Below are 112090 nucleotides of genomic sequence, written 5' to 3'. Positions count from 1 at the left end.
GGCCACCCGGTGATCGCCGCGCTCGCCCGCCGCGCCGCCGACGGCGCGGACATCGCCGATGCCGCCTGGCTGCTGCTCGACCAGGCCCGCATCGTCGAGGGCGAACCCGTCGCCGACGCCGCCGCCTTCTCCCGCCGCTTGACCGCGATGATGGAAAAGGGTCTTTTCTGAGAACGGCGCCGGTCCCGCCCCGGCGCATGCCCAGAGAAGGCGCCAAAGACATGTGTGGAATAGCCGGTCTCTACCGCTTTGCAGCGGCCCGCGCCGACGGCGAGTTGCAACGAACCGCCGACGCGATGACCGACACCCTGGCGCACCGCGGGCCGGATTCCCGCGGCACCTGGGTCGATGCGGCGGCGGGCATCGCCCTGGGGCATCGGCGGCTGGCGATCCGCGACCTGTCGCCGACCGGCTGCCAGCCGATGCTCTCCTCCTGCGGCCGCATGGCGATCGCCTATAACGGCGAGGTCTATTCCCACCTCGAAATCGCCCGCCGCCTGGAAGGCCGCGGCCGCCGCATGCGCGGCACCTCGGACACCGAGGTGATCGTCGAGGCCTGCGCCGAATGGGGGATAGAAGCCGTCCTTCCCGAGATGATCGGCATGTTCGCCTTCGCCCTGTTCGACCGCCAACGCCGCGAGATCGTGCTGGCGCGCGACCGGATGGGAATCAAGCCTCTCTACTGGGGGGTGTTCGACGGCGTCCTGATGTTCGGTTCGGAACTCAAGGCCCTGCGCGCCTGCGCCGGGTGGACGCCGGAACTCGACCGCGACGCCCTGTCGGCCTTCCTGCGCCACAACTACATCCCCGCGCCGCACAGCATCTATCGCGGCGTGCACAAGCTGCCGCCGGGCTGCCTCCTCCGCCTCGGCGCGGACGGGGTGCCGCGCATCTCCCCCTTCTGGGACCTGCGCGCCGTGGTCGAGGGCGGCCTCGCCGACCCGGCACGCGGCAGCGACGAAGACCTCCTCGCCGAACTCGACGCCCTGCTCGGCGATGCGGTGAAGCGGCGCATGGTCTCCGACGTGCCGCTGGGGGCGCTGCTCTCGGGCGGCATCGACTCCTCTCTGGTCACCGCCCTGATGACCGAGAACAGCGCCCAGCCGATCAACACCTTCTCCATCGGCTTCCGGGAGAAGGGGTTCGACGAAGCCCCCTTCGCGCGGGAGATCGCCCGCCACCTCGCCACCCGCCACACCGAACTCTACGTCGAACCCGGCGACGCCCTGAAACTGGTTGACGATCTGCCCCTCTGGTACGACGAGCCGTTCGCAGATTCCTCGCAGATTCCCACCGCCCTGGTCTGCGCCCTGACGCGGCGGCACGTCAGCGTCGTGCTCTCCGGCGACGGCGGCGACGAGTTGTTCGCCGGGTACGGCCGTTACCCCCTGGCCCTGGAGCGATGGGCGCAGGCCGCGGCCCTGCCCCGCCCGGCACGGCGGTTGGGCGCGCGGGCGCTGCTTGCCGCGCCGGAGGGCCTGCTCGACCTCGCGGGCGCCGCGCTGCGCCGCCCGCGCCTCGGCCATCGCCTGCACGCCGCGGCGCGCGCCGTGCTCGACGACGGGCCGGACGCGCTCTACCGCCGCATGCTCAGCCACTGGCCGGAACCCGACGCCCTCGTCCCCGGCGGGCACGAGCCGAAGGGGGTGCTGTGGGACGCCTCGGTGGCGCGCACCATCCCGGACTTCCTCGACCGCATGCAGTTCCTCGACACCGCCACCTACCTGCCCGACGACATCCTCACCAAGGTGGACCGCGCCAGCATGAGCGTGGCGCTGGAGGCAAGGGTGCCGCTGCTCGACCACCGCGTCGTCGAATTCTCCTGGCGGCTGCCGCAGCGGATGAAACGCCGCGGTGGCGAAAGCAAGTGGGCGCTGCGGCAGATCCTCGACAAGCGGGTGCCGAGCACCCTGATCGACCGTCCGAAGATGGGCTTCGGCATCCCCCTCGCCGCGTGGCTGCGCGGCCCCTTGCGCGACTGGGCGGAAAATCTGCTTGATGAAGAGCGGCTGAAGACTCAAGGTGTGTTCGCCGCCGCACCGGTCCGCGAGCGGTGGCGCGCGCATCTGAATGGCGAGAACTGGGGATACCCGCTGTGGAACGTGCTGATGGCTCAGGCCTGGATCGACGCCAATCCGGGAACGGCGCTGCGATGACGGAAGACCGCCCGGACGACGGACCCGTCACCGTCATCGAACCCTCGGTGCGCTTCGGCCTCGGCCTGGCCGGGACATGGCGCAGCCGCGAGTTGCTGCTGATCTTCTCCCGCCGCCAGATTTCCGCCCGCTACCGACAGATGCTGCTCGGCACCCTGTGGGCGGCGATGGAGCCTCTCGGCCTGCTGCTGATGATGACGGTGATCTTCGGCCTGCTGCTCAAGGTCGATACCGAGGGCTACCCCTATCCGGTGTTCGCCTTCGCCGGCATGGCCGCCTGGCTTGTGTTCAGCCGCGCCACCCTGGCGGTGGCGGGCTGCCTGCTCGACAACATGGGGCTGATCTCGAAGGTCTATTTCCCCCGCCTGATCCTGCCCGTCGCGGCGGTGGCGCGCGAACTGTTCGACGGCCTTCTGATGATGGCGATCCTGTTGCTGCTGGCCTTCGCCTACGGCTATCCGCCCACCCCGCGGATGCTGGCGCTGCCGCTGATCCTGGCGTTTTCCGCGCTGCTGGCGCTGGCGGTTGGGTTGTGGTTCGCCGCCTTCCTGGTGAAGTTCCGCGATATCCGCCCGATCCTCGGCCTCTGCCTGCAGGCGGGGATGTACGCCACGCCGATCGTCTACAGCGCCTCCCTGGTGCCGGACCGCTTCCGCCCGATCTACGACCTCAACCCGATGCTCTGGGTGGTCGAGTTCTCGCGCTGGGCGCTGCTGGGCAAGGAAGTCGCGCTCTCCCCGGCGCTGTTCCTGTCGGGCGGGGTTTCGCTGCTGCTGCTGCTCGGCGGGCTTTCGGTGTTCTCGCTCTACGAAAGAATGGCCGTCGATGTCCAGTGAACGCGCCGCCATCGCCATCGAGGGCCTGGGCAAGCGGTACCTGATACCGCGCCGCGACGGCAGCCGCCTGCGCGCCCACCTGAAAGAGTTCCTGCCCTTCGCCGGGCGCGATGAAAACGATTATTTCTGGGCGCTGCGGGATCTGGACCTGGAGGTCCGGCCGGGCGATGTGCTGGGCATCGTCGGAAAGAACGGCTCCGGGAAGAGCACGCTCCTGAAGATTCTCTCCGGCGTCACCCCGCCGACCGCCGGGCGCGCGGTGCTGCGCGGCAAGATCGCCTCGCTGCTCGAGGTGGGAACAGGCTTCCACCCCGACATGACCGGACGCGAGAACGTCTTCATGTCGGGCGCGCTGCTCGGCATCGGGCAGGCGGAGATCCGCGCCAAGTTCGACGAGATCGTCGATTTTTCGGGCATCGAGACGTTCATCGACGTTCCCGTCAAACGCTATTCCAGCGGCATGTACGTGCGCCTGGCCTACGCCGTGGCTTCGATGCTGCGTTCCGACATCCTGATCCTCGACGAGGTGATGGCGGTGGGCGACGTCTCCTTCCGCGAAAAGAGCCAGAAAAACATCGAAAAACTCGCCGAAGAAGGGCGCACCATCCTCTACGTCAGCCACAACGCCCGTTCCGTCGCCTCGCTGTGCACCTCGGGGATCATTCTCGACGGCGGGCGGTGCGTTTTCCGCGGCACCGCCAAGGACACGGTGACCGCCTACCTGCGCCGCGTCCATCACTACGACGACGCGCCCGACATGAACGCCGCCGCCCACGACCTCGCCGCCGCGCCGCGCATGACCCACGGCAAGCACGTGCTACGGCGGGCCTCCACGCATGCGCCGGACGGCACGCCGACCAACCGCTTCCGCACCGGCGGCGGCATGCTGGTGCGCATCGCCTATGAAGGCGCCACCGTCGCCAACCCCTATTTCTCCGTCCTGGTGCAGAACGAGTTCGCCGAGCGCGTGGCCACCCTGCACAGCACCCATCAGGGCGGTGACCTGCGCATTCCGGCAAACGGCGTCGTCGAATGCCGCACCGACGACCTGCGTCTGGGGGAGGGCGCCTACCGCCTGATGCTGGATTTCGGCAGCTACGGCGGAACCCGCGCGGCGATGGTTTCCCTGGATTGCGTGCCCAACGCCATCCCGATCCGCGTCGAGCTGGGCGAATATGTGAAGGGCATCGGCCTCGACTCCTTCCAGGGGGCGGCGCACCGCTCGGCCTGGCGACTCTGCGACAAGGACACGGGGGCGGCATGATCGGCCTGCTGGAACGCCTGATGGGGAGGAAACCGAGAACCGCGGCCCCGGAACTCCGGCCGGATTTCCATGCCGTAGGGTACCCCAAGACCGGCAACACCTGGACCCGGATCATGTTCGGCCGCTACGTGCGGTCGGTCTACGATCTGGTGGAAATGCCGCTGTTCGACCCGGTGGAAATGGCCGAGATGCGCGCCGCCGGATACGCCGGTCCATTGGGAGAGTTCACCCATCACCCCCTGACCTGGAAAACCCAACGCGCCCGTGACCTGAGCGCCGAAAACGTCGTCGCCCCCTTCCGCGGCAGGCGCGTCGTCTTCCTCACCCGCCACCCGCTCGACACCTTGGTTTCCGCCTTCATGCAGGCGAGGTTCAAGGTGGCCGCCAGCCCCTATCCGGGGGATCTTGCCGACTTCATCGCCGACCCGGTGTACGGCCTGGAAAAGCTGATCCGCTTCCATGAAATCTGGGCCGAGCATCATGGCGAGACCGCAGATTTCCTGCTCTGGCGGTACGAGGACGTGCGCACCGACCCGGCGGGGCAGATGCGCCGCCTGCTCGCCTTCCTCGGCATTCCCCTCGACGAAACGGCGCTCGCCGACGCGGTGGACTTCGCCTCCTTCGACAACCTCAAGGCGGTGGAGACGTCGGGCACGCGCTTGGTCTACAAGTCGTCCGGATTCAACGCCTTCGGCGACGGGCCGCGAGACGATCCGAATGCCTTCCTCGTGCGGAAAGGCCGCATCAAAGGGTACAAGGACGAACTCGACGCCGCGTGCGTGGCGCGCCTGGAAGACACCATACGAAGCACAATGCCGAAGATGTTCGTGCCCGAGTGAACCCGAGCCAGATCTTTTTGGCCAGCGACAGGATGGGATCTTAATGTATGAAATCGACATCGATCTGTTGTCTTGCCCCGAAACCATGGAAGAGCTTCGGATTCTTTCTGTCGAGCAAAGGGCCGATGACGGCGAGATCATAGAAGGAACCATCGGCACGGACAGCAGGACCTACAGGATCACGAACGGCATACCCAGATTCGTCGGCGACACGGAATACAATAAAAGCTGGGATTTTAAGTGGACGCATTTCGACAAAGGCGTCGGATACAATTATCGAATAATCGACCGCAACGATAAAGCCTACGCCATTCATGATATCTACGATCGTAATTCCCACGAGGGAAAGGCCTTCCGCCATATGAAAGGCAGGCTTGTCCTCGATGTCGGCTGCGGCATCGGCCAATACGCCGTCAAATCCCTGATCGAAAGCGGCGCAAGAAAGATCGTGGCGCTGGATCTGACGCACGGCGTCGATATCTTCAGGAAGATCGTCCTGGAACGCTACGGAGACCATGCGAAAGATATCCTGATCGTCCAGGGCAACGTATTTTCCATGCCGTTCCGGGAAGAGAAATTCGATTACGTGTATTCCCTCGGCGTTTTGATGCACACCGGCAACACGCTGCGCGCCCTGAACGAAGTCTGCAAACGTGTCAAACCCTTCGGAGAGATAAACGTCTGGATATATTGTTCCGAACCCTGCGCATACGATGCGGTGGAAGACGGGCGGGGCAACGTGTTGTCGCTGGCGAATTTCCATAAATTCAAGAATAAGCTGCGTTTTGCCATGTTCTGGATACACTTGTTTAGAAAAATAAGTCATGAAAAGACCTTAAAGATAATAAAATTCTTCACGTCCGACTATATATTTAACTTATCAAGAAAGCGCGGTTTTCGCTGGATATCGTCCCTGTTCCCGTCCGTGGACTATGATGAATACGGCTACAGGCTGATCAATCATTACGATGGATACGTAAACAACTGGTGCGACACGTGGTCTGAGCACGAGATTTTTCCAACACTACAGGCCAATTCCATCGCCGTTCTCGGGATCAGCACATGGCGCCTCGGCGTCTGGGGACGAAAAGTTCCAAATTTCTACACCGCCGCAGATTCGCCTCATGGTCCTGCCGAGAGAGGGCATACTGCTTAACCCAGGCCTGTCCTTAGCTTGACCTTCACTACGGCATGGGAGACATTCCTGAGATGTGCGGCATCGCGGGATACGTGGGAGCGAGCAGGGGCGACCCATCCGCCCTGGAAGCGGCGATGCGCGGCGCCATCCGCTATCGCGGGCGCGACGACGAGGGCGCGTGGACCGCGCCGGGCGAGGCCGCCCTGTTCCATTCCCGCCTGAGCATCCTCGACATCGCGGGCGGCGGACAACCGATGAGCGACCACGAAGGCCGCTTCGTCATCGTGTTCAACGGCGAGATCTACAACTACCTGGAACTCCGCAAGGAATACGGAGCCCGCGGCGCGCGCTTTTCCACCGACAGCGACACCGAGGTGATCCTCGAGGGCTTCAAGCTCAAGGGGGAGAAGGTCTGCCGCGACCTCAACGGCATGTTCGCCTTCGCCATATGGGACAAGGCGGAGCGCCGCCTGTTTCTGGCGCGCGACCGCCTGGGCAAGAAGCCGCTCTACTGGACCGGCCTGAACGGCGTTTTCCATTTCGCCTCCAGCCTGGATGCCTTCCGCGCCCTGCCCGGCTGGACGGAGGAAATGTCGCGCCTCGATCTCGACGCCTATGCGGCGATCGGCGACTTCCTGCCCGGGCGCACCGCCTTCCGCCAGGGGCGCTGCCTGCCGCCCGCCACCCACGCCACGGTCGAGCTTGCGGGCGACCGCGTGCCGCGCATCGAAACCTATTGGCGGCTGGATTTTTCCCGGAAGTTCACCGGCACCCTGGACGAAGCGACCGACGAGTTCGAGGCGCTGATCACCGACGCCACGGCGATCCGCCTGCGCGCCGACGTGCCGGTGGCGCTCACCTTCTCCGGCGGCGTCGATTCCGGCATCATCGCCGCGGTCTGCCGCCACCGCCTGCAACGGTCCCTCTCCTGCTGGACCATCGACTACCACACCGCGGAAGACCCGAGCGAAGAAACGCTCATCGCCGAGCGGGTCGCCCGGCACCTCGGCCTGGAGTGGCGCCACCGGCAGTTCGACTACCACGTCGATCTCATCCCGTCGCTGCGCGATGCCCTCGCCACGGTCGATCAGCCCTGCCGCCACATCTCGATCGGCTATTCCCGCCGCCTCTATGCGGCGATCCGTCCGGCGGCCACGGTGGCGCTCTCCGGCAACGGCGCGGACGAACTGTTCCTCGGCTATACCGGCAACCAGGAACTGGCGGCGCCGGAACCCCGGAACGGCCGGCGCCGCCTGCTGCGGCGGATTCTGCCCCGTTCCGCCCGGACGCGCGAACTGGCGGATTACCAGATCGACTACCTGCGGGCGTACCTCGGCCAGCACCCCGGCGAGGACGACCCCGAGGCCGGGGCGGCGGCGGTCCGCGACGGCATCGTCGCCGCCAACGTCGCCTCGCGCGCCGACCTCTACACCTACATGTCGCTGCGCCACTACACCATGGACGCCAACTTCCGCGTCCCCGACATCGCCGGACTGGCCGAACAGGTGGAGGTGCGCTCGCCGTTCTTCGACCATCGCATGGTCGAATTCGCGGCGCGCCTGCCCACCCGCTTCAAGATCGGCGACCCCGCCGACGCCCGCGGCAACAAGATGCTCCTCAAACGCTACTATAGCCGCTATGTTCCCGACGAGGTGGCATGGGCGACGAAAAAGGGGATGGCCTCCAACCTACGTTACGACCGAACCCTCGCCGATGACCCCGGCCTCCTCTCTCTCTACGAACGGCTGCTCGCCCGCATCGCCGCGGCCGGACTGCCGGAGGCCGTCTACCGCGCCGCCTGGCAGGATTTCGTGCGCGACAAGCGCGCCGGGGTGCGGTATCCGGCGGGTGCGGGTGCAATGTCTACGGGCCTAATGCTGGGGCTTTGGCTGGAGCGGAACGATGGGCGATAGGGCCGGAAGCAACGCCTTGCATCCCATTTCCCGCGCGGAGATTTCCGCTGCGGAGTGGGATGGGCTGGTCCACGGCTCCCCGGACGGCTGGGTGTTCTCGCTCTTCGGCTGGCAGGACCTGATCCTGACGGTCGAGAGATGGTCACTGCAAGAGATGAGCTTCGGCCTGCGCGAGAACGGCCGCCTGGTCGCCGTGGTGCCGTTGCAGTTCAACCCCAACAACCGCCGCGTTTCCTCCTCCGGCTGGAGCGGCAGCGGCCCGGTGCTCGACGGTTCGTTGAGCCCGGCCGCGCGCGACCGCATTCTCGAGGCCGCCATCGGGCATTGCCTCGACCGCGCGCGGCAGTGCGGCGCGGACGCCTTCGACTTCACCCTGTCACCGGTCACCCGCTCCTCTATCAACGCGCCATGGGGGGTCAACCCCTTCGTCTTTCATGGCCTCGACGATGTCTCGGGCCTGTCGCAGGTGATCGACCTGGCACAGCCGGAAGACCGCCTGTGGGCGGACCTTTCGACCCTCACGCACCGCATGATCCACCGCGCCCGGAAACACGGATATTCCGTCGAGCGTCTGGACTGGGCGGAGAGCCTCGACCATTACTACGGCCTGCACTGCGCCACCTATCGGCGGACCGGCGTGCCGCCGCATCCCCGCTCCTATTTCGCAGGCATCGCAGCGGTCACCGCCGCCTCGGGCAATTCGGTGCTGTGGGGCGTGCGCGACCCCTCGGGCAGCATCGTCGCCTGTCACAACTCCGCCTGGTTCGGCGAGGGCGCTTACTATCATACCGGCTGTTCGGAGGATGGCGCCAACCAGACCGGCGCAAGCTACCTGCTGTTCTGGGGGGCGATCCTCGGCGCGCGGGCGGCAGGCCTGCGCTGGTACGATTGCGGCGCGATCTTCCCCAACGCGACGGACGCCAAACAGCGCGGCCTCACCACCTTCAAGACCAAGTTCGGCGGCACCCCGCACCGCATGTTCCAGGTTCAAGCCACGTTTCCCCAGCCGGAAGCGCCGCCCGTGCGCCGCAGTCTCCCTCGCCGCGCGGCTTCTCGCCTCAAGCGCATCCTGTGCGAGGGCATCCTCCGATGACCGGGCGCAACGACACACCGCCGAAAACCGTCGCCGACGTTAAGAACGACATACGCTCCGCCTACGAGTCCGGGGATATCTACAAGACGGAAACCATCTGCCGCAGGCCAGACGAGGCGAAGCGGGAATATGCCGACCGGCTGCTGGAGGACAAACTCTCCACCATCCGCCATCACCTCCGGCCTGGTCCCTTGCTCGATCTCTGCTGCGCCACCGGCGAACACCTGTTCGTCTTCGCCGACTGCACGGACGAGGGCATCGGCATCGATTTCAGCCGCCCCTTCATCCGCGAAGCGCGGGAGCAGGCCGCGCGCTGCGGCCGCGCGCATTTGCGCTTTACGGTCGGCGACGCCGCCGCCCTGCCGCTGCCCGATGCCTCCGTCGCCACCCTCTATTCGCTATCGGCGCTTTATTTCATCCCCGACATCGAACGGACGTTTTGCGAAATCGGCCGCGTGCTACGGCCCGGCGGCCGCTGCATTCTCGACCTCGGGAATTCGCGGTCGCTCAATTCCGTCTGCGTGCGCGCCTACACCGAACTGCCGCCGACCTTCCACATCACCATCGCCGAGATGCTGCGCCTGTGCGAAAAGAACCGCCTGCGCGTCGTCGAGCACCGGCGCTTCCAGCTTCTCCCCCTGTGGGCAGGAAAGCCGCGCTGGATGTGGCCGCTGCTGCACCCGGCGTGGAAGAAACCGATGGCGGCCCGCATCCGCGGGCGGATGCTCGACGAATGGCTCTGCTCGCTGCCGCTGCTGCGCAATTTCGCCTTCCGCCACCTCCTGGTCTGCGAGAAGATTGCCCCATCCTCAAAAAACGGATGACCCGATGCCCGTGCAGGACCGCTTTCAGAGCTATGTCGAGGACCAGAGGGAGTTCTTCGACGCCCTGATCTCCGAAGACTGGGAGAGTTACCGTTCGGACGACTGGGACACGACGCGGCGCTACGAAATCGCCGCCCTGTTCCAACGCGTCCAGCCGAAAACCATCCTCGACATCGGCTGCGGCTGCGGCTTTCACGACCGGGAAATGGCGGAATACCCCTTCGTCCGCGAGGTGCTGGGCATCGATTATTCCGCCAAGAGCATCGAGGCCGCCGAAACCCATTACCCCCACCCCAAGGTAAGGCGGAAGGTCGCCGACCTGCGCGACCTCGCGGGGGAGACCTTCGACATGGTGGTGAGCTGGCAAGTATTCGAGCACCTTGCCGACCCGAAGGCCTATTTCGCCGCCGCCTTGAAGGTACTGCGCCCCGGCGGCCGGCTGGTGATTTTCACCCCCAATCGCCTGCGTCTGTCGAACCGCATCCGGCGGCTGAAGGGGCTGGAGCCGCAACTTTGCGACCCCCAGCATTTTCACGAATACGTCCCCGGCGAGGTCGAGGCGATCGGCCGCGCATTCCATCTGTCCCGCGCCGACGGCTTCGGCTACGGGCTTTCGGGGGTGGGAATTCTCAATCGTATAGGTGTGCGGAATCGGCTACGCTGGGGCACCGTCCTTGCCTCGGCTGCGGATGCCTTCTGCGTGATCTTCTCCGCCACGCCGCCCGACCGGCAGTTCCCCAAGAATCCGCAGCCCCTCGCACAAGGATAGCCCTCTTGCAACCGGAACTGTCCCCCGAAACCCGCGACGCGCTGACCGCCTATCTGTCGCAGATCTATGCCGGGGCCTTCACGCCGGAGGCGATCCGCGCCCACCTGGAGAACCATATCGGCCTCGCCTTCGCCGGATACACGACGCAGGTCATCGCGCCGCGCCTGCCGCCGGGGGCGCGTGTGCTCGATATCGGCAGCGGGTTCGGCAGTTGCGTGCTGGCCGCGCGCGAGGCGGGGTTCGATGCCTTTGGCATCGAAATCGCCCGCTTCGAGGTGGACTTCGCCCGCAACCGTCTGCGGCAACTGCGTCCCCAGGACGAACCGGAAAAGGTCTATCTGTGCGGTGACGCCCGCACCCTCGATCTTGCCCCCGCATCCCTCGACGCGGTGACTCTCTGGAACGTCATCGAGCACATCGACGACTGGGATACGGTGATGGACGCCGCCGCCCGCTTCCTGAAACCGGGCGGCCTGGTCTTCGTCATCTGCCCGAACTACATGGCCTGGCGCGACGAGGCGCACTACCACGTGCCCTGGAAGCCCGCCTTCCTGCTGCCCCGAAACAAAGCTTCGGCCTATCTGCGTTCGCTCGGGCGCGACCCTTCCTACTTCGAGACCTCGATCTTCTATCGCAGCAACTGGGAAGTTCTGGCAAAGCTGCGGCAACTCGGCTTCGAAGCGCTGGAACTCGGCGCCCTGCACTCGCGGCGGATCGCCCTTTCCAGAATTCCCGCCATGCTGCGCCACCCGCTGAAACACCTGGATTTCTACAACCCGTTCCGGCGATCGGTCGAACTGGCAGCCCGCAAACCCGTGAAGTAGAACAATGCTCCGTCTTCTCGTCATCATCCCGGACCGCATCTCCGACATCCTGGAGAAAGGCGAATACCAGCCCGGATACTACAATCCGGGCGAGGTGTTCGACGAGGTGCACCTCCTCACCACCACCGATGACCACCCGCCGCTCGACCTGCTGCAAAGGACCGTCGGCTCCGCCCGCCTGTTTCTGCACAACCACCCGGACGACCTCACCCTGGTCGGCCGCCGCCCCGAGTTCCTCACCGAACGGCGGTTGCGCAAATGGGCGAAGCCGGGCGTCGAAATCGCCCGCCGCGTCGCCCCCCACCTCATCCGCTGCCACGGCGCGGACTGGAACACCTACCTCGCCAGCCGGATCAAGGCCGAGCTCGGCATTCCCTACGTCGTCAGCCTCCACATCAATCCGGACGTCAACCCGGTGCGCCGCTTCGTCGGCCCCGGCCCCACCCCGGCGCAGGCGCGGCGCAACCGTTTCTACGAGCATATCGAGGCAGCCGGGCTGCGGAACGCCGACCTGGCGATGCCGGTCTACCGCCCGATCCTGCCCTACCTGCACCGCATCGGCGCGCCGCGGGTGGAGGTCTGCTACAACGTCCTCAACACCCTGCACCTGCGGGAAAAAACCGATTACGCCCTGCATGCGCCGCCGCGCATCGTCTATGTCGGCCGCCTGTTCGCCGAAAAGAACCCTGCGCCGATCATCCGGGCGGTGGCGCGTCTGCCCGGCGTCGCGTTGACCATCGTCGGCGACGGCCCGATCCGGGGCGACCTGGAATCCCTGACGGAGGAGCTTTCCGTCGCCGACCGCGTGCGCTTCCTCCCCGCGGTGGCCAACGACGCGCTTTGCGCCCTGCTGGCGGAGCAGGACATCTTCGCCGTGCACAGCGAATACTGGGAGATCAGCAAGTCGGTGCTGGAGGCCCTGCTCACCGGCCTGCCGGTGGTGATCAACCGCCGCAGCGGCGAGCCGGTGCCGGAACTGGAGGGTGACTTCGCCCTCAAGGTGGAACCGACCGAGGAGGGATACCTCGCCGCGCTGCGCCATCTTCTGGAGGACGATGCGGCGCGCGCCGCGCTCGGCGGCCGCGCCTTCGCCCACGCCCGCGCCGCGTGGGCGCCTGCGATCACCGAGGCGAAGGTGGCGGAGATCTACCGCCGCCTTCTGGAAACTTGCGGTTCCCATCCCGACCGTCTTCATTGTATATCATCGCGAGCGAAATCAATGCCCGATGACCTGACGCCGGACGGGACGGACAATGGCTGAAACTCCAAATCTGCGTTTCGAATTCGGAAAGAACTGGCTGGACTTCATCCGGAGGGAATTCAGCCAGGAGAAGATAGACATTTCGAAGCGCCACATCCTGGAGTTCATGCGGCGCGACGACCTCGCGGGGCTCAGCTTCCTCGATATCGGCTGCGGCAGCGGCCTGCACTCCATCGCGGCGCATCAGTCCGGCGCCAATCCGGTCAGAAGCTTCGATTACGACCCCACGTCGGTACAGGCCGCCCGCTACATCCAGGAACGGACGAACCGGCCCGAGAATTGGTCGGTGGAGCAGGGCTCGGTGCTCGACGAAGCCTACATGGACAGCCTGCCCCGCTTCGACGTCGTCTACTCCTGGGGGGTGCTGCACCACACCGGCGATGTCTGGCGCGCCGTCCGCAACGCCGCGGGACGGGTGAAGCCGGGAGGGCTGTTCTACATCGCTCTCTACTCCGCCGACGTGCAGATCGACCCGCCGCCGCAGTTCTGGCTGGACGTGAAGAAGAAGTACGTCTCCTCCGGCCCGCTGGTGCGCCGCTACATGGAGCTGTGGTACGTCTATCGCTTCCAGATGTCCTGCCGCCCGTGGAACATCATGACCCCCATCCGGCAGATGATCGCATACAAGAAGAACCGCGGCATGAGCATGTTCACCGACATCCGGGACTGGCTCGGCGGCTGGCCGATGGAGTTCGTCTACGACAAGGACGTGGTGGCGTTTTGCGAAAGGCTCGGCCTCGAACTGAAAAACATCAAGACCGGCGAAGCCTGCACGGAGTTCCTTTTCGCGAAGACCGCCGACGAACCTCCGGCGACCGCAGCGCCATGACGACCGCCCCAGCCCCCGCCATTCCCGGCCGCACCTTGTTTCTGGTCTGCGCCTATGCCGCACGCCCGGCCTTTTCCATCGCCGGGCGCTTCCCCGCGACGGGTCGCCTGGGCCGCCTCGCCGACCGCCTGACCGGCCATTCCCTGCGGAGCTTCATCGCCGCCGCCCGCGACGTCGCCGCCAATCCGCGTTCCCTGGACTATCAACTGGCGCAGGTCGAAGAGGCGCTGGCCGACGCCGCAGACGGCGCAGCGACGATATTCGTCGATGTGGCGCTTGCCGCGGCCCCGCCGACGAGCATGCCCGCCGCCCGCGTCGAAAGCCGCGAGCCGGAGGCCCTGTCGGCCGCGGACCTGCACGGCTTCGCCGAAATCGTCCTGGTCTATCCCGACGCCCTCGGCTTGGGGCGCGGCAGCCTGGAGGCCGGTTTGCGGCGGCGGACCGCCTGCCCGATCCGTATTCTCAACGGACGGCGGCGGACGATGCCGCTTTCCCCGGAAAACCGCAGAGCCCTGCGTTGGCGGCGCATCCTTGCCGCGACGCGGGCGACCGAACTGGGGCTGTCCCTCCTGGTGATCCCGCTCGCCGCCGCATGGGCCCTGCGCGACGCCCTGCGCGGCCGGTCCTAAGGGAGAAACGCCATGCGCCACGGCGACGAACCCGAAATCAAGGCGGCAATCCGCGAGTGGTGGGCCAAAGCGCCGATGACCTATGCCGAAACCCACGGCGAGGTGGAATACCGCCTGCCCGACGGCAGCATGGAACGGGTGGAACTGGGTTCCCGCCGCTTCTTCGAACTGGCCGACGCGGTGTTCTATCGCTGGAACGACCCCCTGCACGACGCCACCGGCAAGTTCGGGCGCATCTTCGACTATGCGCGCTACCGCGGCAAACCGGTGCTGGAGGTCGGCTGCGGCATGGGCTGCATGGCGAGCAACTGGGCGGCGCAGGGGGCAAAGATCACCGCGATCGACCTCAACCCGGTGGCGGCGGCGCAAACCTCCCGGCGCTTCCAGGCATTCGGCCTGGAGGGCGACATCCGCGAGGTGGACGCGGAATCCCTTCCCTTCGCTGCGGAAAGCTTCGATTTCGTCTATTCCTGGGGGGTGATCCACCATACCCCGGGAATCCGCAAGGCCGTGGAGGAAATGCATCGCGTGCTGCGGCCGGGCGGCCGCATCGGCCTGATGCTCTACAATCGCGATTCCCTGCTCTTCCGCTATTTCGTCCGCTATCAGGAAGGGCTGATCAACATGGAAAGCCGCTTCCTCGACAACCTGGGCCTGGCCAGCCGCTATAGCGACGGCGCACGCGAGGAAGGCAACCCCCACACCTGGCCGGTCACCCAGGCCGAAGTCCTGCGGGAGCTGATTCCGATGTTCGCCCATCCCGAGATCAGGGTTCTCGGCACCGACGTGCCCGAAGCGCTCGACACCTGGTGGCCGCGCCTCGGCCGGCGGCTGCCGCTCTCCTGGCGCAAGGCCCTGGCGCGGCGCCTCGGCTGGAGCCTGTGGATCACTGCGGAAAAGGCACGGGCATGAGCCTTGCTCCTCTGCTTCACCGCATCGTTTCCCGCCTGCGCGGCGGCAACGCCCGCGTCTCCACCGGCCACCTGGACGCCTACGCCCGCGCCGCCCGCGCCGCCGGCATCGACCGGCTCCACCTGTTCCTCTCTTTCGACTGCGACACCCGATGGGACGCCGACGCGGTGGAAGAGCTGCACCGCATGCTGTCGGCGCGCGGCATCGGCGCCACCTATGCGGTGCCGGGGGCGGAACTGCAACGGGCGGCCGACACCTATGCGCGCCTCGCCCGCGCCGGGGCGGAGTTCATCAACCACGGCGCCCTGCCTCATGCCGAATGGCAGGACGACCGCTGGGCCGGAATCACCTTCTACGATGCGATGAGCGAAGACGCCGTGATCGCCGACATCCGCAAGGGGGACGGCATCGTCCGCGCCGTCACCGGCGCCGCGCCGTTGGGCTTCCGCGCCCCCCATTTCGGCTGTTTCCAGAAGCCCGCGCAGGTCGATCTGATGCACCGCACCGCGGCGGAACTGGGCTACGGCTATTGTTCCACCACCATCCCCTCGGTGGGGCTGGCGAGGGGACCGGCCTACCTGGCGCACGGCCTCGTCGAGTTCCCCTGCTTCGGTTCGGTGCGCTGCCCGGAGACCATCCTGGACTCCTGGACCTACCTCACCGACCGCGTACGGTACGCCCTGGGGGAGGAGTACCACACGCTGTTCGCCGAGACCGTCGAGACGATGCTGGAGCGGAACCTGCCCGGCGTCCTCACCTGGTACGCCGACCCCTGCCACGTGCTCGACCAGGCGCCGTTCCTCAAGGCGATCGACCTGGTGACGGCGCGGCGCATCCCCGCCCCGACCGGGCGGGAACTGTTGCGGATGGTCTCTCCCGCCCTGCTTCGGCAGGGCTGAGAAACGGGCGGAACCGTGCGCGAGCAGACGGATTGAACTACAATCCGCCGGAGCCGATGCTCCGAATGGCGGACATGGGAAAACGGAAGCAACACGTCATGTGGCGGCGCGACTTCACCCGCGACGAATACGAGAAACTGATGGCCGCCATCGCCGCCGCCGGCATGGCCGGGCTGAGCGTGCGCGACTACATCCGCCTGCGCGACGCCGGGCAACTGCCGCCGCGCTTCTGCATCCTGCGCCACGATGTGGACGCCAACCCGAAAAACGCCGTCGCCATGGCGCGGGTGGATGCCGGGTTCGGCTTTTCCTCGACCTTCTATTTCCGGGTCAAACCCGGCCTGTGCGGCGCGGCGGAGGTCGGCGCGGTCGGCGCGGCGGGCCACGAGATCGGCTACCACTACGAGGTGATGTCCGACGCGGACGGCGACCCCATCCGCGCCCGCGCGCTGTTCGAGGACGGCCTGTCCACCCTGCGCCGCATCGCGCCGATAACCACCGCGTGCATGCACGGGCGGCCCCTGTCGCGGCACGACAACCGCGATTTCTGGAAGCACTGGCGTCTGGAGGAGTTCGGTCTGGTGGCCGAGCCCTACCTCAGCATCGACTACGCCGACATGCTCTATTTTTCCGACAGCGGCATGCTGTGGGACAACGGCGCCTTCAACGTCCGCGACGTGGTCGCCGCCCTGCCGCCGCCGCGGGTGGAAACCACCGGCGACCTGATCCGGGTCATCGCCTCCGGGCGGCACCCCCGCATCGCCCTGCTCGCCCACACCGACAACTGGGTGAATGATCGGACGCTGTGGCTGTGGTACAAAACCTTCAATCTTGCGGCCAATGCCGCCAAGTTCGTCAAACGGCGGGTTCTTCATGGTCGATGAACGGCATCTGCTGCGGGTTGCCTATGTGGTCTCGACCGGGCGCACCGCCACGGAATTCCTGGCGTGGTTCTTTTCCCAGGCCTTCCCGGATCGGGTGACGGCCCTGCACCAGCCCGCGCCGTACCGGCTTTTCCGCCCGCTGTCCAACGCCCACGTCTCCGGCCATTTGGGCGAGAATGCGCTGCGCCTCGCCTTCCGCTTGGCGCGGGGACGCCGCCTGCGCCGCATCGCCACGCCGATCTATCTGGAATCGAACAACTATCTCTACGGCTTCGCCAACCTGCTGGCCGGGACCGCCCCAGGGACGACGCCGTTCCACGTGGTGCGGCATCCCTTCGACTTCATCCGTTCGCAGTTGAACTTCGGCTCTTCCTCCGGCCTCAAGAAGCTGATGGCGGACCGCCTGCCCTTCTGGTCGCTGAAACCGGAGTATTTCGGCGAGGCGCCCGCCTGGCGGGATCGCCCGCCGGAAGAGCAGTACGCCTATGCCTGGGTCAAGACCAACGCCTTCCTCGACCGCGCCCGCGCCGCCGATCCGCGCTGGCGGCTGCTGCGCTTCGAGGACATCTTCGACGCGCAATCGAGCGGCCTGGAGGCCATGGTCGAGGCCCTCGGCCTGATCTGGCGGCCGGAAATCCACGCCGGCATGGCGCGCCAGCCGAAAAACGCCAGCCACGGCGGCGGCCTGCCGCCCTGGCGGAACTGGGACCCGGCGCTGCTGGCGCGGCTGCGCCAAGTCTGCGGCGAGGCCGCCGCCGTCTACGGCTACGACCTCGATGCGCGGGAGGGCTGAGATGCGCCCCCGCGAGACCGCGATCTCCCGTTTCTGGAAGTCCACCTTCAACGGCATGGCGCAGGACGCCGCGGCGGACGCCCTCGACGAAGCCCGCCTGAACGCGCGCGAGGCGGTGACCGCCGAAATTCTTCTCGACCTGGTGGCGGAGGCGACGGCAGAGATTCCCGAAGGCGGCCTTTGGGCCGACATCGGTTGCGCCACCTGTCAGATGGCCCGCCGCTTTGCGGAGCGGGCCGACGGGTTCGTCAACATCGACCTGGCGGAGAGCCTGCTTCTCCTCGCGCGGCACCGCTTCCACCCGCCGCGGTCGAGCTACGTCTGCGCCGACATCGGCAACCTGCCCTTCGCGCCCGGCAGCTTCCGCGTGGTTACGACGATGGGCGTCCTGGCGCTGATCGACGACATCGAACCGGCGCTCGACGGCGCGATGGATCTGGTCGCGCCGGGAGGCATGCTGGTCGCGGAGATTCTGAACCGCCGCAGCCTGCTCTATCGCCTCAGCCTGGTCCTCGCGGTGGTGATGCGCCGCCGCTTCCAGCCCCTGCGCGAACGCGACCGCCTGATCCGCCGCTACGACCTTGCCGAGATCGAACGCATCGTCCGCCGCCGCGCGGGCTGGTCGATCCGCCTGGAGCCCGCGTTCGTCACGCCGTTCCCCCGGTTGTCCCGCTTCCTCGCGGCGCGGCCGGGCTGGCGGCGCGGCCTTGCGCGAAGCCGCACCGCGGCGCACCTGCTTCCCCATGCCTTCCTCCTGGTGGCGCATCGTGACCCGGCCTAGCCTCTGGATCCTTGCCGCACTGGTGACGCTGGCCTCGGTCGGCGCGGTTCTTGCGTTCGTCGATCTCGGCGAGCTCGCCGCCGACGTGCGGCACCTCGACCTCCGGGCGTTGTTTCTGCTGGTGATCGCCCTGCAGGCGCAGCAGTACCTGGGCTCGGTGCGCTTCCGCCGCTTCCTGCCGCAGGTGAAGATCGGCTGGCTGAAGGGCTGGCTGATCGAGAACATCGCCGGTCTGGCCACCTTCGTCCTGCCCTTCGGCCTGGGCGAAGGCGCACGCATCTGGGCCTGGAAGAGAATGGGCGGCACGCGCCTCTCCCTGGCCGGAACCTCGTACCTGCTGACCCGCGCCATCGACGCCACGGTGGTTCTGGCGCTCCTCACCGGGCTGAGCCTGCTGCCGATCGGCGGCGAGGCGATCCTCAACGGCGGGGTGCGGCTGGTCCTCGCGCTCGGCGCCATCGCCCTGGCGGCGCTGTGGGGCCTGGTGCTGGGGCGCGGCCAGGCCTGGGGCACCCGCCTCGCGCTGCGCCTGGAAGGCGGAAACCGGAGCAGGATCGCCTGCGGCCTGGCCTCTCTGGCACGCGCGTTCGCCGACGCCGCAGCCCTGCCGGCGGCAGATCTGGCCGTCGCGGCGCTGGCCAGCCTGCTGTTCTGGGCGGTGCAGATGGGGGAAACCTTCATCCTTGCCCATGCCACCGGACTCGACCTTTCCTTCGCTCAGGTGCTTGTCGTATACATGGCGTGGTGGGTCGCGGCCCTGCTGCCGGTGCAGGGGTTCATCCGCACCGGAACGCACCAGGCCGGCTGGGTGGGCGGCCTGGTCCTGGTGGGCGTGCCGGTGGATCAGGCGATGCTGGCGGCGACGGTGACGCACCTGCTGCTGCTGTTGCGCACCGTGCTCGCCCAGGGGGTCACCGCCGTGCTGTATCTGTTCGTCGCGCGATCTCGCAGGAAGGGGAACTCGTGAACGCCAGCCAGGGCTTCGTCTCCGTCGATATGGACATGTGGTGCCACTGCCGGTGGGCGACCGGCGGCCCCGCCTCGCTGTGGCCGAGCGTCGCCGCGGCGGAGGCCGCGATGCCGCCGCGCCGCGCCTTCCCCGATCTCGTCGGCGACGTGCTCGACCTGTTCGACGAACTGGAACTCAAGGCGACGTTCTTCATCCTCGGCGAGATGGCGCAGCGGTATCCCGGGGCGGCGCGCGCGGTGGCGGCGCGCGGCCACGAACTGGCATGCCACGCCATGCACCACATCGATAGCACGGCCCTGCCGGACGCCGATCTGCGCAACGCCATCCGCGGTGCGAAACGGATCATCGAGGACGTCGCCGGGCAGCCGGTGGTCGGCTTCCGCTTTCCCAACCTGGTGTACGGGCCGCGCGAGATCGCGATGCTGGCGGAAGAGGGCTTCCTCTACGATTCCTCGGCTTGCTTCGGCCGCAAGCTGCAGGGCAAGTTCGGCGTCTCCGTCCCCGCCCAGTACGCCCCCTACCGGATCGATCCGGCCAATCCCTTCGTGCCGGGCGCGGGCCCCTTGTGGGAGATTCCCATCCCCGTATTCCCCGGCCTGCGCCTCCCCGCCGGGACCGGGGTGGCGACGCGGGTATTCGGCGTCTGGTGGTCGCGCATCGCTCTGGCCCGCTCCCTGCGCCGCGGCAAGACCGCGGTCTATTATTTCCACCCCTACGAACTCGGCGATTTTCCCGAGGTCGCCCGGCTGACCCGCTACACGCGGCTGTTCATGCGCAACACCGGAAAAAACTATCGAAGAATGTTGCAGTCGCTGCTCCCCTGGTTGCAGAAGCGGGCGGCGTGCGGGACGATGCGGGGCTGGGTCGAAGTGCAAAGAAAGATCGGCAGCGATGAGCTCTCTTGAACAGACGTTCCTCGAACGCTTCGGCCGCTTCGCGCGGGAACACGCCACCTCCTTCGCCGCCAACGGGCATACCCGCACCGGCATTGCGATGCGCCTCAAGCTCTACGATCACCTGCTGCGCCGGGTGCTGCCGCCCCTGTTGCCGCATCCCTTGCGCATCCTCGATTGCGGCTGCGGCAATGGCTTCCTCGGCCGCCACATCCGCGAACGGTTGCCGGTGGCACGGATGGACGGCGTGGATTTCACCCCGGAACTGGCGGAACTGGCGGCGGAAAGCGGCCTTTACGCCGAGGTCAGGAACGGCAACGTGCTCGACCTGGGCACGCTTTTCCCCGGCGAATACGACCTGGTCAATTCCTGCGAGGTCTATCACTACATCGCACCGGAGGAGCGCGCCGCCTTCTGGCGCGCGCACCTCGACCGCATCGCCCCGGACGGCCGCATGCTGCTGGTGGTGCCGAATTTCCGCAGCGCCTTGCGCCGCGTGCGCCGCCGTCTGCCGGTCGGATATTACTTCGACCTCGACTCCATCCGGGAGTCCCTGGCGGGTTTCCCCGAGGCGAGGATAGAGGCCGTCTTCGGCATCGACCTCGTGCTGCGCCGCGCCTGGCGCCTGAACGCCGCGCGCAAGTCCCCGCTCGGGGAGTTCCTGTCCTTCGAGCTTGCCGTCCTGATTTCGCGGAACCGATAGGAGACCCAGATGTACCGAGGCATGAGCGTGGCCGTGGTGGTGCCGTCCTACAACGAGGAAACGCAGATTTCCAAGGTGCTCCTCACCATGCCCGATTACGTCGATCGCATCGTCGTCGTCGATGACCGCAGCCGCGACCGCACCGCCGCCATCGTCGAGGAGCACGCCGCCGGAGACGAACGCGTCGTCCTGTTGCGCCACGAGACCAACCAGGGCGTCGGCGCCGCCATCGCCACCGGCTACAAGTGGTGCCGCGACAACGGCGTCAACTGCGCTGCGGTGATGGCCGGCGACGGCCAGATGGCCCCCGAGGATCTGCCCGCGCTTCTCGACCCGGTGGTCGAAGATCTTTGCGACTATTCCAAGGGAAACCGCCTGTTCACCGGGCACGCCTGGAAGAAGATTCCGAAAATCCGCTACCTCGGCAACGCCGGGCTTTCGCTGATGACCAAGGTGAGCTCCGGCTATTGGTGCATCTCGGACAGCCAGTCCGGTTACACGGTGATCAACGAGGATGCGCTCGCCACCATCGACTGGGACGCGATGTACAAGCGCTACGGCCAGCCGAACGACCTTCTGGTGCGCCTCAACATCGAGAACTTCCGGGTGCGCGACGTGCCGATCGAGCCCGTCTACAACGTCGGCGAGGTTTCCCGCCTGAAGATCCGCAAGGTGATGTTCACCATCCCCTGGCTGCTGTTCAAGATGTTCTGGCGGCGCATGGGCGAGAAGTACGTGATCCGGGACTTCCATCCCCTGGTGCTGTGCTACGCCTTCGCCTTCCTGCTGCTGCTGATCGATATTCCGGTCACCGCCCGCCTGCTGTGGTACGCGCTCACCTCGGGCGTTTTGCTCTCGACCAACCTGCTGGTGGCGATGTTCCTCACCATCAACGCCTTCATCACCGGGCTCGCCGCCATGTACATGGACATGCAGTACAATCAGCACCTGAGCAGCACCGCCCTGGTGAAGCGGCGTCACCCTCCCCGGCCCGCCGCCCCGCCGCTCAAGGGTTGAGGCCGCAGGTCAGCCGGGCGTCCGGCGCCGGGCGGGCGAGCCAAGCGCCGAAGCGGCGCGCACCCTCGGCCTTGAGGTGCAGGAAGTCGTAGAAGCAGTCGTCCGCGGCAACGGCGCGGGCATCGATCACCGGCACCTTCAGCCGTGCCGCCTGCGCCGTCAGCCAGGTCTCGAACTGCCGCTCCTCGGCGGCCAGTCCGCCCGCCAGTTCCCCACGCACGGCGGACGGCAGCGGCGGCAATACCCAAACCGCCCGCAGCCCCTCCGCTTGCAGGCGGGCGGTGGTGCGCAGCAGCGCCGCCGCCTGGTAGCCGGGCAAGGCATAGCCGGACATCACCCGGTGAATCTCGCTTTTCATCACCGCGGCGCTGCCGCCCTTGTCGGGGTCGCGGGGGCTGAAGCCGCGGGCGTCGTCGGCGACGCTGAAGCCCGTCTCGGTGATCTTCTTGCGCAGCGCCAGAAGCTTGATCTGGTAATAGATTTCCTCGCGGTAGGCATAGAGGCGCGAGATTTCGCTCAGCAGCGTCTCTGCGGAGAACATGCCGATCGACAGCCGCTCGCGCAGGGTCATGAACTGCGCATCCTTGATCTCGACCAGATGGCGGATCTTCACATCCGGCGGATTGATCAGGAAATAGACGGCGCGGACATCGGCGAACTGCGCGCCGCGGTAGCGTTCGAGCAGTTTATCCATGGCGTAGAAGGTGCCGTCGGACATGCCGAGGTTGTAGGCGTCGCCCCCGCCCGCCGCGGCGAAGGCCCAGGGATCGACATTCTCCCGCGCCGCCGAGTTCCCGGCGAAGACGACGGCGGGCCTGTCCTTCAAGGCTTCGAGGTTGGCGATCTTCTCGCGCAGGTGGGCCAACTGGCCGGTATCGGCGATCTGCCCGAAGAGGAAGCGGACGGAAAGCTCGATCGCCGCCAACCAGGCCAATGCCCACCATGCCGCTGCCCGCCGATATCGCATCCTGTCTCTCTCGCTAGAAACGGAAATAGATGTAAACCGCCTGGGAATGGATGTGCAGGACGATCAGCACCGCCACGGCGGCGGCGGCCCCGCCCTTGATCCAGGCGGGAAGCCCGCGCCATGCGGCGCGCAATGCGGATTCGTCGCTCATCGCCAGGCGCTCGACGTACTGCAGGCCGGGCAGCAGCAGGGCCAGCCCCAGGCACCGCCAACCCTCCGCGGCGGAGCCCAGGGCATCCGGCGCCAGCATGGAGCCGGCGATCGAGCCGGCCTCGGCCAGGCTGCCGGCGCGGAAGAACACCCAGGCGATCATCGCCACCAGGAAGGTCAGCACCGCGGGCAACGGCGCAAGCGCCTGCAAGGGACGGCGGCACAGGTGATAGAACGCCAGCAGCGCCGCATGGATGCCGCCCCAGACGATGAAGGTCCACGAAGCGCCGTGCCACAGGCCGCACAGCACCATGGTGGCCGCGAGGTTGAACAGGGTGGCGGCCCCGCCGTTGCGGTTGCCGCCGAGCGGGATGTACACGTAGTCGCGGAACCATTCGCTCAGGGTGATGTGCCAGCGCCGCCAGAAATCGGAGGGATCGCGCGCCAGATAGGGGTACTCGAAGTTGCGGCGCAGGCGGATGCCGAAGCACAGCCCAAGCCCCAGGGCGATGTCGGAATAGCCGGAGAAATCGGAATAGATCTGCAACCCGAAGCCCAGGCCCGCGCCCCAGGCGGAAAAGAATGACAGCGCCTCGGTCTGGCTGCGGCCGAACAGCGCATCGACCAGCGGCGCAACCTGGTCGGCCACCACCACCTTCTTGAGCAGGCCGAGCAGAATGAACACGCTCCCGGCGCGCAGGCCCGCATAGTCCAGCGGCCGCAGGTGGTCGAACTGCGGCAGCAGTTCGCGGGCGCGCATGATCGGCCCGGCGACATGGGCGAAGAAGGTGGAAAACAGCACCATGCGGACGAATTGCCGCTCCCGCTTCACCAGACCGTGGTGGATGTCGATGTGATAGGCGATCAGCAGGAAGGTGTAGAACGACGAGCCGAGCGGAATTTCATACCGCTCGACCCCCAGTTCCGCGCCCCAGGCAGGGGCGGCGATCTGCATCAGGAAGTAGAGGTACTTGTAGAAGATCAGCGGCGCCAGGTTGAACAGGACGGCCGCCCACAGGGCATACAGCCCGCGTCGCGTTCCGGCCAGGCGCTCGGTCACCCGCGACAGCTGGTGGTTGGCCACCAATAGCACGGCGAGGAGAATCACGTCGCGCCAGCCGGCATAGGCATAGAACAGCAGCGATGCCAGAGTAAGGGCGACCAGACGCCCCTGGTCGCCGCGCATCGCCGCATAGGCCCCCAGGGTGGCGACGAAAAGAAACAGAAACTGCGGCGACTGGAACAGCATGGATCAGCGCTTCTTCTCGGCGCGGATGCAACGCAGCCAGAGATTCGCAAGACGCCCGTCGTCCAGGCGCAGCGCCCATCCCTCGACGCGCGCCGCGACCGAAAGGAACTCGGTCTCCCGAACCCCTTCTTCGGCCGCGCAACCGTCAAACGACATCAGAATCTGAGAGCCTTTGACTTCCCGGTTCGTCTCCTCCGAGCCGTTGAACAGATAGAACTTGTGGCGAGCATCGATCAGGAACGGCGACGCATCGTAAGGATTGCCGAACGGATACCCTTCGAACCTGCGAAAATACGGCGACACCCGGCCGGAGAGAAACATCCGCCTTCCCATCCACTGCGACGACGGCAAACCGAGGAACGCGTTCCCATCCGGCGGAATCGGCTCACCGGATGCGGAAGAAGCCGGAATCGCCCCTTGCAGCGAAAGGGCGGGGAACTGCTGATGTCGGCCCCATGCCAAGTGCAGCGCCATCCAGACTGCGGCGGCCAGCGCCGCGCCGATGAGAATCCGCCTTGCGGAAAACGACGGCGGCATCCGGCCCTCCGGCAGGGCTAGAGACCTTGCCGCGCCCGCGGCGTAAATGACATAGGGCAACGCCATCAGCATATAGACCGGCCAGCGGATGCGCTGATCGGGCACGGAATAGAGGGAGATCGGTGCCGCGTATCCCGCGAACAGGAGCAACGAGACCAGGGAGGTCTTATCCCGCCGGAGCACCAGCGCCGCGGCCATCAACAGGAGAAAAACGATCTTGTCGAGGCGGACAGCCCAGTACCGCACGGAGCGGAACTCGGACATCGCCGCGGGTTTCCAGCCGACGGGCGAGACGAAGAAGGCATCCGGAATCAGGGAGAGAAGGCTGAACTGGCGGTCCAGCGCCCGCTCCAGAAACACCATCGGATTGTGGCGATAAAAATCCCAGGCGTTGCGATTCAGCTGGGCGACCCGCTCCGCCGTCGGCCTTCCCTCGCCGCGGTGGACCTCTTTCGCCCAAATGCCGCTCATCTGGGCCCCGAAGACCAGCCCATGGGGCGCATCGGGATGATTGTGAATCCAGAAGGCGGAGCTTTCCTGCCCACTGCCGAACGAAAACCGGCCGCGCTCGGCCGCATTCCAGGCGCCCCACGGCAGGATCAGGAGCAGCATCGTCGCCAGCAGCAGCGCGGCAACTCCGACCCGCCGCCGCATCGCACCCGGAACGAGCAGGATGAGGACCGCAACCGCGCCGGCAACCAGTCCGGCGCCCTGCAGGCGCGTCAGAATCACCCCCGCGGCGGCAGCCCCGCCCATCGCCGCGAACAGGGGTTTCCGCCAGACGACATAGGCCACCAGGCACCACAGCAACGCGGCGATGAAGAACTGGAACAGGGTCTCGGTCAGCAGAAGGTGATCGAGGCGGAACACCTCGACGCTGACGCCGAAGACCAGGAAGGTCAACAGGCCCGCCGTGCGCGACCCGGTGCCTATCCGCGCCGCGTGCGCGAAGAGAACGCCGGTTGCCAGGTTGAGCAACAGGTTGAAAACCCGTGCTATGCCCCAATAGTGGCCGAACGCCGCATAGATGAGGCCGTTGACGACGATCATGCCGGGCATGGAATCGATGTCGTGCGGGATGCTCAGGGTCTGCGCGAAGGCGTGGGTGATCAGGTCGTAGCCCTGGGCGTCCCAGACCGGGGAGGCATCCCAGTTGAGAACCAGAAGGCTGAGACGTGGGGCGATGGCGACGACGGCCAGGCACGCGGTCAAAACCGCCGGGGACGCCGCCGGAACCCTCCGCATGATGCGGGAAACCGGAGCGAAATCCCGCGCGGCCGCACAGAACGCAAGAAACGAAACGACGGTGAAACCGGCCGGCAGCTGGCCGATCGTCAGAAATCTAGGCCACACGATACCGGCGATGGAGGCAAAACCGGAATAGCCGAGCGCCACCAGCATCGGCACCAGAGACAGCGCGCCGCCGCGAATCCAATCGCGCCGCGCGCCGTTGCTGCCGAGGCTCCAGCAGACCACGGGCCATATCGCGAGAAGGGCCGCCATGATCCCGCCGTTGACCAGGGTGGCCATAGTCTCCGCCGGAAGAAGGAAACAGGCGGCCAAACCGCCCGCGCCCGCGCCCGCCATCACGGCGAACGCGCCACAGCGCAGACGAACGAGCAGCAAAAGGCCGAGCAGCAGAGCCCCCACCCCCCACAGAGGGGAGAGCGCCTCGGCCACGCGATAGCGGTACGAGCGCCCGTTGCTGCGCGGGTCGCTGTTGTCGAAGGCGGAGAAATAGACCTGCCGTCCCCAATGGGAATAAAGCCCCTTGCCCGCGGTGCGGATGGAATCGTGCAGCGCATGCGGGATGAGGGGCTTGCCGTCCTCGAACAGGGCAAGGCTCGACCTGCTGCGGCTGTCCTCGGGCAGCCACCGCGGCACGCGGAAGGCGAAGGCGTGGCCGATCTCGGGGCGGATGTCGGCGGCATCCACGGCGACCTCGGCGATGCGGCCGGTGGGCACGGCGTTGGGGGTGACTATCACCAGGGCGGCGAAGAAGAAAAGAAGCCCGGCGCAGACCCCCGCGGCAATTCGTCCGATCATCGGTGCTTCTCCTTTGTCGGCGTCCGCCGCCACAGATAGTACCCGGCCAGCATTTCGAGCACGCGGTGATTGTCGAACCCGGCGAGATGGGCGCGGTACAGCGCCGCCACCGCGTCAGGGTCGAGCAGGGGGTCGCGCCGCGCCGCTTCGCCGAGGAAAATCTCGTCCATCAGGTCGCGGGTCGGCCCGGTGCGCATCCAGTCGGCGACCGGCAGGGAGAAGCCGAGCTTCGGCAGGTTGACGATCTCGGGGGGCAGCACCCGCGACAGGGCGGCGCGCAAAATCCGCTTGGTGGTGGTCAGGCGGTGTTTGTAGGCATGCGGAATGGTCAGCGCCAGGTCGATCATCTCATTGTCGAGGATCGGCACCCGCGCCTCGATCGAGGCCGCCATGGTGGCGTGGTCGAAGGAGTGCAAAACGCAGCCGCCGAGGAACATGCGGGAATCCAGGAACAGCAGGCGGTCGATGACGTCGCGGTGACCGGCGATTTCGTCGAGCATGGTCTCGACCACGCGCGCCGTCGCGTTCCCCGCAAGCTGCGCGGCGAAGCCGGGGCGATAGACGGACGCCTTCGCCTGCGGCGTCAGCAGTTGCTTGAACAGCACATAGCGCAGTTCCGGCGGGTGGTGCATCGCCGCGGTCGTCGCCCGCAGGACGAAATCGAGATCGGTGCGCCCCTTGAACAGGGGCAGGCGCGGGAACAGGCGGCGCGCCGCCTCCAGCCCCCAGCGGGGCAGCAGCCCGGTGGCGAGGGCCTTGTGCGCGGTGAGGGTCGGATAGCCGCCGAACAGCTCGTCGCCGCCCGCGCCGGTGAGAACCACGGTGGCCCGCCCGTGCGCGGTCTCGGCGAGAAGCTGGATCGAACAGTTCGTCCACGAGACGAAGGGCTCGGAGAGCGCCGCGATGCGCCGCGGCAGCATTTCCGCCAGCAGCGCGTTGTCGAGACGGCATTCGGTGAGGCCGATGCCGCAGACCTCGGCGATGCGCCGCGCCGCCGGGGTCTCGTCGAAGGCGGCCTCGTCGAAGCCGACGGTGAAGCCGTTCAACCGGCCGCCCGCCGCATGCGCCGCCAGCCAGGCCACCGCCGCGCTGTCCAGGCCGCCGCCCATGAACAGGCCGACCGGCACGTCGCTGACCATCTGGCGCTCGACCGAGGCGCGCAGGGCGTGGACGAGGCGCTCCACCGCGTCGTCGAAGGAAATCGCCTCGGGTCGGAACGCCATCGACCAGAAGCGTTCCGACGAGACCTCGCCCTTCTCGATGCGGACCAGGGTGCCCGGCGGCACCCGCTCCACCCCCGCATACGGGGTGAGGGGGGCGGGGAAATAGCCGAGGGAGAAGTAGACGTCCAGCGCCTCCGCGTCGGTCTCCGGTACGGTTGCGAGCACCGGCAGCAGCGCGGCGAGTTCGGAAGAGAACAGCACCCTCCCGCCTTCCCGGCGGAGGAACAGGGGTTTCACCCCCATCCGGTCGCGCGCCAGCAGCAGCCGGTCCGCCCCGGCATCGTAGAGGGCGATGGCGAACATCCCGTTGAGATGGCGGACGAAGTCGTCGCCGTGTTCGAGGTAGAGGGGGACCAGCACCTCGGTGTCGCTCTGGCTTCGGAAGGGATAGCCCTTGGCCGCATAGTGCGCACGGAGCTCGCGGTAGTTGTAGATCTCGCCGTTCATCACCACCGCGACTCTGCCGTCGGGGGAGAACATCGGCTGGCGCCCGGTGGCGAGGTCGATGACCGACAGACGGCGCATGCCGAGCACGGCGGACCCCGTGCAATGCACCGATTCGTCGTTCGGCCCGCGGTGCGCCATCAGGCCGCACATGCGGCGGACCATCGCCTCATCCGGGGGGCCGGGGGGAATGTTCGAGATCAGTCCCGCAATGCCGCACATGCGTTATCCCCCAGAATCAGGCGATCGACCGGCGGACCAGGCCGCCCAGCCGGTTGCTGAGCGAAACCGGCAGGCGCTTCCAGATCGCCGAAACCATGCGTGCCCCCTGCCCCTCCCGGCTTTCGCGGCTGGTGCCGGAAAAACCGACCCTGCGGTAGTAGAGGGGGCTGACGCGCGCATGCCAAGTATTTTTATAGCGGTGCAGGCTGCCGCCGCGCAGCGCCCGCCCCAGGTCCAGGCCGTGCAACCCCCGCTCGCCCGCCAGTTCGTAAAGCCGCCAATAGAGGAAATCCATGGGATAGGGGGCATCGTGCGCGGCGGCCTGGGCGGCCCACTCGTTGACCATTTCCCCCGCCCGCACCGTCGCCGCCGCCGCCGCCACCACGGTCCCCCCCGCCCGCACCGTCGCCACCGTCATCCCCTCGCCCAGGGCCTCCGCCAACTCGGCGAAGAAGCGCCGCGCATGCGGCGGCGTCCCCAGGTCGCGCATCGCCCGCGCGTAGAGGCGGTAGAAATCGTCCAGTTCGGAAGGCCCTACGGAAAAGCGCAGTCCATCGCGCTCCGCTTTGCGGATCTTGCCACGGTGGCGGCTGGAGAGGTTCGCCCAGGCATCGGCGGAGCAATCGAGGACGAAGCGGTCGTACTCGGCCTCGGCGGCGGCGTCCGGCGGCGGCTCCGCCGTGCGCAGCTCCACCGGCGCGTCCGGCCGGCACCGCCGCAGCCCGTCCGCCGCAGCCGACGCGCCAGCGGCATCGACCTCGGCATAGTGGGTGAACGGCAGGCAGACCCACGCCCGGCCGACCTTGAGGAAGGGCGTCACCGCGCCGTCCTGCCGCCAGAGCGCCGCGCTGAGGCCATAGGCCCGCAGGCAGGCGGCCAGCCAGCGCCGGTTGGCGGGGAGCAGGCCGTCGTTCTCGAACGCCCTCAGGCGGTCCGCCTCGCCCGCCGTGACGACGACGAGGCGGTCGTCACGCGCGGATGCAGGCAAAGCCGAATACTCCCGTCCCGACATCGTCGAAGGCCCGCGACAGTTCCGTATCTCTATCTTTCGTGTCCGCCATCATGCCCGTCCTCGGAAAAGGAAAAGGTCTCGTCTTCGTCGGGTTGCCGCCATCCTCGCCGCGGGGGGCCTTCGCGGTCGGAGGGTAGCAGGACGCCTTCGAACGAGTCATCAACAATCAGGCCGCCATCGGAGCCCGATCCCGCGCGACGCCGAAAAAATCAGAAATCGAAATATATGAACTTGTTCAGGTTGCCTTTTTCCACCGCCGCATGCCCGGGCAGGCGTATCTCCTGGTCCAGAATCACGGTCTTGTAGCCCATGCCGCAGGCGAGGACGGCAAGCGTGATCCCCCACACCGCGCAGGAGCGGCGAATTCCGCACAGCACGCGGCTGACCGCCCGCCGCGTCGCGGTGAACTCGACCGCCTGGCAGGCGAACACCGCGGCGAAACCGAACCCCAGCACCGAAAGCGCCTCGGCCGAGACCCCCTGGCCCGCCGCCAGGGTGAAAAGGGAATGCAGCATCGATAGCGTCGCCGCGGGAGTTTCCGCCCGGAACACCAGATACGACAGGCAGAGAACGGTCTGAAAAACCGCCACGCAGGCCGCACGCCGCCAGACGCCGCGCGGCGCCCGCCCCCGGGCGGCCATCTGCCAGAGCAGGATCAGAACCCCCTGCACGGCCCCGAAGAGAACGAAACGGGGCGCCGCCCCGTGCCACAGGCCGATCACCGACATGATCGCCAGCACCAGCCCCCCGAGGGCGATTCTGCGCCACAGATGCGTCCTCAGCCGCCGCGCCAGCATCAGGGCGGCGGGATGGTAGAGGTAGTTGCGGAACCAGTCGGTGAGGGAGATATGCCAGCGTTGCCAGAACTCGAGCGGCGAGAACGACAGATAGGGACCGCGGAAATTCACCGGCAGCCTGAAGCCGAGGATGCGGGCGATGCCCCGCCCCATGTCCGTATACCCCGAAAAATCCGCGTAGACCTGAAGATAGAAGGCCAGCGCGGCGCAGAATATCGCCACGGACGAATGCGGCGACGGGTCGGCCCAGACATCGGCGAACGCCGTCCCCAGGGGGTCGGCGACGAGAATCTTTTTCGCGAAGCCGATCGCGAAGAGATTGGTGCCGATCGCCAGGCTCCGCAGTTGCGGCCGTTTCACCCCGTCGAACTGCGGCAGCAACATGCGTATCTTGCAGATCGGCCCGGCGATCAGATGCGGAAAGAACCCCACGAACAGCCCCAGGCGGGTGGCCCCGACCGTATCGGCGCGGCCATGCGCGTCGATCAGCGCGCCGATCACCTGGAAGGTGTAGAAGCTGATGCCGAGAGGAATGAGCCACTTGGTCCTCAGGGCATCCGGCAGCCAGGCGGCCTCGAAATCGGGCAGATAGCTGCGGAATTTGAAGAACATCAGGTTGCAGACCAGCGCGGTGACGATCGCCGCCAGCACCGGCGTGCGCAGAACGGCAGACCGGTTGGCCCGCAGGGCCAGCCCGGCGCACAGCAGGACGGCGGCGGCGACGGCCAGACTGCCGAGATCGGTGAAGGACAGGAAATACGCGGACGCGAAAATCAGCAGGCCGCGCTGCGCGCGCGCATCGCGCAACGCGAAAAACCAGGCCGCGACGGCGATGAAGAAGAGGGCGAAGGTGCACGTGGAGTAGACCATTTCCGCCCTACCTGCCGCCGATGTCGCGGATCAGGCGCTCGGCGATCTCGCGCGATCCCTGCCGCGTCGGATGGACGACCAGCATGTCCGGATTCCGCTGGGTCATTTCCCCGACGTCGATGAGATCGAACCCCATGCGTCGGCCCATGGCGCGCAGGGTGGCGGCGGCCTCCGGCGTCAGACAGTCTCCGCCCAGCCGGCAATAGCCGATGAGATGCAGGCGGGACCCCGAGGTTCGGGCGATCCCGGCCAGCTCCGCCATGACCCGTTCCACCGAAGGCCACGACAGTCCGGCGGCGGCCGGCGCCATGCCCGGCCGGGGAACGTAGCCGATGTAATGCCATTTGAGACTGCGCAGGCGCAGGCGATCGAGGGCGAACGCGACGAACCCGTCCCTGGCGATCGCCGCGCGCGCCGCTTCCGTTGCGCGGCCGAACGCCGACAACCGGGACAGCCGCCGCTTCTCGATCAGGTCGGCATCGAACTTGGCGATCGCTGCGTCCAGCCTCTCCCCCTCCAGTCCGTTCCGGACGCGATTGCGTTCGACCGCCTCCTTGCGCAGCTCCGGGGCGAGTTCCTCATACGGCGTCGCCGCGGGCAAGGGGGCATCGACCATGGCAAGGTACGGAAAGTTGAACAGCACGAAGATATGCCGCGGCCGATACTTCGGCGCGTAGAACGCCAGCTTCTGCGCCGAGGCCTGGATCACGCCGTTGCCCAGACCCAGGGTCAGGGGAAAGCGCTCGCGGAAAACGTCGATGAAGGTCTCCCCATCGGGGCGGCAGGCCCCCTCGACCGGCGAGCCGCCGACGAACAGCGCATCGATCGGCGGCGCCGCATCCCACAATGCGTCCGGGTTGCGGAAGCCGTAACGGTCGGTGCGCGTAGTGACCCAGGCTCCCTCCTCGTTGCAATGCACGGCCAGAGAGTACGGCAGCGCGCCGGAAAAGAGCACCCGCTGCCCATTGCCCAGGGTCACCACTTCCCGCGAACGCCAGAGATAGGCTTCCACCCCTTCCTTTCGAAGGTCGCGGACCACCCGGGCCATCGAACGCCGGTCGAATACCCCTTTCTTGACGCCGAGCTTGGCCGACCGCGCATCGAGATAGTCCAGCCATTCTCCGGACGTCCGGTAGTTTTGGGAGAGCGGCGGCAACGGCGGCCAAAGCAGGGCGCAAAAGAGTTCGCCGCCGCCGATCGCCGCCAGCAGGAAGGCGATCCCGAACAGCGGACGGCGCAGCCGCCAAAGCAGCGCGGAAACGACGGTGACGGCGAAGGGGATGAAGATCTGTACGGCCCAGACGCCGAGATCCAACCGCCCCTGCAGACGGCGCAGATTCCAAAGGAAGAACAGCAGCACCGCCGCCGCCAACAGGAATTCCGCCGAACGCAGGAGCAAAAAAGGGGAAAGGCGCCGGCTAGTCATCGTCCCCAGCCGGAAAAGTGCATTGCGCGGTGCCGTCGATCGCCACCTCTCCGCCGATTTCGGCACGGACCTCCAGAATCACGGTCTTCACCGCGCTGACGACGCGCTTCACCGTGACGCGGTAGAGGACGGTCGAACCGACCGGCACCGGCTTCCGGTAATCCAGGCGCAGGGACTGGATGACGGTCCGCGGGCCGGGCAACTGCATGCCGAGAATGCGGGACAGCGGCGCGGCGGCGAGCAGGCCGTGGACCACCCGGCCGGGGAGCCCCATCGCCATGGCGGCTTGCGCATCGACATGGATCGGCGCTTCGTCCCCGGTCAGGCCGATGAAGCGGTTCACCGCCTCGTCGTCGAGGCAAACGCTCGCCGTCGCCTCCATGCCTTCCCGGATGTCGTTCAGGGTCAGAAACACGGCGTATCCTCGACGATCATGCAATGATGGGCGGGAACCGCCGGCGGGCAAGCCACGAAGACCTCGCCGTCCGGCGTGAAACCCATACCGTCCAGCACCGGGCCGAGCAAGGCGTTCTTGCCGCTGCGGTTCCACGGGGCGATCACCCGCACCCCCCCGTGCGCGGCCAGCCACGCCTGCAGATGCTCGATCATGGCGAATTCGAAACCGCGGCTGAGAACCCGGCAGGACAGCAGCCAGGTGTCGAGAACGCAGCCGCCGCCTTCCGGCGTCGCGATCAGCACGCCGACGATGCCCGCCGGTCCGAAGCGGTCGGACGCCTCGAAGCAATAGGCGTAGTTCTCCGGCGCATCGACCAGGGTCTTGATCGCGGCCGGGCCGTGCCGACGGTTGGTGAGGTTGAACTGATTGGTCTTGTGCACCAGCGACACCACGCGCGGAAAGGTCCGCGCGTCGATCCGCATCGGCCGCAGCTTCATTTCGAGGCCGCTCAAAAACGCCTCGACCCCCATTTCGTCGGCGGCCCGGCGCCGCGCGATCTCGGCCCGGTAGTCCTTGACCCGCAGGGCATCGTCGTTGCCGACGGCGGGAATGGCGAACAGGCGGGAGCGCACCAGCTGATCGACCCACAACTCCGGGTCGTCATCCAGCTCGAACACCGCAAGCTCGGGCAACGCCGCGCGGACCTCGGCGCGTTCACGCGGCGAATCGTCGAGGAAACAAACCGCCGAGGGCAACAGCGACAGACGATCGACAAGGCGGGCGATGACCGCGGATTTGTGTTCCCAGGACGCCTCGAAGGCGACGAAATCGTCCAGCCGCAGAATCATCTCGGGCCGTTCCAGGAAGGGGCGGACGGCATCGTCCCGGTTGTTCTTCGAAACCACGGCGAGCGGCACCCCCCGCAGGGACAGATCCTTGAGGAAACGCTGCAGGTGCAGGTGCGGCCGCCCGGCGGCATTGGCGTCGAGTTCGAGGTTCTCGACCCCGTCCTCGCCGACCACGCCGTCCCACAGGGTATTGTCGAGATCGACCACCACCGCCTTGATCCGCGGCGCAAGACAGCGGGCGATGGTGACCGCGACCTCGGCCCCGAGCGCGGTCATCGCATCGGGGTGGCAGGGAGCTTTGGCGGTGCTCCAGTAGCGTCCGGCATGCCAGCGATCGATCCCCAGGCGGCGCTGCAGGCAGTCCGGATCGACCGTCACGGTTCCCGAAGGAAGCGCCTGCCGCAGCGTCTCGCACAGACCGCGACGCCAGGCCGCAACCGGCGAGGCGGGGTCATCCTCTTCGACAGCGGCCTCGGGCAGCAGAAAAATCAGTTTCTGCCCACGCTTCAGAATCGCCGACGCCGCCTCGGCAATCGCCGCGACCGGCAGGCTGCGCCGATCCGATCCGCCGACCGATACCCCCATCGTCGAGACCCAGACGACCCAAACGTCCGCCTCGACGCTCCCGGAAAGGGCCTCGGGAATCCAACCGTCGAAGGACGCCGGCGCGACGTCGCAGCCGTATCCTTCATCCGCCAGGGCCAGCTTCAATCCGGGAATCAGGAAATCCATCGTGCAGTTGCCGCCGAGAACGATACGCAGGCGCTTTCCCGGATGCGCAGGCAGCCGTTCAACCGCCGCCCGTGCGCAGCTGTAGCTTGGAACGGCGGAGGACTGAGGGTTCTGCTGTATGGCGCTCATGGCAGCATGCGTCAGGCCGAAGTCGGCCATGCGATCGCGGCGCCCTTGCCGTTAAGGATACCGACAAGGTCGCCGACGTTCTTCATCGAGTTGACCTCGCGCGTCTTCAGCCGCACGCCGAAGGCTTCCTCGATGGCGATGATCAGATTGATGTGGTTGAAGGAATCCCAGTTATCGACATCCGCCGCCGACAGGCTCGGGCGAAGGTCCAAGTCCGGCTTGCCGAAGGTAACGCGGAAGACGCCCAGCAGTTTTTCGAAGTCGTTCATGGTTCTCCCCGCGAAACGATGAAAGCCGCCGATTCCGGAACGGGGACGCCCGCAGTCCGGGGCCTGTAGGCGGACCCGAAATAGTATTGTTCGATGGTGAAGCCGACCTCTTCGAGCTGCCGCCGCACCTCGTCGGGATGGCGGTAGAGGTAGATGTGGTCGGCGTTCGGCGCATTCAGGGCAGCGGTGATGAACGCCTTCCCCTCTGGCCTCATCATCCGGTGAATCGCGGCAAGAAAGCCGGTGGGATCCTCCAGATGCTCGAGCACCTCGACCGAAACCGCCCAGTCGAATTCCCCCGCAGGAGCCTCGCGGGTGATGTCCTTCAGGTGCAGCGCCGCCCGCTCCTCCACGCCGAAGGCCTGCCATTGGCGCCGGGTGTACGCCGCCGAGGAAGGGCTGATGTCGAAACCGTCGCAGCGGCTGTCTGCGACGCGCGTCAGCGCAAGGCGCGAATAATATCCCGTGCCCGTACCGATCTCGGCGAACCTGGCGGAACCGGCTTTGGCGGACATCTCGGGCAGAAAGTTCGCCTCGAAGAACAGCCTCTGGCGGTAGTGGTGCGGCCAAAGAAAGTGCGACAGCATGATCCCGGGCAGGTAGAGGTCGTTCATGTAGCCGGCGTTGAGATAAACCTCGGAACTCGCATCCGCATAACTCTTCGCCTCGTACTCCCCGGTCTTTTCGAAACGCTTATGCAGCCGCAGGGCATCCATGGCGAAGTCGGCATAGCCCTGCACCGCGGCGGTGACCGCCGGTTCGGCGCCGAGAAGCTCCCGGAGGGTGACTTCGAAGTTCCGCGCCCATTCTTCACCGAACATCGCCGCGGCACGGTCGAACGAGTTCACGAAATACGGCGCTTCCGCGGCAAACGCCGCGCGGAGCATGGAAACGAATGGGAAATCGCTCGATCGTGGACTCATCTCAATTCCCGCTTCGATTCGTGCACCGGCCAAAAGCGGGGAATGCGTCCCGCCGCCGACCCGAGGCCGGCGGGGCTCCCCCGAACGCACGCTCATACCCGACATCAAACCCCATCCGCCTTGTTCCCTTTTCCGTCCCGGCGACGCCCCGTTCCTCGGCCGCTGAGCTACCCCTCATACAGTGCAAGAAAATCATCGATCATTTTGGCAACGGAGAAATTCCTGTGCACGTGATCTTTGGCCATGCCGCCGAAACGGCCGGAAAGCTCTTCGTCGTTCAGCAACCGGCAGATCGCCTCCCTCAGGGCGGGCGGCGCGTGCGGCGGAACGAGGAGGCCGAAATCCCCGTTGGCCAGCGCCTCGCGGTTGCCGCCGACGTCGGTGGCGACGATCGGCAATCCGGAAGCCATCGCCTCCAGAAGCGCGTTGGAGAAACCTTCCTCATGGGAAGGCATGACGAACAGGTCCATCGCCGCCAGGATGTCGGGAATGTCGTCCCGGTAGCCGAGGAGAACCACCCGGTTCGCAGAGCCGTTGGCGACCGCCATGGCGGACAGGGTCGGCCCCATCCCCCGGTCTTCACCGACGAAGAAGAACTTGGCGCCCGGATGATTCCGCAGGATGCCGGGAACCGCCTCCAGCAGGTCGGCGTGCCCCTTGTAGGAAAGCAGGTTGCCGACCGACACCACCCCACGTTCGTGGGGGAGCAGACCCAATTCGTCCCGCACCGCGCCGCGCCGCGCCGCGGCATCCGCCAGGCGCGGAAAATCGATGCCGTTGTAGACGAGGCGGATTTTCTTCGGCGAAGTCCCGTCCCGCCGCACCGTGTCGTCCACCACCGCCTGGGAGTTGGCGGTAATGCAGTGACTCAAGCGGTTGCTGATGCGGTCCACCCGCTTCCAGTAGGGATAGCGGTCCTGGTGCGTGCCCAGGGCGCGGCGGCTGGTGATGATGCGGCGCACCCCCGCCGCGCGGCCGACCAGCGCGCCCAGGAAGTTGGTCAGGGGCAGATAGGCGTGAAGGACGTCCGGCTTGCTCCGCCACGAAAGGGCGAACAGCCTGAACAAGGCGCGGGCCAGTTGCGCGAACTTCATCCAACGCGAGGCATTCGTCGCATAGCCGCCGTCATGCACGACGATGCCGTCGGCCTGCAGAACGCCGCGCAACGGCCCCGACACGTTGAGGGAGAACACCTCGCACCGGATGCCGCGCCGCGCCAGTTCCCTGACCAGCATGGTCATCTGCAGTTCCGCGCCGCCGATATCCAGCGAACCGATGACGAACAGAATCTTTCCGACCGACATTCAATGTCTTCCGTACGCAGCCATCGTCTCGCCGACCATTCTGGCGATCGAGAATTTCTCACGCATCCTCGCCGGCGCATTGCGGCGGCTTCTTTGCGAGATGCCCTCATTGCCTATCACCTCGAGCACCCCCTCGGCAACTGCCTCCGGCGTGTGCCCGCCGACAAAAACGCCGGTGTCTCCGTCATCGAAGATTTCGCCCACGCCGCCGACGTTCGTCGCCGCCACGGGCACCCCCATCGCCTGGGCCTCGATCAGGACGTTGGGCAGGCCCTCGCCCATCGACGTCAGGACGAGCACATCCATCACCGAAAAAAGGTTCCGGACGTCGCGGCGCTTTCCCAACAGCCTGATCCGCGCCTGCGCGGGCGAGGCGGCCACCTGCGCCGCGATCTCCTCGCCGAGCGGCCCATCCCCCACCAGGACGAAATAGGCGTCTTCCACCCTCTGGGAGACTATCTCGGCGGCGCGGATCCACAGGCCCGGCCCCTTCTCCGCCGACAGCCGCATCACCCCGCCGACCACCGTCGCGCCGTGCGGAATCCGCAATTCGGCGCGCAGGCGGTCCGAGACGGCGGCAGGGACTTCTTCTTCCGGAAAATCGAAGCCGTTGCGCACGACGCGGAATCGCCCGGGGCTGACGCCGAGCCACTTCGCATAGCTTCTCGCCCCGGCCTCCGAATTGTTGAGCACGGTCACCGAGGGGTTCTCCAGAAGAACCCGATAGAGCGGCCGCATATAGATCTGATGGAACGGGAAATGATCCGGCGACAGGCTCCGGCAGCCGAGCACGATCCTCGGCACTCCGGCCAGAAGGGCCGCCAACCCGGCATGGACGTTGACGTCGTCAAGCCAGGCGTGCACCACTTCGGGCCGCTCCTGCCGGAACATCCGCAGATAATTGAGCACCAGGTTGGACTGCCCGCCGCAGATCAGCAGGACCCTTCGGACCAGCCTCGACCGCCGTGCGCCGTCGCTCGGCGGGCCGAACCGGACGTCGCCCGCGCCTTCCAGCAGGCGGCAGGGCACCCCGGCCCGCGCCAGGTCCTCATGGAAGAAATCGTTGGGCGGGCTCATCGGCCACTGGTGCACCAGGACGACATCGTCGGCGCCCCGCGCCTTGAGCCCCAGGATGGTGTTGACGACCTGGCGTTCGCTGCCGCCGGGCCCCAGGGACCCCACGGCGAAGAGCACCCGCCCCGGACGAAAGGCGGCGGACGCCGCGGCCGGCGAATCCGTTTCCTTCTGCAACTGGCGCAGGACCCGCCGCATCATCGCCTCGAGAACCGGCACGAAGTACGTCTGGCCGAGACGATAGATCAGGGATTTCCAGCCCTCCTGAAACAGCAGCGCCTTCACCCCGACATCCTGGACGCCGAGATCGACATCGTGGAAGCGGATCGTCCGCACCCCCAGCCGCCACGCCTGGCATGCCGCGCGGGAACCGAGGTTCCATTGCGCGCCCGCGACGAAATAGTGCACCACCCGCCCCATCCTGCCGGGAAGCCGGACCTCGGGCACCGACACGTCCAGCCAGCCGAAGCGGCCGCCGTGGCGCGCCGACAGGGCCTCGCCCGTCCGCGACAGGATCACGCTTTCCACTCCGGCGAGCGCGAGCAGCGCATCGATCAGGGAATCCCCGGCATCCGCGCCGAGAACCACGGAGGCGGTGCGGCCGTCCTCCCCGATCTGCCGGGCGACCAGGCCGAGGACTTCCTCTTCCGCGGGACCGAGGGCGTGCGGGAGGGCCCCGGCGCTCATCGCGCATCCCCTTCGATCCGTTCGCGCAGGCTCCGTGCGGCCCGCGGCGCGGCGTGCCCGTCCCACAGGGGAATGACCCGGCGAACCCGCTCGGCGGCGACCGCCGACGGCACCGCTTGCAGAATTTCGTCCTCGCCGATCAGGCGGTTGCCGCCCAGGGTCACGGTGACCGGACGCTCCGTGGTTTCGCGCAACGTCAGGCAGGGAACGCCGAGGTACGATGTTTCCTCCTGCACGCCGCCGGAGTCCGTCAGCACCGCGCCGCAAGCTTCGACCAGGTTCATGAAATCCACGTACCCCAAGGGATCGAGCAGACGCATGCCGGTCCGTTCCAGGCGGTCCCACAACCCTGCCTCATGCAGCCTTCCCCGGGTCCGCGGGTGCACCGGAAACGCCAGCGGCAGGTCCGCGGCAAGCGCTTCCAGCCTCTCGACGATGCGGGCCAGCGCGGGCGCAGCATCCACGTTCACCGGGCGGTGCAGGGTGACGACGGCATATTCTCCACGCGCCAAACCCAGGCGCTGCGCCGTTCCGGCGGCAAGAATCTGCGTTTCCAGGGCGCAATACGTGTCGATCATCAGGTTGCCGACACGGCAGACCCGCTCCGGAGGAACCCCCTCGCGCGCCAGATTGGCGTCGGCGTCCTCGGAGGGCGTCCACAACAGGTCGGCGACCGCATCGACGAGCAGCCGGTTGATCTCTTCCGGCATGCTGCGGTCGCCGCTGCGCAGCCCCGCCTCCAGATGCGCGACCGGGATGTCGAGCTTCCTCGCCGCCAGGCACGCCGCCAGGGTCGAGTTGACGTCGCCGGCCACCACCGTCCAATCCGGGCGGGCGGCGAGGCAGAGGTCCTCGTAGGCGGAGAGCACCGCGGCGGTCTGCCGCGCATGGGTGCCCCCCTGCGCATTCAGGCAATGGTGCGGCCGGGGAAGCCCGAGGTCGCGCAGAAACACATCGGACATTTCGGCGCTATAGTGCTGTCCGGTGTGGACGATGACCGGCTCGGCCCAGTCGCAGCCGAGCAATGCGTGATAAAGCGGCGCAACCTTCATGAAATTGGGGCGGGCTCCCGCCACCAGATGAATCCGGGCTTTCATCGGCGCCGCCTCCGGCCGTCCATGGCCTGCCGCAGCGTGTCCTCGAACTGCCGGGTCGTCCGTTCGATGTGGAAGGCCTCCGCCGCCGCCGCGTCGGGGAGGGGGAAGGCCTCCTCCCCCGCACGCCAGCGGGCGAAACCGGCGCGCAGGGCCGCGGCGATCGCCGCGGGATCGTCCGGCGCGACGATGGCGCAGCCCAATCCCCGCAGTGCCTCCGCCGAGGCTCCCTCCGCCGGGGTTATCCCCAGGATCGGCCGCCGCAGCATGATGTAATCGACGATCTTGCTGGGCAGGAACACGTTCACCGCCGCCGGCGCGTCCATCAGCAGCAGGAGATCGGCGTTCCGGGCGCGGTCCAGGCTCTCCAAATATCCCGCCTTGCCGCAGAAGGCGACCATCTCGCCCACACCCATCTCGCCGGCCATGCGCAGATGCCTTTCCTCGGCGTTGCCGACGAACTCGACCCGCAGCGCTCCCCGCACCTGCGGGTCGGAGGCAAGCTCGGCCACCGCCGTCAGAACCGCCTCCGGCCCGCGGCGGCCATAGAAATTCCCGGTGTGGACCACCCGCATGGCGTCGCCGCGCGGCGACGGCGCGGGCAACAGGGACAGCAGGTCCGGCTCGGTGGCGTGCGGCACCAGATGAACCTTGGACCGCCACGCCTCGGGGTATTTCCGCATCACCAGATCGGCGGTATGGCGGTTGATGAACGCCACCGCGTCGGCGGCGGCGATGATTGCGCGCTCCGCCTTCTCCGCGGCCTTCCGCCGCATGTCGTCGGCGAACTGCGCATAGGGGCTATCGACCCAGGGGTCGCTGAAATGGGCGAGCCACGGCAGGTCGGGGAAACGCCGCTTGATGCCGAGCCCGACCACATGGTCGTTCCAAGGCTGGGCGAAGCTGACGAACGCATCGTAGCGCCCCGCCTTCAGTTCCCGGCGCACCGCCACCCCGGCGCGGCGCAGCCAATTGTCCTCGCGCGTGTCGTCCGGCGGCGCGAGCTTGCGCCAGGCCCGCAACCAGAGGGGGCTGCGCAGCGTCTCCTCCCTGGGATCGACGACGATCCGCCGATAGGTCTCCGCATAGAAGGCCGCCAGGCGCTCGTCCGCCGCCCTGGACGCCTCGGACCGGGGGTCCACCGTCACCACCGTCACATCCCAGCCCTGCCGCCCGAGCTGCCGCAAGGTGCGCGAGACCTGCAACGCGCGGGGGAAGACCCCCGGCGGCATCGCCCAGGCCAAAGCCAGCAATCGCCCCTTCACGCCAGCCACCGTCGCATCCAGATTTCCAGAATCAGCAGGTTCCACAAGCGATGCCGCTCCATCGCCCCCGCAGACGGCGCGGTTCCATCCGCCACCGTCCGTTGCAGCGCCTCGGGAAGGAACCATTCCCGCAAACGCGCATCGGATGCAAGCAGCATCTCCTTCGCCCAGGCCGACAACCGCCCGGACAGCCAGCCGTAAACCGGCACCGGAAAGCCCTGCTTCGGCCTCTCGACGATCGCCCGCGGCAAGCGCTCCGCCGCATAGCGGCGCAAAATCGCCTTGCTGCGGTAGACGCCGTCCGCGCCGCGCCCGGCCTTCAAGCGCGGCGGCAGCGCAGCGGCCCACTCGACCAGCCGATAGTCGAGAAAGGGCGTGCGCAATTCCAGGGAATTCGCCATCGACATGCGGTCCGCCTTCATCAGCAGGTCCTCGACCAGCCAATCCTGGCAATAGGCGTAGAGCACCTGATCCAGCGGATGCGCCGCGCCGCGCGAGGCGACCGCGGCGCGCACCCGGTCCAGACTGTCCGGCCAGTCGCCGCCGCCGCGCAGCATGCCGCTCTTTTCCGCCGACGACAGGTAGTTGGTCATGCAAAGCGGCTCCGCCGTCAGCCGCTGATCGCACACCGTCGCCGCCAGGCCGCGCCGCGCCGCCAACTCCGGCGAAAACCGCGCCGCCAGGCCGCCGAGCCGCCCGCGCGCCCAGGCGGGCAGCGCCGCCCCGGCGGCGGCGGCATCGTCCCAGCGTTTCGCCCATTGCTCGAAGGTGTAGCCGGCGAGGATTTCGTCGCTGCCCTCGCCGGAGAGCACCACCTTCACCTGCCCGGCGGCGAGACGGCAAACATGGAACAACGGCACCGAGGCCAGATCGGCCAACGGTTCGTCGGTCTGCCAGACCAGATCCGGCAGAAAGTCCATGAACTCCCGGGGGCCGATCGTCACCTCGTGGTGATCCGTGCCGAAATGGCGCGCCACCGCCCGGGCGAAAGGCAGTTCGTCGGTTTCCGGCGCATCCGCGAAGGACACCGAAAACGTCTTCACGCGGCCGCCCGCGGCGGCGACCACCGCGCTGGAATCCAGGCCGCCGCTCAGGGTGATGCCGACCGGCACATCGGCGCGCATGCGCAGGGACACCGCATCCTCGAACAAGGCGCGGAATTCCTCGTCATAATCGGCATCGGATTTTTCCGCGGGCGGCGGCGCCTGGGGAACGTCCCACCAGCGGATCAGGCGCGGCGCGTCGTCGCCCGCGCGCATCGTCAGGATGTGTGCGGGCGGCAGCTTCCTGATCCCGCTCCACACGGTTTCCGGCGCGGGAACGTAGCGGAAGGTCAGATAGTCCCACACGGCACGGGGATCGACCCGTTTCTCGACGCGGCCGCTCGCCAGGATCGCCTTGATCTCGGAGGCGAAGATCAGCCCGCCGTCCACCGCCGCGTAATAGAGCGGCTTCACCCCCAGCCGGTCGCGGACGAGATGCATCTCGCCGCTGCGCCGGTCCCAGATCGCAACGGCGAACATGCCGTTGAGGCGGGAGAGCGCCGCCAGGCCCTCGACCTCGTAAAGGCGCAGCAGCACCTCGGTATCGGAAGCGGTGCGGAAGGCGCACCCCCGCTTTTTCAGGTCGGCGCGCAGGGCTTCGTGATTGTAGATCTCGCCGTTGAGGACAAGCCGGATCGCGCCGTCTCCGCCGGACATCGGCTGGCGGCCGCCCTTCAGATCGACGATGCTCAGACGCCGGAAGCCGAGCCCCGCCCGCTCGTCGGCGTAAATTCCGTCGTCGTCCGGCCCGCGATGGGCGATGACGCGCGTCATCCTCTCCAGCAGAGGCGCGCGCGCTTCCGCTTCGAGACCGAGGTTGAGGTATCCGGCAATCCCACACATGCACGACGGTTTCAGGCCAAGGGTTGCAACGATACAGTCTGGCGCAATCTTGATCTTCGGGGGAAGCGGGCAAAGGAACGTATTCCCCGCCGCCGCTACCTTCCCCGCGTCTGCAACATCTCGAGGATGCGCGCCGCTCCCTCCTCGGGCGTCGTCGCGTCGCCGTCGATGCGCAGCTCCGGCGCCTCCGGCGGCTCATAGGGCGCCTGCACCCCGGTGAAATTCGGGATTTCGCCCTTTCGCGCCTTGGCGTACAGGCCCTTGACGTCCCGCGCCTCGCACAGCGCAAGCGGCGTATCGACGAAGATCTCCAGGAACTCGCCCTCGCCGAGAAGCTCGCGCGCCATCCGCCGCTCGGTGCGGAAGGGCGAGATCAGCGACACCAGGACGATCAGCCCCGCCTCGACGCAAAGCTTCGCCACCTCGGCGGTGCGGCGGATGTTCTCCACCCGGTCGGCGTCGGTGAAGCCGAGGTTGCGGTTGAGGCCGTGGCGCAGGTTGTCGCCGTCGAGGATCACGGTGTGCCTGCCGCGGGCGTGCAGTTCCCGCTCCACCAGGTCGGCCAGGGTGGACTTGCCGGAACCGGAGAGGCCGGTGAACCACAGTACGCAGGGCTTCTGCCCCTTGATCGCGGCACGCGCCGCCTTGTCCACCGTCTCCTTCTGACGGTGCACGTTGGTGGCGCGGCGCAGGGCGTGCTCGATCAGGCCCGCGCCGACGGTGGCGTTGGAATAGCGGTCGATGAGGATGAAGCGGCCGGTGCCGCGGTTCCGCCCATAGGGGTCGAAGGCCACCGCCCGGTCGGCGGCGACGTTGCACATGCCGATCTCGTTGAGGGCGAGGCTGCGCGCCGCCGTCTCCTCGAAGGTGTTGACGTTGATCTTGTGCTTGATCTCGCTCACCTGCGCCGCCACCAGATCGGCGCCGATCTTCATCAGGCACTTGCGCCCCGGCAGCAGCGGATCGCCATGCATCCAGATGATCTTCGCCATGAACTGATCGCAGAGATCCGGGCGGGCGTCGGCGGCGGCCAGCATTTCGCCGCGGCTGACGTCGATCTCGTCGGCGAGCACCAGATTGACCGCATCCCCCGCCGCCGCTTCCTGCAGATCGCCGTTGAAGGTGGCGATGCGGCGCACCGTCGAGACCTGCCCCGAACTCGGCACCGCCACCCGGTCGCCGACCCGCAGCGTCCCGGATTCGATGCTGCCGCAATAGCCGCGGAAATTCGCATCGGGGCGGCAGACCCACTGCACCGGCATGCGGAAGGGCAGGGCGGCGGCGTCGGAGCCGGCCTCGATCGCCTCCAGGCAGTCCATCAGGGTGGGCCCGCCGTACCACGGCATGGCGTCGCCGCGGCTATAGACCATGTCGCCCTTGAGCGCCGAAATCGGCAGGCAGTCGAGCCCGGCGAAACCGAGCGGCGCGGCGAAGGCCAGGTAGTCGTCGCGGATCGCGGCGAACACCGCCTCGCCGTAGTCCACCGCATCCATCTTGTTGACCGCGAGAACGACGTGGCGGATGCCCATCAGCGAGACGATGAAGCTGTGCCGCCGCGTCTGCGGCAGCAGGCCCTTGCGCGCATCGACCAGGATCACCGCGGCGTCGGCGGTGGAAGCGCCGGTGGCCATGTTGCGGGTGTACTGCTCGTGGCCGGGGGTGTCGGCGACGATGAACTTGCGGGTTTCGGTGGCGAAGAAGCGATAGGCGACGTCGATGGTGATGCCCTGCTCGCGCTCCGCCTGCAACCCGTCGAGGAGGAGGGCGAAATCGATGCCGTCGCCCTGGGTGCCGAGGCGGCGGGACTCCGCCTCGAGCGTCCGCATCTGGTCGTCGAAGATCAGCTTCGCGTCCCACAGCAGGCGGCCGATCAGGGTGGACTTGCCGTCGTCCACCGAGCCGCAGGTGAGGAAGCGCAGAAGGTCCTTCTCGGCCATCAGAAGTACCCCTCCTGCTTCTTCTTCTCCATCGATCCCGCCTGGTCGTGGTCGATCAGCCGCCCCTGCCGTTCCGAGGTGCGGGCGCGCTGCATCTCGGCGACGATCTCGGGCAGGGTCGCGGCGTCGGATTCGATCGCCGCGGTCAGCGGATAGCAGCCGAGGGTGCGGAAGCGCACCATCTTCATCATCGGCTTTTCGCCGGGGGCGAGCGGCAGGCGGTCGTCGTCGGCCAGGATCAGCATGCCGTTGCGCTCCACCACCGGCCGCACCGCGGCGAAGTAGAGCGGCACGATCGGGATGCTCTCCTGCAGGATGTACTGCCAGATGTCGAGCTCGGTCCAGTTCGACAGCGGGAAGACGCGGATGCTCTCCCCCGGGTTGATCCGGGTGTTGTAGAGGTTCCACAGTTCCGGACGCTGGGTCTTCGGGTCCCAGCGGTGGTTGGCGGTGCGGAAGGAGAAGATGCGCTCCTTGGCGCGGGATTTCTCCTCGTCGCGCCGCGCGCCGCCGAAGGCGGCATCGAACTTGTACTTGTCCAGCGCCTGCTTGAGGGCCTCGGTCTTCATCACGTCGGTGTGCAGGGCGGAGCCGTGGACGAACGGATCGATCCCCCGCTTCAGGCCGTCCCGGTTGATGTGCACCAGCAGTCTGAGGCCGCATTCCGCCGCCATGCGGTCGCGGAAGGCGATCATCTCCTTGAACTTCCAGGTGGTGTCCACATGCAGGAAGGGAAACGGCGGCGGCGCGGGAAAGAACGCCTTGCGCGCCAGATGCAGCATCACCGACGAATCCTTGCCGATCGAATACAGCATCACCGGATTCTCGAAAGAAGCCGCCACTTCGCGCATGATGTGGATGCTCTCGGCCTCCAGCTGGTGGAGGTGCGACAGGGAAGCGCCGTTCAAACCGAACCTCTGATCGGAAGAAAACACCGGGGGGAAGGTACTCTCCGCCGCCCGCGCGCGCAAGCCGCGACGCCGCGTTCGCGAGAGCGGATTGTAAACTCGTGCAAAGCGCCCCCTAGAACGCCCGGAAGGCGAGGATGGCGGCCACCGCGGCATCGCCGCGTTTCCACGGGTGGCTGTCGAAGTCGAGGATCGGCACCTCGGCTTCGAGGAGGGGGCCGCCCCAGGCCGCACGGATATCGAGGCGGACGTGGCTGCCGGAGAGGCGCACCCCCTCGACGCTGCCGGGAATGCCGGGCTGGGCGCTGCCGGGGCGCAGCGCGGCGAGTTCGTGGGCGCGCACGAAGAGGCGGGCCGCACCCGCCGGGCAGGGCGCGGGCAGCGGCAGGGCGTGCCCCCGCCAGAGGGCGCGGCCGCCTTCCGCCGTCACGTCGAAGGCGTTGACCGAGCCGAGGAACTCGCAGATGAAGGGCGTCGCGGGCGCGCCGTAGAGTTCCGCCGGGGTGGCGATCTGTTCCAGGCGGCCGCGGTTGATCACCGCCACGCGGTCGGCGAGTTCCAGCGCTTCCTCCTGGTCGTGGGTGACGAAGACGGTGGTGTGGCCGGTGCGGTCGTGGAGGTCGCGCAGCCAGCCGCGCAGCTCCTTGCGCACCTTGGCGTCGAGCGCGCCGAAGGGCTCGTCGAGCAGCAGCACGCCGGGGTCGATGGCGAGCGCGCGGGCCAGCGCGACGCGCTGCCGCTGCCCGCCGGAGAGCTGCGCCGGGGTGCGGTCCTCCAGGCCGTCGAGTTGCACCAGGCGCAGAAGCTCGCGGGCGCGGGCGGCGATCTCCGCCTTCGGCGGGCGGGTGGCGCGCGGCCGCACCGAAAGACCGAAGCCGACGTTCTCCTGCACCGTCATCGTCTTGAACAGGGCGTAGCTCTGGAACACGAAGCCGACGTTGCGGTCGCGCACGTCGCGGCTGGCCACGTTCTCGCCATCGAAGAGAATCTCGCCGGAATCCGGCGTCTCCAGCCCGGCGATGGCGCGCAGCAGCGTGGTCTTGCCCGAGCCGGAAGGCCCGAGCAGGGCGACCAGCTCGCCGTCGGCGATGCTCATGTCGATGCCGTTGAGCGCGCGCCCGGCGGAATCGAAGGCCTTGCTGAGGTTGCAGATGTCTATGCGCATGACCGGCCCTCAGGGGACGGCGGAAAAGGAAAAACTTCCCGGAGGGACTCGGTCCCTCCGGACCTCCCCTTGGTTTTTTCGCCGCAAAGCGGCAAGCATTTCCTCGGTTGCCGCCGCACGAGCCTATGGCGCTGCGCGCAAAAACCAAAAGTCATGGGAGGCGCGGAGGGACCGAGTCCCTCCGCAAAGTTTTGGTTTTTCATCGCCCCTCCTCCATCGCATCAATGCCCCGGGCCGCCCGCCGGGCCTGCGCCGCGCGCCTCCAGCACCGTCTTCAGCGCCAGGGTGAGAAGCGCCAGCAGCGCCAGCAGCGAGGCCACCGCGAAGGCGGCGGCGAAGTTGTACTCGTTGTAGAGGATTTCCACGTGCAGCGGCATGGTGTTGGTCAGCCCGCGGATGTGGCCGGAAACCACGGAGACCGCGCCGAACTCGCCCATCGCCCGGGCGTTGCACAACAGCACGCCGTAGAGCAGGCCCCATTTGACGTTGGGCAGGGTGACGCGGAAGAAGATCTGCCAACCCGAGGCGCCCAAGGTGCGCGCCACCTCCTCATCGCCGCGGCCCTGCGCCTCCATCAGGGGGATGAGTTCGCGCGCGACGAACGGCAGGGTGACGAAGACGGTGGCGAGCACGATGCCCGGCACCGCGAAGATCACCTCCACGCCGTGCGCCCGCAGCCACGGGCCGAACACCCCGTGCGCGCCGAACAGCAGCACGTAGATCAGGCCGGAGATCACCGGCGAGACGGAGAACGGCAGGTCGATCAGGGTGACCAGCAGGCTCTTGCCGGGGAAGGAGAACTTCGCCACCGACCACGAGGCGGCAAGCCCGAAGACGAGATTGCAGGCGACCGCGATCGCGGTGACGAGAAGGGTGAGGCGGATCGCCGCCACCGCGTCGGGCTCGGCGACTGCCGCGGCATAGACGGCCAGGCCCTTGGACAGCGCCTCGGCGAACACCGCGGCGAGCGGCAGCAGCAGGAACAGCGCAAGGAAGGCGAGGCCGAGCGCAAGCAGGCAGGCGCGGGCGAACCGGCCTTCGGAAACCGCGGCGGAACGGGTGGAGCCGGAGAGCTTCATGGCGCGCCCACCCGCCTGCGGTGCCAGGCCTGGATGCAGTTGAGGGCGAGCAGCAGCGCGAAGGCGGCGGCCAGCATCAGGGCGGCGATCGCCGCGGCGGCGTCGGTGCGGTATTCCTCCAGCCGGATGACGATGAGGAGCGGCGCGATCTCCGAGACCATGGGGATGTTGCCGGCGATGAAGATCACCGAGCCGTACTCGCCGACGCCGCGGGCGAACGCCATGGTGAAGCCGGTGAGCAGCGCGGGCGCGAGCAGCGGCAGCACGACGCGGACGAACCCCTGCGCGCGGGTCGCGCCGAGGGCGGCGGCGCTTTCCTCCACCTCGGCGTCGATCTCCGCCAGCACCGGCTGCACGGTGCGCACCACGAAGGGCAGGCCGACGAACACCAGCGCCACGCCGATGCCCAAGGGCGTATAGGCGACCTTGACGCCCAGCGGCGCGAGCAGGCCGCCGATCCAGCCGTTGGGGGCATAGAGCGCGGCGAGCGAGATGCCCGCCACCGCGGTGGGCAGGGCGAACGGCAGGTCCACCAGGGCATCGACGATGCGCCGCCCGGGAAAGCGGTAGCGCACCAGCACCCAGGCGAGCAGGGTGCCGAACACCGCGTTGACCGCGGCGGCGGCCGCCGCCGCGCCGAAGCTGACGGCGAGCGCGTGCAGAGTGCGCGGCTCCGCCGCGATGGCGGCGAAACCGGCCCAGCCGAGGCCGCCGGCCTCCACCCCCACCATGGAAAGCGGGACGAGGACGACCAGGCCGAGGTAGGCCAGGGTCACCCCGAGGGTGAGGCCGAAACCGGGAATGACCCGCGGGGGCGTGCCCCTATGCGCCGCCTGCGCCATGCCGTCTCACCGCATCGGATAGATCTGGTCGAAGACGCCGCCGTCGGCGAAGAACCTCTGCTGCGCCGCGCGCCAGCCGCCGAAGCGTTCGCCCACCGTCACCAGCTTCACCTGGGGAAAACGCGCCATGTCCGCCGGGTCGGCGTATTGCGGCGAGACCGGGCGGTAGTAGTGGCGCGCGGCGAGGCGCTGCCCCTCGGGCGAATAGAGATAGGCGAGGTAGGCCTCGGCGAGTTTGCGGCTGCCGTGGCGCGCCGCGTTGGCGTCCACCAGCGCCACCGTGGGCTGGGCGAGGATGCTCACCGAGGGCACCACGATCTCGAAGGCCTGCGGCCCGAGTTCGCGGATGGCGAGGAACGCCTCGTTCTCCCAGGAGAGCAGCACGTCGCCGATGCCGCGCTTGACGAAGGTGGTGGTGGAGCCGCGCGCCCCGGTGTCGAGCACCGGCACGTTGCGGAACACCGCGCGCAGATAGCCGCGCGCCTTCGCCTCGTCGCCGGAAAACGCATCCTCCGCCCAGGCCCAGGCGGCCAGCACGTTCCACCGCGCGCCGCCGGAGGTCTTGGGGTTGGGGGTGATCACCTGAACGCCCGGCTTGGCGAGGTCGCCCCAGTCGCGGATTCCCTTGGGGTTGCCCTTGCGCACCAGGAAGACGATGGTCGAGGTGTAGGGCGCGCTGTCGTGCGGCAGGCGGGCCTGCCAGCCCTTGGCGACGAAGCCGGTCTTGTCCGCGATCGCGTCGATGTCGTAAGCCAATGCCAGGGTCACCACGTCGGCGTCCTGGCCGTCGATCACCGCGCGCGCCTGCTTGCCCGAGCCGCCGTGCGACATGTTGACGTGCGCCGTCTCGCCGGTTTCCGCCTTCCAGTGCGCGGCGAAGGCGGCGTTGAACGCCTTGTAGAACTCCCGCGTCGGGTCGTAGGAAACGTTGAGCAGGGTGGCTTCCGCAAAGGCCGGAGCCGCCCCCACGGCCAACCCGGCCGCCAGCGCCACGATGGAGAACAACCGCCTTCCGGTTCTCACCAAGACGCACATGGCCTTACTCCCCCTGTGATGACTCCCTTATTTGTCTACCAAATCGGTAGAGATTTCAAGAGACGCTTGACGGCAAGCAGCCCAGAGAAGAATGTCCGTCCGCCTGCGGCTTGACGCGGCCTCTGGCGTCCGGTGGAAAACCGCGAGATAATAGAGGCTTGGTACAGCCTCATGGTCGGTTCGGGTGACGGCGTGATTTCCCAGAAAACCAAATATGCCCTGCGTGCGCTTCTCGCCCTGGCGGAATCCGACGGCGCGCATCCCCTGCGCATCCGCGACATCGCCGGCAGCCGGGCGATTCCGAGGAAATTCCTCGAGGCGATTCTGCTCGAACTCAAGGCGGGCGGACTCGTCGCCAGCTTCCGCGGCAAGAACGGCGGCTACGTCCTGGCCAAACCTGCGGAGGAGATATCCCTCGCCGACGTGATGCGCCGGATCGACGGGCCGATCGCGCCGCTGCCCTGCGTCAGCCGCCGCTTCTACAGCCGCTGCGCCGATTGCTCCGGCGACGCCGACTGCGCCTTCCGCGATGCCTTCGACCAGGCGCACGCCGCGAATCTGCGGGTTCTCGAAGCGACGACGATCGCGCGGCTGTGCGCCCTGGAGAACGAGGCCGACACGGCGCAGGGGCGCTGCGACGCAAAAGCGGCTCCGGATTGTCAGGTTTCGGGAAAACGGCTAGGGTGAAGGCCTGGGCCGAGAGAGTGGGGAAGCGATGAGATATCTGCGGCTGCTGATCGTCACCGTCCTCGTCGGCGGGGCGCTGCTGATGGTTTCGCCCGCCCACGAGGACCTGGGCTCGCCGTGCGTCGCCAAGGCCCTGGCCGAACGCGCCGCCGAACTGATCAAGACCGAAGGCACGGAGAAGGCGGCCGCCGCCCTCTCCGACCCGAAGAGCGAATTCGTCCAGGGCAGCATGTACGTCTTCATGATGGGCCTGGACGGCGTGATGCTGGCGCACCCGCACAATCCCAAGCTGATCGGCCGCTCGTTCATGGGCGAGCGCGACTTCAACGGCGTCGCCTACGGCCGCGAGATGGTCAGCACCGCGCGCACCGACGCCAGCGGCTGGGTGGACTACGTGTTCACCGATCCGGTCAGCCACAAGCTGCGGCGCAAGAGCACCTACGTGCTGCGCGTCGGCGAGGTGTTCGTCGGCTGCGGCTATTACCTGAAATAATCCTCAGGCGCGCTTGCGGGCCGCCTCGCCGCCCTTGCCGCGCACCGGCTTGCCCGACTTCCACGGCCGCGCGCCCGCGTCCTTGCCCTTGTGCGCCCCAGCGGGCGCATGCGGCGCGAAGCCGCCCGTGCGCTTCGGCGCGGCGCGGTACGGCGCACGCCTCGGCAGCTGCGGCTCCAGCCCCGGCACCACGGCGACCGGCAGCGGCGCATGGGTGAAGCGCTCGATACGCGCCACCAGCCCGCCCTCGTCGCGCCCGGCGAAGGAGACCGCAGCCCCCGTCGCCCCGGCGCGGCCGGTGCGGCCGATGCGGTGCACGTAGTCTTCCGCCGCGCGCGGCAGGTCGAAGTTGATGACATGGCTGATGTCGCGCACGTCGATGCCGCGCGCCGCCACGTCGGTCGCCACCAGGATGCGGATGCGCCCGTCGTGCAGGCGCTTCAGCGTGTGGTTGCGCTGCCCCTGGCTCATGTCGCCGTGCAGGGCGGAAACCGCATGCCCCGCCTCCGCCAGTTCGCGGGCGAGGTCGTCGGCGTCGCGCTTGGTGGCGGCGAAGACGATCGCCTTGGTCACCTCCGGCTGCGCCGCGAAATGCGCCAGCAGCGCCCGCTTGTGCGCCATGTCGTCGGCATAATAAACACTCTGCGCGATGTCCGGCGCGGACAGCCGGGCCTCGATCGCCACCCGCACCGGGTCGCGCAAAAGCGCGCGCGCCAGGGCCTCCATGCGGCGGTCGAGCGTCGCGGTGAAGAGCAGGGTCTGGCGGTCCGCCGGGCAGGCGTCGGCGATCGCCGCCACATCCTCGGAAAAGCCCATGTCGAGCATGCGGTCGGCCTCGTCGATGACCAGCGCCTCGACCTTGCTGAGGTCCAGCCGCCCGGCGCGCACATGGTCGAGCAGGCGGCCCGGCGTCGCCACCACCACCTCCACCGGCCGCGCCATCTGGCGCAGCTGCTCGCGGTAGGGCATGCCGCCGACGATCTCGACGCTCCACATCCGGATGAACTTGCCGAAGGCGCGCACCGCGCGCGTCACCTGGCCCGCCAGTTCGCGCGTCGGCGCCAGCACCAGAATCACCGGCGCGCCGGGGCCGCGGCGCACCGGCTCGCCGAGCAGGCGCGACATCGTCGGCAGCAGGAACGCCGCAGTCTTGCCGGTGCCGGTGGCGGCGGTGGCCAAAACGTCGCGCCCCTCGATGGCGAACGGGATCGCCTGCTCCTGCACCGGAGTCGGAACCTCCAGGCCGCAGGCGGCAACCGCCTTCAGGATATCGGGATGCAGCGCAAAATCGGAAAAACCCATGAACTCAACCTTTCCCTCGGGCCACGACGAACCGCCGAACCCGGGTGACCCGGCCGGTTCGGCACATAATCAGGAGGCGCGGAGAGAAAGATACGTCCAGGCTGGATGGCCTATCACGGTCGCGTCTTGCTCGGCGGACGCAACGGAAGCCTCCAACGAAGGGGCGCACCATACGGGCGAACCGCCTCCGTGCCAAGCGGAAAAACCAGGCCGGGCCCCGCCCGGACCCGCAAGGGGCCGGAAGGCCCCTTGACCCCATGACTGGTTTTTCGCCGCGGAGCGGCAGACAACATCTCCCGTTGCTTCCGCACGGACTTATGGCGCTACGCGCAAAAATAAGAAGTTATGGGGTCTGGGGACGAGTCCCCAGCGGGGTCTAGGGGCGGAGCCCCAGGCCTAGTTTTACCCCCGCGCTTCGCTTTCGCCGGGCTGGTTGCGGCGGATATAGGCGGCGTAGTCGGGGCGGACGGGGTGGTAGTCGCCGCTGTTGAACAGCGGGCTGTGGATGACGAAGTCGGCGGTGGTGCGGGTGAGCGCGAGGACGATGTTGTAGACGGTGGACAGCCGCATCAGCGCCTTGACGTCCACATCGTGGGGCTGGCTGGTCATCGGGTCGGTGAAGAAGATCAGCACGTCGAGGCGTTCCTCGGCGATCATCGCGCCGAGCTGCTGGTCGCCGCCGAGCGGGCCGGACTTCAGGCGGGTGATCCTGAGGCTGGGGCAGACCGCCTCCAGCATGCCGCCGGTGGTGCCGGAGGCCCACAGGTCGTGCCGGGAGAGCGTGCCTTCGTTGTATTTCACCCACTCGGCGAGGTCTTGTTTGCGACCATCGTGGGCGACCAGACCGATTCGTTTGCGGGCCCGCATCACGCCCTCCTTTTCTCGCCGTTGCGCCGCCGCCGGCGCTGTGGCGGCGTTCCTAAGATGGGGGCCGCACCCCCTCCGGCAATCCCCCTGTGCGATTTTTTCATATTTTCTCAACGTATTAGGAAAAACCGATGATACCCATCGAAAAAACGGGGACTTCTTCTTGACTTGCGAATGATTGGCGATATCATCACGCCATCCACATCTCGGGGGAAGGTTCGCCTCGCTTTCGATCGGTTCGGCACACGGTTTGCTGGGTAGAGAGAATGAGAGGCATTCGACGGAGAGCGGCAAGTCATGGCACAGGTGAGTTTGACGCAGGCCCCGCTGGGGCAATCCTTGCGCATCGTCGCGATCGACGGAGGGCGCGCGGTGCGTCTGCGGCTGGCCACCATGGGCCTGCGCGAGGGCACCGCGATCCGCGTCGCCCACGCCGCCTCCGCGGGACCGATGGTTGTGGAGGTCGGGGGCGGGCGTTTGGTTCTGGGCACCGGCATGGCGGAAAAGATTCTGGTCGCGGCGAGCACCGCCGCGGCATGTCGGGAAGAGGGCTGTGAGCATGACATCGGTGCTGCGCGACATGGCGGTCGGAGATTCCGGGCGGGTTTTGGGCTTTCTTGAAGGCTCTTCCGCTTACCGCCGCAAACTTCTGGCATTGGGTTTGACCAAGGGCGCGGCCTTCCGCGTCACCCGCGTCGCGCCGCTCGGCGATCCGGTCGAGATCGTGGTGCGCGGCTTTTCGCTGAGCCTGCGGCGCGCCGAGGCGGACATCATTCTGGTCGAGAAGGAAGGTTGAGGATGAGCGCGCAGAACGCCATCGTCGCCGTGGTCGGCAACCCCAACTGCGGCAAGACCACCCTGTTCAACGCGCTCACCGGCGCGCGGCAGGCGGTAGGCAACTGGTCCGGCGTCACGGTGGAAAAAAAGACCGGCCGCGCAGCCCACGACGGCATTGCGCTGGAGGTCGTCGATCTGCCCGGCACCTACTGCCTTTCCTTCGGCGACGCCGCTTCGGAGGACGAACGCATCGCGCGGGACTATGTCGCCTCCGGCGAGGCGGACGTCATCCTCAACATCGTCGATGCGAGCAACCTCGAGCGCAACCTCTACGTCACGGTGCAGCTTCTCGAGATGCGCGCGCCGGTGGTGGTGGCCCTCAACATGATGGATGCGGCGGACGCCGCCGGGCTTTCCATCGACATCGAAGCCCTGTCGCGGCGGCTCGGCTGCCCGGTGGTGCCGATGGTGGCCTCCCGCGGCAAGGGCGTCCGCGAGCTTTTGGATGCGCTCGCCGCGATGATCCGCGCGCCCAAGCCCGCAGCGGCGGAGATCTCCTACGCCGCGGAAATCGAGACCGCGATCGCCGCGGTGCGGCAGCTCCCCGGCGTGACGCAGCCCGGCGCCAAGGGCGCCGCCGCCGATGCGCGCTATGCCGCGCTCGCCTGCCTGGAGGACCCGGAAGGCGCGCGCCGCATCCTGCCGCGCGCCGGCTTCGAGGTTCTGGTGCGGATTACCGCCGAGGCGGAGGCCGCGCTCGGCGACACCCTGGACATCCTGCTCGCCGACGGGCGCTACGGCTTCATCGCCGAGGCCGCGGCGGATGCGGTGACGCACCGCGGCCGCATCGGCGCCGCGGCGACCGAACGCATCGACCGCATCGTGCTGCACCGCGCCCTCGGCCTGCCGATCTTCCTCGTGGTGATGTACGCGATGTTCCTCTTCACCATGAACATCGGCGGCGCGTTCATCGATTTCTTCGACATGGCGTTCGGCGCGGTGTTCGTGGACGGCTTCGGCCTGCTGCTCTCCGGCTGGGGCGCGCCCGAATGGCTGGTCACCGTCCTCGCCGACGGCATCGGCGGCGGCATCCAGACGGTCGCCACCTTCGTGCCGGTGATCGGCTGCCTGTTCCTCTTCCTCTCCTTCCTCGAGGATTCGGGCTACATGGCCCGCGCCGCCTTCGTCATGGACCGGGTGATGCGCGCCATCGGCCTGCCGGGCAAGGCGTTCGTGCCGCTGATCGTCGGCTTCGGCTGCTCGGTGCCCGCGGTGATGGCCGCCCGCACCCTGGAAAGCCCGCGCGACCGCGTCCTCACCGCGATGATGGCGCCCTTCATGTCGTGCGGCGCGCGGCTGCCGGTCTACGTTCTCTTCGCCGCCGCGTTCTTCCCCGCCAACGGGCAGAACCTGGTGTTCGCGCTCTACCTCATCGGCATCGCCGCGGCGATCGCCACCGGCTTCATGCTGAAGAACACCCTGCTGCGCGGCGAGACCACGCCCTTCATCATGGAGCTGCCGCCCTACCACATGCCGCGCATCGGCAGCCTGCTGCTGCGCGCCTGGGACCGCCTGAAGCTCTTCGTGCTGCGCGCCGGCAAGGTCATCGTCACCGTGGTGGTGGTGCTGTCGTTCCTCAACTCCTGGGGCACCGACGGCAGCTTCGGCAACCAGGACAGCGACAAGTCGGTGCTGTCCGAGATCGGCCAGACGCTCACCCCGGTGCTCGCGCCGATGGGGGTGCAGCAGGAGAACTGGCCCGCCACGGTGGGGATGTTCACCGGCATCTTCGCCAAGGAGGCGGTGGTCGGCACGCTGAACGCGCTCTATGCCCAGGCGGGCGCCGCCGAGGGCGAGGCCGCGGCGGAGGAGCCCTTCGACCTGATGGCGCGGCTTTCCGAGGCGGCGGCGACGATCCCCGAGAACCTCGCGGGCGTGGTCGATTCGCTCGCCGACCCGCTCGGCATCTCGGTCGGCGACCTTTCGGACACCAACGCCGTGGCCGAACAGGAGGAAGTGGACGCCGCCACCTTCGGCGCCATGGCCGCCCTCTTCGACGGACAGATCGGCGCCTTCGCCTACCTGCTCGCGGTGCTGCTCTACATGCCCTGCGTCGCCGCCATGGGCGCGATCTACCGCGAGACCGGGGCGGGCTGGGCGGTCTTCTCCGCCGCCTGGACCACCGGCCTCGGCTACGGCATGGCGACGCTGTTCTATCAGGCGGGCACCTTCGCCCGCCACCCGGGAAGCTCGGCGGTCGCCATCGGTTGCGTGCTCGCCGCCCTCGCCGCCGCGGTGATCGTGCTGCGCCGCCTCGGCACGCCGCCCGGCGACGGCGCGCCCATGGGCAAGGAGGTTCTGCACCATGCTGAGTGAAATCCGCGCCTACCTGTCGCAGCGCGGCCGCGCCTCTCTGTCCGACATCGCGCTGCACCTGCACGTCTCGCCCGATGCGGCGCGCGGCATGCTGGAGCTTTGGGAGCGCAAGGGCCGGGTCTGCCGCCTTGCCGCGGCCTGCGGCGGAAGCTGCTCCAAGGGCTGCGGCCACTGCCCGGAAAGCGCGGCCGACGAGGTCTATGCCTGGAAAAACTGAGGCCCCGCACGGCCCGCAGAAAAACGCCCGGGATATCCTCCCGGGCATTTTCTTGACCGCAAAAATCCTGCGGAATTGCGCTTGACTTGCAAGTGATTTGCATTATCATTAAGCGCATCCACGGCTTGGATACGGTCCTTCGACCAAGCGCCCCATCTTCTCCCGGCCCGGCACGGCCTGGAGCGGATGGGGCCTGAATCGCCCCCCCCCCCGCTCACGCCTCTCCGCGCCGCACGAAGCTGGTGAACGCCGCGCCGGAGACGTTCTGCATCACGCTGAAGATCGCGCTCGGCACCGCGGCGAGCGGCGAGAAGTGCGCCTGCGCCAACGCCGCGCCGAGGCCGCTGTTCTGCATCGCCACCTCGATCGCCACGGCGGTGCGCTGCGCTCGCCCCATGCCCGCCGCGCGCGAAGCGAAATAGCCGGTGGCCAGGCCGACGACGTTGTGCACCGCCACCACCGCAACGATGAGAAGCCCCGCCTGCGCCAGCTTCGGCTGGTTGACCGCGACCACCGCGGCGATGATCAGCACCACCACCGCGGCGCTCATCGTCGGCATCGCCGCCAGCATCACGCCGCCCGCGCGCGGAAACAGCGCCTTCACCGCCGCGCCGAGGGCGAGCGGCACGAGGATCACCTTGACGATGGAAAGAAACATGCTCGCCGCGTCCACCGGCAGGTACTGGCTGGCGAACACCCAGACGAGAAACGGCGTGACGAACGGCGCAAGCAGCGTGGACACCGTGGTCAGCGTCACCGAAAGCGCCACGTCGCCCTTGGCGAGAAAGGTCATCACGTTGCTCGCGGTGCCGCCGGGGCAGCAGCCCACCAGCACCACGCCCGCGGCGATTTCCGGGCTCATCGGCACGATGCGGGTGAGCGCGAAGGCGAGAAGCGGCATCACCGTGAACTGCGCGGCGACGCCGAGCGCCACCTCGCGCGGGCGGCGCGCCACCTCGGCGAAATCGCCGGGCGACAGGGTCAGCCCCATGCCGAACATCACCACGCCGAGCAGCCAGATGATGTGCGGCACCACGGGGCGGAAGATCTCCGGCGCGGCATAGGCCAGGGCCGAGAACCCCAGAACCCACAGCGCGAAGGTCCGCCCGACGAACCGCGAAACCGCAGCCAGCATGCCCATGACGGCCCTCCCCATGCACGGTGTGCGCACAAGCCGGGGACCATACCGCGGCGCGGTGTCCGAAACAAGGCCGGGAGAAAAACCAAACCTTTGCGAGGGGTCTTGGCCCCCTCGCGCACCCCATAACTTGGTTTTTCGCCGCGTGACGGTCCTATCGCGCTGCGCGCAAAAACCGAAAGTTATGGGAGGCTCTGAGGGTCCGCGGCCCTCCGGAAAGTTTTTGTGTTTTCCGCCCCTGGTCCGGCGGCGGGCAGAGTGTATGTTGAAAGCAGCGTCTTCACGGAGGTTCCCGATGCCCGCACCCCTGTTTCCCGGCTTCACCGAGGCGTTCGTCGATACCGAAGATGCGCGCATCTTCTGCCGCACGGGCGGCAGCGGCCCGGCGTTGTTGCTGCTGCACGGCTACCCGCAGACCTCGGCGATGTGGCACCGCGTCGCCCCGGCGCTCGCCCGCGACTACCGCGTCGTCTGCGCCGATTTGCGCGGCTACGGCCGTTCCGCGAAGCCGGAGACCACGCCCGACCACGCGCCCTACTCCAAGCGCGCCATGGCGCGCGATCTGGCCGCGGTGATGACCCATTTCGGCGCGGAGACATTCCTCGTCGCCGGGCACGACCGCGGCGGGCGCGTCGGCCACCGCCTCGCCGCCGACTTCCCCAGCCGGGTGCGCGCCCTCTTGACCCTCGACATCGCGCCGACGCGCGAGATGTACCGCGACACCGGCCAAGCCTTCGCCCGCGCCTATTGGCACTGGTTCTTCCTGATCCAGAAGGCGCCCTTCCCCGAACGGATGATCGGCGCCGACCCCGAGGCCTATTGGCGCAAGAAATGCGGCTCCGGCAGCGCCGGGATGACGCCGTTCTCCGAGGCGGCGCTCGCCGAATACCTCGCCGCCTTCGCCGACCCGGCGGCGATCCACGGCAGTTGCGAGGACTACCGCGCCGCCGCCGCCATCGACATCGCCCACGACGACGCCGACGGCGGCTTCAAGCTCCCCATGCCGGTGCACGCCCTGTGGGGCGATAACGGCATCGTCGGCAAACTCTTCGACCCCCTCGCCCTGTGGCGCGAACGCGCGCAAACCGTCACCGGCCACGGCCTGCCGGGCGGCCACTACCTCGCCGAGGAATGCCCGGAGCTGGTGATCGCCGAATGCCGGGAGTTCTTCTCCCGCATCGCCGCGGCGGGCCGGTAAAACCAAAACCTTCATGGGGGACCTCAGGCCCCCCACCCCCCCTAAGTTTTTCGCCGCGCAGCGGCCAGCGGCCGTCACGCCGCGTGATGGCTTTCTCGCGCTCCGCGCAAAAACCAAAAGTTATGGATTCAAAGGGCCCAAGGCCCTTTGCGGGTCCGGGCAGGGCCCGGCCTGGTTTTGCCGGTCAGCGCTTGCGGAAATAGTTGGCGATCATCGCGCCGGAGATATTGTGCCAGACGCTGAACACCGCGCTCGGCACCGCGGCGAGCGGCGAGAAGTGCGCCTGCGCCAGGGCCGCGCCGAGGCCGCTGTTCTGCATGCCGACCTCGATCGCCAGGGTCTTGCGCTGCGGCAGGCCCATGCCCGCGGCGCGGCTGGCCCAATAGCCGAGGAGGTATCCCAGGCCGTTGTGGGCGATCACCACCGCGGCGACGAGCAGGCCGCTCTGCGCCAGTTTCGGCTGGTTGACCGCGACCACCGCGGCGACGATGAGGACGATGCCGGTGACGCTGACCAGCGGCAGCATCGGGATCACCCGGGTGGTGAAGTTCGGCAGCGCCGCCTTCACCATCGCGCCGAGGGCGAGCGGAATCAGCACCACCTTGGAGATGGAGAGGAACATGCTCATCGCGTCCACCGGCAGGTACTGGCTGGCGAACACCCAGACCAGGAAGGGCGTGACGAACGGCGCGAGCAGGGTAGACACCGTGGTCAGGGTGACCGAAAGCGCCACGTCGCCCTTGCCGAGGTAGGTCATCACGTTGCTCGACGTGCCGCCGGGGCAGCAGCCCACCAGCACCACGCCCGCGGCGATTTCCGGGCTCATCGGCACGATGCGGGTGAGCGCGAAGGCGAGAAGCGGCATCACCGTGAACTGCGCGGCGACGCCGAGCGCCACCTCGCGCGGGCGGCGCACCACCTCGACGAAATCGCCGAGCGACAGGGTCAGCCCCATGCCGAACATCACCATGCCGAGCAGCCAGATGATATAGGGCGCGATCGGCTTGAAATAGACAGGCGCGCCATAGGCCGCCAGGGTTATCACCACCACCCAGACCGCGAACGTGCGTCCGACGAACTGCGCCACCGATGCCAGGAGTTTCATTCCGGGTTCCCGCAAGATTGCATACCAAAGAGCCGAGACAATAGCGCCGATATGTCGTCTTGGGGAGCCGGTTTGTCAGAATACGTCAAAAACACCGGGAAAGCGCGCAGACCGCTTGGATTTCTCTCTTTAATGGTGATTTGGCGGAAAATTTACCCTTGGCGTGTGCATGCCCCTTGCCGACGGCGTTTTCATTCGCATATCGAGGGGATTAGGCAATGGAGGCTCCAATGCCCAACGAGGTGCGGCGTCTGATTTTCAGCGACGAGGAACTGGCGCAAGCCCTGCTGTCGGCCAACTCGCCGGCACGAACCAAGATCATCGCGCACGGCTACCTGGGCGCGCTGAAGATTCATGCCGAACCCGCGCCTTCGGTCGAGATCATGGTGGAAACCCCCAACGGCGAGCGCATCGAGGTGGTGATCGACGAGACCACCCTGGGCGCCGCGGTGATCCGCTTCTGCATCGACCATGGCGTGCCGCTGCCGGTGAAGTCGGACAAGAGCCTGCGGGTGGTGCAGGGGCAACTGGCCCTCGACATCAAGCGCCCGCCGCGCGAGCCGCGCGTCATTCCCCTCCCCGAGGAAAACCCCGAGACACAACCCGCGGCGGGCTGAGCCCGCCGCGGACCGCCGGGCTCAGTCTTCCCCCTCGAACACCGCGTCGTCGGCGCCCACCGGGTGCGGCGTGCGCCAGGTGACGTCGCGCATCGCGTGCGCCACCTGGTTCTCCACCCCCAGCAGCATCGCGAAGATCGCCATGCGCACCGGAATGCCGTTGTCGGTCTGGCGGAAGATGGCGAGCCGCGGGTCGCGGTCGAGGTCGGTGGAGAGGTCGTTGGCGCCGTCGCGGCTGTCGCGCGGCAGCGGATGCATCACCAGGGTCTCGGGCTTGCAGGCGGCGTCCACCAGCGCCCGGTTGACCTGGAAGTCCGGGGTGTAGCCCTCCATCGCCTCGCTGGAAAAGCGTTCCTTCTGGATGCGGGTGGCGTAGAGCACGTCCGCGCCCCTCACCCCCGCGGCGAGGTCGTCGGTCTGCTCGATGACGTGGCCGTTGACCGAGAGCTTCTCCAGCAGGTGTTCCGGCATTTCCAGCGAGGCAGGTGAGACGAAGCTGAACTTCAGCCCCTTGTGCAGGGCGAGAAGCTTGCTCAGCGAGTGCACGGTGCGGCCGTACTTGAGATCGCCGACGAAGGCGATGTGCATGCCGTCGATCACCTTGCCGATGCGGGAGAACTCCCGCTGGATGGTGTAGAGGTCGAGCAGCGCCTGGCTCGGGTGTTCGCCCGGGCCGTCGCCCGCGTTGACCACCGGCAGGTTGGTGGCGCGGGCGAACTCCGCCACCGAGCCGAGTTCCGGGTGGCGCACCACCAGCGCGTCCACATAGCCGCTGACGACGCGGCTGGTGTCGTAGATCGATTCGCCCTTGATCATCGACGAGAAGGTGAAGCCGGTGGTGTCCACCACCGAGCCGCCGAGGCGGCAGAACGCGGTGCCGAAGCTCATCCGCGTGCGGGTGCTCGCCTCGAAGAAGAGGTTGCCCAGCACCGCGCCTTCCAGCACCCGCGTCACCTTGCGCCGTTTGGCGATCGGCTCCATCACGTCGGCGATGCGGAACACCTCGTTGACGGTGTCGAGGTCGAGCTGGCCGGTGGTCAGCAGCTGCGGCTTGCCCTCGCAGGAGATCGCGGGCGCGCCCGCGGCGGGCCGCGGCGGGCGCGCGGGCAGCCCGTCGAGAATCTCCGCGACGAAGCGCCCCACCACCTCGGGCATGGAGCGGAACTCCGGCGAGCCGCCGGGCAGCAGCCAACTGTCGAGCGCCCGCCGGGTCACCCCGAGGCGCTGCGAGAAGGCGTCGCGGGTCATGTTGAGTATACGCATTGCGTCGCGCAAAAGCGCCTGCTGGTCGGTTTTTGTGTCCATTATCCCCACTCCGAATATACACATAGTGTGTATTCCTGCGCCCGCGCGCCGTCAAGGGGGGAAAGCCGCGCCAAAACCGCTATGTACGGTTGATCGGCCCGGCGGAAGGAGTAGATTTCGGGTCAATGACGCTCTGATCGAGGGGGAAGTGATGTACCGAAGCAGACTGCTTGCCGTCGCCGGGTTGGCGACGCTGGTTGCGGCGTGCGCGTCGCCGGAAACCGTGCCCAAGCCGGTGGAGCCGCCGGTCGCGCGCAGCGCCGCCGCCGCGGCCCAGGCCGCCGCTCTGGCGCCCCAGGCCAAGGTGCTGAAGCGCAAAATCGCGATCGGCCGCTTCTCCAACGAAACCCGCTACGGCCGCACCTTCCTGCGCGACGGCGATACCGACCCCCTCGGCAAGCAGGCCTCCGACATGCTGGCCAACCGCCTGGTGGAGTCCGGCAGCTTCCTGGTGTTCGAGCGCCCCGACATCGACAAGCTGAAGCGCGAGCAGGCGATCGGCGGCGGCGGCGACCTGATCGGCGTCGATACCCTGATCCTCGGCTCGGTCACCGAGTTCGGCCGCAGCACCGTCGGCCAGTCCGGCTTCTTCAGCGCCACCAAGCGCCAGGTCGCCCACGCCAAGGTGGAGATCCGCCTCGCCGATCCGCGCACCGGCTATGTCTTCTTCTCCGCCACCGGCCAGGGCGAGGCGACCAGCGAGGCGGCGGACGTGATGGGCTTCGGCTCGCGCGCCGACTACGACGCCACCCTCAACGACAAGGCGATCGGCGCGGCGGTCTCCGACGTGATGAACGGCCTCGTCACCAAGCTCACCGAGCGTCCGTGGCGCACCGACATCCTCAAGGTCGCGGGCGATCGGGTGTTCATCAGCGGCGGCGCGCGCCAGGGCCTCAAGGTCGGCGACAGCCTCGCGGTGATGCGCGAGGGCGAGAAGGTGAAGAGCGCCCAGACCGGCTTCACCATCACCCTGCCCGCCTCGCCGGTGGCCGGGATCAGCGTGGTGTCGCTGTTCGGCACCAACGAAACCGACGAAGGCGCGGTCTGCGCCGTCACCTCCGGGCGGCTTCCCGCCGACGCCCGTTCCCTCTTCGTCAGCGAGGCCACCCGATGATCCGCATGCTTTCGGTGCTCTGCGTCCTGGTTCTCGCGGCGTGCGCCAACCCGGTGGAGCAGACCCGCACCGTGGACACCCGGCCCAGCCTCACCGTCGCCAACGCGCCCGCCTTCTCCACCTTCTCGGTGGACGGCATCGGCATCGGCAAGGCCAACGACTTCATCGGCCGCGCCATCCGCGTCGAGCCGGGCAGGCACGTCGTCCGCGTGTTCGCCGAGGACGGCCGCCTGATCCACGAGGAGACGGTGTTCGTCAGCGGCGCGGTGGTGCGCCGGATCGTTCTGCCGGGAGCGCCGCAATGAGCCGTTTGCCGCGCGCCGCCGCCGCGGCGGTCTGCGCCCTCCTCGCCGGAGGGTGCGTCCAGCAGCGCCTCTACGCCTGGGGCGACTACGACGCCGCGATGTACCGCTACGCCCGCGACGAGGCGGAAAAGCCCGCCTTCCAGGACGCGCTGCTGCGCGTCATCGAAACCAACGAGACCGCGGGCAAGCGCATGCCGCCCGGCATCTACGCGGAATACGGCTATCAACTGCTGGAACAGAACCGCGTCGAGGACGCGGTTTCCTTCTTCGACAAGGAAAAGCGCACCTGGGCCGAATCCACCGCCTTCATGGACACCATGATCGCCTATGCGCGCGGCGGACGGCAGCTTAAGAAACCCACCGCGCCGCAGCCGACGGAGGCGAAATGATGCGTCTTTCCCGCCCCGTCCTCGCGCTCTTCGCGCTCCTCGCCCCCCTCGCGCTGGCCGCCTGCGTGCAGCCGCCGCGGCCCAACGACTACGGCGCCTTCCGCGCCGCCGACCCGCACAGCATCGCCATCGTCCCCGCGGTGAACCGCAGCCTCGAGGTCACCGCCGCCGACTACTACCTCTCCACCGTCTCCATCCCCCTGGCGGAGCGCGGCTATTACGTGTTCCCGGTGCACCTGGTGAAACGGGTGATGGAGGACGACGGCCTCTCCGACGCCGACCTGGTGCACGCCGCGCCGACCGAGCAGGTGGCGGCGCTGTTCGGCGCCGACGCGGTGCTCTACGTCACCATCCAGGTCTGGGAGTCCAATTACGCGGTGTTCTCCACCACGACGCGGGTCACCCTCGACTACGCCCTCAAGGACGGCCAGACCGGCGAGGCCCTGTGGAAGGATACCGAGCAGGTGTTCTACCAGCCGCAATCGAGCGGCGGCGGCATCGCCGGGCTGATCGCCCAGGCGATCGCCGCGGCGGCGGAGCGCGCCGCCCCCAACTACATGCCGCTGGCGCGCCAGGCCAACTGGATGGCGGTCTACCGCCTCGGCCGCGGCCTCCCCGCCGGACCCTACGCGCCGAAATACGGCCAGGACCAGGATGCCTTCCCCACGGCGCAGAAGGTGGAGACGAAGAAGGCCGAGACCGAAACCCCGGCGGCAACGCCCGCTGCGGCGACCCAATAACGCAAAAACCCCGCCCTTCCCGGGCGGGGTTTTTTAGTGCCTAACAGGGATTGAAAACGAAGCTTTCTTCGGATAAAATCCTGATACACGAAACCTGGAGCCTCGACGCGATGCTTAAACGCCTTGTCGATCTTATCCCTCAGCCCCTCGCTGTCGCCCTTCAAGAATCGACCGAAAGCGCGCTGGCGCAAGCGTGGCAAGAGGCCGAAAGGTTCGATACACCGGAGCGAGCACAAGCGCGAGGACAGCTTTTCCACCTCCACGCCGAGCATGCCTTTAGGCTCGCTGGAGACCGTTATGGAGCCCATAACGAATCCGTGGAAACACAACCTGCCGGAGGGCATTTTAGTATAGTTCACCTGCCTGGGTTCGTCCTGGGCCGAGCGCGCGCCTGCTCTCCTGGTACACTTCCCAGACCAGGAAAAACTCGCCGCATTATGGCCTCTGCCAATGCGTGGCTTTCTCCTTTGCAGTTGGACTTCTTTCGGAATATAACCCCGCCCATTCCAGGAACGATTTATGGCGTTCTGACCGCTGTCGTCGGCTCGTGGAAAGCCCCCGGCCTCGCATGGCTGGGCGTCGTGATTCCTTCAGGCGACTGCGAATCCATTCTTTGTCGTGCCTCTCTTCAGCAGATCATCGATGCGCATAACACCGGCGGAACCGTAATTGTGGAAGACCGTGCGCGCCCGACTCTCAAGAAGCGGGCAAAAAAGAACGATGACGGAGACGACGCATAAATCTACGTCCGTTGCTTTGAGTAGGAGGTCACGGCCATGCGAGTAGGCAGCCCGGGATTCCAAAGTGAGCGCCTCACGGAGGCAAGAGAAGCGAGAGCCATCACCAAGGTGGCTCTCGCTCAGCTCGTTGGCAGGGCAAGCTCGACCCTTTCCAACTGGGAAAGCGGCCGTCAGACCCCCGATCCAGAGGCACTAGAAGACCTTGCCCGCGCTCTTAACGTATCGAAGGCCTTTTTTCTCAAACCACCATCGAGACATGGAGTAAACCCGATCTTCTTTCGATCGCTCGTGAGCGCGACAGCGAGCTACCGCAAACGATGCGGCGCGCGATTGCACTGGATGCAAGACATCTCAATAACTATTCAGGAGTGGGTTGATCTCCCTCTTTTAAATATACCGAACCTGGAGCTGCCTCACTTCAAAGGACTCAGAACGGATGACATTGAAGCTGCCGCCGATGCTTGCCGTAAGCACTGGCGATTGGGGTGTGGCCCGATTTCCGATGTGATCCTTGCAATGGAGAACGCGGGAATCGTTGTAGCTTACGACGAAGTCGAATCTGAGGCATTGGATGGGATGTCAGCATGGTCAGAACTTGATGGACGTCCGTATGTGCTGCTGGCGAGTGACAAGAAGACCTGTGTTCGATCTCGATTTGACGCTGCCCATGAGCTCGCGCACTTGATCCTTCACCGCAATATCGACTCCGTGGAATTCGCGACTAACCTGAAACTCATCGAAACGCAGGCACATCGTTTCGCAAGTGCATTCCTGATGCCCAGCGACAGTTTCCCGGCAGAAATCCCCGTACTGACACTTGACGGTATTCTGGCATTAAAAGAACGGTGGAAGGTCTCTTTAGGAGCGATGGTGTACCGCTGCAAAGATCTGGAAATCATAACAGATGAACATGCTAGCCGGCTTTTTAAGGCGCGTAGCGCAAGAGGATGGCGTCGCCGAGAACCACTCGACGACACGCTAGAGCAGGAAGCAACCCGCCTTCTCTCGCGTTCGATCAAGCTGATCATTGAAGATGCAGGCGTGTCGATTGCGACACTGTTGGATGCCATTCGCCTCCCCGCCCATGATGTCGAAGTGCTGGCAGGCCTTCCAATCGGCTACCTTGCCAATGGAGACTGTCGCGTAGTCGATCTGCCCCAACCTCGGCTCAAAAAAGAAACCGCAGAAAAAAACGATAATGACTGTAAAATTGTTCCATTTCGGAGAATTTAGACATATTTATTTTTAATAAACTCTGGAATATACCCTAAAATTACTCACATTTTATATAGATATACTTGAGGTATTTTTAATTATATATGCGAGATACACTCGCAATCTGGTTTAAAAATGATTTTTCCCGTCCCCGAGAGGATTGTGAAAATCCGCGTCAAAACGCGGCTTTTCATCCTCGGCGCTGCCCTCGGACCGCCTTCGGCGTCGCTGCGGACGCTTCGCGTCCTCCGCCGAACCGGGAGGCTTCTCTCAGCGCCCGAAAACGCCAAACCCCAGGACCATGGAATGGTCCTGGGGTTTGGCGTCCCCGAGAGGATTCGAACCTCCGACCCTCGGATTAGGAATCCGATGCTCTATCCTGCTGAGCTACGGGGACACTCGGTCGGGTTATACCCGCGAATCGGCGCATCGTCAAAGCGCGAAGGGGGGCTTACTCCTCCCCGCGCACCCGGCCGCGCCCCTGTTTCACCGTGGCGCGGCTGCGTTTCGCCGTCAGGCGGCGCTGCTTGGCGGCAAGGCCGGGGCGGGTGGGGATGCGATGCTTCGGCCTTTCCGCGGCGCGGCGCAGCAGCTCCAGCAGGCGTTCCAGCGCGGCCTGGCGGTTGAGGAGCTGACTGCGGTGTTCCTCGGCGAGGATGGTCAGCACGCCGTCGCGGCTCATCCGCGAACCGGCGATGCGGCGCAGGCGGCGCAGCATGTCGGGCGGCAGGGCGGGCGAGGCGGCGGCGTCGAAGCGCAGGCGCACCGCGGTGGACACCTTGTTGACGTTCTGCCCGCCGGGGCCGGAGGCGCGGACGAACTGCTCCTCGATCTCGGTTTCGGCTATCGCGATCTGCGGCGTCACCTCGATCATCGGCATCACCGCGCGAAGCCGGGCGGACCGCCCAGGGCGGCGCGGGCGAAGGCGTCGGTGTGGCGCACCACCGCGGCGCGGATGCCCGGCTCGAAGGCCGAATGCCCGGCGTCGGGGACGATGCTGAACGCCGCGCCCGGCCAGGCGCGCACCAGGCGCTCCGCGGTGCGGATCGGGCAGACCATGTCGTAGCGGCCCTGCACCACCGCCGCGGGCAGGTGGCGGATCGCCGCCATGCCGCCGAGAAGCTGGCCCGGCGCGAGGAAGCCGAGGTTTTGCATGTAGTGGACCTCCAGCCGCGCCAGGGCGACCACGTCGCCGCCCACCGCCGCGGGCACCTGCCAGCACACCGTCTCGTCGCCCGGGCCGCGCAGGCTGGAGCAGGCGTGCTCGTAGGCGTTCCACAGGTGCGCCGCAGGGCCGTGCACCGCCGGGTCGGGGTCGGCGAGCCGCCGCGCATAGGCGGCGAGCGGGTCGCCGCGCTCCGGGGGCGTCAGGTGGCCGAGCCAGCGGCGCTCCGCCTCGGGGAAGAAGCGCCCCATGCCGGAGAGGAACCACGCCACCTCCTCCGCGCCGAACAGGAACACCCCGCGCAGCAGGAAGCCGAGGCAGCGCTCCGGGTGCGCCTGGCCGTAGGCGAGGGCGAGCGTGGTGCCCCAGCTGCCGCCGACCACCAGCCAGCGGTCGATCGCGAGGTGGGCGCGCAGCGCCTCGATATCGGCGACGAGGCGCGCCGTGGCGTTGGCGCGGGTTTCCCCCAAAGGCGTGGAGCGGCCGCAGCCGCGCTGGTCGAACAGCACGATGCGGTAGCGGTCGGGGTCGTAGAAGCGGCGGTGCACCGGCAGGCAGCCGGAGCCCGGCCCGCCGTGCAGGTAGACCACCGGCAGGCCCCAGGGCGCGCCGCACTGTTCCCAATAGAGGGTGTGGCCGTCCCCCACCGGCAGCATGCCGGAGGAAAACGGCGCGATCGGCGGATAGAGATCGGCGGTGCGCAGCGAATCCACCGGGCGGGCCTCCCGTGCCGCGAGGCCCCCTCCGGCCCCGCTTCCGCCCCTATCATAAGGGAAAGCGCGGAAGCGGCAAAGCGGCGCTCAGGCGCGGTCCGGCAGGCCGAACTCGCGGCGCAGCGCGGCGGCCCAGGCGGCGATGCGGTCCGGCGTCCGGTCCGGCTGGTTGTCCTCGTCGAGCGCCAGGCCGACGAAGCTGCCGTTGCGGCGCGCCCGCGATGCGGCGCATTCGTAGCCTTCCGCCGGCCACGCGCCGACCAGCTTCGCCCCGCGCGAGGCCAGGAAATCGGCCAGATCGCCCATCGCATCGACGTAGCTGTCGCCATAGCAGAGCTGGTCGCCCAGGCCGAACAGCGCGACGGTGCGGCCGCTCAGGTCCGCATCCTCGAGGCGGGCGAGCAGGCGGGTCCACCCCGCCGGCATGTTGCCGATGCCGATCGTCGGCAGGCCGAACACCAGGTGGCGGAAGCCCAGAACCTCTTCCGCCGTCGCCGTCTCCGCGGGGATCGGCGCGGTCATCTCCAGGTCGTCGAAGTGCGCCTTCACCGCCTTGGCGGCGCGCTTGGTGGTGCCGGTGTCGCTGTCGTAGAAAAGGCCGATGCGTTCCATCGCCGTCATCCTTTCCGGCTTTTTTCTCGTCAGGGGGATGCGGCCTGGGGAACCGCTTATGTGATATTGATTGTCATTATCAATATCACATCGGCCCGATTTTGCCAAGACCGCCCGCTCCGCTGATGCGGGCGAGGAACTCCTGCGTCGCGGCGCAGAACTCGCGGACCAGCCCCGAGGGCGGCTTGCCGGTGGGAAAGAACAGGTAGAACGACAGCGGAATGCGCGGCGCGAACGGCCGGGTGACGACGCCGCGGTCGGTGAAGGCGTGGGCGGTGAACGGCTCCACCACCGTCACCCCCGCGCCCTCGGCGACCAGGGCATAGGCGGTATAGGCGCGCTGCGTGCTGATGCGGCGCTTCGGGGTGATCTCCGCGGCATGCAGCACGTTGGCGATCGCCCCCCAGGAGAGGCGGTCGTCGGTGAGCCCGATGAAGTCCACTTCCGCCAGGTCGGAAGGCTCGATCACCGCCTTGGCGGCGAGCGGATGCGCCGCGGGAATCGCACAGACCATGTCGGCGGTGATCAGAAGCCGGCTCTCCACGTTGGGCGCTTCCAGGGGTTTGAGCGCGATTCCCACGTCCACCAGGCCGCGCGACACCCATTCCACCACCGTCGCCGAACCGTAGGAGGAAAGCGAGATCTGCACGTCCGGCCGGGTGCGGCAGAAGCGCGCGATGATCTTCGGCAGCACCCCGGAGGAGAGGCTGGGCATGCAGGCGATGCGCAAATGCCCGAGGCCGGACTGGCGGATCTCGTTGGCGCGCGCGGCGATTCCGGCCAGCCCCGCGAACATGTGCTCCGCCTCCGCGTAGATCACTTCGCACTCCGGAGTCGGGCGCAGGCGGCGGTTGCTGCGGTCGAACAACGCGAAGCCGACCTCGCGCTCCAGTTCGGCGAGCAGGCGGCTGACCGAGGGTTGTGATAGATTCAACAGCCGCGCCGCGGCCGATGCGCCGCCGGTGAGAACCGCGGCGCGCAGCGCCTCGATCTGACGCATGGTGATTCGCGAGGCCATAGCATTTCCGAATGGAATTATGAATGATTCATATTTGACGCTATGGTTCGCAGGTGCCTAACATATCGTCAACAACAAAAAATGCCTGTCGGGAGAGCATCCACCTGCGTGCGGATCGTATCGATGAACCCGGAGACGTGGAGACTTCTCACAATGCGCTACGGATTGACTGGAACGACAGCCCTCGTCGCGGGGCTTCTCGCAGTTGCGAATCCCGCCCTTGCCGCCGATCTCAAGATCGGCCTGTCCGCGGAGCCGAGCGCGCTCGACCCGCACTATCACAATCTCGTTCCCAACAACGCGATGTTCACCCACATCTACGACAGCCTGATCGATCAGGACGCCAACCAGCGCCTGTCGCCCAGCCTGGCCTCCTCGTGGAAGGCACTGAACGACACCACCTGGGAATTCAAGCTGCGCAAGGGCGTGAAGTTCCACGACGGCGCGCCGTTCACCGTGAAGGACGTGGTGTTCACCCTGTGCCGCGTGCCGAAGGTGCCGAACAGCCCCTCGGCCTTCACCATCTACACCAAGTCCATCGAGTCGGTGGAAACCCCCGACGACTACACCCTGGTCCTGCACACCGCGAAGCCCTATCCGCTGATGCCGACCGACCTTTCGACCATCGGCATCATCCCGGCGGGCAGCGGCAAGCTCACCGGCCCGATCGTCTTCAAGAAGGCGGGCTGCGAGGGCATCGAAGGCTACCCGGCGACCGAGGACTTCAACGCCGGCAAGGTGCCGGGTTCCGGTCCCTTCCTGCTCAAGGAATTCGTCAAGGGCGACCGTCTAGTCCTGACCGAGAACCCCGCCTATTGGGGCAAGAAGCCGGTGTGGGACACCGTGACCTTCAAGCCGATTCCCTCCGACGGGCCGCGCGTCGCCGCGCTCTTGGCGGGCGACGTGGACTTCATCGAGAACCCGCCGTCCCAGGATCTGGCGAAGCTGCGCAAGGACAAGAACCTGCGCGTCGTCGATGGCCTGTCCAACCGCGTCATCTATGTCGCGCTCGACTCCGCCGACGCCCCGACGCCGGGCATCAAGCTGCCGAAGAACCCGCTGCACGACGCCCGCGTGCGCAAGGCCCTGTCGCTCGCCATCGACCGCAAGGCGATCAAGGACCGGATCATGAGCACCCAGTCGGAACCGGCGGGGCAGATCATCTCCACCGGCCTGTTCGGCAACAACCCGGCGCTCAAGCCCGACCCGTACGATCCCAAGACCGCGAAGAAGCTGCTCGCCGAGGCGGGCTATCCCAAGGGCTTCGAGATCACGCTGGGCACCCCCAACGACCGCTACATGAACGACGAGAAGGTCGCCCAGGCGATCGCCCAGTACTGGACCCGCATCGGCGTCAAGACCAACGTGGACGCCACCACCAAGTCGGTGTTCTTCTCCCGCCGCGGCAAGAAGGAATTCTCCGCCTTCCTCGCGGGCTGGGGCGCCGGCACCGGCGAGGCCTCGTCGCCGCTCAAGTCTCTGGTCGCCTGCCGCAAGCCGGAACTCGGCATGGGCACCACCAACTACGCCAACTACTGCAACCCGAAGATGGACGAGGTGCTGAAGCAGGCGCTCGCCACCATCGACGACGCGAAGCGTGAGGCCCTGTTGCAGGAGTCCCTGGCCCTGGTCGCGGCGGACACCGGCATCGTGCCGATCCACTTCGAAAAGACCCCCTGGGCGATGAAGAAGAGCCTGACCTACGTGCCGCGCGTCGATCAGTACACCATTGCCATGGAGATCAAGCCGGCGAAGTGACCCGCCTGCGCGAAATCCCGCCCGGGCCGTCCCCCGTGGGGCGGCCCGGCGCCTTCCCTGTACCCTTTTTCGATTGTTTTTAAGAGGTTGACCCGCACATGGGCTATGTGATCAACCGGCTTCTGCAGGGCCTGACGGTGATCGCGGTGATGGCGGTCCTGGTCTTCGTCGGCGTCTACGCCATCGGCAACCCGGTGGACATGCTGATCAGCCCCGAAGCCGACCAGGCCGAAATCGACGCCACCATCGCCCGCATGGGGCTCGACAAGCCGCTGTGGCTACAGTTCCTCGTCTTCCTCAAGGGGGCGGCGCACGGCGACCTCGGCACCTCGTTCATCTACAACGAGCCCGCGGTGCGCCTCATCCTCGAGCGCTTCCCCGCGACGCTGGAACTGGCGCTCGCCGCCATCCTCATCGCCGTTCTCATCGGCATCCCGCTCGGGGTGATCGCCGGGCTGAAGCCCGAGCAGCCGACCGGCCGCGGCATCATGGCGGTGTCCATCCTCGGCTTCTCGCTGCCCACCTTCTGGGTCGGCATGATGCTGATCATGATCTTCGCGGTGTGGCTCGGCTGGCTGCCCTCCACCGGCCGCGGCGACACCGTCTCCTTCCTCGGCATCCAGGTGAGCTTCCTCACCGTCTCCGGCCTCCGGCACCTCATCCTCCCCGCGGTCAACCTCGCGCTGTTCAAGACCTCGCTGGTGATCCGCCTGTCCCGCGCCGGCACGCGGGAGGTGATCGGCCAGGACTACATCAAGTTCGCCCGCGCCAAGGGCCTGCCGGAATCCCGCGTCATCCTGGTGCACCTGCTGAAGAACATGATGATTCCGGTGGTCACCGTGCTCGGCCTGGAGTTCGGCTCGGTGGTCGCCTTCGCCGTGGTCACCGAGACGGTGTTCTCCTGGCCCGGCATCGGCAAGCTCCTGATCTCCTCGATCGTCCACCTCGACCGGCCGGTGATCGTCGCCTACCTGATGCTCACCGTGATGCTGTTCGTCACCATCAACTTCGCGGTCGATCTCATCTACGCGGCCCTCGACCCGCGCATCCGCCGCAAGGAGTCGGCATGATGGCCGCAGCAACCGCCACCGCCGCCCTCGACGTCTCGGTGGAGACGCCGCTGCACCGCCTGGTGCGCAAGTTCGTCGCCAACCGCATCGCGCTTTCCGGGCTGGTCGTGTTCGCCGCGATCACCCTCCTCGCCGTCGCCGCGCCGCTGGTCGCGCCGCAGAACCCCTACGACCTCGCCACCCTCGACATCATAGACGGATCCCTGGAACCGGGGATGACCAACATCGACGGCAAGCCCTATCTGCTCGGCACCGACGAACAGGGCCGCGACATGCTCTCGGCCATCCTCTACGGCCTGCGCATCTCCATCGGCATCGGCGTCGGCTCCACCGTCATCGCGCTGGTCATCGGCCTGGCGCTCGGCCTCTTCGCCGCCTATTCCGGCGGCTGGCGCGACACCCTGGTGATGCGCCTGGTGGATCTGCAACTCGGCTTCCCGCCGATCCTCATCGCGCTGATCCTGCTCGCCATCCTCGGCCGCGGCGTCGATAAGGTGATGATCGCCCTGGTCGCCCTGCAATGGGCCTATTATGCCCGCACCGTGCGCGCCACCGCCCTGGTGGAGCGCCGCAAGGAATACATCGAGGCGGCGCGCTGCCTCGCGCTGCCCTATTCGCGCATCGTCTTCGGCCACCTCATGCCCAACTGCCTGCCGCCGCTGATCGTCGTGGCGACGATGCAGGTGGCGCACGCCATCGCGCTGGAAGCCACGCTCTCCTTCCTCGGCGTCGGCGTGCCGGTGACCGAACCCTCGCTCGGCATGCTCATCGCCAACGGCTTCGACTTCATGATGAGCGGGCGCTACTGGGTGAGCTTCTTCCCCGGCATCACGCTCCTCGTCACCGTGGTGTCGATCAATCTGGTCGGCGACCATCTGCGCGACATTCTCAACCCGAGGCTCCAGAAATGACCGAGACCAAGGTTTCCGGGGCCGCGCCGACCCTCGTGGTCGAAGGCCTGAAGACGCACTTCTTCACCGAGGCGGGGGTGGTCAAGTCGGTGGACGGGGTGGACCTTTGCGTCGATCGCGGCGAGATTCTCGGCCTCGTCGGCGAGTCCGGCTCCGGCAAGTCGGTGACCGGCTTCTCGCTCCTCGGCCTGATCGACCCGCCGGGCCGCATCGTCGCGGGCTCGGTCCGCCTCAACGGCGAGGAACTCACCACCGCGAGCGAAAAGCGCCTGCGCGACCTGCGCGGCAACCGCATCGCGATGATCTTCCAGGACCCGATGATGACCCTCAATCCGGTCCTGAAGATCGAGACCCAGATGGTCGAGACCCTGCTCGCACACGCCAGGATGAGCCGCGCCGACGCCCGCGCCAAGGCGCGCGACGCGCTCGGCCGCGTCGGCATCCCGAGCCCGGAGGAACGCCTCGACGCCTATCCGCACCAGTTCTCCGGCGGCATGCGCCAGCGCGTCGCCATCGCCATCGCGCTGCTGCACAGCCCGGACCTGATCATCGCCGACGAGCCGACCACGGCGCTCGACGTCACCATCCAGGCGCAGATTCTCGCCGAGGTGCAGACGCTCTGCCGCGAGACCGGCACCGCGCTGATCTGGATCACCCACGACCTCGCCATCATCTCCGGGCTGGCCGACCGCGTCGCGGTGATGTACGCGGGCCGCATCGTCGAGACCGGCAGCATCGCCGAGGTGGTGTCCGGCCCGCGCCACCCCTACACCCACGGCCTCATCGGCTCGGTGCCCAGCCGCAACCAGCGCGGCCACCGCCTGACCCAGATTCCCGGCATGACGCCGTCGTTCCTCGCGCTGCCGCCGGGCTGCGCCTTCGCGCCGCGCTGTCCGCGCGCCTCCGCCGCCTGCACGGCGATGCCCGAGCTCGCGGGCGAGGGCCACGCGGTGCGGTGCTTCCACCCGATGAACCAGCCGCAAGGAGTTCCGGCATGACCGCCGCGCAGAAGACCCCCGCCGCGGGACTCGTGCCGAAGGTGCCGGTGATCTCGGCCCGCGGCATCGACATGGTGTTTTTGAAAAAGCAGCCGGGCCGCCTCGACCCCTGGCTGAGGAAGTTCGGCCTGCCGGTGGCCGAGCCCCTCGGCGTGCATGCGCTCGACGGCGTCGATATCGACGTGATGAAGGGCGAGGTGGTGGGCCTGGTCGGCGAATCCGGCTGCGGCAAGTCCACCCTCGGGCGCGTCATCGCCGGAATCCTCGACCCCACCGCGGGCACCTTCCGCTTCCAGGGCCGCGCATACGACGAAATGCCGCCGCAGGAGCGCTACCGCGCCCGCGTCGCGGTGCAGATGATCTTCCAGGACCCGTTCGCCTCGCTCAATCCGCGCAAGCGGGTGTTCGAGATCATCGGCGAGGCCCCCCTGGTGCACGGCCTGGTGAGCAAGGACAAGCTCGAGGACTACGTGGACGAGATGATGCTGAAGTGCGGCATCGACCCCGCCTACAAGCAGCGCTTCCCGCACCAGTTCTCCGGCGGGCAGCGCCAGCGCATCGGCATCGCCCGCGCGCTGGCGGTGAAACCGCAGTTCCTGGTCTGCGACGAATCGGTGGCGGCGCTCGACGTCTCGATCCAGGCGCAAATCATCAACCTGTTCATGGACCTGCGCCGCGACTTCGACCTCACCTACCTGTTCATCAGCCACGACCTCGGCGTGGTCGAGCACATCGCCGACCGCGTGGTGATCATGTATCTCGGCCGCGTCGTCGAAACCGCGCCCACCGAGGCGCTGTTCGACACGCCGCGCCACCCCTACACCCAGGCGCTCTTGGCCAACATGCCGCGCATCTCCACCGGCAAGCAGGCCTTCGGCCAGATCATCGGCGAGATTCCCTCGCCGCTGCATCCGCCCACGGGCTGCCACTTCCACCCGCGCTGCCCGTTCGCCACCGAGCGCTGCCGCGCCGAACGGCCGATGCTGCGCCCCACCGGCCCCAACTCCCAGGCCGCCTGCCACCTGATCGAGGAAACCCCGTAAATGCACGCGCCGATCCCCCAGGTTCTGTCGATCGCCGATGCGGAGCCCAAGGCCCGCGTCGCCGCGGTGTTCGACAGCCCGCACAGCGGCACCGACTATCCGCAGGACTTCCGCCCCGCCCTGCCGATGCGCGAGCTGCGCAAGGCCGAGGACATGTACATCGACGAGATCTACGCCGCCGCCCCGGCGGCGGGCGCGGCGCTGCTGCTCGCCCACTTCCCGCGCATCTACATGGACGCCAACCGCTCGATCATCGACATGGACCAGGACCTGCTGGACGCGCCGTGGCCCGGCCCCCTGGCGCCCGGCATCAAAACCCAGTACGGCCTCGGCCTGATCTGGCGCAAGTCCGCCGAGGGCAACCCGATCTACGACCGCCTGCTCTCCGTCGCCGAGTGCGAGGCCCGCATCGCCCGCTATCACGCGCCCTACCACACCGCGCTGCAACGCCTGCTGAACGCGCGCCACGCCGCCTTCGGCGCGGTCTATCACATCAATTGCCACTCGATGCCGGAGTTCAGCAGCGCGCTTGCGCCGGAGGGTCCGGGCATTCCGCGCGCCGACATCGTGCTCGGCGACCGCGACGGCACCACCTGCGCCCCCGCGTTCACCCACGCGGTGGCGGAGTGCCTGCACGGCGAGGGCCTCAACGTGGCGGTCAACGACCCCTACAAGGGCGTCGAACTGGTGCGCGCCTTTTCCGACCCCACCGCCGGCCGCCACAGCCTACAGGTGGAGATCAACCGCCGCCTCTACATGAACGAGACCACCTTCGAAAAGAATGCCGACTTCGCCGCCACCAAGGCGGCGGTCGGCCGCCTGATCGCGACCGTCGCCGACTTCGCCAGGTCCGCGGCGTAATACCGTTCGTCACAACAGCGAGCAAACCGATCATGTCGTCCGAGTCCCTGGACACCCTGAACCTCCTCAAGACCCTGGTCGCCTTCCCCACGGTCAGCCGCGACTCCAACCTCGCGCTGATCGACTGGATCGAGGCCTACGTCACCCGCTTCGGCGCCACCTGCCGCCGCACCTACAACGCGGAAAAGACCAAGGGCAACCTCTTCGTCACCATCGGCCCGGCCGACGTGCCGGGGGTCATCCTCTCCGGCCACACCGACGTGGTGCCGGTGGACGGCCAGGACTGGGCCACCGACCCCTTCGCCGTCGCCGAGAAGGAGGGCCGCCTCTACGGCCGCGGCACCGCGGACATGAAAAGCTTCCTCGCCGTCATCCTCGCCTACGTGCCGCGGTTCGCCGCCGCGAAGCTGAAAAAGCCTGTCCACCTCGCCTTCTCCCACGACGAGGAAGTGGGCTGCATCGGCGTGTGCAGCCTGATCGAGGACATGGCCCACCTGCCGGTGATTCCGGAAATGTGCATCGTCGGCGAACCCACCCTGATGCGCCCGATGCTCGCCCATAAGGGCAAGGTCAACGTGCGGGTGCGGGTGAAGGGTTGGGAATGCCACTCCTCGCTCGCCCCCACCGGGGTCAACGCCATCGAATACGCCGCCGAGCTCATCGCCTTCCTCAAGGCCCTGGCGCGGCGCAAAAGCCAGGAAGGCCCCTTCGACACGATGTTCGACATCGCCCACACCACGGTGCACACCGGCCTGATCGAGGGCGGCACCGCGCTCAACATCGTGCCGCAGGACTGCACCTTCGATTTCGAAATCCGCGCCGTGCCCGCCGACGACCGCATGGGAATGCTGGAGGAAATCAAGGCCTACGTCGCCGCCGAGTTGGAGCCGCCGATGAAGGCGGTGCACCCCGCCTGCGGCTTTTCCTGGGAAGTCCTCTCCTCGGTGCCGGGTTCCGACACCGACCCCAACGACCCGATCGTCCACATGGTCAGCCATCTCTCCGGCGCCAACAGCTACGGCAAGGTCGCCTTCGGCACCGAGGCCGGGCGCTTCCAGACCCGCTGGAACATGCCCACGGTGATCTGCGGCCCCGGCGACATCGACCAGGCGCACAAGCCGGACGAATACATCGAACTCTCGCAAATCCGCGCCTGCGAAGGCTTCATCGCCCGCCTGCTGGAACGCATGGCGGCATAATCATGAAGAGTGCCTAGACAGGATTCTCAATCTGTTATACCCTGTCCGTAGAAATATATTATATAATATATTTCTACGGACAGGAGGTTGCCATGCAGAAAAATGGGTCCATCCAAACTGCAAGCGTGCCCCCTACCCAGCGTGCCGCCATCGTGTCGCAAGCCACGGTTCGCGCCGCATCCCGGCTCGGCCTGACCAATGCACGCTTGGCCGAAGTATTGGGGGTTTCAGAGGCTACGGTCTCCCGCATGAAACGAGGGGGGTACGTTCTCGAGCACGGCAGCAAGCACTATGAGTTGGCGCTCCTGCTCTTGCGGCTCTTCCGCGGCATAGACGCCATTCTCGGTGGCGACGAACGTGCAATCCGTTCCTGGATGACGGGGCAAAATACGGTCCTTTATGGCCGGCCGATCGACCTGATCATAAAAGTCAACGGGTTGGTGGACACTGTGGGCTATGTGGACTCTCGACGCGCTCCGATCTGAAGCTCACATTCTTACAGGCCGCCTGTGGCGCATCGTCGAGGGCCAGTGGTGGGTCTCGACGATGCGGCTTGCCGACAGCCTTCTGGAACAACGAATCCTGGAAGAAGAGATCGAAACAGCCAAGCCGCGCCTGCCACCGGGAACCGAACACCTGCACCCTTTGCTTCGCACGCCGTTTCGGTACGAGCCCTACGATAAAGGATCCCGGTTCCGCCGCGCGCATCAAAAGGATGGCGTGTTCTACGGCAGCGAAGAGGTTGAAACGGCGATCGCCGAAATGGCTTTTCTACGTGCTTTGGTCATTGCCGAATCTCCCGAGATGGTTCTCCCGCAAGACCCCTCGCACATCACCGCTTTCAAGGTGCCGTACCAAGCCGAAACCATCGACCTTACGCACCCCCCCTTCAGTTCCAAAGCCGCGCTTTGGACTCGCCCCAACGATTATCAACCCTGCCAGGACCTGGCGGACGCCGCGCGCGCCGCGGGCGTCCAGGCCATACGATACCAGTCCGTACGCGACCCGAAAGGACGGGCGAACCTGGCCCTTCTTTCATGGCATGCTTTTTCTGCAAACGAACCGGACCATTGCCACCAAACCTGGCATCTCTTCCTGCGCCCGAGCGAGGTCATAGCACGGCGTGAATTCCCTCCCCTGACGCTGGCTTTCTCACATGACGATCTGGGAAAAGACCCGCGCCTAGACGTTTTTTTCTCTTCTGAAAATCCATGACGACCCGCTTGAACAAAACGGATTTCCCCTGCCTCTCCGCCGCCTGGTCCCGCCACGAGGCGGAACTGCTGCGCTGGCTCTCCGCCCGCGCGCCGGACGCGGCGGAGGACATCCTGCAGGAAACCTTCCTCCGCGCCCTGCGCCAGGAAAAACGCTTCTGCGACGTCGCCAACCCCCGCGCCTGGCTGTTCGAAACCGCGCGCCGCCTGATCATCGACCGCTTCCGCCTCGCCCGCGAAACCCTCCCCCTGCCCGAAGACCTCGCCGCGCCGGAACCGCAGGAAACCGAGCCGGTGGACGGCCTCGCCGCCTGCCTGCCGCGGGTGCTGGCCGAACTGCCGGAAGCCGACCGCGCCATCCTCGCCGCCTGCGACCTCGACGGCCTCACCCAGGCCGCCTTCGCCGCACGCGAAGGCCTCACCCTCCCCGCCGCCAAGGCCCGCCTGCGCCGCGCCCGCGCCCGCCTCAAGGCCCGCCTCTCCGCCGCCTGCCGCGTCACCCTCGACGAAACCGGCCGCGTCTGCGGCTTCACCCCGCGGGGGTGACGACAACCAAAACTTCGCGGGGAGACTCGGTCTCCCCGCGCCCCTCATAACTGGTTTTTCGCCGCGCAGCGGCAGGCAACACCTATGTTGCCGCTACACGGGCTTATCGCGCTGCGCGCAAAAACCAAAAGTCATGGGGTGCGCGAGGGGATCGAGTCCCCTCGCAAAGTTTTTTCTTTAATTTCCCCGCATCCTTTTCCCGCCTGCTTCGTCTCCTTCACAGGGAGGACATGATGAACCGGACTGAGATCAAGGCGGCGGCGGTGGGTTTGGGTGGGTTTCTCGCCCTGTATTTCCTGCCGGTGGAGAATTTGCGGCTGCAGAACGCGCTGTTGGAGGCGGTGTATCTGGCGCACTGGTACGCGCGGGAGCATGTGCTGCTGTGTCTGGTTCCGGCGTTCCTCATCGCCGGGGCGATCGGCACCTTCGTCAGCCAGGGCGCGGTATTGCGCTATCTCGGGCGCGATGCGCCCAGGCTCGTCGCCTATGGCGTCGCCTCGGTGTCCGGCGGGTTGCTGGCGGTGTGTTCGTGCACCGTGCTGCCGCTGTTCGCCGGGATCTACCGCATGGGCGCGGGACTGGGCCCCGCGGCGGCGTTTCTTTATGCCGGTCCGGCGATCAACGTTCTGGCGATCATTCTGACCGCGCGCATTCTCGGGCCGGAGATGGGCATCGCGCGCGCCGTCGGCGCGGTGGGGTTCAGCCTGGTGATCGGCGTGTGCATGCACCTGCTGTTCCGCAAGGAGGAGGAGGCGCGCGCCGCCGCGGCGATGGCCCTGCCGCCCCCGGAGGCGCGGGCCGTGGGTTGGGACGTGGCTCTGGTCGCCGCGCTGGTGGGCATTCTGGTGTTCGCCAACTGGGGCGCGCCGCAAGAGGCGGAGGGTATCTGGGCCGCGGTCTACGGCGGCAAGTGGGTTCTCGCCGGGAGCTTCCTGCTTGCCTTGGCGGCGCTTGCGGCGCGGCTGGCGCGCTGCGCGCCGGGAGAGCTGCGGGAGTGGCTCGCCGCCTCCTGGGGGTTCGCCAAGCAGATTCTGCCGTTACTGCTGGGCGGCGTTCTGGTGGCCGGGCTGTTGCTCGGGCGGGTCGGCCACGAGGGGCTGATCCCCTCGGCCTGGGTGGAGGCCGCGCTCGGCGGCAACGGCGTGGGGGCCAACCTGTTCGCCGCGGTGGCCGGGGCCTTGATGTATTTCGCCACGCTCACCGAGGTGCCGATCGTGCAGGGGCTGATCGGCGCGGGCATGGGCAAGGGACCGGCGCTCGCCCTGCTGCTCGCCGGTCCGGCCTTGAGCCTGCCCAACATGCTGGTGATCGGCTCGATTCTCGGGGTGCGCAAGACCGCGGCGTTCGTCGCCCTGGTGGTGGCGATGGCGGCGGCGAGCGGCATGGTTTATGGAACTTTCTTCAACTGAGGAGTAACATACGATGAAGATTCAAATTTTCGGTGGCGGCTGCGCCAAATGCCATCAGCTGGCGCAGCAGGCGGAAACCGCGGCGGCCGAGCTCGGGCTCGCGTTCGAGATGGAAAAGGTCACCGACATGGCGCGCTATGCCGAGTACGGCGTGGCGATCACCCCGGCGCTGGCGGTGGACGGCGTGGTCAAGACCATGGGCAAGGTGCCCTCCGTCGCCGAGATCAAGGCGCTGCTGAAATAGGCGGAGACGGCCGATGAGCGAGATCCCTTCCAACCGTCCGGCGGTGGTGAGCTGCTCCGGCGCGGCGGATGTCGGCGCGGTGGCCGACGGCGCGGCGCGCAGGCTGGCGCGCGACGGCCATGCGAAGATGCTCTGCCTCGCCGCCATCGGCGCGCGCCTGCCCTCCACCATGGAGGCAGCGCAGGCCGCGCCCTCGCTGCTCGCCATCAACGGCTGCCCCAGCCGCTGCGCCGCCAAAATGCTGGAGGATGCGGGTTTCTCCGGCTTCGCCGACCTGCAACTCGCCGAGATGGGTTTCAAGAAGGGGCAAACCCCGCCGAGCGCGGAAACCGTCGCCGCCGTGGCGGCGAAGGGCACGGCATTGCTCTAAAAAACCAAACCTTTGCGGGGGACCTTAGGCTCCCCGCACCCCCCTTGGTTTTTCGCCGCGCAGCGGCCATCAACCGTCACGCCGCGTGATGGCTCATGGCGCTGCGCGCAAAACAAACGGGAGGTTTGGAGGGTCTGACAGGGTGCGGGGCGGCAGCCCCGCTACACCAGCGCGACGGCGAGCCGCTCCGCCAAAGCCAGGGCCAGCGCGTCCTCGCCCTGCGGCGCCACCACCTGCATGCCGAGCGGCATGCCGGTTTCGCGGCAGGAGAACCCCGGCATCTGCACGCACGGCGCGCGCAAGAGCGTCCACAGGCGGTTGAAGTCCGGGCTGCCGGTGCCTTCGGAAAACGGCGGCGCGACGCCCGGCGCCGACGGCGAGATGAAGGCCTCCACCCCCGCGGCGGCCAACACCCCGGGCAGCTGCGCGATCACCCGGTCGCGCAGGGCATAGGCCTCCACGGCTTCGGCCCAGGTCATCGCCCGGCCTTCCTCGATCTGGGCGCGCAGGCCCGCACTCAGGAGGTTGCCGTAGGTCTCCGCCTCGAAGGCGAGCGCGCGCGCGGCCTCCCAGCGCATGATGCGGCGCTGCGCCTCCATGGCGTCGGCGAACGCGCCGGGCAGGTCCACCTCCACCGGGGTAAAGCCCGCCATCTCCATGCGCGACGGCAGCTCGATCTCGAAGGCGCGGCGCATCGCCTGCGATGCGGACTCCCACGCCGGAGAGCGGCACATGCCGAGGCGCACCGGCAGGTGCGGCGGGGCTTCGAGGTCCGCGCCGGAGACCGCCGCCGCCCACAGGCGGCAATCGGCGACGCTGCGCGCGATCACCCCCACGGTATCCAGCGAGGGCGCATAGGGCTTGATGCCGGTGGCGTCGATCAGGCCGAAGGAGGGCTTGTACCCGGCAACGCCGCAATAGGCCGCCGGGCGGACGATCGAGCCCGCGGTCTGGGTGCCCAGCGCGAACGGCGCCATGCCCGCCGCCACCGCGGCGGCGGAGCCGGAAGACGACCCGCCGGGGGTGCGCGATGCGGCATAGGGGTTGCGCGTCGGGCCGGGATGGAACCCGGCGAACTCGGTGGTCACCGTCTTGCCCGCGATGACGCCTCCGGCGCGGCGGGTCAGCGCGACCGCCGCGGCGTCGAAGGGCAGACGGGTCCCGGTATAGATCGGCGAGCCGCAGGTGGTGGGGCAGTCGCGGGTCGCCGCGATATCCTTGACGCCGAGCGGCAGGCCGCCGAGCGGCCCGGGGCAGCCCACGGCATCGGCGGCGCGCGCCTGCATCATCCAGAGTTCGGGATCGATCGCCGCCCAGGCGTGGATTTCCGATTCGCGGGCGTCGATGCGGGCGAGGCAGGAGCGCGCCAGCGCCTCGGCGGAGAGCCGCCCCGCCGCGATCTCCTGCCGCGCCGCGACGGCGGACAGGTCGCAGGGTTCGACGCGCATCACCGGCTCACCCAATCGTCGAGGATGCGGCCGTAGATCTCCACCGCCTGCCCGATGCGGGAGACCAGGGCGTATTCGTCGGTCTGGTGCGCCTGCGCGGTCTCGCCGGGACCGAGGATGATCGTCGGCGGCGAGCCGAGCGCCGGGGTGAGCACCGAAGCGTCGGTGAAATAGGGCGCGCCCTGCGGGGTGAACGCCTCGCCGGTGACGCCCTGGGCGATGCCGATGACGCGCGCCGCCCACGGCGTGGCCGGGTCGGTCCAGATGCCGCCGAGGTCGAACAGGGTCTCGATGTCCGCGGCCTCGCCGATCACCCCGGTCAATCCCTCGCGCAGAAGGGCGTGGTCCTGCCCCGGGATGGTGCGCACGTCGATCTGCATCTCCGCGCGGTCGGGCACCGAATTGATGTTGAGGCCGCCCGCGACGGTGCCGACGTTGAGCGTCGGCTTGCCGAGCACCGGGTGGCGCGCGACGTTGAAGTCGAAGTCCTCGAGCCGCACGATGGCGTGCGCCGCCTTGTAGACCGCGTTGTCGCCCGCCTCGGGCATCGAGCCGTGGGCGGTGACGCCGTGGGTCACCGCCTTGAGCCAGAGCGCCCCCTTGTGGCCGACGAAGGGGCGGTTGCCGGTGGGCTCGCCGACCAGCAGCGCCGCGGCGCGGCGCAGCATGCCCGCATCCTGCATGGCGAGCGAACCCTCGCAGCCGGTTTCCTCCGCCGCGGTGATCAGCAGCATCACCCCCGGCCCGTCGGCGAGGCGGGGGGCGCGGGAGACCGCCGCGGCGACGAAGGCGGCGACGCCGCTTTTCATGTCGCTGCTGCCGCGTCCGTAGAGCCTGCCGTCCGCAATCTCCCCGGCGAAGGGGTCCACCGACCAGGGCTTGGCCCCGAGCGGCACGGTGTCGATGTGCCCGGTGAAGGCCAGAGGCTCCGCCGCCGCATCGCCGATCGTGGCGATCAGGTTGACGCGCCCCTCGGCGAGCGGCGCCAGCGTGCAGGAAAACCCGGCCGCGGCGAGGATGTCGGCGAGAAAGGCGGCGCAGGCGCGCTCCTCCCCCGGCGGGTTGACGGTGCGGAAAGCGACCAGATCGCGGGTCAGCGCAACCCCGTCCAGGTCCATGGTCATGATCGGCGACTACCCAAAATACGCGGCGCGCACGTCCGCATTGTTCCTCAGTTCGGCGGCGCTGCCCTGCGCCACCACCCGCCCGCCGGAAACCACATAGCCGGAATCGGAAATGGCCAGCGTCTGGTGCACGTTCTGCTCGACGAGGAAAACCGTCAAGCCCTGAGCGCGGACGTTTTCGATGATGCGGAAATTTTCCTTCACGTAAAGCGGAGAAAGCCCGAGGGAGGGCTCGTCGATCAGCAGCACCCGCGGCTTGCCCATCAGGCCGCGGCCGATCGAGACCATCGCCTGCTCGCCGCCGGACATCGTGCCCGCAAGCTGGCCGCGCCTTTCCGCCAGGCGCGGAAAGACGGAGTAGACCTCGGCGAGGCGGCGGCGGATCTCCGCCTCCGCGGGTTCCTGATAGGCGCCGAGGCGCAGGTTCTCCTCCACCGTCAGCTTGGGGAACATCCGCCGCCCTTCGGGGATGCAGGCCACCCCCTTGGCGATGACGCGGTGCGTCGGCAGGCCGGCGACGTCCTCGCCGAACACCTTGATGCTGCCCGCGTGCGGCGGGGTGAGGCCGAGGATGGAGCGGATCAGCGTGGTCTTGCCCGCGCCGTTGGAGCCGAGGAGGCAGGTGATCTGCCCGGCGGGCGCGACGATGTTGACGTCGGTGAGCACGTCGGCCTTGTCGTAGGCGGTGTAGAGCCCGGAGATTTCGATTGCCGGGAGCGGAGCGATGGCGTCCATACCCAAATATCCTTACGCGGAGCCGAGGTAGGCTTCCTGAACCTGGCGGTCGGAGGCGACGTCCTGGTAGGAGCCCTCGGCGATCTTCTCGCCGTAGTTCAGCACCACGCAGCTGTCGCTCACCCGCTCGATGACGCCCATCTCGTGCTCGATGATGATGATGGAAAGCCCGCCCTGGCGGTCGCGCACCGCGAGAATGTCGTCCATCAGCTGGTGCGTCTCCTCATGGGTCATCCCCGCCGAGGGCTCGTCCAGCAGCAGCAGCTTCGGCCGCGAGATCAGGGCGCGGCAGATCTCGATGCGGCGGCGCTCGATCATCGGCAGCGCGCCGACCGGGGCGAACATCCGCTCCGCGAGGAACGGGCTGAACGAGGCGGCGAGCGCCGTGGCTTCTTCCAGCGCGCTCTCCACCTCGAGGCGGAAGGCCTTGCGGTTGAACAGGTTGAAGATCAGCCCCTGGTTCAGCCGCGCGTGGTTGCCGACCATGATGTTGTCGAAGATCGAAAGCTCCAGGCACAGGCGCGAGCGCTGGAAGGTGCGCGCGATGCCTGCGCGGTAGACCGCCTGCGGCGCATTGCCGGTGATGTTTCCGCCGTCGAAGAGAACCTTGCCGCCGTCGGGGCGGTAGAGCCCGGTGAGGACGTTGAACGAGGTGGTCTTGCCCGAGCCGTTGGGGCCGATCAGGCCGAGAATTTCGCCGCGGCCCAGGCAGAACGACACGTCGTTCAAGGCGCGCACGCCGCCGAAGCTCTTGGACAGGGCCTCGATGTCGAGCAGGGGTCCGGGGGTGGCGGGCACGGCGGCCTCCATGGCCGGGGCGGCATCGGTGGTCTGCATCATCAAGCGGCCTCCTCGTTTTGCGGCACCGGCAGATAGCGGCGCACCGCGCGCGGCAACAACCCCTCGGGGCGGAACAGCAGGATCGCCATCACCACCACCGAGAACAGCAGGAAGCGGTATTCCTGAATCGCCTGCAGCTTCTCCGGCAGGATGACGACGATGGCGGCGGCGAGGATGGTGCCCCACGGGCTGCCCATGCCGCCGAGCAGCACGATCGCCACCAGGATCAGGCTGTCGGAGAAGGTGAAGCTGGTGGGCGCGACATAGCCCAGCATGCTGCCGTAGAGCGCGCCCGCGACGCCGATGATCAGGTTGCCCGCGACGAAGGCGAGAATCTTGGCGCGGCGGATCGGAATGCCGTAACAGGCGGAGGCGGTCTCGTCCAGGCGCACCGCGTCCAGCGCGAGCCCGATCCACGAACGCTCCAGCCGCCGCACCATGACGAAGGCGAGGCCGAGCACGAGAAGCGCGGCAAGCGCGTAGTTGAGGTAGAACGAGGTCTCGACGCCGAAGACCACCGGCCCGTCGGCGAAGCTCCAGCCGGGAAGCGTGACCGGACCGACGCTCTGCCCCTGCGGCCCGCCGAGGGTGTCGTTGACCTCGAGGAAGGTCTTGAACAGCACCGAGAAGGCGATGGTGACCACCGCGGCGTAATGCCCGCGGGTGCGCACCACCGGGAACACCAGCACCAGGCCGATGACGGCGGCGATCAGCCCGCCGAGCGGCAGCACCAGAACCGGCGGCAGCACCGACTTGCCGATCAGCTCGGCGGAAGTGTAGGCGCCGATGCCGAAGAACGCGGCCCCGGCGAAATTGACCACGCCGGTGTAGCCGAACTGCACGTTGAGGCCCAGCGCGGCGGTGGCGTAGAGCATCACCGTGGCGAGCATCAGAAGCGGAAAGTGGTCCTCGGCGAACACCGCGATGAGGGCCAGCGCCATGCACCCGCCCATGGCGGCGACCGCGCCGGGATGGGTGCCCGCGGCAAGCGAGGCGCGGCGGATCAGGCCGATGCGCCCGGCGGCGAAGGCGGCCACGGCGGCGAAGGCGACCAGCGAGATCACCGCGACGTCGCTCTCCTGCTCCATGAACACCACGGCGTAGACCAGTCCGAGGCCGAAGGCGAGAGCGGCGGCGGCGAGCGGCGGCAGGCGGAGGATGAAGGCGCGCATGGTCAGACTCGCTCGCTGCTGCGTTCGGGGATCAGGCCGGTGGGCTTCCACCCCATCAGGGCGATGACCACGGCGAAGGCGAAAACGTCCTTGTAGGCGGAGGCGAAGGGCAGCGCCACCGCGCCGATCATCTGCAAGGCGGCGAAGAGGAAGCCGCCGAGGATGGCGCCGTAGAGGTTGCCCAGGCCGCCGATGATCGCGGCGGAAAAGCCGATCAGGCCGAGGAGGAGGCCCATGCCGAAGTTGACCTCGTTGTAGTAGAGACCGTTCATCACCCCCGCCACCGCGGCGATGCCGGAGCCGAGCGCAAAGGTGACGAGGACGATCAGGGTGTAGTTGATGCCCATGGTGCGCGCCGTCTCCTCGTCCTGCGCGACGGCGCGGATGGCGAGGCCGAGGCGGGTGCGGTTGATCAGCATGTGCAGGCCGACGATCACCGCGATGCCCGCAATCACCAGAAGCGCGCTGTCCGCCCGCAGGGTGAAGTTGCCGAACTGCCATGCGGTGGAGGGCAGCAGCGCGGGAAACGCCTTGGGGTTGGAGCCGTCGGGATAGAACAGACGCACCGATTCGCGCAGCGCGGTGCCGAGCATCAGGGTGATCAGCAGGATGTTGAGGCGCGGCGCGTTCTTCAACGGCAGGATCAGCCACTTGGCGATCGCCGCGCCGAGCAGCGCGGTGCCGGAGACGGCGAAGAGAACGCTCGCGGCAAGCTGCACGAACGGATTGGTGAAGCCGAGCGCCGCAGCGCCGAGCGCGGCGGTGAACCCGGCGAAGGCGCCGACCATCAAAACGTCGCCGTGGGAGAACTTGATGACGTCGAGAACCCCGAAGAACAGGGTGAAGCCGACCGCGACCAGGGCGTAGATGGTGCCCAGCATGATGCCGTTGACGAGGTATTGTCCCAGAAGGTCCATGGCTGCCGTCCGTCTCCCCTCGCGATCACGCGCGGCGCGGGGACGGCCCCCGCGCCGCGCAACGGTGTTCTCAGCGTCCGGCCAGCTTGCGCTTGCCCGCGGCGTATTCGCTGTCTTCCCACAGCACCCACTTGCCGTCCTGCACCACGTACTTGGTGATCGCGGCGACGGTGTTCTGGCCGTGATCGTCGAAGCTGATCGGGCCGGTGATGCTGTCCTTGTCCTTCACCTTGCCGAGATAGGCGGTGACCTTCTTGCGGTCGGGACCGACCGTCTCGATGGCGTCGAGCAACAGGGTGGCGGCGGCGAAGGCGAACGCGCCGTAGGCGTCCGGGCCCTGGTCGAACTTCGCCTTGTCGTACTGCTCCATGAAGTACTTGCCGCCCGGCAGCTTCTCCACCGGCGCGCCTTCGCGCAGGGCGATGATGCCTTCGGAAAGCTTGGGATCGAGGCCTTCGAGGAAGGCGGTGGAGACGATGCCGGAAACCCCCTCGAACTGCGCGGTGATGCCCAGCTTGTCCATCTGCTGGCGGATGCGCACGCCGAGCGGGGTCAGGCCGCCGAAGTAGATGACGTCGGGCTTCATCTCCTTCGCCTTGGTCAGTTCGGCGGTGAAGTCCTGCTGGTCGGCGGTGACGCCGAAGGTGGCGAGAATCTTGCCGCCCTTCTCCTTCAGGAACTTGGAGAAGTAGGCGTTGTGGCCTTTGCCGTAGTCGGTGGTGTCGTGCAGGATCACCCAGGTCTTGAAGCCCTGCCTGGTCATGAAGTCGGCGGCGACCTCGTTCTGGTTGACCATGGTGCCGTTGACGCGGTGGACTTCCTTATAGTCGTTGCCGTAGGTGATGTCGGGCAGCACCGCGCCCCAGACGATCATCGGCAGGCCGAACTTGTGGTAGACGTCCACCGTGCTCATCGCCACGGCGGAGCAGTAGTGCGCCACCGCGCCGACGGTCTTGCGGTCGGCGGCGGCCTTGGTCGCCACCTGCACGCCGACGTTCGGCTTGCACTCGTCGTCCTGGCTGAACAGCTCGTAGCTGTACTTGGCCTTGGGGTCCTTGTTGCGGATCATCACCGCCAGTTCGGCGGAGTTGCGGCCGCCGACGCCGATCGAGGCGTTGCCGCCGGAGAGCGGGCCGATGAAGGCGATCTTGACCTTGTCTTTCGCGAACGCGCCGCCCAGGGGGGCCGCCGCCAGCGCCGCGGACAAAAGCGCGCCGACGCTGAAACGCAGGATGGTTTTCATACAAGAGCTCCTCTGTTTCCCAGCGCCGGGCAAGCTTCGCCAGGCAGGGTTTCCGTCCCCAGAGTGACAGAGGAGAAATGGAATTCAAGCGACTTGAATGAGTTTTTGCGAATTTTTTGTGCGTGCTTAAAAAATCGTCACATGCGCCTCGAATCCAGGCAAAACCCAAGACTCCGTGAGGCGCGCGCGCCGTGGGCGACTCCGTGCAGAAACCGCCCGCCTGGGGAAACCTGCCTAGTAGGTGGGCGGCGTGTTGACCCACAGCACCCGGGCCGGAACCTCCCCCAAATTGCGATAGGAGTGCGGCCTCTCGGAGCGGAAATAGAACGAATCGCCGCGGCCGATGGTCATCGTCTCGCCGTCCACGGTGAGTTCCAGGGCACCCTCGAGCACATAGCCGAACTCCTCGCCGACGTGGCTGGTCGGCCCCGCCGAGGAGCCGCCGGGATTGACCGTGTGGATGTTGGCCTCCAACATCACGCCCTCGCCGCGCGGCATCAGAAGCTCCAGCATCACGCCCGGCAGAGCCCCCGCCCGGCCGACGTTGACCTTGGGGCGGGATCCGGCGCGGTGCACCATGCGCTCCGTCGCATCCGACGCGCCGAACAGGCCGAGAATGCTCACATCCAACGCGCCGACGATGCGGCGCAGCAGATTCAGCGAGGGAATGACGCTGCCGGTCTCGATCTTCGACAGCATGCTCTCGGAACACCCGGCGGCGGCGGCCAGGTCCTTCAGCCGCATGCCGCGCATGCGCCGCGCATGACGCAGCCCCATGCCCAGCTGCTGCGACGTGTGCGGCAGGCTGAAATCCGGCGAATCGGAGAGATTCTGCGCTTCGGACATCGGCTGGTTCCGGGATGCGCGGCAACCGCACGCCCGAAAGCGACGCGTCGCGGCGGACGAAGGCTGGTGCCGGTGGAGTGATTCGAACACTCGGCCTACTGATTACGAATCAGTTGCTCTACCCCTGAGCTACACCGGCAGCCTTCCACGAAGGCCGGGAAGATACGGATATTTTCCCAAATTGGCAAGGGGTCCCAAAAACCAAAACGTTGCGGAGGGTCGCGGACCCTCCGCGCCTCCCATAACTTTTGGTTTTCGCCGCGTAGCGGCAGCAACATCCCTGTGGCAGGCGCACGGGCTTATGGCGCTTGCTCGGAAAATGCTTTCTGCATTTTCCTCGTCCTCGGCTCCGCCTCGGACCATGGCCCTTCGGCCATGTCCCTACGAACGCCTCCGGCGTTCTCCGTCGCGCAAAAACCCGGGTTATGGGGAGCGCGAGGGGACCGAGTCCCCTCGCAAAGCTCTTATCTTTCACCCCACCGCCAGCGCCGCGGCCGCGCGTTCGATCCACTCGCGCTGGGTGCCGGGGTCCGCGCCCTCGGCGGCGAGGACGCGGGCCATGGTCAGCGCGGCGCGGCCCGCGGTTTTCGCCGTGGCGTCGGGGCCGAGGATGGGGGCGAGCGCGGCGTGGGCATCGGCGAAGGATTCGGCGCGCAGGCAGGCCTCGGCGAGGGCGAGGCGGCTTTCCGGGTGGTCCGGATTGGCGGCGATGAGTTCGCGCACGCGCTTGACCTGCTGCGCCGCGTCCTCCTCCCGCCAGAGGTCGAGCCAGGCGGCGAGCAGTTTCGGCGAGGGGGTGCGCGCCCACTGTTTGGCGATCACCTCGGCGGCCTTCTTGCCGCGGTTTTCCACGGCGTGGATCTGCGCCAGGGCGAGCGCCGCGGCGATGCTGTCCGGGGCGGCGTCGAGCGCCTCGCGGGCGAGCTTCGCCGCGTCGGAAAGGCGGCCCTCGGCGCGCGCCGCCTCGGCGCGGGAGAGGGTGAGGCGGGCGGATTCCTCCGCCGCGAGGGAGGCGTCGAAGCCGCCCTTCTTGCGTGCCTTGGCCAGGGTTTCCTGCGCCGCGTCGAGGAGCCCCGCCTCGATCTGCGCGGCGTAGAGGGCGCGCGCCGCCCAGGCCGCGCCGGGGGCGCGGGCGAAGGCGCGGGTGGCGAGGTCGAGCGCCCGCGGGTCGGAGGCGGGCATCGCGGCGAGCAGGCCGCGCAGCCCGGCGCGTTCGGTCTCCGGGGTTTCCAGCAGCGCCTCGTAGTGCGGCTGTGCGGCGGCGGCGTCGCCCTTTTCGGTTTCGATCTGCGCGGCGATGAGGTGGGCGAGCTGCGGGTTGGCGAGCGCCTTGTCGGCGTCCTTGAGGCAACGGCGCGCCGCATCGGCCTCGCCGCCGGCGAGCGCGGTGACCGCGCCGGCGAGCGCGGCGGTGCCCTTGACCTGCCGCTTCTCGCGGGAGCGGCGGGCGAAATGCCCGGGCAGCGCGAGGAAGCCGCCGACGAAGCGCATCAGCACCGTGGCGGCGGCGGCGAGCAGGAGGAGCGCGACCGCGAGCACCGGCACCGAGGTGTCGAGCCGCCAGGAGAGCCAGCGCACCGTCACCCCGCCGGGATGGTCGGCCATCCAGACCGCGCCGCCGACCAGGGCGGCGACCGCGATCAGGTATCCCAGGATACGGATCATCGCCTCAGCTCCCCTTCTTCCGGTTCTCGGCGGGCGCGTTCTGCATCGCGCTCGCCGCGACGCGGGCGAGCGCGTCGGAGGTGAGGGTGGAGAGCGCGGCGTCGAGGGCGACGCGGGCCTCGGCGCGGGCGATCCAGGGCTTCATCACCGCCGCGGCGGAGGCCGCCTCGATGCCCTTGAGCTCCTTCACCGCGCCGTTCAAATCCCCGGCGTTGAGGAAGGTTTCGGCGCGCGCCAGGATCGCGGGCACGGTCTTGCTCTCGTCCTTGCCGTCGAGGCGGCGCACCGTGATCAGGCCGGTGACGCGGCCGATCGACTTGTCGAGCAGGCTGTCGCCCTGCGGCGCGGCGGCGGCCTGCGCCGCGGCGACGGAGAGCGCATCGAAGCTGTGGCGCAAGGCGGCGGTGGTGGAAACCCCCTTGCCCGCAAGCTCGGCGAAGCCGCCCGCCAGCGCATCGAAGGCGGGCTTGTCGTCGGCGAGCGCGCGGGCGGTGCGCATCTCGGCGTCGAAGGGCTGGCCGTCGGCGGCCTTGGCGCGCAGTTGCACCACGGCGAGCAGGTTGGCGAGCGAGGCGTCGTGGCGCGAGGCCATGGCGCGGGCGAGCTTCTCCACATCGTTGATGCGGTCGGAGAGGCGCAGCACGCTCGCGGCTTCGGCGCGGGTCGCCTCCACCATGTCGAGGCGGCGGGCGATCTCGGCGACCTCGTCCTTCTGCACCGTGGATTTCTGCTCGGCCTTGGCGTTCATCGCCTTGATCGCCTCGGCCTGCTGCTCCACCCGCCCGGCGACGAGGTCGAGGCGGTGCAGCACGTCGGCGGAGGCGAGCGAAACCGGCGCGCCGCCCGCGCCCGCGGGCGCGCCGGAGGCCACGGCGCGCAGCCGCGCCTCGAGCGCGGAGAGGCGCTCCTTGAGCGCGCCGATCTCGGCGACGGTGGAACCGCCGGTGGGCGACGCGGCGTCGCCGATCTCCTCGATTTCGCCGCGCAGGGCCTTGACCTCGCCGCGCAGGCGGTCGAGTTCGGCGGCGTTGGTCTTGACCGTGTCTTCCATGCCCGCGATGAGGCGGCGGTTCTCGCTGGGCGGCAGGTCGGGCAGATAGCTGCGGTAGGGTTCGGGGATGGCCTGTCGCCAGTAGGGCAGCGAGGCATAGCCGCCGAGCCCCAGGATCACCAGCAGCAGGAACCCGGCGAGAAGGCCGCGGCCGCCGGAACCCGACTCCTCCGCACCGTCCTCCTCCGCCGTCTCCTCGGTCTCGACGTCGTCGGCCACCGGCTCCACGTCCGTGGACGCGGTGTCTTCCACCGTGCGGTCGGCATCCTTGTCGCCTGAGGTCATCGCCTATCCTCCAACCGTTTCCCAACATCCCGCCGCGCGGTCGGCATCCAGCGCCGCGAGCAGGGCGTCCTGTTCCGGACGGGGGGCGACGCGCACCGCGCGCCAATCCGCCGCCCGCAATTCCTCCGCCACCGCCGGGGACAACGCATAGGCCGCAACCGGCCGCAAGTCCCCCGACACGCCCGCAGCCTTTGCCAGAGTAACGAAAGTCCGGGCGGTGCGGGGCGAAAAAAACAGCGCCGCGCCGATCCGCGCGGATTTCAAGCTCTCCACCAGGGTGGGGCTCAACCCCTTGACCGGGCAAGATTCATACAAACGTGCCTTGCGCACCTCGAATCCGGCGGTTGCGAGTCTCCCGGCAAGGTCGCCCGCCTCGGCATTGGCCGCCACCTGCAACAGCGCGCCGCCCTGCGGCGCCAGGGTGGTTTCCACCAGGCGCGCCAGGGTGGCGACGTCGCCGCCCGCGGAACGCACCGCGGCGAATCCCAGGCGCTTCGCCTCCGCCGCCGAGGCGTCGCCGACCGCAAGCAGCGGCAACCCGCGCACCGGCGTCGCCGCGGCGAGCGCGCGCGCGCCGTTGGCGCTGGTGATGAGGATCGCCTGCACGTCCCACAGGGCCGGGGCCGGGCCGGAGATGAAGCGGATGTCGAGAAGCGGCTCGACCACCGCCTCGTCCCCCATCGCCTGCAACCGCGCGGCGGTGGCGGCGGAATCGTCGCGGGGACGGGTGATCAGCACGCGCATGACGCCGCCTTGACCTCCGCCCCGGCGTCCGCGCCGATCGCCTCGGCCTCCGCCGCGCCGCCGGCGCGCCGCGCCTCGAACACCGCGCTGCCGTCGGTGCGCGCCAGGCGGCCGAGGAACTCCACCCGCCCGCCCGCGCCGATCTGCGCGAGGCCGCCGATCGGGGTGCGGCAGGAGCCGTCGAGCACGCGCAGGAAGGCACGCTCGCAGCGCACCGCGACCACGGTTTCCGGGTGGTTGATGCGCGCCAGCCAATCCAGGACCCGCGCGTCGTCGGCGCGGCAAGTGACGCCGATCGCCCCTTGCGCCACCGCGGGCAGCATCTCCTCGATGGAGAGCACCCCCGCCGCCCGCCCGGCGAGGCCGAGGCGCTTCAGCCCGGCCAGCGCCAGCAGGGTGGCGTCCACCACGCCCGCCTCCAGCTTGGCGAGGCGCGACTGCACGTTGCCGCGGAAGGTCTCCACCTTCAGGTCGGGCCGCCGCGCCAGGACGAACGCGCCGCGGCGCAGGCTGGCGGTGCCCACCACCGCGCCCGCGGGCAGGGCCGTGAAGCTCGCCGCATACGGACAGAGAAAGGCGTCGCGCGGGTCCTCGCGCGGCAGCATGCACGGCAGGTCGATGCCGTCGGGCAGCCAGGTGGGCACGTCCTTCATCGAGTGCACCGCGATGTCGATGCGGCGGTCCAGCATCGCCTCGTCGATTTCCTTGGTGAACAGGCCCTTGCCCCCCGCCTCGGCGAGCGGGCGGTCGAGAATGGCGTCGCCGGTGGTCTTGATCACGGAAATCGCGATGGCGTCCGGCGCGGCCAGTTCCGGCGCGGCCTCGGCGAGAGCGGCGGCCACCGCGCGGGTCTGCGCCATCGCCAACGGGCTGCCGCGGGTGCCGATGGTGAGCAACGGAGAAGAAGACATCGCGCAAACCCCGATCATCGCTTTTCGACAAACCAGGAGTGTTGTAGTGGTTGGCCCCGCGCCTGCAAAGCGGTAATTGGATAGGCCATGATCGTCCTCGGCATCGAAACCAGCTGCGATGAAACCGCCGCCGCCGTCGTCACCGGCGAGCGGGAGATTCTCGCCAACGTCATCGCCACGCAGATCGCGGAACACCGCCCCTACGGCGGCGTGGTGCCGGAGATCGCGGCGCGCTCCCACCTCGCCCACATCGACGCGGTGCTGCGCCGCGCGCTGGCGGATGCGGGCATCGGCATCGGCGGCATCGACGCGGTGGCCGCCGCCGCCGGGCCGGGGCTGATCGGCGGGGTGCTGGTGGGCGTCACCGCGGCCAAGGCGATCGCCGCGGCGCGGGGCATTCCCTTCGTCGCGGTCAACCACCTGGAGGGCCACGCGCTGACCCCGCGGCTCACCGACGACGTGCCCTTCCCCTATTTGCTGCTGCTCACCTCCGGCGGCCACTGCCAGAGCCTGATCGTGCGCGGCCCCGGCGACTACACCCGCCTCGGCACCACCATCGACGACGCGGCGGGCGAGGCCTTCGACAAGGCGGCGAAGATGATGGGGCTGGCCTATCCCGGCGGGCCGCAGATCGAACGCTGGGCCGAAACCGGCGACGCCAGGCGTTTTTCCCTGCCGCGGCCGATGCTGCACGCGCCGGGGTTCGATTTCTCCTTCTCCGGCCTCAAGACCGCGGTGCGCCAGGCGCTGGACCGCCTGCCCGGCGACCCCACCGACGCCGACATCGCCGACCTCTCCGCGAGCTTCCAGGCCGCGGTGACCGAAACCCTGTGCGGCCGCCTCGCGCCCGCCGCCGCCGCCTTCCGCGAAGCCTGCCCCGCGGGCCGCTGCCTGGTGGTGGCGGGCGGCGTCGCCGCCAACCGCACCCTGCGCGCCGCCCTGGAAACCCTGGCGGCGAAATCCGGGCTTGCCTTCGTCGCTCCGCCGATCAAACTGTGCACCGACAACGGCGCGATGATCGCCTGGGCCGGGGTGGAGCGCCTGCGCGCCTTCGGCGGCGATCCCCTGGACTTCAAGCCGCGTCCCCGCTGGCCTCTCGACGCCGCCGCGCCCAAGGCGCGCGGCGCCGGGGTCAAGGCCTGAGACCCACCCGCGAACGAGGAGCATACCCCATGGATCGGATCGGCATCGTCGGCGCGGGAGCCTGGGGCACCGCACTCGCCAACACCGCGGCCAAGGCGGGCCGCGCCGCCACCCTGTGGGCGCACGAGGCCGACGTGGTGGAAGGCATCAACGCCGCCCGCGAGAACGGCGTCTTCCTGCCCGGCGTGAAGCTCGATCCCGGCGTCGTCGCCACCGGCAAGCTTGCCGAGATCGCCGCCTGCGACGTGGTGCTGTGGGTCACTCCGGCGCAGTTCGCCCGCCGCGTGCTGCGCGACTATTCCCGCTTCCACCGCCCCGGCGTGCCGGTGGTGATGTGCGCCAAGGGCATCGAGGAGGATACCCTCTGCCTGATGAGCGAGGTGCTGACCCAGGAGCTGCCGCGCAGCCCCTGGGGCGTGCTCTCCGGCCCCACCTTCGCCGCCGAGGTGGCGCGCGGCCTGCCCACCGCGATCACCCTGGCCTGCGCCGACGAGGCGCTGGCCCGCCGTCTCGCCCATGCCGTCGGCACCCCGGCGTTCCGCCCCTACTGGTCGCGCGACGTGATCGCGGCGGAGGTCGGCGGCGCGGTGAAGAACGTGCTCGCCATCGCCTGCGGCATCGTCTCCGGCCGCGGCCTCGGCCACAACGCCCAGGCCGCGCTGATCACCCGCGGCCTCGCCGAGATCACCCGCCTCGCCGTCGCCAAGGGCGCGCAGCCGGTCTCGCTGATGGGCCTCGCGGGCCTGGGCGACCTCATCCTCACCGCCACCTCGATGATGTCGCGCAACTTCTCCCTCGGCGCGGCCCTCGGCCAGGGCCGCGCCCTCGCCGACATCCTCGCCGAACGCCGCGCCGTCACCGAAGGCGTCGCCACCGCCCGCGCGGTGCGCGACCTCGCGGCGAAAACCGGCATCGACATGCCGGTCGCCGCCGCCGTCGCCGCCGTGCTGTTCGACGGCGCGGACATCGCCGCCACCATCTCCGACCTGCTCGCCCGCCCGCTGCGCGCCGAGCAGGACTGACCCGACCAGCAAAGGAAAACCCCCATGCTCTTCGCCGTCACCTGCCTGGATAAGCCCGATTCCCTGGCGCTCCGCCTCGCCAACCGCGAAGCCCACCTCGCCTTCGCCAAAGCCCAGCCCTTCGCCATCGGAGGGCCGCTGCTCTCCGACGACGGGCAGACGATGATCGGCTCCCTCCTGGTGATCGAAGCGCCCGACCGCGCGGCGCTCGACGCCCTCCTCGCCGCCGACCCCTACGCCAAGGCCGGGCTGTTCCAAAGCGTCACCATCCACCCCTACAAGAAGGTCTTCCCGATGGCGTAAACCGGGGAAAACCACCAGGCCAGGGGCGCTGCCCCTGGACCCCGCTGGGGCCGCGGGCCCCAGACCCCATAACTTGTTTTCGCCGCGCAGCGGCTATCAGCCGTCACGCCGCGTGATCGTCTTATGGCGCTACGCGCAAAAGCCAAAAGTTATGGGAGGTATGGAGGGACCGAGTCCCTCCACGAAGTTTTGGTTTTCCCCACGCTGTGGAGTATTTTCCATCCACAGGTTGCGAGAAGGAGGCACGGCATGGCGCACTGGCTGATCAAGTCCGAGCCCGGCGAGTGGGGCTGGGACGACCAGGTGAAGGTGGAGAGCGAGGCGTGGACCGGCGTGCGCAACCACCAGGCGGCGCGCAATTTGAAGGCGATGCGCGTCGGCGACACCGCGTTTTTCTATCACTCGGTGACCGAGAAGCGGATCGCCGGGATCGTCGCCGTGGTGGGCGAGGCGGAGCCGGACCCGACCGACGAGAGCGGGCGGTTCGTCGCGGTGCGGGTGAAGGCGGTGCGCCCGTTCGAAAAGCCGGTGACCCTGGCGGACGTGAAGGCCGACCCGATGCTGGCGGAGCTGCCCCTGGTGCGGCAGTCGCGGCTTTCGGTGATGCCGATCCCCGACGATGCGTGGGCGAAGCTCTGCGCCCTCGGCGGAGTGGACCCATGATCCGCTGCGCGGTGTTCGATTTCGACGGCACCCTGGTGCATTCCAACGCGATCAAGCGGGAAGGTTTCTTCGCCGTGGCCGGGGTCTTCCCCGGCGGCGCGGCGGCGATGGAGGCGCTGCTCGCCGATCCGCCGGGCGACCGCTTCGCCATCTTCGCCGCCTTCGCCGCGCGCTTCGGCGCCGATGCGGGGGAACTGGCGGAGCAATACGGCGCGTGGTGCGAGGCGCGCATTCTCGCCTGCCCGGAGCGGGCGGGAGCCTCCGCGCTTCTGGCGCACCTGCGCAGCCTCGGGATTTCCATCTGGATCAACAGTGCGACGCCGGAAGCGCCGCTGCGCGCCGTGGTGGCGAAGCGCTATCCCTCCGGCGCTTTCGACGGGGTGCGCGGCGGCCACGGCCGCAAGGCGGCGAACCTGCGGGCGATCCTCTCCGCCGTCGGCTGCGCGCCCGCGGAGATGCTGATGATCGGCGACGGCGCGGACGACCGCGCCGCGGCGCGGGAGGTGGGCTGCGCCTTCGCCGGAGTGGCGGAGGGCAGCCTCGCCGCGTCCGCCGATCCGGGGCCGGTGCTCTCCGACCTTTCCGCCCTCGCCGCCTGTCTGCCCGAACCGGCGCGCTGACCGCCCTCGGTTGACTTTACCCCCCGCCTCACCCACAATTTCCGCCCTTGGCGTTCCCCCTTTCCCGTCCCGGATCCCCGCATGACCGCATCCCCCAAAACCGCGCTGATCTTCGGCATTTCCGGCCAGGACGGCGGCTATCTGTCGCGCCTTCTGCTCGGCAAGGGATACGTGGTGCACGGCACCTCGCGCGATGCGGAGGCGAGCGCCTTCTCCAACCTTTCGACGCTCGGCCTGCGCGGCCGGGTGGCCACCCATTCCGCCGCGCTCACCGACTTCCGCAGCGTGCTGCAGGTCATCGCCAAGGTCGAGCCGGACGAGATCTACAACCTCTCGGGCCAGAGCTCGGTGGGGCTGTCCTTCCAGCAGCCGGTGGAGACCCTGGAAAGCATCGCCACCGCCACCCTCAACGTGCTGGAGGCGGTGCGCTTCCTCGCCGCGCCGATCCGCTTCTACAACGCCGGGTCGTCGGAGTGTTTCGGCAACACCGGCGAGGACCCGGCGGCGGAGGACTCCCCCTTCCGCCCGCGCAGCCCCTATGCGGTGGCCAAGTCCACCGCCTTCTGGGAGGTCGCCAACTACCGCGAAAGCTACGGCCTGTTCGCCTGTTCCGGCATTCTGTTCAACCATGAATCGCCGATGCGGCCCGGCCGCTTCGTCACCCGCAAGATCGCGGCGGCGGCGGCGCGCATCGCCCGCGACGGCGGCGGCACGGTCAGCCTGGGCGACCTCTCGGTGCGGCGCGACTGGGGCTGGGCGCCGGAATACGTGGAGGCGATGTGGGCGATGCTGCAACGGCCCGAGCCCGAGGACTTCGTCATCGCCACCGGCGAGGTCAACCCGCTCTCCGCCTTCGCCGAGGCGGCGTTTTCCGCCTTCGGCCTCGACTGGCGGGCGCATGTGGAAAGCGACCCTTCGCTGCTGCGCCCCTCGGAAATCCGCTGCGGCTTCGGTTCCGCCGCCAAGGCGCGGGCAAAGCTCGGCTGGTCGGCCCGCACCCGGATGCACGAGGTGGCGCGCCGCATGGCCCTGGCGGAGCGCGCCCGGCTGGACGGGTCTCCCCTCGACGGATTGCTGTTCTGATGCTGAAGGACCTGTTGCGCCCCTGGAAGTTCCGCGCCGCCTGCCTGCCCTGGCGCGCCGCCGCCGCCTGCGGCCTGTACCATGGCGAGGGCGCGGCGGTGCAGTTCGTCATCGAGAAGGCGGACTGGGCGATCCGCTGGGTCGGCGAGCACGTGCGCGACGAGGCCAACGCCCTCGCCCCCGGCAGCGTCGCCACCACCGTGGAGCCGCAGCGCATCGCCGAGCGCGTGGTGCACTTCGGCTCGCAGTACATGTGGCTGGCCTGGGGACCGCACATGCCGCGCGGCAACCGCTACGTCACCTCGTTCTTCCACGGCAAGCGCGAGGACGGGCCGGAGATTTCCGAACACATCGACCGCTTCCTCGAAAGCGTGCCCCGCCTGTCGAAGATCGTCACCGGCGCGGGCCTGGTCGAGGAGCGCCTGCTCGGCTGGGGCGTGCCGCGGGAGAAGCTGGTGCGCATCCCGATCGGCGTGGACATGCGCCTCTTCGTGCCGCCCTCGCCGGAGCGGAAGGCGGCGGCGCGCGCCCGCTTCGGCATTTCGCCGGAGCGCATCGTCGTCGGCTCGTTCCAGAAGGACGGCGTGGGCTGGGGCGACGGCATGGAGCCGAAGCCGATCAAGGGGCCGGACGTGTTCGTCGCGGCGGTGGCGGAACTCGCCCGCGACTTTCCGGTCACCGCCTTCCTCACCGGCCCGGCGCGCGGCTACGTCAAGCGCGAGCTCGCGGCGCGCGGCATTCCCTTCGTCCACACCTATGTGGAAGGCCACACCGAGCTGGCGGAGTGCTACCATGCGCTCGACCTCTATTTCGTCACCTCGCGCGAGGAGGGCGGCCCGATGGGGCTGATGGAAAGCATGTCGAGCGGCGTGCCGGTGGTCTCCACCCGCGTCGGCATGGCCCCCGACCTGGTGACCGACGGGCTGAGCGGCGGCCTGGTGGAGCCGGAGGATGCCGCGGGCGTCGCCGCGCGCGCCGCCGCCATCCTCGCCCTGCCGGAAGCGGACTCCCAGGCCCTGCGCGCCGCGGCGCGGGAGGCGGTGAAGGCCGCCGACTGGCCGGTGGTCGGCCGCGACCACTGGCGCAAGGTCTATCAGCCGCTGATCGCACGATGAGCACGAACGCCCGCCGAGACTCCCTGGCCAAGACCGCGCTGCGCAGCGGCTGGCGCGCCGCGCTGCTGGCGCAGACCCTGGCCGCGACGCCGTTTTCCGGAGGCGGCGGGGAGCCGCGGGTGTTCTACGGCGGCGCGCGCGCGGGCAACGTCGGCGGGCCTCTGGTCAAGGTGAAGCGCCTCAAGGAATACTTCCCCGAGCGCCGCTGGACCTACAACCTCGTCTACACCCTGTCCAACGCTCCCTACCTGCCCGCCGCGGCGCTCGACTGGCTGCGCCTGCGCAGGATCCCCATCGTGCTCAACCAGAACGGCGTGTTCTATCCCGGCTGGTACGCGGGCGACTGGAAGGGGATGAACGCGGTGATGGCGCGCGCCTACCACCGCGCCGACCACGTGTTCTGGCAGAGCGCCTTCTGCCGCCGCGCCGCCGACCGCTTCCTCGGCGAGCGGCAGGGCCCGGGGGAGGTTCTGTTCAACGCCATCGACACCCGGCGTTTCGCCCCGGCGACGGAGCGGGCGGAGCGGCCGTTCACCTTCCTGCTGTCCGGCAAGATCGACGCCCACATCGCCTACCGCCTGGAGGCGACGATCGCCGGGCTGGCGGCGGCGCGCGCCGCCGGGCTCGACGCGCGCCTGACCGTCGCGGGCTGGGTCGCCGACGCCGCCCGCGCCACGGCGGAGGCGGCGATCCGCCGCCTCGGCCTCGACGGCGCGGTGGCCTTCACCGGGGCCTACACCCAGGAGGACGCGCCGCAGGTCTACCGCGCCGCCGACGCCTACGTGATGACCAAATACCTCGACCCCTGCCCCAACACCGTGCTCGAGGCGATGGCCTGCGGCCTGCCGGTGCTCCATTCGGCGAGCGGCGGCGTGCCCGAGCTGGTGGGGCCGGAGGCGGGCGTCGGCCTGCCCCTGCCCGAGGATTGGGAGGCCATCCACACCCCCGCCGCCGAGGCGGTGGGCGAGGGCATGCTGGCGGTCGCCGCCGCCGCGGGGGCGATGAGCGTTGCCGCCCGCGCCCGCGCCGTGGCAGAGTTCGACATCGCGCCGTGGATCGACCGCCACGCCTGCGTTTTCCGCACGCTTCTGGAGGCCCGTTCGTGAAAGCCCTGCTGCTCCGCCTCGCCGATCTTCTGGCCACGATCTGGCGCCTGCTGCCGGAACGGCTGCGCACCGGCTTGATCACCGGAATTCTGGTTCTCGACTCCCGCCACCCCGACCCGGCGCAGGGGCTGCGCCGCCTGATGGCGGTGCGCGACCGGCTGGAACTGGTGACCGCCGAGCGCGCCATGGCCTACGGCAAGGGCGAGCATCCGAAGCACCGCCTCACCCGCTATCACGACTTCTTCATCGACCGCATCGGCAACGGCGACCGCGTGCTCGACGTCGGCTGCGGCTATGGCGCGGTGGCGCGCAGCATCGCCCGCGCCCGCCCGGGCAGCACCGTGCTCGGCATCGACATGAACAAGCCGCGCCTCGCCCAGGCGATGGCCGCCGACAACCCGCCCAACCTCTCCTTCGTCGAGGGCGACGCGACGCGCACGGTGCCCGAGGGCGGCTGGAACGTGGTGGTACTGTCCAACGTCCTCGAACACATCGTCGATCGCGTCGGCTTCCTCTCCGCCCTGACCGCCGCCACCGGCGCGGAAAGGTTCCTCATCCGCGTGCCGCACTTCAGCCGCGAATGGCAAATGGCGCTGCGCAAGGAATTGGGTGTAAACTATTATGGTGACGACGATCACAAGATCGAGCACACCCTGGCCGAGTTCCGCACCGAAATGGAATCCGCCGGGCTGAGCATTGCCGAGGTGGCCACGCCCTGGGGTGAAATCTGGGCCGACTGCCGTTGCGGAAAGGGAAAGCCGTGACCGCCGATCGATCGATCAGCATCGTCATCCCCTGCTACGACAGCGGCGCCACCCTGCCGCAAACCCTGGACTCGCTGCGTGCCCAGAGCCTGCCGCCGCGCGAGATCATCGTGGTGGACGACGGCTCCACCGACCCCGCCACCGTGGCCCTGCTCGACTCGCTTTCCGACATCCGCCTGGTGCGCCAGCCCAACCGCGGCCTGCCCGCGGCGCGCAACGCGGGCTTTGCCGCCGCCACCGGCGAGTTGGTGCTGCCGCTCGACGCCGACGACTGGCTGGAACCGGACGCCCTGGAAAAGCTGGCCGCGGCGCTGGCCGCCCACCCGGAGGCGGCCTTCGCCTTCTCCCACATCCGCCTGGAGGGGGAATCCCGCGGCGTGTTGAAGAAGCACTACAACTTCTTCGAACAGCTGTTCCTCAACCAGATGCCCTACTGCGTCCTCATCCGCCGGGCGGAATGGGTGGCGGTGGGCGGCTACGACGAGACGATGCGCCGCGGCTACGAGGATTGGGAGTTCAACATCCGCCTCGGCGCGCGCGGCCGCTTCGGCGTGGTGGCGCCCGAACCGCTGTTCCACTACCGCGTCACCAGCGGCGGCATGCTGCTGTCCAAATCGCGCCACCTGCACGGCAGCCTGTGGACCGAGGTGCAGGCCCGCAATCCGGAAGCCTACACCTGGGGCGCCCTGTGGGCGCTGTGGCGGACCTGGCGGCGGCAGCCCTCCACCTATCCGCTGAGCCCGTTCTTCGCCTGGCTGGCGCTGCACCGCGCCTTGCCCGATGCCGCCTTCCAGGCGCTTTTCCGGCTTCTGGTGCGGTTCTCCCACGGACGGCGCGTCACCCAGCACACCCCGGGCCGGGACGGGGCGTGATGACGCTGTCCTGTTTCAAGGCCTACGACATCCGGGGCGAGGTGCCCGCCACCCTGGATGCGGCGATCGCAAGGCGCATCGGCCGCGCCTTCGCCGAGGAAATCCGCCCCGGCGCTACCGTGGTCGGCCGCGACGCCCGGCTGGAAAGCCCGGAGCTCGCCGCCGCGCTGATCGCCGGGCTGGCCGAGGGCGGCTCCGGCGTGGTGGACATCGGCCTCTGCGCGACGGAAGAGGTCTATTTCCAGACCGCGCATCGCGAAAAGGACGGCGTCGGCGGCGGCATCATGGTCACCGCCAGCCACAACCCCAAGGGCCACAACGGCATGAAGCTGGTGCGCAGCGGCGCGCGGCCGATCTCCGGCGATTCCGGGCTCGCCGCGATCCGCGCCCGCACCGAGGCCGCCGCGCCGCCGCCCGCGGTAAAACCGGGACAGGTGGTGCGCGACGCCGACCGCTCCGCCTACATCGACCATCTGCTCGGCTATGTGGACGCAGACGCGCTTTCCCGCCTCACCATCGTCGCCGACGCGGGCAACGGCTGCGCCGGGCCGATCGTCGCCGAACTGGCGCAGCGCCTGCCCTGCCGCATCGTGCCGGTGCGCTGCGAGCCCGACGGCGACTTCCCCGACGGCATTCCCAACCCGCTCTTGCCGGAGATGCGCGAAGCGACGGCGCAGGCGGTGCGCGCCGCCGGGGCCGACCTCGGCGTCGCCTGGGATGGCGATGCCGACCGCTGCTTCCTCTACGACGCGGACGGAAACTTCATCGAGGGGTACTATCTCGTCGGCCTGCTCGCCTGCGCGCTGCTGCAAAGGCACCCCGGCGCGAAGATCGTCCACGACCCGCGCCTGGAGTGGAACACCATCGCCGAGGTGACGCGCGCGGGCGGCGTTCCGGTGCGCTGCAAGACCGGCCACGCCTTCATCAAGGAGCGGATGCGCGCCGAGGACGCGGTCTACGGCGGCGAGATGAGCGGCCACCACTATTTCCGCGATTTCGCCTATTGCGACAGCGGCATGATCCCCTGGCTCCTGGTCGCCGGGCTGATCGGCCGCAGCGGCCGCACCCTGGCCGAACTGGTGGGGGAACGCATCGCCGCCTTCCCGTGCAGCGGCGAGGTGAATTTCCAAACCGATGCGGCGGCGACGACGCAGCGCATCCTCGCCCGCTACCTGCCGCAGGGGCCGCGCCGCGACGACACCGACGGGGTATCCCTGGAGTTCGCCGACTGGCGGTTCAACCTGCGCCGCTCCAACACCGAGCCTCTGCTCCGCCTCAACATCGAAAGCCGGGGGGACGCCGCCGCGGTGGCGCGCCATCTGGCCGAGATTTCGCACCTGATCGGAGGGGAACCATGACCTTTTCCTACGATCTTGCCGGAAAGCGCGTCTGGGTGGCCGGGCACACCGGCATGGTGGGCGGCGCGATCGTGCGCCGCCTGGCGCAAGAATCCTGCACCGTGCTCACCGCCTCGCACCGCGACCTCGACCTCACCCGCCAGGCGGAAACCGAGGCCTGGATCGCCGCGCAGCGCCCGGACGCGATCTTCCTCACCGCCGGGCGGGTCGGCGGCATCCACGCCAATTCCACCCTGCCGTCCGAGTTCCTCTACGAAAACCTGATGATCGCCGCCAACGTCATCCGCGCGGCGCACGCGAACGATGTCGGCCGCCTGCTGTTCCTCGGCTCGTCGTGCATCTATCCGCGCGAGGCGCCGCAGCCGATCCCCGAATCCGCCCTGCTCACCGGGCCGCTCGAACCCACCAACGAGTGGTACGCCCTGGCCAAGATCGCGGGGATCAAGCTCGCCCAGGCGCTGCGCCGCGAATTCGGCCGCGACTATATCTCGGCGATGCCGACCAACCTCTACGGCCCGGGCGACAACTTCCACCCGCTGCACAGCCACGTGCCCGCCGCCTTGTTGAGCCGCTTCCACGCGGCGAAGGAAGCGAACGACCCCGAGGTGGCGGTGTGGGGCACCGGCAGGCCGCTGCGGGAGTTCATGCACGTGGACGACATGGCGGACGCCTGCGTCTTTTTGATGCGCCGCTACTCGGGGGAGGAGATCGTCAACGTCGGCTCCGGCGAGGAGGTCTCCATCGCCGGGTTCGCCGCCCTCATCGCCGAGGCGGTGGGCTATGCCGGGCGAGTGCACTTCGACACCTCGCACCCCGACGGCATGCCGCGCAAGCTGCTCGATTCCTCCCGCCTGCGGGAAATCGGCTGGCGCAGGAAAATCCCTCTTGGCGAGGGACTTCGCGGCTATTACCACTGGTTTTTGCAAAATCGGCGGGGGCTTCGCGGCCTCGCCCTGGAAACCGAAACGAAAGTCTCGAAATGAAGCGTGCGCTGATCACCGGAGTCACCGGCCAGGACGGGGCCTATCTGTCGGAACTGCTGCTCGCCAAGGGCTACGAGGTCCACGGCGTGAAGCGCCGGTCCTCGTCGTTCAACACCGGCCGCATCGACCACCTCTACCAGGACCCGCACGCGGGCGGGGTGAAATACCGCCTGCACTACGGCGACATGACCGACGCCACCAACCTGATCCGCCTGGTGCAGGAGGTTCAGCCCGACGAGATCTACAACCTCGCGGCGCAAAGCCACGTCCAGGTCAGCTTCGAGACCGCCGAATACACCGCCAATTCCGACGCGCTGGGCACGCTGCGCCTGCTCGAGGCGGTGCGCATCCTCGGCCTGGAGAAGAAGACCCGCTTCTACCAGGCCTCGACCTCCGAGCTCTACGGCAAGGCGCAGGAAATCCCGCAGCGCGAGACCACGCCGTTCTATCCGCGCAGCCCCTATGCGGCGGCGAAGATCTATGCCTACTGGATCACGGTGAACTACCGCGAGGCCTACGGCATGCACGCCAGCAACGGCATCCTGTTCAACCACGAAAGCCCCCTGCGCGGCGAGACCTTCGTCACCCGCAAGATCACCATGGCGGTCGCCGCGATCCGGCAGGGGCTGCAGGACTGCCTCTATCTCGGCAACCTCGACGCCAAGCGCGACTGGGGCCATGCCCGCGACTACGTGGACGGGATGTGGCGCATCCTGCAACAGGAAACCCCGGGCGACTACGTGCTCGCCACCGGCGAGACCCACTCGGTGCGCGAATTCGTCGAGCGCGCCTTCGCCGAGGTCGGGCGGAAGATCGTCTGGCAGGGCAAGGGGGTGGACGAAACCGGCACGGATGCCGAGAGCGGCGCGGTGGTGGTGCGGGTGGACCCGCGCTATTTCCGCCCCACCGAGGTGGACCTCCTGCTCGGCGACCCGACCAAGGCGCACACCGTGCTCGGCTGGAAACACACCACGCCGTTCGCCGACCTGGTCAAGGAAATGGTCGCCGCCGACGTGGAGCGCCTGGCCAAGCAGACCAAGCTCCGCCACGCGGAATGAGCCTGCGGCAATCGCCTCAGAGCGCGCCGCGCACCGCCGCGATCACCCGGTCCTGGTCGTCCGCGGCAAGATAGGGGTGCATCGGCAGGCTCAGCACCCGCCGCGCCAGGCTCTCCGAAACCGGGCAGCCGCCCGGCGCCTGCGGATAGCGGGCATAGCCGGTCTGGGCGTGCATCGGGATCGGGTAGTAGACCTGGGTCGGCACGCCTGCGGCCTTGCACGCCGCCATCACCTTTTCCCGGTCGTCCACCAGGATGGTGTATTGCGCCCAGGCCGAGCGCGCGCCCGCGCGGCCGGCCGGGGTTTCGGCGCAGTCGGCCAGGGCGGCGGTATAGCGCTCGGCGACGCGCTGCCGCGCCTCCAGTTCCTCGGGAAAGACCGCGAGCTTCTCCAGCAGCACCGCCGCCTGGAGGGTGTCCAGCCGGGCGTTGAGGCCGGGGCGCACGTTGTCGTACTTGTCGGCGCCCTTGCCGTGCACGCGGATCGACTTCAGCAGCTCCGCCAGATCGTCGTCGTCGGTCAGCACCGCGCCGCCGTCGCCATAGCAGCCGAGCGGCTTGGCCGGGAAGAAGCTGGTGGCGGCGGCATGGCCGAACGCGCCGACGCGGCGGTTGTTGAGGCTGCCGCCGAAGCCCTGCGCCGCGTCGTCGAGCACCAGCAGGCCGTGCCGCGCCGCCGCCGCGGCCACCGCCGCGTGGTCCGCGGGCAGGCCGAAGAGGTCCACCGGGATCACCGCACGTGGATGCAGACCCATCTCCTGCGCCGCCGCCACCGCGCCGTCGAGGCCTGCGGCATCGATGTCGAAGGTGTCGGGCAGCACATCGACGAACACCGGCGTCGCGCCCACCAGAACCGCGCATTCGGCGGTGGCGATGAAGCTGAACGACGGCACCAGCACCGCGTCGCCGGGGCCGATGCCCCAGGCCATCAGCGCCATCACCAGCGCCTCGGTGCCGTTGGCGCAGCTCACCGCGTGGCGCGCCCCGGCAAAGGCGGCGAGTTCCTTCTCGAACGCCGCGACCTCCGGCCCCATGATGAACTGGCCGTGGTCGAGCACGCGGGCGATCGCCGCCTCGACGCGGCCGCCGAGATGCGCCCGCTGCGCCTGCAGGTCGATGAACGGGATCGATGACGGCTCAGACATCGGAAATTTCCTCCAGGCGGTCTCCGGCGACGCGGTAGCGGCGGCCCTCGCGCGGACAGACCAGGGTTTCGCCGAGAATCTCCCCGGCATGGCTGACCCAGCCCTTCTGCCGTGCGGGAACCCCGACCATCAGGGCGTGCGGCGGCACGTCGCGGGTGATCACCGCGCCCGCGCCGATGAAGGCGTAGGCCCCGACGGTGACGCCGCAGACGATGGTGCAGTTGGCCCCCAGCGTCGCGCCGCGGCAGATCCGGGTGTCGCGGTATTCGTCCTTGCGCGAAACGTGGGCGCGCGGGTTGTAGACATTGGTGAAGACCATGCTGGGGCCGCAGAAGACGTCGTCCTCGATGGTCACGTTGTCGTAGATCGAGACGTTGTTCTGCACCTTCACCCGGTCGCCGATGGCCACCCGGTTGCCGACGAAGACGTTCTGCCCGAACGAGCCGTCCTTGCCGATACGCGCCCCGCCGCAGATGTGCACCCAGTGCCAGACGTGGGTTCCCGCGCCGATTTCCGCACCGGCATCGACGATCGCGGTGGCGTGGACCACCGCCTTGTCCGAAACGCTCATCCCTTGAGCCCCCTTTTCACCGCGAACCATTTGCTGCGCGCCCGGCTGGCCAGGATGCGCGCCTTCACCCCCAGCGCCGCCGCCGCGGAAAGCCGCTTGCGCGGCCCCGGCGCGGCGTACACCGCGGCGATGAAGGCGGCATAGGCCGCCGCCACGCCGTCCACCGAACGCTGCGGCAGCCGGGCGCGGAAGCCGCCCAGATCCGCCGCGGCGCGTTCGACCGCCGCCAGTGCGTCGGCCGCGCTCTCGAACAACACGCCGCCTTCACCCACCAGTTCCGGATTGCCGCCGCTGTTCAGCGCCACCGGCACCAAGCCGCTGGAGATCGCCTCGGCCAGGGAATTGGAACAGGAATCGTTGCGGCTGGCCATGACGTAGATATCGGCCCGCCGCAGAAGCGCCGCGACCCCGGCAGGGTCCTGCGGCGGCAGATGGCGGATGTTGCGGAAGACAATCGGGCTGTTGCCGATGAAGGTCATCTCATAGCGGGAGAAGTCCAGCGTTTCGTCGAAGTGCCGGTAGACATCGAATCCCTTGTTCCAATTCGCCGACCAACTGACGGCGACCAGCCGCAACCGCCCGTCGGCGGAGGGCTCCCGCCCCTCGGCATGAAAAATTCGTTGGTCCGGCGCATTGAGAATCACCGTGGAGAGCGGCGGTTCGCGCAGCCCCATGCGGAGGAAACCCTTGCGGGTGTAGTCGCTCTGGAAGATCACGCCGTCGGCAGCTCGTTCCGCCAGCCGCATCACCACGCCGTCGATGCCGCTGTCCTCGCCGCGGTACAGATGCACCGGGCCGTTGATGCGATGGACGAAAGGCACCTGCGGCAGGCGGCGTTTCCAGGCGATCACCGCCTCCGCGGCGTTGAAGCTGTCGAACAGCACCGCATCGGCATCGCCAGGCGCATCCGCCCACTGCCCGCGCGCGCGGAAGCTCTCGCGCAGGGCGCACAGCAGTTGGTTGCCGCCGCCCCAGGGACCGTCGCGGAAGGGAAACAGGATATGGATTTTCGGCGCGGCGGACCCTACCAAACCGACCATCCCCCATCCACCAGGATGTTCTGGCCGGTGATATAGGCCGCCGCGTCGCTCGCCAGCAGGGCGACGACGCCCTTGAAGTCCTCCTCCACCGCCATGCGGCCGAGGGGAGCACGCGCCTCGTAACGGGCGAGGAACTCCACCGCCTGGCCGCGCGCCACGCCGCCCGGCGACACCGCGTTGACCCGCACCGCGGGGGCAAGAGTGGTGGAAAGCCAGCGGGTGAACTGGATGAGGCCACCCTTGCTCGCCGCATAGGCGGCGGGGTTGCCCATCGCGGTGCCCTCGTAGAGGCGCCAGTCGGGGCCGACGACGCCATAGATCGAGCCGAGGTTGACGATGCTGCCGTGGCCGGAGGCGGAAAGCGCCGGGGCGGCCGCCTGGCAGAGGACGAAGGCGGCGGTGAGGTTGACTTCGAGCGCGCTGCGCCAGGTTTCGGCGGACTGCTCGGCGAACGGCGTCGCCCAGCCCTGCAACGCGCTGGTGCCGACGAAGGCGGCGTTGTTGACCAGAATGTCGAGACGGCCGAACCGTTCCACCACATCGGCGACCGCGCCCCGCGCCGCCGCTTCGTCCGCCAGATCGACGACCACGGCTTCCGCCCGCGCGCCGAAGCGACCGGCAAGATCGGCGCACAGCGTCTCGGGGACCGCGCGGTCGAGCACCGCCAACGCGCATCCCTGCTCCGCCAGCGCCTCGCAGATCGCCAGTCCGATGTGCCCCGCGCCGCCGGTCACCAGCGCGACGCGGCCGGACAAGTCCAGCAGTTCCGAAAGCTTGCGCATTCCCCAGGTCTTTCCCATGCATGACGGCCCACCCCTTCGCTCGGCGGCGGACCCGAGGGCCGTACGATAGCCCAGCGCCCCGCCCCGGTGAAGATCGTTGTGCGGATAAGACGGATGCGACAAGGCTTGCCATTTCGAGGACGCAAAATATAGTACGTCGGAGCAGCCACCGGCGCGGTTTTCCGGCGCGGCGCGGCGAACAGCTCAGGGGCGAACATCGTGACACGCGTGCTGGTTACGGGGGCCGACGGATTCATCGGCTCCCATCTGACGGAAACCCTGGTGCGGCGGGGTTACGACGTCCGCGCCTTCGTGCTCTACAACTCCTTCAGCTCCTGGGGTTGGCTCGACCGCGCGCCGCAGGATATCCGCGACGGCCTCGACGTTTTCGCGGGCGACATCCGCGACCCCAACGGCGTGCGTACCGCGATGGAGGGCTGCGACGCGGTGCTGCACCTCGCCTCGCTGATCGCCATTCCCTACTCCTACCATTCGCCCGACACCTACATCGACACCAACGTCAAGGGCACCCTCAACGTGCTACAGGCGGCGCGCGCGCTGGGCGTGCGGCGGGTGGTCCACACCTCCACCAGCGAGGTCTACGGCACCGCGCGCTTCGTGCCGATCACCGAGGAACACCCGCTGTGCGGCCAGTCGCCCTATTCGGCGTCGAAAATCGCCGCCGACCAACTGGCCTATTCCTTCTACGCCTCCTTCGACCTGCCGGTGGTGATCGCGCGTCCCTTCAACACCTACGGCCCGCGCCAGTCGGCGCGCGCGGTGATCCCCACGGTGATCACCCAGATCGCCTCGGGCGCGCGCACGCTCAAGCTCGGCGCGACGCACCCGACGCGAGACTTCAACTACGTCGCCGACACGGTGGAGGGCTTCATCGCCGCGATGACCGGCGAGGCGGGCCTGGGCGAGGTGGTGAACTTCGGCTCCGGCTACGACATCTCGATCGGCGACACCGTCGCCCTGATCGCCGGGATCATGGGCGTGGAGGTGGAGATCGAGACCGA

At 68.1% G+C, this 112090-nt stretch carries 111 protein-coding genes and 2 tRNA genes (2 of these 113 only partly in view); 64 read left to right on the top strand and 49 right to left on the bottom strand.

All coding sequences use genetic code 11. From position 1 onward, the window contains the following. The 23 genes from htpG to O7R11_RS06470 all read left to right on the top strand — a co-directional run. Positions 1–171 carry the end of a molecular chaperone HtpG gene (htpG, locus tag O7R11_RS06580; protein WP_337996705.1) on the top strand. 1713 nt of this gene lie to the left of the window's left edge, so the window shows 171 of its 1884 coding nt (coding positions 1714–1884); its start codon lies beyond the left edge, outside the window; its stop codon occupies positions 169–171. Between the two features lie 50 nt (positions 172–221). Beyond that, complete coding sequence (asnB, locus tag O7R11_RS06575; protein ID WP_337996704.1) at positions 222–2156, top strand: asparagine synthase (glutamine-hydrolyzing); 1935 nt, start codon at positions 222–224, stop codon at positions 2154–2156. Continuing rightward, the gene (locus O7R11_RS06570) at positions 2153–2992 is read left to right on the top strand and encodes an ABC transporter permease (RefSeq protein WP_337996703.1); all 840 of its coding nucleotides are present in this window, start codon (positions 2153–2155) and stop codon (positions 2990–2992) included. The genes asnB (O7R11_RS06575) and O7R11_RS06570 overlap by 4 nt, the downstream gene beginning before the upstream one ends. Then, complete coding sequence (locus O7R11_RS06565) at positions 2982–4256, top strand: ABC transporter ATP-binding protein (protein WP_337996702.1); 1275 nt, start codon at positions 2982–2984, stop codon at positions 4254–4256. Before O7R11_RS06570 ends, O7R11_RS06565 begins: the two co-directional genes overlap by 11 nt. Beyond that, a complete protein-coding gene (locus O7R11_RS06560) occupies positions 4253–5095 on the top strand; it encodes a sulfotransferase domain-containing protein (protein ID WP_337996701.1) in 843 nt (280 codons plus the stop codon). Before O7R11_RS06565 ends, O7R11_RS06560 begins: the two co-directional genes overlap by 4 nt. A 43-nt stretch (positions 5096–5138) precedes the next feature. After that, complete coding sequence (locus tag O7R11_RS06555) at positions 5139–6251, top strand: class I SAM-dependent methyltransferase (RefSeq protein WP_337996700.1); 1113 nt, start codon at positions 5139–5141, stop codon at positions 6249–6251. A 35-nt stretch (positions 6252–6286) separates the two neighbouring features. Then, a complete protein-coding gene (gene asnB / locus O7R11_RS06550) occupies positions 6287–8146 on the top strand; it encodes an asparagine synthase (glutamine-hydrolyzing) (RefSeq protein WP_337996699.1) in 1860 nt (619 codons plus the stop codon). Positions 8147–8162: 16 nt separating this feature from the next. Then, on the top strand, positions 8163–9239 hold the full coding sequence (locus O7R11_RS06545; protein ID WP_337996698.1) for a lipid II:glycine glycyltransferase FemX: 1077 nt from the start codon (positions 8163–8165) through the stop codon (positions 9237–9239). After that, positions 9236–10063 carry a class I SAM-dependent methyltransferase gene (locus O7R11_RS06540; RefSeq protein ID WP_337996697.1) on the top strand — a complete coding sequence of 276 codons (828 nt, stop codon included), beginning with the start codon at positions 9236–9238 and terminating at the stop codon, positions 10061–10063. Before O7R11_RS06545 ends, O7R11_RS06540 begins: the two co-directional genes overlap by 4 nt. Before the next feature lie 4 nt (positions 10064–10067). Further along, the gene (locus O7R11_RS06535; protein WP_337996696.1) at positions 10068–10832 is read left to right on the top strand and encodes a class I SAM-dependent methyltransferase; all 765 of its coding nucleotides are present in this window, start codon (positions 10068–10070) and stop codon (positions 10830–10832) included. Positions 10833–10837: 5 nt separating this feature from the next. Next, positions 10838–11656, top strand: a complete 819-nt coding sequence (locus tag O7R11_RS06530) for a class I SAM-dependent methyltransferase (RefSeq protein WP_337996695.1) — start codon at positions 10838–10840, stop codon at positions 11654–11656. A gap of 4 nt (positions 11657–11660) precedes the next feature. Further along, positions 11661–12917 carry a glycosyltransferase gene (locus O7R11_RS06525; protein WP_337996694.1) on the top strand — a complete coding sequence of 419 codons (1257 nt, stop codon included), beginning with the start codon at positions 11661–11663 and terminating at the stop codon, positions 12915–12917. Next, positions 12910–13746, top strand: coding sequence for a class I SAM-dependent methyltransferase (locus tag O7R11_RS06520; protein ID WP_337996693.1), 837 nt, complete (start codon positions 12910–12912; stop codon positions 13744–13746). The genes O7R11_RS06525 and O7R11_RS06520 overlap by 8 nt, the downstream gene beginning before the upstream one ends. After that, positions 13743–14375: a hypothetical protein gene (locus O7R11_RS06515; RefSeq protein ID WP_337996692.1), complete on the top strand. Its 633-nt coding sequence runs from the start codon at positions 13743–13745 to the stop codon at positions 14373–14375. Before O7R11_RS06520 ends, O7R11_RS06515 begins: the two co-directional genes overlap by 4 nt. 12 nt (positions 14376–14387) lie before the next feature. Continuing rightward, complete coding sequence (locus O7R11_RS06510) at positions 14388–15287, top strand: class I SAM-dependent methyltransferase (protein ID WP_337996691.1); 900 nt, start codon at positions 14388–14390, stop codon at positions 15285–15287. Then, a complete protein-coding gene (locus tag O7R11_RS06505) occupies positions 15284–16186 on the top strand; it encodes a polysaccharide deacetylase family protein (protein WP_337996690.1) in 903 nt (300 codons plus the stop codon). Before O7R11_RS06510 ends, O7R11_RS06505 begins: the two co-directional genes overlap by 4 nt. Positions 16187–16284: 98 nt before the next feature. Then, positions 16285–17070, top strand: coding sequence for a hypothetical protein (locus tag O7R11_RS06500; RefSeq protein WP_337996689.1), 786 nt, complete (start codon positions 16285–16287; stop codon positions 17068–17070). Continuing rightward, the gene (locus O7R11_RS06495; protein WP_337996688.1) at positions 17060–17863 is read left to right on the top strand and encodes a hypothetical protein; all 804 of its coding nucleotides are present in this window, start codon (positions 17060–17062) and stop codon (positions 17861–17863) included. Before O7R11_RS06500 ends, O7R11_RS06495 begins: the two co-directional genes overlap by 11 nt. Position 17864: 1 nt before the next feature. Further along, positions 17865–18644 carry a class I SAM-dependent methyltransferase gene (locus O7R11_RS06490; RefSeq protein ID WP_337996687.1) on the top strand — a complete coding sequence of 260 codons (780 nt, stop codon included), beginning with the start codon at positions 17865–17867 and terminating at the stop codon, positions 18642–18644. Beyond that, entirely contained in the window at positions 18631–19611 is a 981-nt protein-coding gene (locus O7R11_RS06485; RefSeq protein ID WP_337996686.1) for a lysylphosphatidylglycerol synthase domain-containing protein, read from the top strand. Before O7R11_RS06490 ends, O7R11_RS06485 begins: the two co-directional genes overlap by 14 nt. Continuing rightward, on the top strand, positions 19608–20519 hold the full coding sequence (locus tag O7R11_RS06480) for a polysaccharide deacetylase family protein (protein ID WP_337996685.1): 912 nt from the start codon (positions 19608–19610) through the stop codon (positions 20517–20519). The genes O7R11_RS06485 and O7R11_RS06480 overlap by 4 nt, the downstream gene beginning before the upstream one ends. Beyond that, complete coding sequence (locus O7R11_RS06475) at positions 20506–21210, top strand: class I SAM-dependent methyltransferase (RefSeq protein WP_337996684.1); 705 nt, start codon at positions 20506–20508, stop codon at positions 21208–21210. Before O7R11_RS06480 ends, O7R11_RS06475 begins: the two co-directional genes overlap by 14 nt. A 9-nt stretch (positions 21211–21219) precedes the next feature. Next, a complete protein-coding gene (locus O7R11_RS06470; RefSeq protein WP_337996683.1) occupies positions 21220–22227 on the top strand; it encodes a glycosyltransferase family 2 protein in 1008 nt (335 codons plus the stop codon). Here the strand turns inward: O7R11_RS06470 and O7R11_RS06465 are convergent. The 22 genes from O7R11_RS06465 to O7R11_RS06360 form a co-directional block, all read right to left on the bottom strand. Next, positions 22217–23161, bottom strand: a complete 945-nt coding sequence (locus O7R11_RS06465) for a hypothetical protein (protein ID WP_337996682.1) — start codon at positions 23159–23161, stop codon at positions 22217–22219. The two genes, O7R11_RS06470 and O7R11_RS06465, sit on opposite strands and share 11 nt — an antisense overlap. Positions 23162–23207: 46 nt before the next feature. Then, positions 23208–24593 (bottom strand): MBOAT family O-acyltransferase, encoded by a 1386-nt coding sequence (locus O7R11_RS06460; RefSeq protein ID WP_337996681.1) that lies wholly within the window; start codon positions 24591–24593, stop codon positions 23208–23210. A 3-nt stretch (positions 24594–24596) separates the two neighbouring features. Further along, positions 24597–27209 carry an ArnT family glycosyltransferase gene (locus O7R11_RS06455; RefSeq protein WP_337996680.1) on the bottom strand — a complete coding sequence of 871 codons (2613 nt, stop codon included), beginning with the start codon at positions 27207–27209 and terminating at the stop codon, positions 24597–24599. Continuing rightward, positions 27173–29065, bottom strand: coding sequence for an asparagine synthase (glutamine-hydrolyzing) (gene asnB, locus O7R11_RS06450; RefSeq protein ID WP_337996679.1), 1893 nt, complete (start codon positions 29063–29065; stop codon positions 27173–27175). Before asnB (O7R11_RS06450) ends, O7R11_RS06455 begins: the two co-directional genes overlap by 37 nt. 16 nt (positions 29066–29081) lie before the next feature. Next, positions 29082–30053 (bottom strand): GNAT family N-acetyltransferase, encoded by a 972-nt coding sequence (locus tag O7R11_RS06445; protein ID WP_337996678.1) that lies wholly within the window; start codon positions 30051–30053, stop codon positions 29082–29084. Between the two features lie 233 nt (positions 30054–30286). Further along, positions 30287–31744 (bottom strand): MBOAT family O-acyltransferase, encoded by a 1458-nt coding sequence (locus O7R11_RS06440; protein WP_337996677.1) that lies wholly within the window; start codon positions 31742–31744, stop codon positions 30287–30289. A 7-nt stretch (positions 31745–31751) separates the two neighbouring features. Further along, positions 31752–33116 (bottom strand): hypothetical protein, encoded by a 1365-nt coding sequence (locus O7R11_RS06435; RefSeq protein ID WP_337996676.1) that lies wholly within the window; start codon positions 33114–33116, stop codon positions 31752–31754. 46 nt (positions 33117–33162) lie between these two features. Then, complete coding sequence (locus tag O7R11_RS06430) at positions 33163–33585, bottom strand: MaoC/PaaZ C-terminal domain-containing protein (protein ID WP_337996675.1); 423 nt, start codon at positions 33583–33585, stop codon at positions 33163–33165. Continuing rightward, positions 33576–35306 (bottom strand): HAD-IIIC family phosphatase, encoded by a 1731-nt coding sequence (locus tag O7R11_RS06425; protein WP_337996674.1) that lies wholly within the window; start codon positions 35304–35306, stop codon positions 33576–33578. Before O7R11_RS06425 ends, O7R11_RS06430 begins: the two co-directional genes overlap by 10 nt. Next, a complete protein-coding gene (locus O7R11_RS06420; RefSeq protein ID WP_337996673.1) occupies positions 35288–35545 on the bottom strand; it encodes an acyl carrier protein in 258 nt (85 codons plus the stop codon). Before O7R11_RS06420 ends, O7R11_RS06425 begins: the two co-directional genes overlap by 19 nt. After that, positions 35542–36573, bottom strand: a complete 1032-nt coding sequence (locus tag O7R11_RS06415) for an SAM-dependent methyltransferase (RefSeq protein ID WP_337996672.1) — start codon at positions 36571–36573, stop codon at positions 35542–35544. Before O7R11_RS06415 ends, O7R11_RS06420 begins: the two co-directional genes overlap by 4 nt. Positions 36574–36635: 62 nt before the next feature. Further along, entirely contained in the window at positions 36636–37772 is a 1137-nt protein-coding gene (locus O7R11_RS06410) for a glycosyltransferase (protein ID WP_337996671.1), read from the bottom strand. Then, complete coding sequence (locus O7R11_RS06405) at positions 37773–39533, bottom strand: glycosyltransferase (protein WP_337996670.1); 1761 nt, start codon at positions 39531–39533, stop codon at positions 37773–37775. Then, entirely contained in the window at positions 39530–40630 is a 1101-nt protein-coding gene (gene wecB / locus O7R11_RS06400; RefSeq protein ID WP_337996669.1) for a non-hydrolyzing UDP-N-acetylglucosamine 2-epimerase, read from the bottom strand. Before wecB ends, O7R11_RS06405 begins: the two co-directional genes overlap by 4 nt. Next, a complete protein-coding gene (locus tag O7R11_RS06395; RefSeq protein WP_337996668.1) occupies positions 40627–41892 on the bottom strand; it encodes a glycosyltransferase in 1266 nt (421 codons plus the stop codon). The genes wecB and O7R11_RS06395 overlap by 4 nt, the downstream gene beginning before the upstream one ends. Further along, positions 41889–43778, bottom strand: coding sequence for an asparagine synthase (glutamine-hydrolyzing) (gene asnB, locus O7R11_RS06390; RefSeq protein ID WP_337996667.1), 1890 nt, complete (start codon positions 43776–43778; stop codon positions 41889–41891). The genes O7R11_RS06395 and asnB (O7R11_RS06390) overlap by 4 nt, the downstream gene beginning before the upstream one ends. A gap of 95 nt (positions 43779–43873) precedes the next feature. Continuing rightward, positions 43874–45715 carry a sulfate adenylyltransferase subunit CysN gene (cysN, locus tag O7R11_RS06385; RefSeq protein WP_337996666.1) on the bottom strand — a complete coding sequence of 614 codons (1842 nt, stop codon included), beginning with the start codon at positions 45713–45715 and terminating at the stop codon, positions 43874–43876. After that, positions 45715–46608 (bottom strand): sulfate adenylyltransferase subunit CysD, encoded by an 894-nt coding sequence (gene cysD, locus O7R11_RS06380; protein WP_476445260.1) that lies wholly within the window; start codon positions 46606–46608, stop codon positions 45715–45717. Before cysD ends, cysN begins: the two co-directional genes overlap by 1 nt. Positions 46609–46738: 130 nt before the next feature. Further along, positions 46739–47788: a sulfate/molybdate ABC transporter ATP-binding protein gene (locus O7R11_RS06375; RefSeq protein ID WP_337996665.1), complete on the bottom strand. Its 1050-nt coding sequence runs from the start codon at positions 47786–47788 to the stop codon at positions 46739–46741. A gap of 221 nt (positions 47789–48009) precedes the next feature. Next, a complete protein-coding gene (cysW, locus tag O7R11_RS06370) occupies positions 48010–48867 on the bottom strand; it encodes a sulfate ABC transporter permease subunit CysW (protein WP_337996664.1) in 858 nt (285 codons plus the stop codon). After that, complete coding sequence (cysT, locus tag O7R11_RS06365) at positions 48864–49709, bottom strand: sulfate ABC transporter permease subunit CysT (RefSeq protein ID WP_337996663.1); 846 nt, start codon at positions 49707–49709, stop codon at positions 48864–48866. The genes cysW and cysT overlap by 4 nt, the downstream gene beginning before the upstream one ends. Before the next feature lie 6 nt (positions 49710–49715). Next, complete coding sequence (locus tag O7R11_RS06360) at positions 49716–50744, bottom strand: sulfate ABC transporter substrate-binding protein (RefSeq protein WP_337996662.1); 1029 nt, start codon at positions 50742–50744, stop codon at positions 49716–49718. A 171-nt stretch (positions 50745–50915) separates the two neighbouring features. On the opposite strand from O7R11_RS06360, the gene O7R11_RS06355 reads away from it, so the two are divergent. After that, positions 50916–51431: an RrF2 family transcriptional regulator gene (locus O7R11_RS06355; protein ID WP_337996661.1), complete on the top strand. Its 516-nt coding sequence runs from the start codon at positions 50916–50918 to the stop codon at positions 51429–51431. A 28-nt stretch (positions 51432–51459) separates the two neighbouring features. Then, positions 51460–51924 (top strand): cache domain-containing protein, encoded by a 465-nt coding sequence (locus O7R11_RS06350; protein WP_337996660.1) that lies wholly within the window; start codon positions 51460–51462, stop codon positions 51922–51924. Positions 51925–51927: 3 nt separating this feature from the next. Here O7R11_RS06350 and O7R11_RS06345 read toward each other — a convergent pair whose 3' ends face one another. Further along, positions 51928–53226, bottom strand: a complete 1299-nt coding sequence (locus O7R11_RS06345; protein ID WP_337996659.1) for a DEAD/DEAH box helicase — start codon at positions 53224–53226, stop codon at positions 51928–51930. A 402-nt stretch (positions 53227–53628) separates the two neighbouring features. After that, complete coding sequence (locus tag O7R11_RS06340) at positions 53629–54093, bottom strand: methylglyoxal synthase (protein WP_337996658.1); 465 nt, start codon at positions 54091–54093, stop codon at positions 53629–53631. Positions 54094–54390: 297 nt separating this feature from the next. Here O7R11_RS06340 and O7R11_RS06335 point away from each other — a divergent pair, with 297 nt between their 5' ends. The 4 genes from O7R11_RS06335 to O7R11_RS06320 are packed head-to-tail and all read left to right on the top strand — an operon-like array spanning position 54391 to position 57463. Beyond that, entirely contained in the window at positions 54391–54714 is a 324-nt protein-coding gene (locus O7R11_RS06335) for a FeoA family protein (protein ID WP_337996657.1), read from the top strand. Next, positions 54653–54889, top strand: a complete 237-nt coding sequence (locus O7R11_RS06330) for a FeoA family protein (RefSeq protein ID WP_337996656.1) — start codon at positions 54653–54655, stop codon at positions 54887–54889. The genes O7R11_RS06335 and O7R11_RS06330 overlap by 62 nt, the downstream gene beginning before the upstream one ends. Before the next feature lie 2 nt (positions 54890–54891). Then, positions 54892–57246 carry a Fe(2+) transporter permease subunit FeoB gene (gene feoB / locus O7R11_RS06325; protein WP_337996655.1) on the top strand — a complete coding sequence of 785 codons (2355 nt, stop codon included), beginning with the start codon at positions 54892–54894 and terminating at the stop codon, positions 57244–57246. Beyond that, the gene (locus tag O7R11_RS06320) at positions 57236–57463 is read left to right on the top strand and encodes a FeoC-like transcriptional regulator (RefSeq protein WP_337996654.1); all 228 of its coding nucleotides are present in this window, start codon (positions 57236–57238) and stop codon (positions 57461–57463) included. The genes feoB and O7R11_RS06320 overlap by 11 nt, the downstream gene beginning before the upstream one ends. A 214-nt stretch (positions 57464–57677) precedes the next feature. On the opposite strand, the gene O7R11_RS06315 is transcribed toward O7R11_RS06320, so the two are convergent. Beyond that, the gene (locus O7R11_RS06315; protein ID WP_337996653.1) at positions 57678–58604 is read right to left on the bottom strand and encodes a bile acid:sodium symporter family protein; all 927 of its coding nucleotides are present in this window, start codon (positions 58602–58604) and stop codon (positions 57678–57680) included. A 292-nt stretch (positions 58605–58896) separates the two neighbouring features. Between O7R11_RS06315 and O7R11_RS06310 the strand changes: the two genes are divergently transcribed. Next, positions 58897–59799 carry an alpha/beta fold hydrolase gene (locus O7R11_RS06310; protein ID WP_337996652.1) on the top strand — a complete coding sequence of 301 codons (903 nt, stop codon included), beginning with the start codon at positions 58897–58899 and terminating at the stop codon, positions 59797–59799. Positions 59800–59983: 184 nt separating this feature from the next. Here O7R11_RS06310 and O7R11_RS06305 read toward each other — a convergent pair whose 3' ends face one another. Next, positions 59984–60904: a bile acid:sodium symporter family protein gene (locus tag O7R11_RS06305; RefSeq protein ID WP_337996651.1), complete on the bottom strand. Its 921-nt coding sequence runs from the start codon at positions 60902–60904 to the stop codon at positions 59984–59986. A gap of 230 nt (positions 60905–61134) precedes the next feature. Between O7R11_RS06305 and O7R11_RS06300 the strand changes: the two genes are divergently transcribed. Continuing rightward, the gene (locus O7R11_RS06300; RefSeq protein WP_337996650.1) at positions 61135–61521 is read left to right on the top strand and encodes a hypothetical protein; all 387 of its coding nucleotides are present in this window, start codon (positions 61135–61137) and stop codon (positions 61519–61521) included. A gap of 21 nt (positions 61522–61542) precedes the next feature. On the opposite strand, the gene O7R11_RS06295 is transcribed toward O7R11_RS06300, so the two are convergent. Beyond that, positions 61543–62826, bottom strand: coding sequence for an aspartate carbamoyltransferase (locus O7R11_RS06295; RefSeq protein WP_337996649.1), 1284 nt, complete (start codon positions 62824–62826; stop codon positions 61543–61545). Between the two features lie 151 nt (positions 62827–62977). Here O7R11_RS06295 and O7R11_RS06290 point away from each other — a divergent pair, with 151 nt between their 5' ends. Genes O7R11_RS06290 through O7R11_RS06265 form a run of 6 tightly spaced genes read left to right on the top strand, consistent with a single transcriptional unit; the run spans position 62978 to position 67347 of the window. Then, the gene (locus tag O7R11_RS06290; protein WP_337996648.1) at positions 62978–63940 is read left to right on the top strand and encodes a CsgG/HfaB family protein; all 963 of its coding nucleotides are present in this window, start codon (positions 62978–62980) and stop codon (positions 63938–63940) included. After that, on the top strand, positions 63937–64245 hold the full coding sequence (locus tag O7R11_RS06285) for a hypothetical protein (RefSeq protein ID WP_337996647.1): 309 nt from the start codon (positions 63937–63939) through the stop codon (positions 64243–64245). Before O7R11_RS06290 ends, O7R11_RS06285 begins: the two co-directional genes overlap by 4 nt. Beyond that, the gene (locus O7R11_RS06280) at positions 64242–64634 is read left to right on the top strand and encodes a DUF4810 domain-containing protein (RefSeq protein ID WP_337996646.1); all 393 of its coding nucleotides are present in this window, start codon (positions 64242–64244) and stop codon (positions 64632–64634) included. The genes O7R11_RS06285 and O7R11_RS06280 overlap by 4 nt, the downstream gene beginning before the upstream one ends. Beyond that, a complete protein-coding gene (locus tag O7R11_RS06275) occupies positions 64631–65374 on the top strand; it encodes a GNA1162 family protein (RefSeq protein WP_337996645.1) in 744 nt (247 codons plus the stop codon). The genes O7R11_RS06280 and O7R11_RS06275 overlap by 4 nt, the downstream gene beginning before the upstream one ends. 50 nt (positions 65375–65424) lie before the next feature. Then, positions 65425–66114: a hypothetical protein gene (locus O7R11_RS06270; protein WP_337996644.1), complete on the top strand. Its 690-nt coding sequence runs from the start codon at positions 65425–65427 to the stop codon at positions 66112–66114. A gap of 36 nt (positions 66115–66150) precedes the next feature. Further along, positions 66151–67347, top strand: coding sequence for an XRE family transcriptional regulator (locus O7R11_RS06265; RefSeq protein ID WP_337996643.1), 1197 nt, complete (start codon positions 66151–66153; stop codon positions 67345–67347). Positions 67348–67649: 302 nt separating this feature from the next. Here O7R11_RS06265 and O7R11_RS06260 read toward each other — a convergent pair. The 5 genes from O7R11_RS06260 to O7R11_RS06240 form a co-directional block, all read right to left on the bottom strand. Continuing rightward, positions 67650–67726 (bottom strand) — tRNA-Arg (locus O7R11_RS06260). A gap of 54 nt (positions 67727–67780) precedes the next feature. Next, positions 67781–68203 carry an alternative ribosome rescue aminoacyl-tRNA hydrolase ArfB gene (gene arfB / locus O7R11_RS06255; RefSeq protein WP_337996642.1) on the bottom strand — a complete coding sequence of 141 codons (423 nt, stop codon included), beginning with the start codon at positions 68201–68203 and terminating at the stop codon, positions 67781–67783. A 5-nt stretch (positions 68204–68208) separates the two neighbouring features. Then, positions 68209–69207 carry a prolyl aminopeptidase gene (gene pip / locus O7R11_RS06250; RefSeq protein ID WP_337996641.1) on the bottom strand — a complete coding sequence of 333 codons (999 nt, stop codon included), beginning with the start codon at positions 69205–69207 and terminating at the stop codon, positions 68209–68211. An 87-nt stretch (positions 69208–69294) separates the two neighbouring features. Beyond that, positions 69295–69819: a flavodoxin gene (locus O7R11_RS06245; RefSeq protein ID WP_337996640.1), complete on the bottom strand. Its 525-nt coding sequence runs from the start codon at positions 69817–69819 to the stop codon at positions 69295–69297. Between the two features lie 85 nt (positions 69820–69904). Continuing rightward, positions 69905–70837: a LysR substrate-binding domain-containing protein gene (locus O7R11_RS06240; protein ID WP_337996639.1), complete on the bottom strand. Its 933-nt coding sequence runs from the start codon at positions 70835–70837 to the stop codon at positions 69905–69907. Positions 70838–70990: 153 nt separating this feature from the next. Between O7R11_RS06240 and O7R11_RS06235 the strand changes: the two genes are divergently transcribed. The 13 genes from O7R11_RS06235 to O7R11_RS06175 all read left to right on the top strand — a co-directional run bounded on the left by O7R11_RS06235 (position 70991) and on the right by O7R11_RS06175 (position 82460). Next, positions 70991–72595, top strand: a complete 1605-nt coding sequence (locus O7R11_RS06235; protein ID WP_337996638.1) for an ABC transporter substrate-binding protein — start codon at positions 70991–70993, stop codon at positions 72593–72595. A gap of 98 nt (positions 72596–72693) precedes the next feature. After that, positions 72694–73665, top strand: a complete 972-nt coding sequence (locus O7R11_RS06230; RefSeq protein WP_337996637.1) for an ABC transporter permease — start codon at positions 72694–72696, stop codon at positions 73663–73665. After that, positions 73662–74576 carry an ABC transporter permease gene (locus O7R11_RS06225; RefSeq protein WP_337996636.1) on the top strand — a complete coding sequence of 305 codons (915 nt, stop codon included), beginning with the start codon at positions 73662–73664 and terminating at the stop codon, positions 74574–74576. Before O7R11_RS06230 ends, O7R11_RS06225 begins: the two co-directional genes overlap by 4 nt. Then, positions 74573–75574, top strand: coding sequence for an ABC transporter ATP-binding protein (locus O7R11_RS06220; protein WP_337996635.1), 1002 nt, complete (start codon positions 74573–74575; stop codon positions 75572–75574). Before O7R11_RS06225 ends, O7R11_RS06220 begins: the two co-directional genes overlap by 4 nt. Continuing rightward, positions 75571–76617, top strand: coding sequence for an ABC transporter ATP-binding protein (locus O7R11_RS06215; protein ID WP_337996634.1), 1047 nt, complete (start codon positions 75571–75573; stop codon positions 76615–76617). Before O7R11_RS06220 ends, O7R11_RS06215 begins: the two co-directional genes overlap by 4 nt. After that, the gene (locus O7R11_RS06210; protein ID WP_337996633.1) at positions 76618–77478 is read left to right on the top strand and encodes an N-formylglutamate amidohydrolase; all 861 of its coding nucleotides are present in this window, start codon (positions 76618–76620) and stop codon (positions 77476–77478) included. Positions 77479–77510: 32 nt separating this feature from the next. After that, positions 77511–78677, top strand: a complete 1167-nt coding sequence (gene argE / locus O7R11_RS06205; protein WP_337996632.1) for an acetylornithine deacetylase — start codon at positions 77511–77513, stop codon at positions 78675–78677. Between the two features lie 92 nt (positions 78678–78769). Continuing rightward, positions 78770–79162, top strand: coding sequence for an antitoxin Xre-like helix-turn-helix domain-containing protein (locus tag O7R11_RS06200; RefSeq protein WP_337996631.1), 393 nt, complete (start codon positions 78770–78772; stop codon positions 79160–79162). Then, the gene (locus O7R11_RS06195; protein WP_337996630.1) at positions 79134–79892 is read left to right on the top strand and encodes an RES family NAD+ phosphorylase; all 759 of its coding nucleotides are present in this window, start codon (positions 79134–79136) and stop codon (positions 79890–79892) included. Before O7R11_RS06200 ends, O7R11_RS06195 begins: the two co-directional genes overlap by 29 nt. Next, entirely contained in the window at positions 79889–80437 is a 549-nt protein-coding gene (locus O7R11_RS06190; RefSeq protein ID WP_337996629.1) for a sigma-70 family RNA polymerase sigma factor, read from the top strand. The genes O7R11_RS06195 and O7R11_RS06190 overlap by 4 nt, the downstream gene beginning before the upstream one ends. Positions 80438–80667: 230 nt before the next feature. Next, the gene (locus O7R11_RS06185; protein ID WP_337996628.1) at positions 80668–81846 is read left to right on the top strand and encodes a permease; all 1179 of its coding nucleotides are present in this window, start codon (positions 80668–80670) and stop codon (positions 81844–81846) included. 13 nt (positions 81847–81859) lie between these two features. Further along, positions 81860–82090: an MTH895/ArsE family thioredoxin-like protein gene (locus O7R11_RS06180; RefSeq protein ID WP_337996627.1), complete on the top strand. Its 231-nt coding sequence runs from the start codon at positions 81860–81862 to the stop codon at positions 82088–82090. A gap of 13 nt (positions 82091–82103) precedes the next feature. After that, positions 82104–82460 carry a putative zinc-binding protein gene (locus O7R11_RS06175; RefSeq protein WP_337996626.1) on the top strand — a complete coding sequence of 119 codons (357 nt, stop codon included), beginning with the start codon at positions 82104–82106 and terminating at the stop codon, positions 82458–82460. A 161-nt stretch (positions 82461–82621) separates the two neighbouring features. Here the strand turns inward: O7R11_RS06175 and O7R11_RS06170 are convergent, their stop codons facing one another. The 13 genes from O7R11_RS06170 to hemC form a co-directional block, all read right to left on the bottom strand. Then, positions 82622–83908 (bottom strand): amidase, encoded by a 1287-nt coding sequence (locus O7R11_RS06170; protein WP_337996625.1) that lies wholly within the window; start codon positions 83906–83908, stop codon positions 82622–82624. Then, positions 83908–85032: a M20 family metallopeptidase gene (locus O7R11_RS06165; RefSeq protein ID WP_337996624.1), complete on the bottom strand. Its 1125-nt coding sequence runs from the start codon at positions 85030–85032 to the stop codon at positions 83908–83910. The genes O7R11_RS06170 and O7R11_RS06165 overlap by 1 nt, the downstream gene beginning before the upstream one ends. Positions 85033–85041: 9 nt before the next feature. Further along, positions 85042–85767 carry an ABC transporter ATP-binding protein gene (locus O7R11_RS06160; RefSeq protein ID WP_337996623.1) on the bottom strand — a complete coding sequence of 242 codons (726 nt, stop codon included), beginning with the start codon at positions 85765–85767 and terminating at the stop codon, positions 85042–85044. 12 nt (positions 85768–85779) lie between these two features. Next, positions 85780–86607 (bottom strand): ABC transporter ATP-binding protein, encoded by an 828-nt coding sequence (locus O7R11_RS06155; RefSeq protein WP_337996622.1) that lies wholly within the window; start codon positions 86605–86607, stop codon positions 85780–85782. Next, complete coding sequence (locus O7R11_RS06150) at positions 86607–87779, bottom strand: branched-chain amino acid ABC transporter permease (RefSeq protein WP_337996621.1); 1173 nt, start codon at positions 87777–87779, stop codon at positions 86607–86609. Before O7R11_RS06150 ends, O7R11_RS06155 begins: the two co-directional genes overlap by 1 nt. Before the next feature lie 2 nt (positions 87780–87781). Then, positions 87782–88696, bottom strand: a complete 915-nt coding sequence (locus O7R11_RS06145) for a branched-chain amino acid ABC transporter permease (RefSeq protein ID WP_337996620.1) — start codon at positions 88694–88696, stop codon at positions 87782–87784. 70 nt (positions 88697–88766) lie between these two features. Then, positions 88767–89939 carry a branched-chain amino acid ABC transporter substrate-binding protein gene (locus tag O7R11_RS06140; RefSeq protein WP_337996619.1) on the bottom strand — a complete coding sequence of 391 codons (1173 nt, stop codon included), beginning with the start codon at positions 89937–89939 and terminating at the stop codon, positions 88767–88769. Between the two features lie 234 nt (positions 89940–90173). Continuing rightward, on the bottom strand, positions 90174–90785 hold the full coding sequence (locus O7R11_RS06135; RefSeq protein WP_337996618.1) for a cupin domain-containing protein: 612 nt from the start codon (positions 90783–90785) through the stop codon (positions 90174–90176). 64 nt (positions 90786–90849) lie between these two features. After that, positions 90850–90924 (bottom strand) — tRNA-Thr (locus tag O7R11_RS06130). Between the two features lie 332 nt (positions 90925–91256). After that, positions 91257–92450 (bottom strand): heme biosynthesis HemY N-terminal domain-containing protein, encoded by a 1194-nt coding sequence (locus O7R11_RS06125; RefSeq protein WP_337996617.1) that lies wholly within the window; start codon positions 92448–92450, stop codon positions 91257–91259. 4 nt (positions 92451–92454) lie between these two features. Continuing rightward, positions 92455–93786: a COG4223 family protein gene (locus O7R11_RS06120; RefSeq protein ID WP_337996616.1), complete on the bottom strand. Its 1332-nt coding sequence runs from the start codon at positions 93784–93786 to the stop codon at positions 92455–92457. Between the two features lie 3 nt (positions 93787–93789). After that, positions 93790–94530: a uroporphyrinogen-III synthase gene (locus O7R11_RS06115; RefSeq protein ID WP_337996615.1), complete on the bottom strand. Its 741-nt coding sequence runs from the start codon at positions 94528–94530 to the stop codon at positions 93790–93792. Continuing rightward, positions 94518–95441 carry a hydroxymethylbilane synthase gene (hemC, locus tag O7R11_RS06110; RefSeq protein ID WP_337996614.1) on the bottom strand — a complete coding sequence of 308 codons (924 nt, stop codon included), beginning with the start codon at positions 95439–95441 and terminating at the stop codon, positions 94518–94520. Before hemC ends, O7R11_RS06115 begins: the two co-directional genes overlap by 13 nt. An 87-nt stretch (positions 95442–95528) precedes the next feature. Between hemC and tsaD the strand changes: the two genes are divergently transcribed. The 13 genes from tsaD (at position 95529) to gmd (ending at position 107531) form a co-directional block, all read left to right on the top strand. Then, positions 95529–96584 carry a tRNA (adenosine(37)-N6)-threonylcarbamoyltransferase complex transferase subunit TsaD gene (gene tsaD, locus O7R11_RS06105; protein WP_337996613.1) on the top strand — a complete coding sequence of 352 codons (1056 nt, stop codon included), beginning with the start codon at positions 95529–95531 and terminating at the stop codon, positions 96582–96584. A gap of 29 nt (positions 96585–96613) precedes the next feature. Continuing rightward, the gene (locus O7R11_RS06100; protein ID WP_337996612.1) at positions 96614–97606 is read left to right on the top strand and encodes an NAD(P)H-dependent glycerol-3-phosphate dehydrogenase; all 993 of its coding nucleotides are present in this window, start codon (positions 96614–96616) and stop codon (positions 97604–97606) included. A gap of 24 nt (positions 97607–97630) precedes the next feature. Beyond that, a complete protein-coding gene (locus tag O7R11_RS06095) occupies positions 97631–97909 on the top strand; it encodes a YciI family protein (RefSeq protein ID WP_337996611.1) in 279 nt (92 codons plus the stop codon). 249 nt (positions 97910–98158) lie between these two features. Then, positions 98159–98572 carry an EVE domain-containing protein gene (locus tag O7R11_RS06090; protein WP_337996610.1) on the top strand — a complete coding sequence of 138 codons (414 nt, stop codon included), beginning with the start codon at positions 98159–98161 and terminating at the stop codon, positions 98570–98572. Continuing rightward, positions 98569–99192, top strand: coding sequence for an HAD family hydrolase (locus O7R11_RS06085; protein WP_337996609.1), 624 nt, complete (start codon positions 98569–98571; stop codon positions 99190–99192). Before O7R11_RS06090 ends, O7R11_RS06085 begins: the two co-directional genes overlap by 4 nt. A gap of 81 nt (positions 99193–99273) precedes the next feature. Continuing rightward, entirely contained in the window at positions 99274–100275 is a 1002-nt protein-coding gene (locus O7R11_RS06080; RefSeq protein WP_337996608.1) for a GDP-mannose 4,6-dehydratase, read from the top strand. After that, positions 100275–101390: a glycosyltransferase family 4 protein gene (locus O7R11_RS06075; RefSeq protein WP_337996607.1), complete on the top strand. Its 1116-nt coding sequence runs from the start codon at positions 100275–100277 to the stop codon at positions 101388–101390. The genes O7R11_RS06080 and O7R11_RS06075 overlap by 1 nt, the downstream gene beginning before the upstream one ends. Continuing rightward, positions 101387–102496, top strand: a complete 1110-nt coding sequence (locus O7R11_RS06070; protein WP_337996606.1) for a glycosyltransferase family 4 protein — start codon at positions 101387–101389, stop codon at positions 102494–102496. Before O7R11_RS06075 ends, O7R11_RS06070 begins: the two co-directional genes overlap by 4 nt. Continuing rightward, positions 102493–103260, top strand: a complete 768-nt coding sequence (locus O7R11_RS06065; RefSeq protein ID WP_337996605.1) for a class I SAM-dependent methyltransferase — start codon at positions 102493–102495, stop codon at positions 103258–103260. Before O7R11_RS06070 ends, O7R11_RS06065 begins: the two co-directional genes overlap by 4 nt. After that, complete coding sequence (locus tag O7R11_RS06060; protein WP_337996604.1) at positions 103257–104132, top strand: glycosyltransferase; 876 nt, start codon at positions 103257–103259, stop codon at positions 104130–104132. The genes O7R11_RS06065 and O7R11_RS06060 overlap by 4 nt, the downstream gene beginning before the upstream one ends. Beyond that, positions 104132–105490, top strand: a complete 1359-nt coding sequence (locus tag O7R11_RS06055) for a phosphohexomutase domain-containing protein (RefSeq protein WP_337996603.1) — start codon at positions 104132–104134, stop codon at positions 105488–105490. Before O7R11_RS06060 ends, O7R11_RS06055 begins: the two co-directional genes overlap by 1 nt. Then, the gene (gene fcl / locus O7R11_RS06050; protein WP_337996602.1) at positions 105487–106473 is read left to right on the top strand and encodes a GDP-L-fucose synthase; all 987 of its coding nucleotides are present in this window, start codon (positions 105487–105489) and stop codon (positions 106471–106473) included. The genes O7R11_RS06055 and fcl overlap by 4 nt, the downstream gene beginning before the upstream one ends. After that, a complete protein-coding gene (gene gmd / locus O7R11_RS06045; protein ID WP_337996601.1) occupies positions 106470–107531 on the top strand; it encodes a GDP-mannose 4,6-dehydratase in 1062 nt (353 codons plus the stop codon). Before fcl ends, gmd begins: the two co-directional genes overlap by 4 nt. 16 nt (positions 107532–107547) lie before the next feature. On the opposite strand, the gene O7R11_RS06040 is transcribed toward gmd, so the two are convergent. From O7R11_RS06040 to O7R11_RS06025, 4 genes are read right to left on the bottom strand one after another with little or no spacing between them, the layout of a single operon-like run. Beyond that, positions 107548–108675 (bottom strand): DegT/DnrJ/EryC1/StrS family aminotransferase, encoded by a 1128-nt coding sequence (locus O7R11_RS06040; RefSeq protein WP_337996600.1) that lies wholly within the window; start codon positions 108673–108675, stop codon positions 107548–107550. Then, positions 108668–109246, bottom strand: coding sequence for an acyltransferase (locus tag O7R11_RS06035; RefSeq protein WP_337996599.1), 579 nt, complete (start codon positions 109244–109246; stop codon positions 108668–108670). The genes O7R11_RS06040 and O7R11_RS06035 overlap by 8 nt, the downstream gene beginning before the upstream one ends. After that, a complete protein-coding gene (locus tag O7R11_RS06030; protein ID WP_337996598.1) occupies positions 109243–110286 on the bottom strand; it encodes a glycosyltransferase in 1044 nt (347 codons plus the stop codon). Before O7R11_RS06030 ends, O7R11_RS06035 begins: the two co-directional genes overlap by 4 nt. Continuing rightward, positions 110271–111068, bottom strand: a complete 798-nt coding sequence (locus O7R11_RS06025) for an SDR family oxidoreductase (RefSeq protein WP_337996597.1) — start codon at positions 111066–111068, stop codon at positions 110271–110273. The genes O7R11_RS06030 and O7R11_RS06025 overlap by 16 nt, the downstream gene beginning before the upstream one ends. Positions 111069–111287: 219 nt before the next feature. On the opposite strand from O7R11_RS06025, the gene O7R11_RS06020 reads away from it, so the two are divergent. Continuing rightward, positions 111288–112090, top strand: partial view of an NAD-dependent 4,6-dehydratase LegB gene (locus tag O7R11_RS06020; RefSeq protein ID WP_337996596.1) — the 5' portion only. It continues 196 nt past the right edge of the window; only the first 803 of its 999 coding nucleotides appear in the window; it begins with the start codon at positions 111288–111290; the stop codon falls past the right edge of the window.

It is taken from the genome of Oleispirillum naphthae, from assembly GCA_027864655.1.
Lineage (GTDB): Bacteria > Pseudomonadota > Alphaproteobacteria > Rhodospirillales > Rhodospirillaceae > Oleispirillum > Oleispirillum naphthae.
The sequence above is the reverse complement of the archived record's forward strand: the minus strand, read 5'-3'. Positions and strand labels throughout refer to the sequence as shown.

Coding starts and splice junctions, on each gene's coding strand:
- asnB (WP_337996704.1), top strand. CDS start 222: ATGTGTGGAATAGCCGGTCTCTACCGCTTTGCAGCGGCCCGCGCCGAC.
- O7R11_RS06570 (WP_337996703.1), top strand. CDS start 2,153: ATGACGGAAGACCGCCCGGACGACGGACCCGTCACCGTCATCGAACCC.
- O7R11_RS06565 (WP_337996702.1), top strand. CDS start 2,982: ATGTCCAGTGAACGCGCCGCCATCGCCATCGAGGGCCTGGGCAAGCGG.
- O7R11_RS06560 (WP_337996701.1), top strand. CDS start 4,253: ATGATCGGCCTGCTGGAACGCCTGATGGGGAGGAAACCGAGAACCGCG.
- O7R11_RS06555 (WP_337996700.1), top strand. CDS start 5,139: ATGTATGAAATCGACATCGATCTGTTGTCTTGCCCCGAAACCATGGAA.
- asnB (WP_337996699.1), top strand. CDS start 6,287: ATGGGAGACATTCCTGAGATGTGCGGCATCGCGGGATACGTGGGAGCG.
- O7R11_RS06540 (WP_337996697.1), top strand. CDS start 9,236: ATGACCGGGCGCAACGACACACCGCCGAAAACCGTCGCCGACGTTAAG.
- O7R11_RS06535 (WP_337996696.1), top strand. CDS start 10,068: ATGCCCGTGCAGGACCGCTTTCAGAGCTATGTCGAGGACCAGAGGGAG.
- O7R11_RS06525 (WP_337996694.1), top strand. CDS start 11,661: ATGCTCCGTCTTCTCGTCATCATCCCGGACCGCATCTCCGACATCCTG.
- O7R11_RS06520 (WP_337996693.1), top strand. CDS start 12,910: ATGGCTGAAACTCCAAATCTGCGTTTCGAATTCGGAAAGAACTGGCTG.
- O7R11_RS06515 (WP_337996692.1), top strand. CDS start 13,743: ATGACGACCGCCCCAGCCCCCGCCATTCCCGGCCGCACCTTGTTTCTG.
- O7R11_RS06510 (WP_337996691.1), top strand. CDS start 14,388: ATGCGCCACGGCGACGAACCCGAAATCAAGGCGGCAATCCGCGAGTGG.
- O7R11_RS06505 (WP_337996690.1), top strand. CDS start 15,284: ATGAGCCTTGCTCCTCTGCTTCACCGCATCGTTTCCCGCCTGCGCGGC.
- O7R11_RS06500 (WP_337996689.1), top strand. CDS start 16,285: ATGTGGCGGCGCGACTTCACCCGCGACGAATACGAGAAACTGATGGCC.
- O7R11_RS06495 (WP_337996688.1), top strand. CDS start 17,060: ATGGTCGATGAACGGCATCTGCTGCGGGTTGCCTATGTGGTCTCGACC.
- O7R11_RS06490 (WP_337996687.1), top strand. CDS start 17,865: ATGCGCCCCCGCGAGACCGCGATCTCCCGTTTCTGGAAGTCCACCTTC.
- O7R11_RS06475 (WP_337996684.1), top strand. CDS start 20,506: ATGAGCTCTCTTGAACAGACGTTCCTCGAACGCTTCGGCCGCTTCGCG.
- O7R11_RS06470 (WP_337996683.1), top strand. CDS start 21,220: ATGTACCGAGGCATGAGCGTGGCCGTGGTGGTGCCGTCCTACAACGAG.
- O7R11_RS06460 (WP_337996681.1), bottom strand. CDS start 24,593: ATGCTGTTCCAGTCGCCGCAGTTTCTGTTTCTTTTCGTCGCCACCCTG.
- asnB (WP_337996679.1), bottom strand. CDS start 29,065: ATGTGCGGCATTGCGGGACTGATCTCGAACATTCCCCCCGGCCCCCCG.
- O7R11_RS06440 (WP_337996677.1), bottom strand. CDS start 31,744: ATGGTCTACTCCACGTGCACCTTCGCCCTCTTCTTCATCGCCGTCGCG.
- O7R11_RS06425 (WP_337996674.1), bottom strand. CDS start 35,306: ATGGCCGACTTCGGCCTGACGCATGCTGCCATGAGCGCCATACAGCAG.
- O7R11_RS06420 (WP_337996673.1), bottom strand. CDS start 35,545: ATGAACGACTTCGAAAAACTGCTGGGCGTCTTCCGCGTTACCTTCGGC.
- O7R11_RS06415 (WP_337996672.1), bottom strand. CDS start 36,573: ATGTCGGGTATGAGCGTGCGTTCGGGGGAGCCCCGCCGGCCTCGGGTC.
- O7R11_RS06410 (WP_337996671.1), bottom strand. CDS start 37,772: ATGTCGGTCGGAAAGATTCTGTTCGTCATCGGTTCGCTGGATATCGGC.
- O7R11_RS06405 (WP_337996670.1), bottom strand. CDS start 39,533: ATGAGCGCCGGGGCCCTCCCGCACGCCCTCGGTCCCGCGGAAGAGGAA.
- wecB (WP_337996669.1), bottom strand. CDS start 40,630: ATGAAAGCCCGGATTCATCTGGTGGCGGGAGCCCGCCCCAATTTCATG.
- asnB (WP_337996667.1), bottom strand. CDS start 43,778: ATGTGTGGGATTGCCGGATACCTCAACCTCGGTCTCGAAGCGGAAGCG.
- cysN (WP_337996666.1), bottom strand. CDS start 45,715: ATGGCCGAGAAGGACCTTCTGCGCTTCCTCACCTGCGGCTCGGTGGAC.
- O7R11_RS06375 (WP_337996665.1), bottom strand. CDS start 47,788: ATGCGCATAGACATCTGCAACCTCAGCAAGGCCTTCGATTCCGCCGGG.
- cysW (WP_337996664.1), bottom strand. CDS start 48,867: ATGAAGCTCTCCGGCTCCACCCGTTCCGCCGCGGTTTCCGAAGGCCGG.
- cysT (WP_337996663.1), bottom strand. CDS start 49,709: ATGGCGCAGGCGGCGCATAGGGGCACGCCCCCGCGGGTCATTCCCGGT.
- O7R11_RS06360 (WP_337996662.1), bottom strand. CDS start 50,744: ATGTGCGTCTTGGTGAGAACCGGAAGGCGGTTGTTCTCCATCGTGGCG.
- O7R11_RS06355 (WP_337996661.1), top strand. CDS start 50,916: ATGGTCGGTTCGGGTGACGGCGTGATTTCCCAGAAAACCAAATATGCC.
- O7R11_RS06350 (WP_337996660.1), top strand. CDS start 51,460: ATGAGATATCTGCGGCTGCTGATCGTCACCGTCCTCGTCGGCGGGGCG.
- O7R11_RS06345 (WP_337996659.1), bottom strand. CDS start 53,226: ATGGGTTTTTCCGATTTTGCGCTGCATCCCGATATCCTGAAGGCGGTT.
- O7R11_RS06340 (WP_337996658.1), bottom strand. CDS start 54,093: ATGCGGGCCCGCAAACGAATCGGTCTGGTCGCCCACGATGGTCGCAAA.
- O7R11_RS06335 (WP_337996657.1), top strand. CDS start 54,391: ATGGCACAGGTGAGTTTGACGCAGGCCCCGCTGGGGCAATCCTTGCGC.
- O7R11_RS06330 (WP_337996656.1), top strand. CDS start 54,653: ATGACATCGGTGCTGCGCGACATGGCGGTCGGAGATTCCGGGCGGGTT.
- feoB (WP_337996655.1), top strand. CDS start 54,892: ATGAGCGCGCAGAACGCCATCGTCGCCGTGGTCGGCAACCCCAACTGC.
- O7R11_RS06320 (WP_337996654.1), top strand. CDS start 57,236: ATGCTGAGTGAAATCCGCGCCTACCTGTCGCAGCGCGGCCGCGCCTCT.
- O7R11_RS06315 (WP_337996653.1), bottom strand. CDS start 58,604: ATGGGCATGCTGGCTGCGGTTTCGCGGTTCGTCGGGCGGACCTTCGCG.
- O7R11_RS06310 (WP_337996652.1), top strand. CDS start 58,897: ATGCCCGCACCCCTGTTTCCCGGCTTCACCGAGGCGTTCGTCGATACC.
- O7R11_RS06305 (WP_337996651.1), bottom strand. CDS start 60,904: ATGAAACTCCTGGCATCGGTGGCGCAGTTCGTCGGACGCACGTTCGCG.
- O7R11_RS06300 (WP_337996650.1), top strand. CDS start 61,135: ATGCCCAACGAGGTGCGGCGTCTGATTTTCAGCGACGAGGAACTGGCG.
- O7R11_RS06295 (WP_337996649.1), bottom strand. CDS start 62,826: ATGGACACAAAAACCGACCAGCAGGCGCTTTTGCGCGACGCAATGCGT.
- O7R11_RS06290 (WP_337996648.1), top strand. CDS start 62,978: ATGTACCGAAGCAGACTGCTTGCCGTCGCCGGGTTGGCGACGCTGGTT.
- O7R11_RS06285 (WP_337996647.1), top strand. CDS start 63,937: ATGATCCGCATGCTTTCGGTGCTCTGCGTCCTGGTTCTCGCGGCGTGC.
- O7R11_RS06280 (WP_337996646.1), top strand. CDS start 64,242: ATGAGCCGTTTGCCGCGCGCCGCCGCCGCGGCGGTCTGCGCCCTCCTC.
- O7R11_RS06275 (WP_337996645.1), top strand. CDS start 64,631: ATGATGCGTCTTTCCCGCCCCGTCCTCGCGCTCTTCGCGCTCCTCGCC.
- O7R11_RS06265 (WP_337996643.1), top strand. CDS start 66,151: ATGCGAGTAGGCAGCCCGGGATTCCAAAGTGAGCGCCTCACGGAGGCA.
- arfB (WP_337996642.1), bottom strand. CDS start 68,203: ATGATCGAGGTGACGCCGCAGATCGCGATAGCCGAAACCGAGATCGAG.
- O7R11_RS06245 (WP_337996640.1), bottom strand. CDS start 69,819: ATGGAACGCATCGGCCTTTTCTACGACAGCGACACCGGCACCACCAAG.
- O7R11_RS06240 (WP_337996639.1), bottom strand. CDS start 70,837: ATGGCCTCGCGAATCACCATGCGTCAGATCGAGGCGCTGCGCGCCGCG.
- O7R11_RS06235 (WP_337996638.1), top strand. CDS start 70,991: ATGCGCTACGGATTGACTGGAACGACAGCCCTCGTCGCGGGGCTTCTC.
- O7R11_RS06230 (WP_337996637.1), top strand. CDS start 72,694: ATGGGCTATGTGATCAACCGGCTTCTGCAGGGCCTGACGGTGATCGCG.
- O7R11_RS06225 (WP_337996636.1), top strand. CDS start 73,662: ATGATGGCCGCAGCAACCGCCACCGCCGCCCTCGACGTCTCGGTGGAG.
- O7R11_RS06220 (WP_337996635.1), top strand. CDS start 74,573: ATGACCGAGACCAAGGTTTCCGGGGCCGCGCCGACCCTCGTGGTCGAA.
- O7R11_RS06215 (WP_337996634.1), top strand. CDS start 75,571: ATGACCGCCGCGCAGAAGACCCCCGCCGCGGGACTCGTGCCGAAGGTG.
- O7R11_RS06210 (WP_337996633.1), top strand. CDS start 76,618: ATGCACGCGCCGATCCCCCAGGTTCTGTCGATCGCCGATGCGGAGCCC.
- argE (WP_337996632.1), top strand. CDS start 77,511: ATGTCGTCCGAGTCCCTGGACACCCTGAACCTCCTCAAGACCCTGGTC.
- O7R11_RS06200 (WP_337996631.1), top strand. CDS start 78,770: ATGCAGAAAAATGGGTCCATCCAAACTGCAAGCGTGCCCCCTACCCAG.
- O7R11_RS06195 (WP_337996630.1), top strand. CDS start 79,134: ATGTGGACTCTCGACGCGCTCCGATCTGAAGCTCACATTCTTACAGGC.
- O7R11_RS06190 (WP_337996629.1), top strand. CDS start 79,889: ATGACGACCCGCTTGAACAAAACGGATTTCCCCTGCCTCTCCGCCGCC.
- O7R11_RS06185 (WP_337996628.1), top strand. CDS start 80,668: ATGATGAACCGGACTGAGATCAAGGCGGCGGCGGTGGGTTTGGGTGGG.
- O7R11_RS06180 (WP_337996627.1), top strand. CDS start 81,860: ATGAAGATTCAAATTTTCGGTGGCGGCTGCGCCAAATGCCATCAGCTG.
- O7R11_RS06175 (WP_337996626.1), top strand. CDS start 82,104: ATGAGCGAGATCCCTTCCAACCGTCCGGCGGTGGTGAGCTGCTCCGGC.
- O7R11_RS06170 (WP_337996625.1), bottom strand. CDS start 83,908: ATGCGCGTCGAACCCTGCGACCTGTCCGCCGTCGCGGCGCGGCAGGAG.
- O7R11_RS06165 (WP_337996624.1), bottom strand. CDS start 85,032: ATGACCATGGACCTGGACGGGGTTGCGCTGACCCGCGATCTGGTCGCT.
- O7R11_RS06160 (WP_337996623.1), bottom strand. CDS start 85,767: ATGGACGCCATCGCTCCGCTCCCGGCAATCGAAATCTCCGGGCTCTAC.
- O7R11_RS06155 (WP_337996622.1), bottom strand. CDS start 86,607: ATGATGCAGACCACCGATGCCGCCCCGGCCATGGAGGCCGCCGTGCCC.
- O7R11_RS06150 (WP_337996621.1), bottom strand. CDS start 87,779: ATGCGCGCCTTCATCCTCCGCCTGCCGCCGCTCGCCGCCGCCGCTCTC.
- O7R11_RS06145 (WP_337996620.1), bottom strand. CDS start 88,696: ATGGACCTTCTGGGACAATACCTCGTCAACGGCATCATGCTGGGCACC.
- O7R11_RS06140 (WP_337996619.1), bottom strand. CDS start 89,939: ATGAAAACCATCCTGCGTTTCAGCGTCGGCGCGCTTTTGTCCGCGGCG.
- O7R11_RS06135 (WP_337996618.1), bottom strand. CDS start 90,785: ATGTCCGAAGCGCAGAATCTCTCCGATTCGCCGGATTTCAGCCTGCCG.
- O7R11_RS06125 (WP_337996617.1), bottom strand. CDS start 92,450: ATGATCCGTATCCTGGGATACCTGATCGCGGTCGCCGCCCTGGTCGGC.
- O7R11_RS06120 (WP_337996616.1), bottom strand. CDS start 93,786: ATGACCTCAGGCGACAAGGATGCCGACCGCACGGTGGAAGACACCGCG.
- O7R11_RS06115 (WP_337996615.1), bottom strand. CDS start 94,530: ATGCGCGTGCTGATCACCCGTCCCCGCGACGATTCCGCCGCCACCGCC.
- hemC (WP_337996614.1), bottom strand. CDS start 95,441: ATGTCTTCTTCTCCGTTGCTCACCATCGGCACCCGCGGCAGCCCGTTG.
- tsaD (WP_337996613.1), top strand. CDS start 95,529: ATGATCGTCCTCGGCATCGAAACCAGCTGCGATGAAACCGCCGCCGCC.
- O7R11_RS06100 (WP_337996612.1), top strand. CDS start 96,614: ATGGATCGGATCGGCATCGTCGGCGCGGGAGCCTGGGGCACCGCACTC.
- O7R11_RS06095 (WP_337996611.1), top strand. CDS start 97,631: ATGCTCTTCGCCGTCACCTGCCTGGATAAGCCCGATTCCCTGGCGCTC.
- O7R11_RS06090 (WP_337996610.1), top strand. CDS start 98,159: ATGGCGCACTGGCTGATCAAGTCCGAGCCCGGCGAGTGGGGCTGGGAC.
- O7R11_RS06085 (WP_337996609.1), top strand. CDS start 98,569: ATGATCCGCTGCGCGGTGTTCGATTTCGACGGCACCCTGGTGCATTCC.
- O7R11_RS06080 (WP_337996608.1), top strand. CDS start 99,274: ATGACCGCATCCCCCAAAACCGCGCTGATCTTCGGCATTTCCGGCCAG.
- O7R11_RS06075 (WP_337996607.1), top strand. CDS start 100,275: ATGCTGAAGGACCTGTTGCGCCCCTGGAAGTTCCGCGCCGCCTGCCTG.
- O7R11_RS06070 (WP_337996606.1), top strand. CDS start 101,387: ATGAGCACGAACGCCCGCCGAGACTCCCTGGCCAAGACCGCGCTGCGC.
- O7R11_RS06055 (WP_337996603.1), top strand. CDS start 104,132: ATGACGCTGTCCTGTTTCAAGGCCTACGACATCCGGGGCGAGGTGCCC.
- fcl (WP_337996602.1), top strand. CDS start 105,487: ATGACCTTTTCCTACGATCTTGCCGGAAAGCGCGTCTGGGTGGCCGGG.
- gmd (WP_337996601.1), top strand. CDS start 106,470: ATGAAGCGTGCGCTGATCACCGGAGTCACCGGCCAGGACGGGGCCTAT.
- O7R11_RS06040 (WP_337996600.1), bottom strand. CDS start 108,675: ATGTCTGAGCCGTCATCGATCCCGTTCATCGACCTGCAGGCGCAGCGG.
- O7R11_RS06035 (WP_337996599.1), bottom strand. CDS start 109,246: ATGAGCGTTTCGGACAAGGCGGTGGTCCACGCCACCGCGATCGTCGAT.
- O7R11_RS06030 (WP_337996598.1), bottom strand. CDS start 110,286: ATGGTCGGTTTGGTAGGGTCCGCCGCGCCGAAAATCCATATCCTGTTT.
- O7R11_RS06025 (WP_337996597.1), bottom strand. CDS start 111,068: ATGCGCAAGCTTTCGGAACTGCTGGACTTGTCCGGCCGCGTCGCGCTG.